The sequence below is a fragment of the Actinoplanes sp. NPDC049118 genome (genome assembly GCF_040648555.1).
Lineage (GTDB): Bacteria > Actinomycetota > Actinomycetes > Mycobacteriales > Micromonosporaceae > Actinoplanes.
Map to the genome: position 1 here is coordinate 1 of NZ_JBEZDY010000024.1, position 115343 is coordinate 115343.

General features: G+C 71.4%; 95 protein-coding genes and 3 pseudogenes (1 of these 98 running past the window's edge). 44 read left to right on the plus strand and 54 right to left on the minus strand.

What is annotated here, in order from left to right:
- Window positions 1–513: 513 nt before the first annotated feature.
- The gene (locus AB0B58_RS31375) at window positions 514–1641 is read left to right on the plus strand and encodes an ABC transporter ATP-binding protein (protein WP_360230875.1); all 1128 of its coding nucleotides are present in this window, start codon (window positions 514–516) and stop codon (window positions 1639–1641) included.
- On the opposite strand, the gene AB0B58_RS31380 is transcribed toward AB0B58_RS31375, so the two are convergent.
- Genes AB0B58_RS31380 through AB0B58_RS31390 form a run of 3 tightly spaced genes read right to left on the minus strand, consistent with a single transcriptional unit; the run spans window position 1632 to window position 5611 of the window.
- Window positions 1632–3494 carry a GMC family oxidoreductase gene (locus AB0B58_RS31380; RefSeq protein ID WP_360230877.1) on the minus strand — a complete coding sequence of 621 codons (1863 nt, stop codon included), beginning with the start codon at window positions 3492–3494 and terminating at the stop codon, window positions 1632–1634. The two genes, AB0B58_RS31375 and AB0B58_RS31380, sit on opposite strands and share 10 nt — an antisense overlap.
- A complete protein-coding gene (locus AB0B58_RS31385; RefSeq protein ID WP_360230879.1) occupies window positions 3487–4908 on the minus strand; it encodes a hypothetical protein in 1422 nt (473 codons plus the stop codon). Before AB0B58_RS31385 ends, AB0B58_RS31380 begins: the two co-directional genes overlap by 8 nt.
- The gene (locus AB0B58_RS31390; protein WP_360230881.1) at window positions 4847–5611 is read right to left on the minus strand and encodes a GntR family transcriptional regulator; all 765 of its coding nucleotides are present in this window, start codon (window positions 5609–5611) and stop codon (window positions 4847–4849) included. The genes AB0B58_RS31385 and AB0B58_RS31390 overlap by 62 nt, the downstream gene beginning before the upstream one ends.
- Window positions 5612–5696: 85 nt before the next feature.
- On the opposite strand from AB0B58_RS31390, the gene AB0B58_RS31395 reads away from it, so the two are divergent.
- The gene (locus AB0B58_RS31395) at window positions 5697–6611 is read left to right on the plus strand and encodes a cation transporter (RefSeq protein WP_360230883.1); all 915 of its coding nucleotides are present in this window, start codon (window positions 5697–5699) and stop codon (window positions 6609–6611) included.
- A 46-nt stretch (window positions 6612–6657) separates the two neighbouring features.
- Here the strand turns inward: AB0B58_RS31395 and AB0B58_RS31400 are convergent, their stop codons facing one another.
- From AB0B58_RS31400 to AB0B58_RS31410, 3 genes and pseudogenes are all read right to left on the minus strand, one after another.
- Window positions 6658–6819, minus strand: a complete 162-nt coding sequence (locus AB0B58_RS31400; RefSeq protein ID WP_360230885.1) for a hypothetical protein — start codon at window positions 6817–6819, stop codon at window positions 6658–6660.
- 95 nt (window positions 6820–6914) lie between these two features.
- Window positions 6915–7151 (minus strand): annotated as a pseudogene (locus tag AB0B58_RS31405) (winged helix-turn-helix domain-containing protein); the annotation flags it as partial.
- Between the two features lie 187 nt (window positions 7152–7338).
- Window positions 7339–7821 carry an NAD(P)H-dependent oxidoreductase gene (locus AB0B58_RS31410; protein ID WP_360230887.1) on the minus strand — a complete coding sequence of 161 codons (483 nt, stop codon included), beginning with the start codon at window positions 7819–7821 and terminating at the stop codon, window positions 7339–7341.
- Between the two features lie 216 nt (window positions 7822–8037).
- On the opposite strand from AB0B58_RS31410, the gene AB0B58_RS31415 reads away from it, so the two are divergent.
- Entirely contained in the window at window positions 8038–9240 is a 1203-nt protein-coding gene (locus tag AB0B58_RS31415; protein WP_360230889.1) for a S8 family peptidase, read from the plus strand.
- 51 nt (window positions 9241–9291) lie between these two features.
- On the opposite strand, the gene AB0B58_RS31420 is transcribed toward AB0B58_RS31415, so the two are convergent.
- The 3 genes from AB0B58_RS31420 to AB0B58_RS31430 all read right to left on the minus strand — a co-directional run bounded on the left by AB0B58_RS31420 (window position 9292) and on the right by AB0B58_RS31430 (window position 13978).
- Window positions 9292–11154, minus strand: a complete 1863-nt coding sequence (locus AB0B58_RS31420) for a hypothetical protein (RefSeq protein ID WP_360230891.1) — start codon at window positions 11152–11154, stop codon at window positions 9292–9294.
- Window positions 11155–11303: 149 nt separating this feature from the next.
- A complete protein-coding gene (locus AB0B58_RS31425) occupies window positions 11304–13277 on the minus strand; it encodes a hypothetical protein (RefSeq protein WP_360230893.1) in 1974 nt (657 codons plus the stop codon).
- Window positions 13274–13978: a hypothetical protein gene (locus AB0B58_RS31430; RefSeq protein ID WP_360230895.1), complete on the minus strand. Its 705-nt coding sequence runs from the start codon at window positions 13976–13978 to the stop codon at window positions 13274–13276. The genes AB0B58_RS31425 and AB0B58_RS31430 overlap by 4 nt, the downstream gene beginning before the upstream one ends.
- 218 nt (window positions 13979–14196) lie before the next feature.
- Here AB0B58_RS31430 and AB0B58_RS31435 point away from each other — a divergent pair, with 218 nt between their 5' ends.
- From AB0B58_RS31435 to AB0B58_RS31450, 4 genes are all read left to right on the plus strand, one after another.
- Window positions 14197–15279 carry a DUF559 domain-containing protein gene (locus AB0B58_RS31435; RefSeq protein ID WP_360230897.1) on the plus strand — a complete coding sequence of 361 codons (1083 nt, stop codon included), beginning with the start codon at window positions 14197–14199 and terminating at the stop codon, window positions 15277–15279.
- Window positions 15272–15970, plus strand: a complete 699-nt coding sequence (locus tag AB0B58_RS31440) for a hypothetical protein (protein ID WP_360230899.1) — start codon at window positions 15272–15274, stop codon at window positions 15968–15970. Before AB0B58_RS31435 ends, AB0B58_RS31440 begins: the two co-directional genes overlap by 8 nt.
- Window positions 15967–19107: an ATP-binding protein gene (locus AB0B58_RS31445; protein WP_360230901.1), complete on the plus strand. Its 3141-nt coding sequence runs from the start codon at window positions 15967–15969 to the stop codon at window positions 19105–19107. The genes AB0B58_RS31440 and AB0B58_RS31445 overlap by 4 nt, the downstream gene beginning before the upstream one ends.
- 282 nt (window positions 19108–19389) lie before the next feature.
- Complete coding sequence (locus AB0B58_RS31450; RefSeq protein ID WP_360230903.1) at window positions 19390–20724, plus strand: jacalin-like lectin; 1335 nt, start codon at window positions 19390–19392, stop codon at window positions 20722–20724.
- Here AB0B58_RS31450 and AB0B58_RS31455 read toward each other — a convergent pair.
- A complete protein-coding gene (locus AB0B58_RS31455) occupies window positions 20706–21434 on the minus strand; it encodes a hypothetical protein (RefSeq protein ID WP_360230905.1) in 729 nt (242 codons plus the stop codon). The genes AB0B58_RS31450 and AB0B58_RS31455 overlap by 19 nt on opposite strands.
- Before the next feature lie 116 nt (window positions 21435–21550).
- Here AB0B58_RS31455 and AB0B58_RS31460 point away from each other — a divergent pair, with 116 nt between their 5' ends.
- Window positions 21551–25042, plus strand: coding sequence for a glycosyltransferase (locus AB0B58_RS31460; protein ID WP_360230907.1), 3492 nt, complete (start codon window positions 21551–21553; stop codon window positions 25040–25042).
- Window positions 25043–25115: 73 nt separating this feature from the next.
- Here the strand turns inward: AB0B58_RS31460 and AB0B58_RS31465 are convergent, their stop codons facing one another.
- Window positions 25116–26078 carry a PaaX family transcriptional regulator C-terminal domain-containing protein gene (locus AB0B58_RS31465; protein WP_360230909.1) on the minus strand — a complete coding sequence of 321 codons (963 nt, stop codon included), beginning with the start codon at window positions 26076–26078 and terminating at the stop codon, window positions 25116–25118.
- A 252-nt stretch (window positions 26079–26330) separates the two neighbouring features.
- On the opposite strand from AB0B58_RS31465, the gene AB0B58_RS31470 reads away from it, so the two are divergent.
- The 5 genes and pseudogenes from AB0B58_RS31470 (at window position 26331) to AB0B58_RS31490 (ending at window position 32035) form a co-directional block, all read left to right on the plus strand.
- Complete coding sequence (locus tag AB0B58_RS31470) at window positions 26331–27629, plus strand: PHB depolymerase family esterase (protein ID WP_360230911.1); 1299 nt, start codon at window positions 26331–26333, stop codon at window positions 27627–27629.
- A 40-nt stretch (window positions 27630–27669) separates the two neighbouring features.
- A pseudogene (locus AB0B58_RS31475) lies at window positions 27670–28056 on the plus strand (non-reducing end alpha-L-arabinofuranosidase family hydrolase); the annotation flags it as partial.
- Window positions 28057–28304: 248 nt separating this feature from the next.
- Window positions 28305–30608, plus strand: a complete 2304-nt coding sequence (locus AB0B58_RS31480; RefSeq protein WP_360230913.1) for a PAS domain S-box protein — start codon at window positions 28305–28307, stop codon at window positions 30606–30608.
- Between the two features lie 925 nt (window positions 30609–31533).
- A complete protein-coding gene (locus tag AB0B58_RS31485; RefSeq protein WP_360230915.1) occupies window positions 31534–31854 on the plus strand; it encodes a helix-turn-helix domain-containing protein in 321 nt (106 codons plus the stop codon).
- On the plus strand, window positions 31844–32035 hold the full coding sequence (locus tag AB0B58_RS31490; RefSeq protein ID WP_360230917.1) for a hypothetical protein: 192 nt from the start codon (window positions 31844–31846) through the stop codon (window positions 32033–32035). Before AB0B58_RS31485 ends, AB0B58_RS31490 begins: the two co-directional genes overlap by 11 nt.
- 40 nt (window positions 32036–32075) lie before the next feature.
- Here the strand turns inward: AB0B58_RS31490 and AB0B58_RS31495 are convergent, their stop codons facing one another.
- The gene (locus AB0B58_RS31495) at window positions 32076–32774 is read right to left on the minus strand and encodes a TetR/AcrR family transcriptional regulator (RefSeq protein WP_360230919.1); all 699 of its coding nucleotides are present in this window, start codon (window positions 32772–32774) and stop codon (window positions 32076–32078) included.
- Window positions 32775–32982: 208 nt separating this feature from the next.
- Between AB0B58_RS31495 and AB0B58_RS31500 the strand changes: the two genes are divergently transcribed.
- From AB0B58_RS31500 to AB0B58_RS31520, 5 genes are all read left to right on the plus strand, one after another.
- A complete protein-coding gene (locus AB0B58_RS31500) occupies window positions 32983–33924 on the plus strand; it encodes a metal-dependent hydrolase (protein ID WP_360230921.1) in 942 nt (313 codons plus the stop codon).
- Window positions 33921–35030, plus strand: coding sequence for a hypothetical protein (locus tag AB0B58_RS31505; RefSeq protein ID WP_360230923.1), 1110 nt, complete (start codon window positions 33921–33923; stop codon window positions 35028–35030). The genes AB0B58_RS31500 and AB0B58_RS31505 overlap by 4 nt, the downstream gene beginning before the upstream one ends.
- 119 nt (window positions 35031–35149) lie before the next feature.
- A complete protein-coding gene (locus AB0B58_RS31510) occupies window positions 35150–35551 on the plus strand; it encodes a hypothetical protein (RefSeq protein ID WP_360230925.1) in 402 nt (133 codons plus the stop codon).
- Window positions 35552–35619: 68 nt separating this feature from the next.
- On the plus strand, window positions 35620–35991 hold the full coding sequence (locus tag AB0B58_RS31515; protein WP_360230927.1) for a hypothetical protein: 372 nt from the start codon (window positions 35620–35622) through the stop codon (window positions 35989–35991).
- Window positions 35984–40123: an AAA family ATPase gene (locus AB0B58_RS31520; protein WP_360230929.1), complete on the plus strand. Its 4140-nt coding sequence runs from the start codon at window positions 35984–35986 to the stop codon at window positions 40121–40123. Before AB0B58_RS31515 ends, AB0B58_RS31520 begins: the two co-directional genes overlap by 8 nt.
- Window positions 40124–40227: 104 nt before the next feature.
- Here AB0B58_RS31520 and AB0B58_RS31525 read toward each other — a convergent pair whose 3' ends face one another.
- From AB0B58_RS31525 to AB0B58_RS31550, 6 genes are read right to left on the minus strand one after another with little or no spacing between them, the layout of a single operon-like run.
- Entirely contained in the window at window positions 40228–40473 is a 246-nt protein-coding gene (locus tag AB0B58_RS31525; protein WP_360230931.1) for a GNAT family N-acetyltransferase, read from the minus strand.
- On the minus strand, window positions 40470–43319 hold the full coding sequence (locus AB0B58_RS31530; protein WP_360230933.1) for a non-ribosomal peptide synthetase: 2850 nt from the start codon (window positions 43317–43319) through the stop codon (window positions 40470–40472). Before AB0B58_RS31530 ends, AB0B58_RS31525 begins: the two co-directional genes overlap by 4 nt.
- Window positions 43316–44341, minus strand: a complete 1026-nt coding sequence (locus tag AB0B58_RS31535) for an NAD-dependent epimerase/dehydratase family protein (RefSeq protein ID WP_360230935.1) — start codon at window positions 44339–44341, stop codon at window positions 43316–43318. The genes AB0B58_RS31530 and AB0B58_RS31535 overlap by 4 nt, the downstream gene beginning before the upstream one ends.
- Window positions 44338–46173, minus strand: a complete 1836-nt coding sequence (locus AB0B58_RS31540) for a fatty acid CoA ligase family protein (RefSeq protein WP_360230937.1) — start codon at window positions 46171–46173, stop codon at window positions 44338–44340. Before AB0B58_RS31540 ends, AB0B58_RS31535 begins: the two co-directional genes overlap by 4 nt.
- The gene (locus tag AB0B58_RS31545; RefSeq protein WP_360230939.1) at window positions 46173–47063 is read right to left on the minus strand and encodes a hypothetical protein; all 891 of its coding nucleotides are present in this window, start codon (window positions 47061–47063) and stop codon (window positions 46173–46175) included. The genes AB0B58_RS31540 and AB0B58_RS31545 overlap by 1 nt, the downstream gene beginning before the upstream one ends.
- Window positions 47064–47065: 2 nt before the next feature.
- Entirely contained in the window at window positions 47066–48115 is a 1050-nt protein-coding gene (locus AB0B58_RS31550; protein WP_360230941.1) for a 3-oxoacyl-[acyl-carrier-protein] synthase III C-terminal domain-containing protein, read from the minus strand.
- A gap of 333 nt (window positions 48116–48448) precedes the next feature.
- Here AB0B58_RS31550 and AB0B58_RS31555 point away from each other — a divergent pair, with 333 nt between their 5' ends.
- Entirely contained in the window at window positions 48449–49111 is a 663-nt protein-coding gene (locus AB0B58_RS31555) for a DNA polymerase beta superfamily protein (protein ID WP_360230943.1), read from the plus strand.
- A 62-nt stretch (window positions 49112–49173) separates the two neighbouring features.
- On the opposite strand, the gene AB0B58_RS31560 is transcribed toward AB0B58_RS31555, so the two are convergent.
- Complete coding sequence (locus tag AB0B58_RS31560) at window positions 49174–49761, minus strand: hypothetical protein (protein WP_360230945.1); 588 nt, start codon at window positions 49759–49761, stop codon at window positions 49174–49176.
- A 245-nt stretch (window positions 49762–50006) separates the two neighbouring features.
- Here AB0B58_RS31560 and AB0B58_RS31565 point away from each other — a divergent pair, with 245 nt between their 5' ends.
- Window positions 50007–50453, plus strand: coding sequence for a hypothetical protein (locus AB0B58_RS31565; RefSeq protein ID WP_360230947.1), 447 nt, complete (start codon window positions 50007–50009; stop codon window positions 50451–50453).
- A gap of 20 nt (window positions 50454–50473) precedes the next feature.
- On the opposite strand, the gene AB0B58_RS31570 is transcribed toward AB0B58_RS31565, so the two are convergent.
- The 4 genes from AB0B58_RS31570 to AB0B58_RS31585 form a co-directional block, all read right to left on the minus strand.
- A complete protein-coding gene (locus AB0B58_RS31570) occupies window positions 50474–51418 on the minus strand; it encodes a sigma-70 family RNA polymerase sigma factor (RefSeq protein ID WP_360230949.1) in 945 nt (314 codons plus the stop codon).
- 25 nt (window positions 51419–51443) lie between these two features.
- On the minus strand, window positions 51444–52640 hold the full coding sequence (locus AB0B58_RS31575; protein WP_360230951.1) for an FAD-dependent oxidoreductase: 1197 nt from the start codon (window positions 52638–52640) through the stop codon (window positions 51444–51446).
- 120 nt (window positions 52641–52760) lie between these two features.
- The gene (locus AB0B58_RS31580; RefSeq protein ID WP_360230953.1) at window positions 52761–53474 is read right to left on the minus strand and encodes a flavodoxin family protein; all 714 of its coding nucleotides are present in this window, start codon (window positions 53472–53474) and stop codon (window positions 52761–52763) included.
- Between the two features lie 14 nt (window positions 53475–53488).
- Window positions 53489–54043 (minus strand): DM13 domain-containing protein, encoded by a 555-nt coding sequence (locus AB0B58_RS31585; RefSeq protein WP_360230955.1) that lies wholly within the window; start codon window positions 54041–54043, stop codon window positions 53489–53491.
- A 228-nt stretch (window positions 54044–54271) separates the two neighbouring features.
- On the opposite strand from AB0B58_RS31585, the gene AB0B58_RS31590 reads away from it, so the two are divergent.
- The 5 genes from AB0B58_RS31590 to AB0B58_RS31610 all read left to right on the plus strand — a co-directional run bounded on the left by AB0B58_RS31590 (window position 54272) and on the right by AB0B58_RS31610 (window position 59830).
- Entirely contained in the window at window positions 54272–54982 is a 711-nt protein-coding gene (locus tag AB0B58_RS31590; protein ID WP_360230957.1) for a response regulator transcription factor, read from the plus strand.
- A 54-nt stretch (window positions 54983–55036) separates the two neighbouring features.
- Complete coding sequence (locus AB0B58_RS31595; RefSeq protein ID WP_360231140.1) at window positions 55037–56059, plus strand: ATP-binding protein; 1023 nt, start codon at window positions 55037–55039, stop codon at window positions 56057–56059.
- Between the two features lie 304 nt (window positions 56060–56363).
- Window positions 56364–58040, plus strand: coding sequence for a DUF1996 domain-containing protein (locus AB0B58_RS31600; protein ID WP_360230959.1), 1677 nt, complete (start codon window positions 56364–56366; stop codon window positions 58038–58040).
- A gap of 192 nt (window positions 58041–58232) precedes the next feature.
- Window positions 58233–58694, plus strand: coding sequence for a cupin domain-containing protein (locus AB0B58_RS31605; protein ID WP_360230961.1), 462 nt, complete (start codon window positions 58233–58235; stop codon window positions 58692–58694).
- Between the two features lie 128 nt (window positions 58695–58822).
- Window positions 58823–59830, plus strand: a complete 1008-nt coding sequence (locus tag AB0B58_RS31610) for an AraC family transcriptional regulator (protein ID WP_360230963.1) — start codon at window positions 58823–58825, stop codon at window positions 59828–59830.
- A gap of 9 nt (window positions 59831–59839) precedes the next feature.
- Here the strand turns inward: AB0B58_RS31610 and AB0B58_RS31615 are convergent, their stop codons facing one another.
- From AB0B58_RS31615 to AB0B58_RS31640, 6 genes are read right to left on the minus strand one after another with little or no spacing between them, the layout of a single operon-like run.
- Complete coding sequence (locus tag AB0B58_RS31615) at window positions 59840–60844, minus strand: SMP-30/gluconolactonase/LRE family protein (RefSeq protein ID WP_360230965.1); 1005 nt, start codon at window positions 60842–60844, stop codon at window positions 59840–59842.
- Between the two features lie 15 nt (window positions 60845–60859).
- Window positions 60860–61573: a histidine phosphatase family protein gene (locus AB0B58_RS31620; protein WP_360230967.1), complete on the minus strand. Its 714-nt coding sequence runs from the start codon at window positions 61571–61573 to the stop codon at window positions 60860–60862.
- Between the two features lies 1 nt (window position 61574).
- Entirely contained in the window at window positions 61575–62609 is a 1035-nt protein-coding gene (locus AB0B58_RS31625; RefSeq protein WP_360230969.1) for a phosphotransferase family protein, read from the minus strand.
- Window positions 62606–63343 (minus strand): SDR family oxidoreductase, encoded by a 738-nt coding sequence (locus tag AB0B58_RS31630; RefSeq protein ID WP_360230971.1) that lies wholly within the window; start codon window positions 63341–63343, stop codon window positions 62606–62608. The genes AB0B58_RS31625 and AB0B58_RS31630 overlap by 4 nt, the downstream gene beginning before the upstream one ends.
- Before the next feature lie 55 nt (window positions 63344–63398).
- Entirely contained in the window at window positions 63399–64187 is a 789-nt protein-coding gene (locus AB0B58_RS31635; protein ID WP_360230973.1) for an SDR family NAD(P)-dependent oxidoreductase, read from the minus strand.
- A complete protein-coding gene (locus AB0B58_RS31640) occupies window positions 64184–65422 on the minus strand; it encodes an acyl-CoA dehydrogenase family protein (RefSeq protein ID WP_360230975.1) in 1239 nt (412 codons plus the stop codon). Before AB0B58_RS31640 ends, AB0B58_RS31635 begins: the two co-directional genes overlap by 4 nt.
- 54 nt (window positions 65423–65476) lie before the next feature.
- On the opposite strand from AB0B58_RS31640, the gene AB0B58_RS31645 reads away from it, so the two are divergent.
- Window positions 65477–65701: a hypothetical protein gene (locus AB0B58_RS31645; protein WP_360230977.1), complete on the plus strand. Its 225-nt coding sequence runs from the start codon at window positions 65477–65479 to the stop codon at window positions 65699–65701.
- Window positions 65702–65717: 16 nt separating this feature from the next.
- On the opposite strand, the gene AB0B58_RS31650 is transcribed toward AB0B58_RS31645, so the two are convergent.
- From AB0B58_RS31650 to AB0B58_RS31665, 4 genes are all read right to left on the minus strand, one after another.
- The gene (locus AB0B58_RS31650; protein WP_360230979.1) at window positions 65718–66323 is read right to left on the minus strand and encodes a hypothetical protein; all 606 of its coding nucleotides are present in this window, start codon (window positions 66321–66323) and stop codon (window positions 65718–65720) included.
- Window positions 66324–66531: 208 nt separating this feature from the next.
- The gene (locus tag AB0B58_RS31655; protein ID WP_360230981.1) at window positions 66532–67398 is read right to left on the minus strand and encodes a sugar ABC transporter permease; all 867 of its coding nucleotides are present in this window, start codon (window positions 67396–67398) and stop codon (window positions 66532–66534) included.
- Window position 67399: 1 nt separating this feature from the next.
- Window positions 67400–68308 (minus strand): sugar ABC transporter permease, encoded by a 909-nt coding sequence (locus AB0B58_RS31660; RefSeq protein WP_360231143.1) that lies wholly within the window; start codon window positions 68306–68308, stop codon window positions 67400–67402.
- A 187-nt stretch (window positions 68309–68495) separates the two neighbouring features.
- Complete coding sequence (locus AB0B58_RS31665; RefSeq protein ID WP_360230983.1) at window positions 68496–69800, minus strand: extracellular solute-binding protein; 1305 nt, start codon at window positions 69798–69800, stop codon at window positions 68496–68498.
- Window positions 69801–70148: 348 nt separating this feature from the next.
- Between AB0B58_RS31665 and AB0B58_RS31670 the strand changes: the two genes are divergently transcribed.
- The 3 genes from AB0B58_RS31670 (at window position 70149) to AB0B58_RS31680 (ending at window position 73027) form a co-directional block, all read left to right on the plus strand.
- A complete protein-coding gene (locus AB0B58_RS31670; RefSeq protein ID WP_360230985.1) occupies window positions 70149–71267 on the plus strand; it encodes a LacI family DNA-binding transcriptional regulator in 1119 nt (372 codons plus the stop codon).
- A 59-nt stretch (window positions 71268–71326) separates the two neighbouring features.
- Window positions 71327–71758 (plus strand): MarR family transcriptional regulator, encoded by a 432-nt coding sequence (locus AB0B58_RS31675; RefSeq protein WP_360230987.1) that lies wholly within the window; start codon window positions 71327–71329, stop codon window positions 71756–71758.
- 159 nt (window positions 71759–71917) lie between these two features.
- Complete coding sequence (locus tag AB0B58_RS31680) at window positions 71918–73027, plus strand: catalase family protein (protein WP_360230989.1); 1110 nt, start codon at window positions 71918–71920, stop codon at window positions 73025–73027.
- Between the two features lie 163 nt (window positions 73028–73190).
- Here AB0B58_RS31680 and AB0B58_RS31685 read toward each other — a convergent pair whose 3' ends face one another.
- Window positions 73191–73784: a TetR/AcrR family transcriptional regulator gene (locus AB0B58_RS31685; protein WP_360230991.1), complete on the minus strand. Its 594-nt coding sequence runs from the start codon at window positions 73782–73784 to the stop codon at window positions 73191–73193.
- Window positions 73785–73862: 78 nt separating this feature from the next.
- Here AB0B58_RS31685 and AB0B58_RS31690 point away from each other — a divergent pair, with 78 nt between their 5' ends.
- Window positions 73863–75089, plus strand: a complete 1227-nt coding sequence (locus AB0B58_RS31690) for a molybdopterin-dependent oxidoreductase (RefSeq protein ID WP_360230993.1) — start codon at window positions 73863–73865, stop codon at window positions 75087–75089.
- Between the two features lie 13 nt (window positions 75090–75102).
- Here AB0B58_RS31690 and AB0B58_RS31695 read toward each other — a convergent pair whose 3' ends face one another.
- Window positions 75103–75651, minus strand: a complete 549-nt coding sequence (locus AB0B58_RS31695) for an RNA polymerase sigma factor (protein ID WP_360230995.1) — start codon at window positions 75649–75651, stop codon at window positions 75103–75105.
- A gap of 54 nt (window positions 75652–75705) precedes the next feature.
- On the opposite strand from AB0B58_RS31695, the gene AB0B58_RS31700 reads away from it, so the two are divergent.
- The gene (locus tag AB0B58_RS31700; RefSeq protein WP_360230997.1) at window positions 75706–77028 is read left to right on the plus strand and encodes a serine/threonine-protein kinase; all 1323 of its coding nucleotides are present in this window, start codon (window positions 75706–75708) and stop codon (window positions 77026–77028) included.
- Here AB0B58_RS31700 and AB0B58_RS31705 read toward each other — a convergent pair.
- Entirely contained in the window at window positions 77019–77690 is a 672-nt protein-coding gene (locus AB0B58_RS31705; RefSeq protein ID WP_360230999.1) for a hypothetical protein, read from the minus strand. The genes AB0B58_RS31700 and AB0B58_RS31705 overlap by 10 nt on opposite strands.
- A 254-nt stretch (window positions 77691–77944) precedes the next feature.
- On the opposite strand from AB0B58_RS31705, the gene AB0B58_RS31710 reads away from it, so the two are divergent.
- The gene (locus AB0B58_RS31710) at window positions 77945–78421 is read left to right on the plus strand and encodes a hypothetical protein (protein WP_360231001.1); all 477 of its coding nucleotides are present in this window, start codon (window positions 77945–77947) and stop codon (window positions 78419–78421) included.
- 142 nt (window positions 78422–78563) lie between these two features.
- Here AB0B58_RS31710 and AB0B58_RS31715 read toward each other — a convergent pair whose 3' ends face one another.
- Window positions 78564–79016: a response regulator transcription factor gene (locus AB0B58_RS31715; RefSeq protein WP_360231003.1), complete on the minus strand. Its 453-nt coding sequence runs from the start codon at window positions 79014–79016 to the stop codon at window positions 78564–78566.
- A 215-nt stretch (window positions 79017–79231) separates the two neighbouring features.
- Here AB0B58_RS31715 and AB0B58_RS31720 point away from each other — a divergent pair, with 215 nt between their 5' ends.
- Entirely contained in the window at window positions 79232–79639 is a 408-nt protein-coding gene (locus tag AB0B58_RS31720; protein ID WP_360231005.1) for a hypothetical protein, read from the plus strand.
- Window positions 79640–79885: 246 nt separating this feature from the next.
- Window positions 79886–80449 carry a hypothetical protein gene (locus AB0B58_RS31725; RefSeq protein WP_360231007.1) on the plus strand — a complete coding sequence of 188 codons (564 nt, stop codon included), beginning with the start codon at window positions 79886–79888 and terminating at the stop codon, window positions 80447–80449.
- Between the two features lie 65 nt (window positions 80450–80514).
- On the opposite strand, the gene AB0B58_RS31730 is transcribed toward AB0B58_RS31725, so the two are convergent.
- Window positions 80515–81294: an enoyl-CoA hydratase/isomerase family protein gene (locus tag AB0B58_RS31730; RefSeq protein ID WP_360231009.1), complete on the minus strand. Its 780-nt coding sequence runs from the start codon at window positions 81292–81294 to the stop codon at window positions 80515–80517.
- 253 nt (window positions 81295–81547) lie between these two features.
- On the opposite strand from AB0B58_RS31730, the gene AB0B58_RS31735 reads away from it, so the two are divergent.
- Window positions 81548–82171 (plus strand): transglycosylase domain-containing protein, encoded by a 624-nt coding sequence (locus AB0B58_RS31735; protein ID WP_360231011.1) that lies wholly within the window; start codon window positions 81548–81550, stop codon window positions 82169–82171.
- Between the two features lie 92 nt (window positions 82172–82263).
- Here AB0B58_RS31735 and AB0B58_RS31740 read toward each other — a convergent pair.
- Window positions 82264–82959: pseudogene (locus tag AB0B58_RS31740) on the minus strand (endo-1,4-beta-xylanase); the annotation flags it as partial.
- 25 nt (window positions 82960–82984) lie between these two features.
- Here AB0B58_RS31740 and AB0B58_RS31745 point away from each other — a divergent pair.
- Window positions 82985–83167 (plus strand): ricin-type beta-trefoil lectin domain protein, encoded by a 183-nt coding sequence (locus tag AB0B58_RS31745; RefSeq protein ID WP_360231013.1) that lies wholly within the window; start codon window positions 82985–82987, stop codon window positions 83165–83167.
- Between the two features lie 103 nt (window positions 83168–83270).
- On the opposite strand, the gene AB0B58_RS31750 is transcribed toward AB0B58_RS31745, so the two are convergent.
- Complete coding sequence (locus AB0B58_RS31750) at window positions 83271–84428, minus strand: cellulose binding domain-containing protein (RefSeq protein WP_360231146.1); 1158 nt, start codon at window positions 84426–84428, stop codon at window positions 83271–83273.
- Between the two features lie 442 nt (window positions 84429–84870).
- Here AB0B58_RS31750 and AB0B58_RS31755 point away from each other — a divergent pair, with 442 nt between their 5' ends.
- On the plus strand, window positions 84871–86349 hold the full coding sequence (locus tag AB0B58_RS31755; protein WP_360231016.1) for a non-reducing end alpha-L-arabinofuranosidase family hydrolase: 1479 nt from the start codon (window positions 84871–84873) through the stop codon (window positions 86347–86349).
- Between the two features lie 214 nt (window positions 86350–86563).
- A complete protein-coding gene (locus AB0B58_RS31760; RefSeq protein WP_360231020.1) occupies window positions 86564–88009 on the plus strand; it encodes an AbfB domain-containing protein in 1446 nt (481 codons plus the stop codon).
- A gap of 43 nt (window positions 88010–88052) precedes the next feature.
- Here AB0B58_RS31760 and AB0B58_RS31765 read toward each other — a convergent pair whose 3' ends face one another.
- The 8 genes from AB0B58_RS31765 to AB0B58_RS31800 all read right to left on the minus strand — a co-directional run bounded on the left by AB0B58_RS31765 (window position 88053) and on the right by AB0B58_RS31800 (window position 103827).
- Window positions 88053–90458, minus strand: a complete 2406-nt coding sequence (locus AB0B58_RS31765) for a bifunctional diguanylate cyclase/phosphodiesterase (RefSeq protein ID WP_360231023.1) — start codon at window positions 90456–90458, stop codon at window positions 88053–88055.
- A 201-nt stretch (window positions 90459–90659) separates the two neighbouring features.
- A complete protein-coding gene (locus AB0B58_RS31770; protein WP_360231026.1) occupies window positions 90660–93638 on the minus strand; it encodes a S8 family serine peptidase in 2979 nt (992 codons plus the stop codon).
- Window positions 93639–94059: 421 nt separating this feature from the next.
- A complete protein-coding gene (locus AB0B58_RS31775) occupies window positions 94060–95628 on the minus strand; it encodes a calcium-binding protein (RefSeq protein WP_360231029.1) in 1569 nt (522 codons plus the stop codon).
- 148 nt (window positions 95629–95776) lie between these two features.
- The gene (locus AB0B58_RS31780; RefSeq protein WP_360231032.1) at window positions 95777–97369 is read right to left on the minus strand and encodes a GGDEF domain-containing protein; all 1593 of its coding nucleotides are present in this window, start codon (window positions 97367–97369) and stop codon (window positions 95777–95779) included.
- Window positions 97370–97511: 142 nt separating this feature from the next.
- Entirely contained in the window at window positions 97512–98615 is a 1104-nt protein-coding gene (locus AB0B58_RS31785; protein WP_360231035.1) for an EAL domain-containing protein, read from the minus strand.
- A 296-nt stretch (window positions 98616–98911) separates the two neighbouring features.
- Window positions 98912–102091 carry an NACHT domain-containing protein gene (locus AB0B58_RS31790; protein WP_360231038.1) on the minus strand — a complete coding sequence of 1060 codons (3180 nt, stop codon included), beginning with the start codon at window positions 102089–102091 and terminating at the stop codon, window positions 98912–98914.
- Between the two features lie 129 nt (window positions 102092–102220).
- The gene (locus AB0B58_RS31795) at window positions 102221–102880 is read right to left on the minus strand and encodes a response regulator transcription factor (protein WP_360231041.1); all 660 of its coding nucleotides are present in this window, start codon (window positions 102878–102880) and stop codon (window positions 102221–102223) included.
- A complete protein-coding gene (locus AB0B58_RS31800) occupies window positions 102877–103827 on the minus strand; it encodes a sensor histidine kinase (RefSeq protein WP_360231044.1) in 951 nt (316 codons plus the stop codon). The genes AB0B58_RS31795 and AB0B58_RS31800 overlap by 4 nt, the downstream gene beginning before the upstream one ends.
- A gap of 196 nt (window positions 103828–104023) precedes the next feature.
- Here AB0B58_RS31800 and AB0B58_RS31805 point away from each other — a divergent pair, with 196 nt between their 5' ends.
- The 3 genes from AB0B58_RS31805 to AB0B58_RS31815 are packed head-to-tail and all read left to right on the plus strand — an operon-like array spanning window position 104024 to window position 107594.
- Entirely contained in the window at window positions 104024–105784 is a 1761-nt protein-coding gene (locus AB0B58_RS31805; RefSeq protein ID WP_360231047.1) for a potassium/proton antiporter, read from the plus strand.
- Window positions 105781–106278, plus strand: a complete 498-nt coding sequence (locus AB0B58_RS31810) for a TrkA C-terminal domain-containing protein (protein ID WP_360231050.1) — start codon at window positions 105781–105783, stop codon at window positions 106276–106278. The genes AB0B58_RS31805 and AB0B58_RS31810 overlap by 4 nt, the downstream gene beginning before the upstream one ends.
- 29 nt (window positions 106279–106307) lie before the next feature.
- Complete coding sequence (locus tag AB0B58_RS31815) at window positions 106308–107594, plus strand: ArsB/NhaD family transporter (protein ID WP_360231053.1); 1287 nt, start codon at window positions 106308–106310, stop codon at window positions 107592–107594.
- A 29-nt stretch (window positions 107595–107623) separates the two neighbouring features.
- On the opposite strand, the gene AB0B58_RS31820 is transcribed toward AB0B58_RS31815, so the two are convergent.
- The 4 genes from AB0B58_RS31820 to AB0B58_RS31835 all read right to left on the minus strand — a co-directional run bounded on the left by AB0B58_RS31820 (window position 107624) and on the right by AB0B58_RS31835 (window position 110135).
- A complete protein-coding gene (locus tag AB0B58_RS31820; protein WP_360231056.1) occupies window positions 107624–107995 on the minus strand; it encodes a hypothetical protein in 372 nt (123 codons plus the stop codon).
- 249 nt (window positions 107996–108244) lie between these two features.
- Complete coding sequence (locus AB0B58_RS31825; protein ID WP_360231059.1) at window positions 108245–108931, minus strand: glycosyltransferase family 2 protein; 687 nt, start codon at window positions 108929–108931, stop codon at window positions 108245–108247.
- Between the two features lie 49 nt (window positions 108932–108980).
- Window positions 108981–109601: an ElyC/SanA/YdcF family protein gene (locus AB0B58_RS31830; RefSeq protein WP_360231062.1), complete on the minus strand. Its 621-nt coding sequence runs from the start codon at window positions 109599–109601 to the stop codon at window positions 108981–108983.
- 9 nt (window positions 109602–109610) lie between these two features.
- Window positions 109611–110135 (minus strand): hypothetical protein, encoded by a 525-nt coding sequence (locus tag AB0B58_RS31835; protein ID WP_360231065.1) that lies wholly within the window; start codon window positions 110133–110135, stop codon window positions 109611–109613.
- An 87-nt stretch (window positions 110136–110222) separates the two neighbouring features.
- On the opposite strand from AB0B58_RS31835, the gene AB0B58_RS31840 reads away from it, so the two are divergent.
- Entirely contained in the window at window positions 110223–111152 is a 930-nt protein-coding gene (locus tag AB0B58_RS31840; protein WP_360231068.1) for a hypothetical protein, read from the plus strand.
- Between the two features lie 56 nt (window positions 111153–111208).
- Here AB0B58_RS31840 and AB0B58_RS31845 read toward each other — a convergent pair whose 3' ends face one another.
- Window positions 111209–112507 carry an FAD-binding oxidoreductase gene (locus AB0B58_RS31845; protein ID WP_360231071.1) on the minus strand — a complete coding sequence of 433 codons (1299 nt, stop codon included), beginning with the start codon at window positions 112505–112507 and terminating at the stop codon, window positions 111209–111211.
- On the minus strand, window positions 112504–113040 hold the full coding sequence (locus tag AB0B58_RS31850; RefSeq protein WP_360231074.1) for a helix-turn-helix domain-containing protein: 537 nt from the start codon (window positions 113038–113040) through the stop codon (window positions 112504–112506). Before AB0B58_RS31850 ends, AB0B58_RS31845 begins: the two co-directional genes overlap by 4 nt.
- Before the next feature lie 187 nt (window positions 113041–113227).
- Between AB0B58_RS31850 and AB0B58_RS31855 the strand changes: the two genes are divergently transcribed.
- Together AB0B58_RS31855 and AB0B58_RS31860 are read left to right on the plus strand one after the other, a co-directional pair.
- Window positions 113228–115081, plus strand: a complete 1854-nt coding sequence (locus AB0B58_RS31855; protein ID WP_360231077.1) for a hypothetical protein — start codon at window positions 113228–113230, stop codon at window positions 115079–115081.
- 125 nt (window positions 115082–115206) lie between these two features.
- On the plus strand, window positions 115207–115343 hold the start of the coding sequence (locus AB0B58_RS31860) for a DUF4360 domain-containing protein (protein WP_360231080.1). Its footprint extends 499 nt past the window's final position; only the first 137 of its 636 coding nucleotides appear in the window; it begins with the start codon at window positions 115207–115209; the stop codon falls past the right edge of the window.

Sequence of the window (115343 nt, forward strand, 5' to 3'; positions counted from 1 at the left end):
GGATCAAGGCCATCGTCTACTTCGACACCAAGAAGGACGACCAGGGCGACCGCGACATCAGCATCAACAGCAAGGCCTCCAGCCTCGCCGCGTTCAAGAAACTCGCCGCCGACCCGATCTTCAACGTCACCATCAAGTAACCCACCACCCCGCACGACCCGCACGACCCCACGAGCCGCCCGGCACACCAGCCGGGCGGCTCGACCGCTTCCGGGCAGCGGGTCCGCGCCCGGAAATCGGGGCGACTTCTGTCGGAGGTCACCGGTAGGTTCGTGCTCTTGATCGATGCCTCGGGGGTGGTGATGGCCGACCGGAGTGAGGACGACTCGGTCACCAGGTCGGTGTGGGGCGAGTTCACCGGCGGGATGCGGGGCCGCTGGGACCAGCGCCGGGCCATGCTCCGGCTGTTGCCCGGCGGGGGGCCGGTGGTGGCCGGCGGCGTCGTTCTACTTCCGCGATCTGCTCTTCACCGCCGCCGCGGCCAAGGAGATCCGCCTCTTCGGGCTGCAGGGTGTGCTGCGGCGGCGCCAGGTCGCCGCCCGCCGGCAGGAGGAGGTTCCACTACGCCGGGCCGAGCTGGCCGGGCTGGGCCTGCGGCTGATCGGCCAGCTGATCTTCGCGATCGGGTACGTCGCCGCGGTGGTGGTCGTGGTCCGCTCGGCGATCGCAGGTGAGCGCTCGGTCGGCGACGTGGTCCTGGTGATCACCCTCGCCGTGCAGACCAACGCGCAGGCGGCCGGCGTCGTCGCGGTGGCGGGTGCCCTGCAGCGCAACGCCCGGGCACTGTCGCGGGTCCGCTGGCTGCGCAGGGAGACCGCGCTGGCCGCCGACCCCCTCGTGGCCGACCGGCCGGTGCCGTCGGCGCTCCGTGAAGGGATCCGTTTCGACGGCGTGGCCTTCCGCTACCCGGGCACCGAAACCGACGTGCTGCGCGACGTGACCGTGCACATTCCGGCCGGCGCCACGGTGGCGATCGTCGGCGACAACGGCGCGGGCAAGTCCACCCTGGTCAAGCTGCTGTCCCGGTTCTACCGGCCGACCTCGGGCGAGATCACCGTGGATGGCATCGACCTCCGCCGCATCGATGCGGACCGGTGGCGGGAGCGCATCGCGGCGGGCTTCCAGGACTTCGTCAGGCTCGAGGCGCCGGCCCGGGAGAGCATCGGCGTGGGCGACCTGCGCCTGGCCGGAAGCCACCGGGCGATCCTGAGGGCGGTGCACCGCGCGGACGCGGAGCAGGTGATCGACCGCCTGCCCGAGGGCCTGGAATCACATCTGGGCAAGGCCTACGACGACGGCGAGGAACTGTCCGGCGGCCAGTGGCAGCGGGTGGCGCTGAGCCGGGCGATGATGCGCGAGGAACCGCTGCTCCTGCTGCTCGACGAGCCGACGGCGGCGCTGGACCCGCTGACCGAACACGCCCTCTTCGAACGCTACGCACAATCGGCCCGCGAGGTCGGCCGGCGCACGGGCGGCATCACGGTGCTGGTGTCCCACCGCTTCTCCACCGTCCGCATGGCCGACCTGATCCTGGTGGTCGCGGACGGCACCATCGCCGAGGCCGGAACCCACCAGGACCTGATGGCGAGACCGGGCCTCTACGCCGAGCTGTTCACGCTGCAGGCGGCCGCCTATCGCTGACGACCGGTCCTCGTGGCCGGCGACGCCTTCGCGGCGGACACCTGACCGAACTCGGCCGCCGCGGTGCGGGCGACGGCCAGGGCGACGGCCATGATGCTCAGCTGCGGGTTGACCTCGGGGCAGCTGGGCAGCGCGGAGGCGTCGGCGACCCAGACGCCGTGCACACCGCGCAGGCGTCCGTCGGCGTCGACCGGTGCCCGCTGCGGGTCGGCGCCCATGGCGGCGCTGCCGGTCGGGTGGAACGCCGCCAGGTGCAGCAGCCGGGCGTCGGCTGTCGAGGCCGCGTCCCGCAGCTCGGCCACGCTGCGGGCGTACGGGCGGTGTGCGAGTCCGGTGAGCACCTCCCGCGCACCGGCCGCGAGCAGCAGCCGTCCGATGGCGACGATCGCGAGCCGCAGCCGGTCCGCGTCGGTACGGGCGAGCCGGTAGCGCACGAGGTGGGCACCGACCCGGCCGCCGGGCCGGTCGGCGATCATCGCGCCGACGGTGGCGAGCCGATCCGAGTCCGCGAGGTCCGCGTGCAGGGCCCGGCCGATGCCGGGCGGGACGAACGACGCCAGACCCGGCGGGCCCGCGGTGGCCTCGATGAGCACCCCGTCGTCGTGCAGTTCCTCGACGCCGACGCTCTGCAGGACACCCCGCCCGGCGACGACCGGTTCGGCGAACCGGCCGGCCACGCTTACCGCCGGGTGCACCGCCAGGCCCCGCCCGAGCCCCGGGTGCCGGCCCAGACCGGACCGGAACAGCAGCCGGGGCGTCTCGATCGCACCCGCCGCCAGCACGACGAGCGGCGCCGCGAGCAGCCGGCGGCCGAAGCGCACCCCGACGGCCCGGCCGCGGGCGGTGACGACGCGGTCGACCCGGGCGCCGGTGACCACGACCGCGCCCGCGGCGCACGCCTGCGGCAGCGCGTTGAGGTGTACCCCGTTCTTGGCGTTGCGCGGGCAGCCGATCGCGCACTGGCAGGAACCGGCGCAGCCGGGCGCGTTGCGGCGCAGCGGCGCCGCCCGCCAGCCGAGCGCCGCGGCGCCGGCCAGCGCCAGCTCGCCGTTGCGGCCCAGCACGTCCATCGGCTGCGGCGCCACCCGCAGGGTGCGCTCCACGTCGTCCAGCAGCGGCCCGAACCGGGCCGGGTCGGCGAGCGCGAGGCCGTGCACGTCCCGCCAGCGCCGCAACACCCGCTCCGGCGTGCGGTAACAGGTGCCGGAGTTGACAAGCGTGGTGCCGCCGACACCGCGGCCGAGCGGTAGCAGCACCGGCGGTACGCCGAGCGCAACGGTCGCGCCGCCGTCGCGGTAGAGGTCGACGAAGCGGTCGGCGGGACGCCGGCGGCGGAACTCCGCCGCGGTGAACCGGCGCCCCTCCTCCAGCACCGCCACGGACAGCCCGGCCCGGGCCAGTTCCCGGGCGGCCATCGCCCCGCCGGCGCCGGAGCCGATCACGATGGCGTCGACCCGGCTCCGGTGTGGCCAGTCGTCGGCCGGGACGCAGTTCAGTTCGGGCTCGGGCGCGCCGGGACCCGCGGACGACGGCGTCTCGCGCCCCGCCTCGCCGGCCGCGGCGGCGGCCAGCAACAGCGGAAGCTTCAGCGCCTCCACCAGTGCCCGGCCGGCCGGCCGGGCGGCGAGGGTGGTGCAGACCGCCTCCCGGGTCGGCTGGTCGAGCCGGCCGAGGGCCCCGCCGGCCAGCAACCTGGCGGCCACGTCGAACCCGCCGCCGGCCGCGCCGAGCCCGAGCCGTACGGGCCGGGGGAAGGCGGCGGCCAGCCGGGTCAGCTCCGCGGCGATCCGAGCGCCGTCGGCGAGGTCGACGCCGAGCAGGGTGGCGGCGACCGCCGCCAGGCGCTCAGTCACGCTCGCCCAGCTCGGCGTGCGCGGTGCCCCGCAGCTCCCAGCACCGCTCCTCCCGCCAGCCGTCGCGGCCGCGCCGCTCCAGCCGGACCACGGCGTCGGCCACCTCGCAGTTGTGGCACACGGCCGGGGCGCCGTCCGGGTCGGTGTACGGCACGGCGAGGGTGCGCTCCGGCGGCATCGTCACGGCGACGGTGATCCGCCGGTCGCCGTGCCGGCCGGTCACCGTCCACCGGGGGCGGTCCAGCCGTGCGCGGAAACGCAACGCGGCCAGCAGCGGATCACCGGCCGGATACTCCACGCCGTCGACGCGGAGCCGGACGAACGGCAGCGGCGCGAGCCGGTTCAGGCCGGGCCGCATGGAGACGGCGGCGACCACCTCGCACACGTCGTCGCCGCCGAGGTCGGCGTGCAGCCAGGCCCACCGGCGGGCGTTGCCGTGGCCGTAGATGCGGGCGGTGTTGCCGGGCGCTCCGGCGAGCTCGATCTCCCGGTCGCCGACGCGGACCTTGCCGGTGTATCGGCCGGCCGGGACCGCCACGACCTGCGCGGCCGGCAACCACTCGCGGTGCCAGGCCCAGCGGGGGAACGTGAACAGGGGCGCTCCGCCGCCGGTCACGCGCAGTCGCCAGCTCAGGTCGCCGGCCGCGCCGGTCAGCTCGTCCGCGGTGACGCGCACCCCGCCCGCGGCGTATCCGCCGGGCGTGGTCCCGGTCGGCCAGGGGTCGGGGCCGAAGCGTGCCCAGGTCGGCGCGGCGGCGGGCGGGAACACGGCGGCCCACCCGTGCGCCCGGGCGGGCGAGCCGTCGGCCGGGGCCACCAGCTCGTGGTGCAGCCAGACGCCGGTGCCGGTGGCCGGGTCGGTCAGGGTCGTGTACCAGACCTCCAGCCGTCCCGGCTGGCCCCGCCACCGCGACCGCATCAGGCCACCGGTGTCCGGGCGGGGCGGGTGGGTAGGCGCGGGTGGCCATGGCCGGCGGGCCCGGCGCATCCGCATGCTGAGCAGGAACGGCAGGAGCTCGGTGCGCAGGTCGAACACGAGCCGCGCCTCGCCGACCACGGCACCGGCGGCGTCGAGCAACACCGCGCTCAGCCGGGTCATGCTGTGCAGCGGCCGCCTGACGGTGACCGCCTTGGCGCCGTCCAGCCACAGCCGCCGTCCGTCGAGGGCGGTGAAGGCCAGCCGGTATCCGATCCGGCCGGCTCGCAGCGGGGCGATGTCCATGCTGCCCTTCGCCGCCGGGTCGTCCGCGAAGCCGGGGACCTGTACCCGGCCCGCGGCCTCGGCGCGCAGGTCGGCGAGGGGGTGCAGCGCACCCGGTACGGTGACCCGCAGCGCCAGCCGGATCGGCCGCTCACCGCCCTCCCCGGTCAGCCGAACCGTCCCGGCCATCGCCTCGCGCAGCGTCGTGATCACCGTCGCCTCCCAGCATGAGTCGTTCGGTACACAGGTAGTACGCATCGGCGGCCGCGTGCGCGGCCTCGGCGTCGCCGGCCCGGACGGTCTCGACCAGCGGCGTGATCCGGTGCGCGGCCGCCGCCGGATCGGCGAACGGGGCGGCGAACAGGTGCCGCACGTCGTCGTAGGCCCGCAGCAGCGAGTTGACGAGCAATTCGTAGACGCGGTTGCCGGACGCGACGGCGAGGGCGCGGTGCACCTCGGCCTCGGCGCGCTGCACGGGGTCGCCGCCGGGCGCCGCGGCGATCTCGTCACGCAGCCGGAGCAGCCGCACCCGGTCGGCGCCCGAGGCGTGCCCGGCCGCCCGGAACGCGATCAGCGAACCGATCTCGCGCCGGACCGCGAACGTCTCCGTCAGCCAGCCCGGCCCGTCCAGGTTGACCAGGTAGGGCAGCAGATCCGGGCCGGCGGTGCGGCGGTAGTCGCGCACCCGGGTGCCGACGCCGTGCCGGGTCTCCAGCAGCCCGGCACCGACCAGGCGGACCAGCGCGTGTTTGAGCGACGTTCGGGTGACTCCGTAGCCGGCGGCCAGTTCCCGTTCCGGCGGGAGCAGCGCGCCCGGGGCGTACCGCTCGGAGAGGACGTCGGCGCGGAGCCGGGCCACCAGCACGTCGACGACGGTGTCCCGGGCTATCGGGGAGTGGAACAGTGGATCAGCCACTCCGCCACTCTGCCAAACATATGCATGTCCGTCAATGAAGCGGATCCGCCCATGGGCGGTGCGTCACCTGTGACACTGGGACACGATGGGAAAGCCGCGACAAGCCGATGCGCATCCGTCCAGGGAACGATCCGCGCTCCGGACGTCCCTGTTCGCAACGGCCGTCCTGGCGGCGCTCGGCGTCGGCTGGGGCCTGGCCGCGGGTTCACAGGCCATTCTGCTCGACGGGGCGTACACCCTGATCGGCATGGCCCTGACCGGCCTGTCGCTGCACGCCGCACGGCTGATGGACGCCGGGCCGACGCCCCGCTATCCCTTCGGAAGGGAGTCGCTGGCACCGCTCGTCGTCGGCATGCAGGGGCTCGTCCTGCTGGGCACCTGCGGGTACGCCGCGCTCGACGCCACCCGCGTCATCATCGACGGCGGCAGCGAGGAGATCTCGCCCGGGTCCATGGCGGCCTACGGCCTGCTCACCGCCGTGGCCGCCCTGATCATCCACCGTTACCTGCGGCGCGCGGATCCGGCCTCCGACCTGCTCGACGCGGAGGCCCGGCAGTGGTGGGCCGGCGCCCTGCTCAGCATGGTCGTCCTGGTGGGATCGGCGCTCACGCTGCTGCTCGGCGACCGCATCGGTCCGGAACCGCGGCGCTACCTCGACCCGGTGCTGGTGCTCGTGGCCTGCCTGCTGCTGGTGCCGCAGCCGGTACGCATGATCAGGACCATGGCCGTCGAACTGCTCGAGGGCGCCGCCGATCAGCGGGTGCAGCAACCCGTCCGCGACGGGGTCGAGCGGGTCGGCGCGCAGTTCGGCCTCGACGCGCCGGTGCTGCGCGTCGGCAAGGTGGGCCGCAAGCTGTACGTCGAGGCCGACTTCGTCGTCGAGCCCGGGCGCTGGGACGTGGCCGACGAGGACCGGGTGCGCAGAGAGGTCGCGGCGCAGCTGGCGGACCTGCCCTACGACGTCTGGCTCAACGTCGGACTGACCACCGAGCGCGGATAGGGCCTGCGGGTGGCGGTCATTAACGCAGCTGCCCCGACGGCGAGGATCAGCCGGGCTGAAGGCGGCCGAACCGGCTGCGGTGACCGAGGTGCTGGATCTTCCACGCGGCGGTGTCGTGGAGGGTGTGCGTGCGGGCGTTGCGCCAGTGCCGGTCCGGGCCGAGCCCGGCGCCGGCGGACCGGGTACCGGCCAGCGCGGCGGTCCGCACGTCGTTGGTGACCTGCCCTGCGGGTGCATCGTCTCGCCGAGTCCCATGAGCCGGTACAGGCCGTGCGCGTACTTCTCGGTGAGCACCGTCGTGCCGACCCCGGGTGACCGCTCGACCAGGCCCTCGTCCGACAGCAGGGCCAGCGCCTCGCGGACCGTGTTGCGGGACACGTCGAAGTCGCGGCAGAGCAGGGGCTCCCGGGGCAGCTGACCCTGCGCGAAGGCGCCCGCGAGCACCTGGTGGCGCAGCACGTCGGCGACCTGGCGGGCCCGGTCGCCGCGCCTGCGCCGGGCCTGTTCCAGGTTGCCCGCGGTGTCGCGGTGCGGACCCATCGCGCCCCCTCCGTGCCGGCACCCGCGCACGGAACCATATAAACCTCATAGGAGAAGTGGAAGAGCCGCCGGCCTCCGCACCCGAACCGGCCGCGAGGGCGGCACTCACCTGGAGGAACACGGCGGATGCCGGCCGTTACGCCACCTCGGCCGTCCGCATCCTGGTACGCGGGCCGGGCGCGCCCGGTCAGGTACCGATCGCCGCGGCGTACTGCTCGGCGACGGCGACGGGATCGGTGAGCTCGGGCCCGATCGCGGTCAGCCCGAAGTCGATGACGTCCGCACCCAGCTCGCTCAGGAGCCGGGCGAGGAACGCCTCGGCGGCATCGGCCTGCGGCTGGATGTCGGCCGTGACGACCGGGACCGCCAGCACGCCGGCGAGCGCGTTGGCCGGAAGTTGATCGAGCAGCACCTTGAGCACACCGGAGTAGGTGCCCCGGCAGGTCGGGGTCGCGACGATCAGCAGCGTGGCGTCCTGAACCTCCAACAAGGCCTCGCCGGTGGCGGCGTCGGCCGGCGCGAGCAGGCCCTGCCCGAGCTCGGCGACGTCGACGGTGACGAACTCGGCGTGGCCGCGGTGCGCCGCCAGGCGCTCGCCCACCGCCCTGGCCAGTTGCAATGTCCTCGATCCAGGACACGGATGGCCGGAGATCACGACGACATCTGACACGCGACCCTCCCCAATGTCGTAACAATTCCCCGTCATCATCGGGCCCCGGCACGGGACAGCACCATCGGTCGAGTGTTCAGCCACGCGCCGTCGCCGTTCGCAGGTTCGTGTCAATGTGCTGGCAAGCCCCTAACGTATCGTTGATCATCAATCAATGGTTCCTGCCTAGCGTTCTCTCCAGGCGTCACCCCGGCGCCGGAAGGCCAGGAGGAACAGATGCGACCCGCCCGCCACCGCCACACCGCCACCCTCGCCGCCGCCGTCCTCACCGGCACCGCACTCGCCGTCGCCGGCGCGGCCCCCGCGATCGCCGCCGAGCCGACCGGAACGATTTTGCACGCCGACAGCCCGTCCGCGATCGCCGGCACCTACCTCGTCGTGCTCAAGGACGGCACGCAGATCGACAGGCCCCGCGCCGACCGCCTCGCCCGGCGCTACGGCGGCACCGTCGGCCGCGTCTTCGGCCACGCGGTGGAGGGCTACACCGCACACCTGACCCCCCGGCAGGCCGCACGGCTGGCCGCCGACCCGGCGGTGGCCTCCGTCGAGGCCGACCAGAGCGTGCGCATCACCGACACCCAGACCTCGGCACCCTGGGGCCTGGACCGCTCCGACCAGCGCAACCTGCCGCTGAGCCAGACCTACACCTACGGCCCGAGCAGCGGCGTCACCGTCTACGTCGTCGACACCGGGATCACCGTCACCCACCAGGACTTCGGCGGCCGGGCACGCTACGGCTACGACGCCGTGGACGGCGACAACGTGGCACAGGACGGCAACGGGCACGGCACGTTCGTCGCGGGGGTCGCCGCCGGCAGCACCTACGGCATCGCCAAGAGCGCCGGCGTCGTCGGCGTCCGCGTCCTCGACGACAGCGGATCGGGCACCACCGCCGGGGTCATCGCCGGCATCGACTGGGTCACCGCCAACGCGGTACCCGGCCGCTCGATCGCGAACCTCAGCCTCGGCGGCGGCGCCAGCACCACCCTGGACGCCGCGGTGCGGCGATCCATCAGCGCCGGCATCCCGTACGCCATCGCGGCCGGCAACTCCGGGGTCAACGCCGCCAACACGTCACCCGCCCGGGTGACCCAGGCCCTGACCGTCGGCGCCACCGGCCGCACCGACGCCCGCGCATCCTGGTCCAACTACGGCGCCGTCCTGGACGTGTTCGCCCCCGGCGTCGACATCACCTCCGCCTGGCGCACCGGCAACACCGCCACCTACACCGGCAGCGGCACCTCGTTCTCCTCGCCCCACGTGGCCGGCGCGGCCGCCCTCTACCTCGCCGCACACCCCGGCGCCTCGGTGACAACCGTCAACTCCGCGATCGTCGCCGCCGCGACCACCGGGGTCGTGACCGGCCCGGGCAGCGGCTCGCCGAACCGGCTGCTCTACACCGCGACCCTGGCCGGCTGACCCGAACCACCGAGACCACGGCCCGGCACCGGCGACCCCGGGCCGGGCCGTCTACCGCGCGTTTCGTGAGTACGCGCTCGGGGTGCTTCTGTTGCCGATCACCACGGCGACCACCAGGTAGCGGGCCACGGTGCTACCAGGAGGTGTCCACCGGGTCACCCACGCGCATTCGGCGAGGTGACGCACCCCGGCCGGGTGCGCCGTGAGATCCAGGACCAGGAGAACTCCGAGCGTGGCGCTGGTGCCGGAATAGTCGGCGGCCTGGATGAGGTAGGAGCGTTCCAGGGCCGCTGCGCCGGCGTCGCGCAGCTCCCGCTTCACCTCGACGAAGAATCTGGTCGCCCCGAATCCGACCTTGATGTCGGCGCGGCCGGTCGCCACGTTCGTCACCTCGACGTCCACATGGCCGGCGAGCGGTCCGCGGCGCAGCCAATCGGCGAAGTCATCCTGGAGGCGGGCCTCACGGGGCGGCGGCAGCATCGGCTGGAGATAGTCCACAGCTGCGGAACGTTGCAGGTCGTGGCGGGTCGCGAGGAACGTGACCATCTCGACGATCAAGGCGTCGAATGCCTGTCTGACCGGGCCGCGGTAGTCCGGGCACGGCTGCAGGCCGACCGCGAGCCGATGCAGCAGGGCCGCGATGACGGGGTCGCGGAGGCGGGCCCGGTGGATCGTCGCGTTGTAGGTGATTCCCTCCATCAGCGTCAGCGCATCGTCGTCGAGCTGACCGGCGATGGTGGTCGCGGCGCCGCCCAGCTCGGCCAGCAACGACGGCGCGAGCATCACGAGCCGCTCGTGCTCGCCGTTGTCGCCCGTGCCGTCGGCCCGGACGGGGTCCTCCCGGAGGATGTCCAGCCGATCCCGTAGTCCGCGGAGCTGGTCCCGGCGCACCGCCGACGCGCCGGCGTGCTGCCGCGGGTCGTCGACGGCCTTTCTCAACTGGGCCAGCAGCATCTGCCGACGGCTGAGCTCGGACTCGATCACCGGCTGAATCAGCTTCGCGAGTCCATGGGAGTCGACGTCGCCGATGACCGGGAGGACGGCGCGGTCGAGAACGTAGGCGTCGAGGACGGCGTCCAGCGCCTCCCAGGCGTCGAGCCACACCGTCTCGGCAACCGCTTGCCGGGCGTGGCCGAGGATGGCCACCAGGCGCGCCCACGCGTAGGCCGCCTCGATCCGCGGTCGGCGCCATTCGGGAACATGGCTGCGCCGGTAGTCCATGGTTCGCCGATCGAGCAGCTCGCACAGGGCGGCATGCCCGGCACGGATCCCGGCCCGGTCGCCGCGGAAGAACGCCATCACCGCATCGACGCCCGCGCCGTACAGCGCCGCGTCCGGGCGCGACTCCTCTGCCGCCTCGGCGCCGGCGAGGTGCCTGCGCGCTTCGAGCAACGCCTGCAAGGGATCGGCAGATCGGCCGGTGGCCGCATGCCGGAGCAGGTCGAGGCCGCGTTCGAAGGCGGCGTCGGCAGCTGCCGCCGGCAGCTCCACGAGCGACGCCAACGTGTCGCGAAGGGCCTCGCCGGCGGATCGGTCCGTGCCCCAGACGTCGAGTGCGATACCGATGAGGCGCGGCAACCGTTCGACGTAGTCCGCGTCGAGCGTGGCCACATCGTCCCTGGTAAGCAGCTCCAACGTGCGCAGCACATGCCCCCGGCCACCGGCGGCCAGGCGAAGGGCGCCCTCGGCGTACACCGACGCGATCATGGGCTGCCGGTCGAGCGCGGCCGCGTGGCCGGCCAGGTACGCGCGGTGAAGGCGCACACCGAAAAGGTCGGCGAACGCGACCGAGGCGAGCAACTCGTCGGTGGCGTCCAGAAGCGCGAGCACACTCGTCTGGCGGCTCAGTCCGGCCACAATCGCGGCGACGTTGTCATCGGGGACGGTTCCCTGCTGGGACAGCTCACGCGTCATGGAGCGACAGGCCAGCGGGGCGAGCGGCCCGGCAGCTGATTGTTCAAGCTCGTCGGCGCGTGAGCCGGTGAGGGCGGACAGCAGAACCGTCAGGGGTACGGCGTCGTGACCCTCCCCCGCCGCCAACAGGCGATCAAGCTCGCCCGGCATCACCACAGGGGTTGGCCGGGGCCCGGCGGCGTGATGATCGCCGCTCGTCGCAACGTCCGGCGGACCAGGTCTTCATCGGCTGTCGTCACCAGGATCTGCAGGCCAGGGGTCTCAGCGCAGAGCTCCTCCAGCGCGGCCAGCAGGGCCGCCGCGTCGTCGTCCTGCACCTCCTCGGAGCGCGGGCTGTCGATCAGCAGCAATCCCGGGTGGGTGGCCACGCCGTGCCGATGCCCCATCCGCAACAGGGCGACCACCACCGCGATCCGCAGGCGGAGCCGCTCACCTGGCGACTGGGTGCCGAACCACTCCCGCGGACCGCCGGTCTTGAACACCTGTAGCCGCGCGGCCCGGTCGATGACGACGCGGTCGAGATTGCGAAAGCCGAACCCACGGGCCAACGCGGCGATGTCGCTGTTGAGCTCGTCGAACAGGTCCTCGCTCGCGGCCGCCTGAACGCCGGCGAGGATCTCCACGGCGGTGTCCAGCACCGTGCGGATGTCGTCGCGACGGGACTCGCCCGGCATCGGCAGCGATTCCCAGGCGGCCACCGTCCCCTCGAGCCTGGCCAACTCGTTGCCGAGACGCCGCCGCCGGTCCTCGATCTCGTCGCCTCGCACGGCCGCGAGCAGGTGCTCGGCGTCGGCCAGTTCGCTTCGCCGCTGTGCCGCATAGTCGGCGACCCTGTCGCGGTGCTCGGCCGCCAACGCCTCCGCGTCACGGCTCGCCGTCAGCCGCCACCGAGCCTCCTGATCTGCGTCCTCCTCGCGCCGCCGGTCCGCCGCACCACTGTCGACCGGCTCGGTGCACACCGCGCAGACGCCGTCGGAGCGCTCGGCGGCACGGCGGGCCGGCCTGATCGGCCCCTCGCACCGGGGGCAGAACTGTGGATCGAGCGCGTGGAACAGGACCCGGGCGGCCTCGTGCTCGTTGACGTCATTGAGCCGCTTCTCGTCGACGCAGCGCTGCCAGCGCAGGGCTTCGTACGTCTCGCGGGCCTCCCGCAGACCGGTCTCGGCCGTGAGGGCGGCGGCGGTGAGGGTCGACACCCTGGCGATGAGGTCGGCCATGGTCGGTGGGTCCGCCAGCTCGGCCAGTTCGCTCCGTGTTTCGTCCAACCGCTGAAGCGCGGAACGCCGCTGGGACTCCAGCAGGCGTCGCATCCTGTTCGCATCGGCGGCGGCCGTGCGGTCCGCCTCGACGCGTTGGTCTCGCGCGGCCTTCAGCCGGGTGAGCAGGGCTGCGCCGGGCAGATCGAGAAACACCTGCAGGAGCCGGCCGGCCAGCCCTCCGACGACCGTGTCACCCAGCAGGGCGGCCTCACCGCCGGGAGGCAGGTAGATGGCACCGAAATACGCCGACCAGCCGAAGCTGACCTTGCCGGCCGTGGCACGGCTGGACGCGTACTCCAGCCGCTCCAGGTGCAGCAGTTCCATCATCAGCGCCTCCACCCGGGCGGCGAACACCTCCTGGTCCGATGCGTGGAGGAGCTCCACCACCCCGGACCCCGGCCGGGCGGTCCGCGCGCACCCAAGGTTCTCGGCCCTGGTCGCGGAGAGCACCCGGCCCTCGACCAGCTCCCCCGCGCTGAGGGCCAGCCGGAATCCGAGTGGCCGGCCGGCGACCACGGCGTCACACTCCAGACGGCTCAGCCAACCGCGGACCACGCCCTGCAGGTTGCTGCGGGGTGACCCGCGCAGGCACCAGGTGATCATCTCGAACACGCTGGTCTTGCCCCGGAGGTTGTCTGCCGCCAGCACCGTGAGACCGGCATCGAAGCGGAACTCGCGGTCGAAGGGTCCCAGCGGTTCGACCGACCGGTCGCCGACGATCCGCAGGCGAAGCAGTTGGACCGGCCGGGGCAGCGCGGTCGCGGCACCCGGGGAGAGGCCAAGGTCCTCGAAGACGCGCTCGACCTCGGCCAGTGACAGACCGACGCGGACGGCGATCCGGCTGGTCAGGTCGTCCGCGCTCATGCCACCGGCGCCGGTCGCTGAGCGTGCTCGCGCGCCGGGTCGGCGTATGCCCGCAGCCGCTCGCGCACTCGCGGCGCGATGCTGGCGATGCGATCCCCGATCGCGGTGTTTCGATACTCCTCCTGCTGGTACTGGCGGTCCTTGAGCTGCGTGCCGCGGTAGCCGTCGGCGAACCGGGCGACCAGCCTGGTGCGCTCGGCGAAGTACGCGAACACCGGGATGTCGCGCACGATCCGATCGGCGGTGTCCCGTCCGTATCGGGTGAGGTAGTAGTCGTGGCGCCGCACTCGGCCGGCTGTCCCCCGCTTCCGGCGCACGACCAGGTGCACGCTGCGCAGCACGGCGAGGGCGTCGTCCAGCGGTTCGTACGCGCCGAAGAGAAAGCGCATCATCGGGTAGCGGCGAACGTCGGGCTCCTCCGAGTCGAGGATGGCCCGGGCCTGCTCGAGGAGGTCGCGGTCGCCGCCCGACTCGTACTCGTTGACCAGTTCGTCGGCGAGGAAGTCCGGGTTGCGCACCCAGAAGTCCAGCTTCTGCAGCCTTACCTGGCTCTCCAGCACCGCGACGGCGTCGCTCAGGGCCGGATCGCCTTCCGGTGGCCGGGGCACCGGGACGGCGGCCGTGGAAATGATGAGCAGGAGGCGTACGGCATCCTGCCCGCGGCCGGTGACGTGATTTCCCGGGACCCAGGTCGTGGACACGGCCGCATTCTAGAAAGTATTTCGCTCTAACCGCCACACCTCAGCACATTGCCCCAATTGTTAGCTTTCGGAATGCCTTTATCAGAAGCCATTAATGATCAGTAGAGCGTCTGGATTGATTTTTTGACGACTATGGCTTCATCGGGCGGACCCGCTACCCTTCCTCTTTTCCAGGCGAACCAGCAGAATCAACAGACCCGTGATGTGAGGGACAGGGCGTGGCGCAAGCCTGGACAGATCTTCCTCTGGATAGACCCGTCATCATCGATGGAACGAGTGCCGATTCGCTGTGCCTTTCGATCGAGCCGATGCCGGCCGATGCGCCCGCGATCATCACGTACACCGCGGCCCCTCAGCCGCGACCCGCTCAGATCGTCGCCGCCCTCCTGGCCGAGCTCGACCAGATCGCCCGGGACTTGTTCCCGGCGTGGTTGCCGACCGCCGCACCCATCGACGGCCCGGCGGGAAGCGGCGCATTCGCCGTGCGCTCGATCGCGCTTCAGGCCGCGCGGATCGCCGGGCTCCCCGGAGCGTTCCTAGCCGACCTGGCCGAGCGCGCGCTCACCGACCGGGCCGGGCACGGCTCCGCCCAGAGCGGCCGGGCAGCCTCGGCCCAGCGATTCGATCCGGAGACGCGCGCCACCGGGCTCGCCCAGGCGATCGCCGCCAGCTTCGGCCGAGAGCGCACCGCGATCTTGATTCGGATCGCCGCTCCGATGCCCGTCGAACACGAGGAATCCCTGGTCGCCGCCGCTCGTTGGCTGACCGACAGCGCCGGCTTCGGGGTCTGGTTCACGGGTGGGGCGCTGCGCCGGGCGGACGATGTGGAAGCCGTCCGGTTCATCCCGCCGGCGCCCGGCGCGTTGCTGGCGGGGGATCCGCAGGACGCCGACGACCGGGCCCGGCCCGGCAGCGTGGGGTACCCGGCGGTCGCGGGGCGGCCGCACCCCGCCAGCCAGGCCGAGCAGATGCTGGAGGCGGCGCTCGACGAGGCGGACTGGGCCGTCGGACGCGAATGGAACCAGGTTCACCAGACCCACCCGCTGACCAATCCCGTCCGGCTCGACCTGCTCTGGCGAGCCGAGCGGTGCGTCGTCGAGATCGACGGCGCCGAACACCGCCAGCCGAACCGATTTGCCGCCGACAGGCAACGCGATGTGCTCCTGCAACTCGCCGGGTTCGCCGTCCTGCGCTTCACCAACAGCCAGGTGATCCAGCACCGCGATCTGGTGCTGACGCAAATCCGAGAATTCCTCACCGTTCGCCGCACCGAAAAACACGAGAGGTTCATTCATGTCTGAGCCGAGGTTGACCTTACCCGAACGGGCGTTTCTGCTCATCCTGCTGGCGGAAAACGAGGAGTTGTCCAACAAAGACATCCGCGAACGCTACGCGGACAGCGTGACGCTCACCGGCAAAGCGCGGGTCAAGCTCATCGAGGCGAAGTTCATCGAATGCCGAAAAGGTGAGCGGAATGCATTCTTCTTCACGCTCGCCGACGACGGCTGGCGCTGGTGCCGAGAGGAGCTGAGCCGCGCGGTGCCGCCGAAGGCCGGCTCGATCGGCCAGGCCCTCTACGCCGTGCTCGGTGGCCTCGGCCGTTATCTCGACCGCACCGACCGGAGTCTGGCCCAGGTCTTCGGCAATGAGCCGGAATTCATGCGGGGCACGGGAGCGGAGACTGCCGGGGATCCACCCGCGAGGGCCGTGACGGCCGACCAGACCGCCGACCAGATCGAGTTGGAGATCCGGCGCGCCTACCGCAGGCTGGCCGATCCCGTCGGCAGCTGGATCGGACTGGCCGACATCAGGGAGGAGCTGGGTGACATCCCCGGCCGCGAGGTGGACGGCGTACTGCGGTTGATGGTGCGGATTCCCGGCATCCGCATCGAGGAGGAGACCAACCAGAAGGCGCTGACCCAGCGCGACCGCGACGCCGCCGTCGTCATCGGGCAACGCGCCCAGCACGTGCTGGCGATCGAGGCGCCATGAGCGAAGCCGGCCTCAAAGCACTGTCCGGACTCCGGATCAGCGTCGCACCGACCCGCGACGACGTCTGGCGCCGATCGGATTTCCACGTCGACATGTTGCACCGTGAGGTGGCGAACGCCGTCGTCGAGGCGATCGGTGACGCCCGTGACAGCACTGCCGCCAGCCCGGTCGGAGTCGTCGTGCAGGGTCAGCGCGGCTCCGGTAAGACCCACCTCCTGGGCTGGGTCCGCGAGCAGGTGCAACGCCAGGACGGCTATTTCTTCCTGGTCAGCCTGCTGGACGGGACCCGCTTCTGGCACAGCGTCGCCAACGCGATGCTCAACGGGCTGACCCGGCGGGTGGAGGGCCACGAGACGCAGCTGCGGATGTTCATGCGGCGACTGACGCTCTTGACGGGCGTGCCGTACGACGCGCGGCAGGCCCTCATCGGCGACGGCCCACTCACCCGCGGCGCCGTCGACGCGCTGCTGTCCGCACTGCACGAGTACGACCCGGAGGTGGCGCTCGCGTGCCGCAACACCGTCCGCGCGCTGACGATGTTCAACGCCGGCGACTTCGCGGCCCGCGAGGTCGGTAACAACTTCCTGCTGTCGGGTGACGAATGCGAGCCGGGCGAGCGCGCGTCGTGGGGCCTGCCCCGGGGCGTGCAATCGCCCGAACAGGTGGTCAGCCAGATGTCCTGGCTGCTGGCGCTCACCGGACCGTCGGTCATCGCGGTCGACCAGATCGACGGCCTGCTGGCGCCGCTGGTGAAGGCCATGCACAGCGGGGAGGAAGCCGCCTGGCAGGATTCGGTCCTGCTCGACCAGATCGCCAACGGGCTCATGGACCTGCGGGAGAGCACGCACCGCACGCTCACGGTGATCGCCGCCCAACCGTCGACCTGGACGGTCATTCAGAGGTTCGCGATCGCGGCGGTCCAGGACCGGTTCGTCGCCACGCACAACCTCGGCGGAATCCCCACCGCGACCGTCGCCCGGACCCTGGTGGCCAAGCGCCTGGCGCCCCACTACCGCACCATGGCCTTCACCCCGGACTACCCCACGTGGCCCATTCACGAGGACGCCTTCGACGAAGCGGTGACCTTCATGCCGCGCCAACTCCTGCAGGCCGTCGCCCAGCACGTTCGCACCTGCGTCAACGAGGGCGCCGTACAGGAATTGACCGAGTTGCGGGCGCCGGCCGAGGGCGACGACGGCGCCCCCGCCCCGGTCCGGCCGCCGGACGGCGCACTCGCCGCCCTCGACCGGCGGTTCACCGAACTCAAGGCCGCCGCCGACGTCAGCCGGGCATTGGCCCGGGACACCGAGGACGGCGAACTGCCCGGCCTGCTGGCGGCGGCCCTGGAGGCCTGGATCATCGAGCGGGGCGAGGCCGGCAAGCACTTCGAGCAGGATCCGCCGCCCAGCACCAAGCCCGCGTTGCACGCCCGCCTCCGCCGCACCATCGATGAGTCGACCGAGGAGGAGGCGCACTGGGGCTTCCGGGGCGTCTCGTCGGAGTACCACCCCATCGCCGTGCTCAACCGCATCCGTAGCGCCTGCACCGAGGCCGGTCTGGTCGCCGGGGTGTCCCGCCGGCGGCTGTTCCTGCTCCGCAACGGCGAGTGGCCGCAGAGCCGGAAGAACCAGGAGGCGGTGACGGCGTTCGAGGCGGCCGGTGGCCGGCGCCTGACCGTCAGCGACGGCGATCTGCGCGCGCTCTGGGCGCTTCGCGACCTGCTCGCCAAGGACCCGGCTGATCTCAACGCCTGGCTGGTCGCCCGGCAGCCCACCCGTGACATCGTGTTCCTGCGCGAGGCGCTGGCCGACGCGGCGACCGACCTGCCGCCGCCGGCATTGTCGACGCCGAGCGGGACCACGCCGACGGCGAACGAGTCGTCACAGCCCAGCCACGCCTCCGGCCCGGCCTTCAGCATCGGCGTCACGATCGACACGGGCGAACCCGTACACGTCGGCCTCGAGGCCCTGCGGAAGCACACGGCCATCTTCGCCGGATCCGGGTCGGGCAAGACCGTCCTGATCCGGCGGATGATCGAGGAATGCGCCCTGCAGGGCGTGTCCACGATCGTGCTGGACCCCAACAACGACCTCGCCCGCCTCGGTGACGCGTGGCCGGAACAGCCGGCCGGCTGGCTGGACGGCGACGCGTCGCGGGCGGCGGACTACCTCGAGAACACCGACGTGGTGGTGTACACCCCGCGGAGATCGGCCGGGCGGCCGATCAGCTTCCAGCCGCTGCCGGACTTTCAGGATCTCGTCGACGACCCGGACGAGTTCGAGGCCGCGGTCGACGCGGCCCTCGCCGCCCTCGCCCCGCGCGCCAAGGTGGATGGACGAACGCTCAAGGCGCAGCGCGGTCAGGCCATCCTGAAGGAGGCGCTGATCTACTACGCCCGGCGGCATCGCGAGACCACGCTGCGGGGCTTCATCGGCATGCTCGACGATCTGCCGGCCGCCGCGAGCGGCTTCGGCGAAGCGGCGACGAAGATCGCCGCCGAACTGGGGCAGGCGCTGACCGCGGCCACGGTGATCGACCCGCTCTTCGGTGGTGTGGGCGAAACGGTCGACCCGGGCGAACTCCTGACACCGGCGAACGACAAGCGCGCCCGCGTATCGGTCATCAGCCTCATCGGCCTGACCTCGGACGAGCAACGCCAGAGCTTCGTCAACCAGCTGCAGATGGCGCTCTTCGCATGGGTGAAGAAACACCCGGCCGGTGATCGTCCCCTCGGCGGACTGTTCGTCATGGACGAGGCACAGACACTCGCCCCCTCGGGCGCCATGACCGCCTGCACCCGGAGCACCCTGTCTCTTGCATCGCAGGCCCGGAAGTACGGCCTGGGGCTGGTGTTCGCCACGCAGTCGCCGAAGGGCCTGCACAACCAGATCCCGGGCAACGCCGCAACTCAGTGCTACGGCCTGCTGAACGCTCCCGTGCAGATCGATTCTGCACGGGAAATGGCCCGTGCCAAGGGCGGCGACCTGCCCGGGATCTCGCAGTTGCGCAGTGGCGAGTTCTATGTCGCGCTGGAGGGACGGTCGTTCGCCAAGGTGCGTACGCCGCTCTGCCTCAGCCATCACCCGCGGAGCCCACTGACCACAGAGGAGGTCCTGAAGCGCGCCGGGCAGCGATGACGACGGGCCCGGCACATGGCCGGGCCCGCACTGTCCTGCTATGCCGCCGGGCGGTAGCGACGGTGCCCGGGGTGGCCGAGGGGCCGCTCGGGGCCCGGCTCATCGCCGGCCGGCCGGGTCGTGAACATGCCGCGGCCGTGCGTCCGGCTGCGCAGCCGTGTCGCATCCGCATCGACGGTGGTCAGGTGGCGCGACCGCATACAAACCATACAGATGCGAGTCTGTTTCACATCGATTAATGTCGACGCGTTCGGTGCCGCCCTCCCAGGCAGGAGCGACGTCATGACCGTGCTCAGGACCGCCCTCCGCAACCTCACCGCCGCCACACTGCTGATCGCGGGCGCCATCCTGGTGCCGGCGGTGCCGGCTGCCGCCGCGCCGCCGCCGAGCGGCTCCTTCTCGATCCTCAGCTACAACATCGCCGGGCTGCCCGAGCCGCTGTCCGGCAGCGAACCCGCCGTCAACACGCCGATCATCGGGCAGCGCATCCGGCCGTACGACATCGTCCACGTCCAGGAGGACTTCAACTACCACGCGGCCCTGTACGCCAACGACACCCATCCGCATCGCACCCCGACCAGCGGCCCGGCCGCGTTCGGCGACGGGCTCAACACGCTGTCCGGCCATCCGTACTCGGACCTGCTCCGCGACGACTGGGACGGGTGCAACGGCACCGACTGCCTGACCCCGAAGGGCTTCACCTGGTCACGGACGCGGCTCGCCGAGGGCGTCCTGATCGACTTCTACAACGTGCACGCCAACGCCGGCAGCACCAACGCCGACCTGTCGGCGCGCCGCGCCAACATCAGCGAACTGTCCGCGTTCATCGCCGCGAACTCGGCCGGCAACGCCGTCATCGTCGCCGGAGACACCAACACCCGCTACACCCGGGCCGGTGACAACATCCGGGACCTGCTCTCGGCCAACGGCCTCACCGACGCCTGGGTGCAGGAGGAGCGGGGCGGCGTACCCCCGGCCGTCGGCAGCCCGGCGCTCGGCTGCGACGACGCCACGGTGACCGACGCATGCGAGGTCGTCGACAAGATCCTCTACCGCGGCAACCGGTACATCACCCTCAACCTCGAGCGGTACGCCAACGAGAACGCCGTCTTCCGGCGCGCCGACGGGGCGATGCTCTCCGACCACTACCCGATCGTCGCCGAGTTCGGGTGGACGCTGAACCCGGACCTCTCCCTGAGCGACGCCACCGGCGGCCCGCACGGCACGCCGTTCACCGACGTGGCGGCCGTACCCGTCGGCCGGCAGGTCGCCCAGGTCGGCATCCGCACCGGCTCCCGGGTCGACCAGGTGTCACTTACCCCGACCGGCGCGGCGGCCTTCATCCACGGCGGCGGCGGTGGCACCGCGCAGAGCCTGACGTTGGCCGCGGGCGAGCACCTGACCTCGGCGACCGTGCACCCGGGCGTCCGCGGCGGCAACACCCGGGTCTTCGGCATCCGCTTCGGCACCAGCGCCGGGCGCGTCCTGTCGGGCGGGATGTTCACCTCCCCCGGCGTCACCTACCAGGCACCGGCGGGATGGCAGATCAGCGGCTTCCACGGCCGCTGCGGCGCCGAACTCGACAAGATCGGCTTCATCTACACCCCCGCACCCTGATCGGGGGCGGACTGCGTGAAGGCGTCCGCGGTCACGTCGGCGACCGGTTCGACGAAGCTGTTGCCGTAGGCGCCGCGGCCCACGATCCGGAGCACCAGGCAGAAGTTCGCCTGGCTGCCGTGCTGATCCAGCAGCGTTTCGCGCTTGCGTGCCAGGTAGCGGGCCGCCGCGTGGTTGGTCGCCGCCGTCTGTCCGCAGATGACGAACAGCGGGTGCCGCCCACCCGGTACGGCGACGCGGGCGACCAGCACGTACTCATAGGAGTCCCGTTCCCGGCGGTACGTCGCCGGGCCCACCCGCAGGGTCAGACCCTCCGGGTCCTCGTCGTACGGGGTGTGCGAAACCCCCGGCAGCAGCCACCGCAGGTGCGCGGCGGTGCGCGCGTTGGAGTCCGGGCCGCCGACGCAGAACTCGACCTGCTCGCCGACGCCGTCCAGGGTCTCGCCGTGCAGCACGACGGTCGGCTCCGTGCCGCCGCTCTTGGCGAGCACGGCGAGCTCGACGATCGCCGACATGTCCGCCTTGTTGACGCTCAGCGCCTGCGTCGACGACGCGTGCTTCCCGACCACGAGCAGCACGTTCGCGCCGGGGACGAAGCCGAAGAACGCCCGTAGCCGTGCCGCCCGCCGCAACCGGATCAACCGCTGGAACAGCCACACGGCGACGCCGGCGATGACGCTCGCCAGGAGGTTGATGGCAAGATCGGACATATCTCCCCTTACGGCTCTGCCCTACCCGGATCCTCAAGATACGGAGCTGGACGGTGCGCCGGAACCAGCCCGTAGATCGATGCAGCCGCCACCCGCCATCGGGTAGTAATGGGACTGTGACAGAAGGACCCGGCGAGACGTTCGCCTCGCGGCTCGACGGTGCCGAGCGCCGCGCGAAGACCGAGAGCCTCTGGCGCGCGTGGCGCCAGGAGGGCCGCGGCGCCGCGCTCCTCTTCGGATTCTCCGGCGTCGGGAAGTCGGACGGCGTGATCCGGCCCATCCAGGTGTGGGCGGCGCGGCAGGGTGTCCCGACCGTCCGCGTGGACGTCCCCGCGGACAGCGTGGACCTGCAGGCGCGGCTGCAGGCGGCCGTTCACGAGGAGCTGATCGCCGCCGGCCGGGTCGACCTGGCGGCGATCGTCGCCAACGACGGGAGCTTCGTCGGCGGCGTCCGCGCGCTGCTGCGGGCGGGCACGCTCGTGGTCATCGACGAGTTCCAGCGCGCCGTCGACCCCGACGGGCGGCCGTCGCCGGTGCTGGCCCAGGCGCTGGAGAAGCTGGCCGGGCGCCCGGCGGACCCGGGCTGCCTGCTGCTGGTCTCCAACCGGAGGGTCGACTGGGCCTGGACCGACCCCTTCTACGTCACGGAGTTGCTGCCTCCGGAGGAGGACGACGCGGCGCGGATCGTCCTGGAGCAGCTCGACCCTGCGCGGGCCGGTGCGCTGTTCCCGCCGGTACGCCGGGCCGAGGTGGTCCGCCGGCTGGGCCGGAACCCGCGCGTCCTGCGGCTGCTCGGGCTGCTGCTGGAGTACCACGTGCTGGACGACCTCCTGCCGCCCGAGGAGTCCACCCTGGAGGAGCCGAAGGATCCGATCCTGGTCGAGAACATCGAGCGCGCCCTGCTCGCCAAGGCGGCGGCCGACCTGCCACCGGCCACGCGCGCCTTCGTCCGCGACATCTCGATCATCCGGGACTGGGCCGACTGGGGCCTGATCGAGGCGATGGGCAGCGACCGGGGTGACGTCCGCGAGATGGTGCAGCAGGCCACCTCGCGTTACCTCCTGCAGACCGTGGGAGCCGGCGCACCGGGGGCGAGCGGCACCCGCTACCTGGCACACCCGCTCGGTCGGGAGGCCGACCGGGTCAACCTCCGCGGTGACCGGGCCGCGTGGGAAGCCGCCCACCGCCGTGCCGCGCGGTGGTACGCGCACAAGCTGCACGCCGCCGGACAGACCGACGTCCACGACCGGACCCTCCTCGCCCAGCTCGACGGCGTGGTCCACCACCTGACGGCGATCGACGGGCACGAGGATCTGCTCGACGACATCGCTCCGATGCGGCGCTACATCGGCCAGCGCTACGGCATGTCCGGCGGCCCGGCGGGCACGGCCGGCGAGCGGGACGCCCGGATCAGGCTGCTCGAGCTGTACAACAGCAGGTGGGGCACGCCCGGCACGCACTACTACCTCGCCCGCCTGCTCGATGAGCGGGGCGGCGAGCAGGACCTGCGGGAGGCCAGGCGGCATGTCGAGAAGGCCATCCAGGGCCAGGACGAGCACGCCGCCTGGGTCCTGTGGGTCCGCCTGGTCCACGCCGTCGACGGCCCGGAGGCCGGGATCGCGGCGGCGCGCAAGAGCGTCGAGCACGTACACCCGGCCAAGAGCCTCTTCGCCCTCTACCAGGTCCTGGGCAGCTACCTCAACCAGTCACACCGGACGGCGGAAGCCATCGCCGCCCTGCGCGAGGGCACCGAGCGGGTGATCGGCAATCAGGCGCACCTGGCCAAGCTGGCCGTGCAGTTCGCCGCCGGCGAGCCCACCGACGGCCCGCTGGAGGAGATCCGGGACTGGCTGCGCGGGTCGACATTCGAGCCGGTGTTCATCCTGGCCGAGGCCCTGCTGCTGGAGCGCCGCCAACAGTGGCGTGAGGCCATCGCCCGGATCGGCGAGGGGCGCACGGGCTTCCCCTCGTACGTGTCCTTCCAGCTGCACGAGAGCATCTGCCACCTCGCGCTGGGAGACGGCCGGGCGGCGGAGGACGCGCTCGCCGGGCTCGCGCACCATCACCGGCGGACCACCCGTACCGCCGTCGTCTGGTGTGCCGCCTTCGCGGCGCTGGGGCTGGGCGACGTCGCGGGCGCCGCGCGCCTGTGCGCCACCTTCCACGGCGGGGAGAGCGCCGCGTCGACGCCGGAGGAGGTCCGGGCCGCGCTGCTGACCGCATGGGACGAGAACGTGGCCGTCATGGGCACCCCGCTGCCGTCGCTGGAGTTCCCGGTGCTGCCACCGGCCCTCACCGGGCTGCCGACGGTGGCGATCCGACCCCAGTACGGCGGGAACGTCCTGCCCCGGCACACGGCGAGCGCCGGCGCCGAGGGCGCCGGCCCGGCCGGCGCGTCGCGGCTGCACGTCCTCGCCCTGGCCACGGCGTGGTCCTCCACCAGCGGTGGGGTGAACACCGTCAACCGGCAGCTGTGCATCTCCCTGGCTGCCACGGCGCGCGTGACGTGTGTGGTGCTCGACGCCGGCGACGAGGAGCGCCGGGAGGCCGGGGCCGCGGGTGTGACGCTGCTCGAGGCGCCCCGCCTACCGGGAGCCTCGGACAGCGAACGCCTGTCGTACCCACCGGCGAACCTGGCGGGGCCGCCACCGGACGCCGTCATCGGGCACGGGCGCTGGACCGGCCAGGCCGCGCGCCGCCTGGCACTGGAGTACCGCGACGCCAAGCGCCTGCACTTCCTGCACGTCATCCCGGAGGACATCGAACGGCACAAGGAGGGCAGCGACGCGGACGCGGCCGAGGTGGCCGAGGAGCGGCAGGAGATCGACCTGGCGTTGAGCACCGACGCCGGGCTGACCGTCGCGGTGGGACCGCGGATCTACTCCTACTTCCACTGGGATCTGGAGCGGCGCGGCGTCGCCGTCGACAAGCTGAGGCGCTTCGACCCCGGCTTCGACCTCGGCGCGGACCCGCAGAGGACGCCGTCCCAGCATCGCCTGATCGTCCTCGTCGTGGGCAGGATGGAGGACGCCCGGCTCAAGGGGCTGGACATCGCGGCGCGCGCCTTCAACGAGGCCCGCAAGCGGACCGGGGAGATCCGTAGCGAGCTGCTGATCCGCGGGGCACCGCCGGGGAAGTCCGTCGCGCTGGAGGCGCAGGCGCGGGAGTGGGCCGCCGACAAGTCCCTGCCGGTACGGGCCCATCCGTACTCGACAAGGGTCGATCGCCTCGAGGCTGACCTGCGCGGCGCCAGCCTCGTCCTCATGCCGTCCCGGGCCGAGGGCTTCGGCCTGGTCGCTGCCGAGGCGATCGTCGCCGGGACGCCGGTGCTGGTGAGCCGCGAGAGCGGCATCGGCGAACTCCTCGAGGTTCTGGAGCCGGAGGACGCGAAGCGGATCGTCGTGCCGGTCACCGGCGACGACGACCACGACGTGGCGGCGTGGGCGAACGCCATCGCGGGTGCGCTGCGGGACCGGAAGGCGGAGTTCGAGCGGACCGCCCAGCTGCGCGCCCGCCTGGCGGAGCAGCTCACCTGGTCGTCTGCGGCCGCCGACCTGCTGGCGCAGGTGCGAGGGCCGAGGACCGATGGAGGGCCCACGGCGGTCTGATCTTGCCGGCCGGGCGAGCCGTCGAGCGGCAACCGCCACCATCGCTCGAGCAGCCTAGGAACCTAGCTGAGTGCTACTGCACGTCGGGCAGACCGGCGGCCAGTTCGGCCACGGTGTGCGCGCGGATGCCCGGCGACGGCGCGCCGGCGAAGCGGGCGGCGACGGCGCGCACGTGGTTCTGAGCGGTTTCGGCGAGCCCGTCGTAGATGGCGACGAACAGGTTCCGGGCGGGTCCGCGTAGCCATCCCGGCGGGAGCAACCGGCCGGGCAGCTGCGGGTCGAGGATCGGCAGGCGCCGGTAGGTGTCCATGACCTCCGTGCGGACGCGCACCGCCTCGGCGCCGGCTATCTCCCCGGCGTCGATCCGGGGCGGCGTCGGGCTCCAGCACCGGATGAACGATTCGTACTGCTCGGCGATCGCCGCGGTGTCCCAGGCGTCGAGGGGTGCCCGCCGGTTCGCCGCGCCGAGGTCGACGTGCCGGGCGCGGAACACGGTCATGGCGCCGGGGGTGAGCCGCGTCAGCTGCGCCCGGGCCTTCGCGCTGAGCTCACGCGGCGAGATCCACAGGCCGTCGTACAGCGGCGCGTATCCCATCCACCGCAGCTGCGTGCGGAGCCCTCGCCGCTGAGCGCTCTCCTCCTGCGGCATCGAGAAGGCGATCAGGGTCCAGTGCTCGTCCCACGGCTCGATGCCGTCGGCGGGCGAGACGATCGAGCTGCCCCCGACGGTCAGGAACGCGGCGGCGGCCGGGGTGAGCCGGTAGGAGCTCTGTCGCCCCTGCCGGCGGCCCTCCAGCACCCCGCGGCGGGCGAGCCGGCTGATGGCGGTCCGGGCCCCGGCGCTGCTCACGCCGGCCTCTCCCAACAGTGCGACGACGGCGCCCGACGGCAGCCATTCACGGGTACGCAGGGCGTAGTCGGCCAGCAAGGTCACGGTCAGGTCCTGTGGTGAGTTCCCGGCTTGACGCCGTGGCAGCCGCACCGCGCCCGCGGCGTCATCCGGGAAGATCTCCTCGATGTCGTACGGGCTGGTCACGGCGGCGCTCCGGCGGGATCTTGGCGGCGATTGACCCCCGACTGTAGACCGTCGCGGATCACACATCGAAAACCCTCGATTGACAGTTTGGTGGCCATGGAGCAAGCTAAGTGCCACACATCGCTCGGCGCCGGCGGTTGCCCGGCCCCGATGCGTGACGGGAGGGCGCGTCACGCATCGCGTTCCCATCCTCAGCTGCCGCAACGCGCGCCGCGTGCGGCGGCATCCGCCTTCCCTTGAGGAGTCGTACCCATGAAGATCAGACGGAGACTGCTCGTGTTCGTGGCCGCCTCGCTGGCCCTGGCCGGTCTGGCCGTACCGGCGGGCCGGCCCGCGTTCGCGGCATCGTTGACCGAGGTGACCGGCTTCGGCAACAACCCGGGCGGGATGCGCATGCACGTCTACGTGCCGGACTCCCGCCCGGCCAACCCGCCGATCGTGGTGGCCATGCACGGCTGCGGCGGCTCCGGCCCCGGCTTCTACTCCGGCAGCGAGTTCGCCTCGCTGGCCGACCGGTACGGGTTCATCGTGATCTACCCGTCCGCGATGCAGGAGGCCGGCTTCGGCAGGTGCTTCGACACCTGGTCCACGGCGTCCAAGCGACGCGACGGCGGCAGCGACCCGGTGTCCATCGCGTCCATGGTCGCCTACGCCGGGCGGCAGTACGCCGGCGACCTGAGCAGGGTGTACGCCACCGGCAGCTCGTCCGGCGGCATGATGACCCAGCACATGCTCGCCGTCTACCCCGACCTGTTCAAGGCCGGCGTGTCCTTCATGGGCGTGCCGTTCAACTGCTTCGCCGGCGCGGCCGACTACCCGCCCGGCAGCAGCCAGTGCACCGGCGGCAACATGAACCGGACCCCGCAGCAGTGGGGCGACGCGGTCCGCCAGGCCTATCCCGGCTACGCCGGCCCGCGTCCCCGGGTGCAGCTGTGGCACGGCACGAACGACACCCTCGTGCCGTACCAGCTGCTTCAGGAGTCGATCGAGCAGTGGACCGACGTCTTCGGGCTCAGCCAGACACCCACCTCGAGCGACACTGCGCAGGCCGGCTGGAACCGCCGCCGCTACGCCGACACCGGCGGGGGCGTCCGGGTGGAGGCCTACAGCGTCCAAGGCGCCGGGCACAGCCTGCCCAGCGGCGGAATGGCCGCCGCCGCGATCGCCTTCTTCGGCCTCGACACCCCGCCCTCCACGCCGCCCTCCACCCCGCCGTCCACGCCGCCGGCGTCAGGCGCGTGCCGGGTCACCGACACGGTCAATGCCTGGAACACCGGCCTGACCTCGAACATCACCATCACCAACACCGGTTCCGGCGGCATAAACGGCTGGTCCCTCGTCTTCGCGCTGCCCGGCGGGCAGACCATCACGTCCGGATGGAATGCCACCTACTCGCCGTCCTCCGGGCAGGTGACAGCCCGCAACGTCGGGCACAACGCCGCCATCGCCGCCAACGGCTCGGTCACCGTCGGCTTCCAGGCCACGCACACCGGCAACACGGCCGAGCCGACATCGTTCACCCTCAACGGCATGGCCTGCACCGTCGCTTAGCACCGACGAAACTGCAGAAAGGCCTTTGGTCGGTCGAAGGTTCCCCGGCAACTTCGGCTCGTCGTACACCACGATCATGAGCGACTCGACGAACAACCTGTTCGAGGCACCCCAGGTCTACAAGATCCAACCCCACAACCAGTACCTCATGATCGTCGAGGCGATCGGATCGAACGGACGCCACTTCCGCTCCTTCACCGCCACCAGCCTGAACGGAACATGGGCTCACGGGCCACACCGAGAACAACCCCGCGCCACCTGGACCAACGACATCAGCCACGGCGAACTGATCCGCACCAGCGCCGACCAGACCATGACCATCGACCCCTGCAACCTGAAACTGCTCTACCAAGGACGCTCCCCCAACTCCAGCGGCGACTACGGCCTCCTGCCCTACCGACCGGGCGTCCTGACCCTGCAGCGCTGACGGCGTGACGCTGGCCCGGCTCGAATGTTCCTGACGCTCGCGGGCAACGCGGCATACCGAAGCGGGTGAGTCGGCGTCACGGCTTGCGATCGGGATCGGGTGGAGCCGGACCGGCGGGCTCGGATCGCCGTCTACTGGGCGGCGAGCCCGGCCTGACATCACACCTAGGTCGGTTACGTCCCGGGTTGGTCTTCTAGCGCGTATTGTCGGCAGGCGGGTAGTGCAGATGTTTCGGTAGAGGGGCGTTCATGCAGCCCAAGGCCACAGCGGTAGCGACGGCATTTCCGGACGGGGCCGTCCGGGTAGACCTGGACGGGCACATCGCCGCGGTCAGCGTCGAAGCCGAACGCCTGTTGGGCTACCGGTCGGGCGAACTGGTCGGTCAACCGGTCGGCGTGCTGGTCGCGGACGATGCCGGGTTGTCCCGAACGGTAAGCGTCGAGGCCATCTGCGCCGCATTTCGCGCCGAGGCCGGCGTGCGCTGCCGCCGCAAGGACGGCGCCCGGTTCATGGCCACCGCCACCATCGCGACGCTCGACGCCGCGGACGGCGGCGGGATCCGCATGATGATCCACCCGTCGGCCGCGCATTTCGACCTGGACTGGGTCCACGACCTGCTCGACGCACTGGTCGACTCCGCGGACGAGGCGATCGCCGTGGCCGATCGCGGCGGCACGATCCTGCTGTGGAACCCGGCGACCGAACGCATGCTCGGCCACCTCGCCTCCCAGGTGGTGGGATTCGACCGGTCGCTGGTCGCCACGGATCTGGATCCCAGACTGGCCGACGACGTGTTCGAACGGACCCTGCGCGGCGAACATCTGACCCTGGACGCCCACCGTTGGCTCGCCAAGGACGGCCACGTCGTGATCAGCGACACCCGCGTCTGGCCGCTGCGCGACAGCACCGGCGAGGTGATCGGCGTGGTCTGGTTCCGGCGCGACGTCAGCGAGGGTCACCGCGCGGCGGCGGTCCTCCGGGCGATGGTGCAGGGACTGAGCATCCCGATGGTCGCCGTCGACGAAACCGGCACCATTCAGCTGCTCAACCCGGCTCTGGAGCACCTGTTCGGCTACCCCGCCGCCGAACTCCTCGGCCAACCCGTCGAGGTCCTGGTCCCGATGGCGCTGCGGGCCACACACGGTAGCCACGTGCGCGGCTTCATGCAGGAGCCGCACGCCCGGGAAATGGGCGAAGGCATGTCGCTTCGCGGACGCCGCAAGGACGGCACCTCGTTTCCGGTGGAGATCTCGCTGTCACCCTTCAACACCGATGACGGGCTGCTGGTCACCGCCGCCGTAGCCGACATCACCGAACGGCAGCGCTTGGAGGAACACAAGACCCGGTGGGCGCACGAGGTGCAGGTCGCCCGCCGGATGGAAAGCCTGGGTCAGCTCGCCGGCAGTGTCGCGCACAACTTCAACAACCTGCTCGGCGTCATCCTGGGCAACGCCACCTTCCTGGAGGACGAACTCACCGCCCTCAACGAGCAGGACACCAGCCGGCCGCTGGCCGGCCCGCTGCGCGACGTCCAGCAGATCAGGAACGCCGCCGAACGGGCCGCCCGCCAGACCCAGCAACTGCTCGCCTTCGGCCGCCGGGACACCATCCAGCCACGCCCGGTGGATCTCAACGACGTCATCACCTCCATACACGGGCTGCTGGGCACCACCCTCGGCCCGAAGATCCACCTGGTCGCCGTGCGGGGCCACGGCCTGCATCCGGTCCTGGCCGACCCCGGCGAGCTCGAACAGGTCCTGATGAACCTGGCCATCAACGCCCGCGACGCCATGCCCGGCGACGGCACCCTGCGGCTGGAGACCGACAACCTCGCCGTCGACGAGCTGTACGCCGCCGGCCGCGGCATCCCTGCCGGGCCGTACGTACGGCTGCGGGTCAGCGACACCGGCGTAGGCATGGCGCCAGACATCGCCGAACGGGCCTTCGAGCCGTTCTACACCACCAGGAACCTCAGCGAGGCCCAAGGCCTGGGTCTGACCACCGTCTACGCCATCGTCACCAGCGCCGGCGGCCACGTCGCCATCTACAGCGAACCCGGCAACGGAACCACCGTCACCGCCCTGCTCCCCGCCATCCACAAACCCGACGAACCCGCCACCTCCACCGAATCGGCACCGCCCGACCCGACGCCGCCCGGCGACCCGGCCGGCTACACCCTCCTGGTCGTCGACGACGAGGTCGTCATCCGCGACATCGCCGCCCGCATCTTGACCCGGGCCGGCTACACCGTCCTGCTCGCCGAAGGCGGACCCGCGGCCCTCACCCTCGTGGCCGGGCACCCCACCCCCATCGACCTGCTCCTGACCGACGTCGTCATGCCCGCCATGAACGGCAGAGAACTCGCTCAACAACTCCGACAGCTCCAACAACCGGAACTGGCCGTCGTCTACATGTCCGGCTACCCCAAACCCATCCTCACCGCGGCGGGCGACCTCGACACCGACGCCGTCGTTCTCCAGAAACCGTTCACCAAGACCGACGTCCTCACCGCTGTCGCCGACACCCTCAGCCGAACCCCCGGGTCCCGGTAGGTACGGACAGAGACGAGGGCCGTCGGGCCGCCTACTCGTCGCCGGCGTCCGAGTCACAGCGGCCGATGCGACGCCGCCCAGGCCGGGCAAGGTGAACGTGAAACCGCGGCTCTCTCAGCCAGGGTCGGCCAAGGCCGCCGAGCACTCACCCTGATCGCGTCGCTTCCTATGGAGCGACCGGTCGAAGGCCCCTGCCGCCGTGGTCAGCCGCCGCATCCCGGGCCGGCCGGCATGCGCCCAGGCGTATCCGCGGGACGGCGGCCCACGAGCCTTCGGGCAGTAGTCGATGCGATACAGAAAGTGCGGGCAGTCGCCTAGAAAATCTAGGTCCGACCCGCTAGACATTCCCGCGAGGCTTGGCTAATGTTTCTGACGTTGACAGCAGAGATCGTCGAAGACGCTGACGAAGCAGACCGAGCGTTACGCAGGGCCCGGACCCATTTCGTGGCTCGCTCGGCGCGGTGATGGGATGTTGATCACCGAACGCGACACGGCAAGCAAGACCTTGACGTAATTCCAGGTCAGGGCAAGTAGGCAGGCGGGCCGAGGTTGGTTCAGGGCTCGCCTGGCAGGGAGAGTCCGCCGCACGTGGGCGGGGCCATGAAGTCGCGTGGGGCTCCGGCACCGGTGGGCAGCACGACAGGCACCACAGAAATTTGGAAGCAGAGGAAAGGGAGGGCGCGAACACCGTTGGATCGCCCGCCTCCAGGATGCAGTTCGACTCTGGAGCGGACACCGCAGTTTCCATCGAACGAGAGGTGGTCTCCGGTCACGCTTATGCGGTCCTCGCACCCCAAACCGCCGACGGCGGCAGGTGCGGATACGACAACCCGACGAACCTGTCGGTAGATGGTGTTTCTTGACCCGTAAACCCCGGGCCCCGGTGCTTTCCGCACCGGGGCCCTCGTCATGGAGAGGTACCTGTATGGCTCAACCCGACGACATGTTCGGTGACGACGACTACCCCGCCTACACGATGGGCCGCGCCGCGGAGATCACCGGCGCCTCGCAGGACTTCCTGCGTCGCCTCGACGAGGAAAAGCTGATCACCCCGTTCCGTTCGGCCGGCGGCCACCGGCGCTACTCCCGCTACCAGTTGCGCCTCGCCGCGCGGGCCCGGGAGATGGTCGACCAGGGCACCGCCCTGGAGGCCGCCTGCCGGATCATCATCCTCGAAGACCAACTCGAAGAAGCCCTGCAGCAGAACCTGAACCACGAGCGCCAACGGAAGACGGATGCTGCCTGATCTCATCGCCCGCACGGCCAGATTTCGGCATGCCGAATCCGGCATCGGGCAGCTTCGACACGATCCGGTGCCGGATCCGGTGGGGTCCGAGCGGCGGCGACAGGCCGCGGCCCCGCTCGTCGTAGGTGATGTGCCGCCAGCCCGGCCCCAGCTCGGCGACCTGGTCGAAACCGGTCGGTGAGGTCCGGCGGGCACGCCGCGAATGAGGGGCGCAGTGCCCGTCAGGCGTCTCCCGTCGGCGACGAGCCGCGGGGATGCGCGTTCTCGGGCGTGCCGTAGATGCTCCGTAGCCAGATCGTCGCCAGGGCGTCCACCCGGCGCCGGACGTCGGGCGTCTCCGCCGGGCCGAGGCCCTCGAGCACCCGGTCGCTGAGCCCGAGCAGCAACACGGCGAGGGTACGGCTGTGCGGCCCGGCGGGAGCGTGCCCGGCCGCCCGCTCGCCGTCGATGTACCGCGCCACGGGCGCCACGAAGGAGTCCAGGTAGCCGTCCCACATCTCGCGGATGGCGCCGCTGTGCCGCCGGGCGTCGAGCATCGCCCGGTAGATGTAGTGGTGCCGGCGCACCGACGCGGTGAGGTCGTAGACCATCCGCTCGATCCGTCGCGCCGCCGGCAACGAGCCGTCCGCGAGGTGTGCGGCCGCGGCGATGCTGGCCACGTAGACGTCGGCGCCGAGCGCCGCCATGCAGGACGCCTTGTTGGCGAAGTAGAAGTAGAACCCCGACCGGGTGACCCCGGCCCGGGCGGTGATGTCGGCGATCGTGATGGACTCCAGATCGGACTCGTGCAGCAGCTCGTCCAGGGCGCGCAGCAGGGCGTCCCGCCGCTGGTCGCCCCGGCTCACCGGCCGGCGGTCCCACGTGCGGGCGGCCGCGCCGGTGACGTCGCCGGCGCGGCGGGGCCGCGACTCAGGCCGCACGGCGCCGTCCGCCGGTGGTGGTGCGCGATGCGCCCATGAGTCCCCCGAACGCTGGACAACCCGACGGCACAGACTCTATAACGGATTTGACACGCGTCAATAAATGTCGCCGCGTGTCAAGGCATCGGGCCGGACGCGCCCGATGCGCCGCCCGCGCGGCACCCTGTGCGCTCCCCGCTCCCCCGCTCCCGGGCACAACGGAGTCACCATGACCGACCTGCAGATCCGGAAGATCGATTTTCGCTTCGACGAGACCACCCCGTTCCAGTGGCTGCCGAGCCACCCGAAGTTCGGGCTGATGGCCAACGCGATCAGCATCATGGCGATCGCGTTCGAGAAGTTCATCGTCACCAACACGCGGGCCGCGATCCCGCTGATCGAAGATCCCGCCGCGGCCGAGGAGGCGGAGGCGTTCCTCCGCCAGGAGGCACAGCACGCGAAGAACCACCGCAAACACGTGACGGCCCTGGTCCGGCAGTACCCCGAGCTGCAGAAGACCGTGGACGCGGCGGTCGGCTCATTCGACCGGCTGGTGGAGACCAAGACACTGGAGTACCGGCTGGCGTACACCGCGGACCTCGAGTCGACCTTCACCCCGATCTTCAAGGTGATGCTCGACCACGAGGACGTCCTGTTCCGGCCCGGGGACGAACGCGTCGCCTCGCTCTTCCTCTGGCACTTCGTCGAGGAGGTCGAGCACCGCAGCTCGGCACTGGTCGTGTGCGATGCCGTCGTGCGCAACCGCTACTACCGCACCCGCGTCGCCCGCTCCGTGTTCCGGCACATCATGCAGCTCTACCGCGACATCCTCGCCGGCTTCGAGGAGCACGTACCGGAGGCGGACCGGCGGGCGGAGTACCGCAACGTCTCCCCGGCCGGCATGCGCCGGGAGGAGCTGCTCGCCCGGCTGCCGCTGCCGACGTCGTGGCGGACCCGCCTCGGGATGTTCCCGCCCGCCACGTTCGCGCCGGCCTCGAACACCGAGATGCTCGTCCTGGTCTACCGGCTGCTGTTGTCGCAGGTTCCGCACCACAGTCCGGCCCGCGAGCCGTTGCCCCGCTTCGCGGACACCTGGTTCGAGCGGTACGCGGCCGGACAGGACATGACCCGGTACTACTCCGCGGCCCGGCCGGCCGGTGGGGCGCCATGAGCCGGTGCCCGCCCGGATTCGCCGAGACCGCCCGCGACCTCGGCGGGATCGACTGCACGAACGCATCACCGGTCGTCTCGGTACGCCCGCCCACCTCGCTGGCGGACGGCACGATGCCGGTCGTCGAGGCGTTCATGGTGGTCGCCGCGGTCGTCGCGCTGGTGCACGCGGTGCTGTGGTGGCGTCGCCGCGGCGACCCGACGAACCTCGGGCTCTGGTGCGCCACCATCGTGTACCTGGTGTTGCTCGAACCGCCGCTCTACTTTCCCCAGCGGTTCGGCCTGCAGGACCAGCTCGGCCTGATCTTCGTACACAACGTGTTCTCGGTGCAGTTCCTGCACGACCGGTTGCCGCTGTACATCGTCGCCGTCTATCCGGCGCTGACCTACGCGGCGTACGTGCTCGTCCAGCGGACCGGCCTGCTCGACCGGCACGCACCGGCCGCCGGCGCCGCCTGCGTGGCCGTGGTCTTCCACTGCTTCTACGAGATCTTCGACCAGCTGGGTCCCCAGCTGCGCTGGTGGGCGTGGAACCCCGCGGCGCCGTCGAACTCGCCCTGGCTGGCGGCCGTCCCGGTCAGCAGCGTGGTCGTCTTCGCGGCCGCCTCCCCGTTCGGGATGGTGCTGCTGACCCGGCTGCTGCTGGCCCGGCGCGCCGGGCGCGGACCCCTTTCCCCGCTCTCGGCGGCGCTGCGGGTGGTCGGCATCGGCGTGCTCACCCCGTTCGCCATGATGCTCTGCTCGGTGCCGTACGGCGTGCTGTCCCGGTCTCCCGACCGGTTCGCGACCGGCCGGGCGGTGGCGCTCTGGGCGGTCCTCGCGGTGTTCGTCCTGGTGGCCGCGCTGACGGTGCGGCGCGACCTGCGGGACAGGCCGCCCGTCCGGCCGGCCGACGGGTTCCTCGACCACTATCCCGTGGTGGCCGGGGCGGCCTTCCTCCTGGTGTTCGCCGGCCTCTGGGCGGTCGCGTTGCCGGACTACCTGGCCGCCACCGCGGGGCGCACCCCGTCCGGTACGCCGGTCGGCAGCCTCGGGTACGCGGCAGCCTGCGCCCTCCTCGCCACGGGCATCCTCGTCGCGGTCCGGCGCGGGAGGACGGCGCGGTAGTCCAGACGTTTACCCCCTTGTCGTATTTCTGCCATATCGACCGAATAAGTTGTGAGCGCCTCTCGTTTGTGGACGGTGACACTCGGCGCGCCCGCCGACAGCTCCTTCGAAGGGAACACATGAAATACCGCATCATGGCCGCTGCCGCTCTCGGCGTAGTGACGGCCCTGCCCGCCACGCCTGCCCTTGCCGCGGCGCCCAGGACGTTCGCCACGTCCGTCACCGGCGCCTGCGACACCACCGCCGGGGAGTGGGTCGTCGACTGGGCGATCACCAACCAGTCCGACACCCCCGCGTTGCTCATCGTGGTGGAGTCGACCCCACCGGCTTCCCGCCTCAGCTCCCTCCCCGCGCCGCAGGGCGGCGCCACCACGCACGCCATCCAGCGGATCGCCGGCGACAGCCCGGGCGCCCGCCTCACCTACATCGCCGTGTGGACCGACTACCCGGGCGGCAGCTACCAGAGCATCACGGACTTCACGGCACCCGCCCCGTGTGAACGGGCACAGCCCTCCGCGTAGTCCGGCACGGCCGGCAAGCCACACAGTCCGGGCGACGCCCTCCATCCCGGCGGTGGTTCCGTGTCCGGGTGACTCAATCGCGATGGGAACTGCGGGTCGACGGCGGCCAGGCACGACGGCTGGCCGCCCGGCTCAGCGCCGACGACGGGCTCCGGGGCGCGGTGCGCCTGGTCAACCGGCCACCGGCGGCGGGGCAGATGGGTGGGATCGTCGAACTCATCGCCGTGACGCTCGGGCCGGGCGCCGCCGCGGCGGTGCTGGTCGAGGGCGTCTTCGCCTGGATGCGGTCGGCCACCTCGGAGGTGACCGTGCGGATCACCCGGCCGGACGGCAGCGAGCTCGAGGTGCAGGCCGCCCGGGTGCGGCGGCTGTCCGCCGCGGAGCTGCCGGAACTGGCCGAGAAGATCACGCGGGCGACCGAAGCCCGGCTCGATGGGTGAGGCCGCCCGGCGGGCCGTCCTGATCGGAACCGGGCGGCACCGCTCCGGCAGCGACCTGCCCGACCTGCCCTCGGTCTCCACCACGCTCGACGACCTCGCGCGGGCGTTGCACGACCACTGCGGGTTCCACCCGGACGCGGTCACGGTGCTCCACGATCCGGGGTCGCCGGCCGACATCGGGGACGCGATCGCGGCGGCGGCGAGCGAGGCGAGCGAGGTGCTGCTGGTCTACTACGTCGGGCACGGCATCCTCTGCGCCGACGAACTGCTGCACCTCGCCGCCGAACGGACCACCAACGATCCGTACGCGGTGCAGTACAACGGCCTCCCCTACCGCGTGCTGGCCGGGCAGATCCGGTGCAGCCCGGCCCGGCATCGGGTCGTCGTGCTGGACTGCTGCTTCTCCGGACAGGCCCTGGACGCCGGTGCGGGGCTCAGCGAGGGCGTCGCCGACCAGTCGGCCGTCACCGGCGGGTTCGTGCTCACGTCGACCAGCCGGTTCCTCCCCGCCATCGCACCGGAGGGCGCGCGGCACACGGCGTTCACCGGGGCGCTGTTGCGGCTGCTCGACGACGGCGACCGGGAAGGGCCGGCGGAGATCACGCTGCGGCACGCCCACCACTACCTCAGCGCCGAGCTGCCCCGGATGGGGCTGCCGCAGCCACGCTGTCGTGCCGACAACGCCAGCGATGATCTGGTCCTCGCCGAGAACCCGGCATTCCGCCCCTTCTTCCGTACGGGTGAGCGTGGCCCCGCCGCCGCGGCCACCTCGCTGAGCTGCCCCTACAAGGGGCTGGACGCGTTCGACGTCGGCGACGAACAGTGGTTTCACGGTCGGAGCGAGCTGACCGCGCTGCTCATGCGGCGGCTGGCTGAGCGGCACCACGGTACCGCCGGGCCCCTCACGGTGGTCGGCGCCTCCGGCGCCGGGAAGTCGTCGATCCTGCGAGCCGGCCTGCTGCCGGCGCTGGGCCGCGGTGCACTCGCGGTCACCGGTCCGCGCCGTGTCTTCACCCCCGGACGTACGCCGGTGAGCACGCTCGCCTCGCAGCTCTCCTCCTGTCTGGACGGTTGCCCGCGGGAGGTCGCCGAGATGATCCGGGAGCGGCCGGCCGACCTGCTCCCGGCGCTGCGCACCGCGCTGGAGGCGAAGAAGCTGGTGCTCGTCGTCGACCAGTTCGAGGAGGTGTTCGGCGCCGACGACGTCGAGCGGGACGCCTTCGTCCGGGCGCTGCTCGCGCTGGCGAGCGCGGACCTCGGCGGGCCGGCATGCGCGCTGGTGGTGGTCAGCGTCCGGGAGGACTTCTACGGGCGGCTGACCGTCGACCCGGTCCTGTCCGGGCTGGTGGTGGACACCCCGGTCGTGATCGCCGCGATGTCGGCGCGGGAGATCCGGGAGGCGATCACGGCACCGGCGCGGCGGGCCGGGCTGGAGGTCGCGCCGGAACTGGTCGACCTGCTGCTGGAGGACCTTGGCGTCACCGAGGGCCGGGCCGCGTACGAGCCGGGGAGGTTGCCGCTGCTGTCGCACGCGATGCGGGTCACCTGGCAGCGGCACGACGGCGCGATGACCGTCGAGGCGTACCGGGCGACGGGTGGCCTGCGGGAGGCGCTGACCCGGACGGCGGAGGCGGTCCTCGCACAGGTGCCGCGGGACGTCGCCCGGCAACTGCTGCTGCGGCTGATCCGGGTGGGCGACCGGGCCGATCACGTACGGCAGATGCTGCCCTGGGACGAGCTCGTGGACGGGCTCCCGGTCGAGGACTGCCGGAGGATCGTCGATCTCTTCACCGGGGAGAGGGCCCGGCTGCTCAGCGCGGACGCGGACGGGGTGCGGATCACCCACGAGGCACTGATCGGGACCTGGCCCCGGCTACGCGGCTGGGTGGAGTCGGACCGGGCGGGTCTGCGCGCCCGGCAGAGGCTGATCGCGGCGGCGAACGAGTGGCGCAGGCACGACGAGAGCTCGGACGATCTCTATCGAGGTCACCGGCTCGCCGCCGCGCGCGAGGCGGCCTACCTGCCCGGGCGGGATCCGTTGCCGCCGGTCGCGCTCGCGTTCCTGGAGGCCGCCGAGGCCGCGTCGCGCCGGCGTGCCCGTCGGCGGGCCGGTGCGATGGCCGCGCTGGCGGTGGTCGCGGTCGTCGCGGTTGCCGCGGCGGTCACGATGTCCCGGCTGCGCGCGGACGCGTCGGCCAGCGCCCTGAACGCCCGGGAGCAGGCGACGCTCTTGCAGGCCGAACTGCTCCGGGCCGGTGATTCCAAGGCCGCGATCGTCCGCGCCACCTCGGTCGGCCCCGGCCCGAAGGCCCGGTCCTCACTGGTCACCACCCTGCTGGGGTCACGGCTACGGGGCATCCTGCGGCCACCCGGCGGCGCGGCCATCACGTCGATGGACACCAGCGCCGACGGAACGCTCCTGGCCGCCGCCGACGGGACGAACCTTCTGGTGTACGACGGGTCGCGTCCTGTCGCATCGATCCCGCTGAGCCACGGAGCGCAACGGGTGGTGTTCGCACCGCGCGGCCGGATCCTGGCCGTGGCCGGGAGCGAGGTCGACGGGCAGGGCAACCCCGGAGCGTTGTGGGACCTCGCGGATCCCGCGCGTCCGGAGCGGCTCGGGGCGATCGGGCCGCTGGTGTGGCACCGGCACGCGAACACGATCACGGACTTCGCGTTCAACCGGGACGCGACGATGCTGGCGACGGCGCGGAACGGGTTCGGGCCGGCGGCGACGCTCTGGGACGTACGAGATCCGGGAAGACCGAATCGCGTCGCGGAGACACCGCGTGGGTTTCAGGGCGGAACGCTGTGGGCCGTGGACTTCAGCCCCGACGGGAAGTTGCTGGCCACCGGCAGCAAGGACAATTCCGTCGCCCTCTGGCGGATCGATCGGGGCAAGCCCGCCTATCAGAGCGCCTGGGCCGGGTCGCCGTCCGATCCGATGGCCATCCGGTTCCATCCCGGCGGCAAGATGCTGATGTCGGGGACGCTTACCTCGTCGGTCGCCTACGACGTCGCCGTTCCGGGGCGGATCCGGCCGCTGCCGCCGCTGGCCGGGACCAACACCAGCGGCGTCGACGAGCTGGCGATCAGCCCGGACGGCCGGACGATGGTGATGGCCGGAAGCAGCCACACCATCACGGTCTGGGACGTGAGCAGGCCGGACGCGCCGGTCAAGCTCGCCGATCTGGCCGATCAGCACACTCCGGTCACGGCACTGGCCTTCACCGCCGATGGGCGGCACTTTCTCAGCGCCGGTGACGACGGCTCGGTGCTGCGATGGGCGACGGCCGATGCCGCCCATCCGCCCGAGCAGGTGTGGTCCGACGCCCGGCTGAAGGACGTCTCCACGATCTGTTTCGAAGCGGGGATGATGCTCACCGAGGCGAACGACGTCGTCTCACTCTGGCGGACCACCGGCGCCGGCCCGCCGGTGTTCCACAGCAGCCTGCCCGTCGAGGGGCTGTTCCAGGCTCGCCTGATCCCCGCACGGTCCGCGCTCGTCACGACCACGCTGAAGACGCTGTCGTTCTGGGACGTGACCCGGCCCGGGAAGCCGGTGCCGGCGTCCGCGATCGCGGGCGCCCCGTCCGGCCGGCTCGAGGTATCCGGCGACGGCACCCGGGTCAGCGTGACCTCGACCGATTACGCCCGGCACGCCTGGAACATCGCCGACCTCCACCATCCGGTCGGGCTACCGGCCGCACCCGTGCCGCGCGAGGGCAGCCCGATCGCCCGCAGCTCGGACGGGCGGCTCGCGCTGAGCACCGAGTACCGCACCGGAACAATGCGCCTGTCGTCGCCGGACCATGCGGCTGTCGCCCTGCCGTTGCACAGCAACGGGCAACTGGGCATCGTGCACGCCGCCTTCAGCCCGGACGGCAGCATGCTGGCCGTCAACGACTACGGAACGATCCGCGTCTTCGACCTGAGCGATCCGGCCGTGCCCGTCGAGCGGGCCGCGCTGACCCGGCCCGCGGTGCCGATCGCGAAGACCGTGGCCTTCAGCGCCGACGGCAACACCCTCGCGGCGGCCGGCGAGGACGCGAGCATCTCCCGCTGGGACCTGACCGACCTGCGCGACGCGATCCTGCACCCCGAGGAACGGGCGTCCCGGGTCACCCGCTGATGGATCCTGAAGCGCACGCCACTCCGGATCGAACTTGACCTGGTCGGCGGGGAGCGGCCGTCGCTTGCGGGGCACGCCGGCCCGCGATTCGTTGCGGTGACGGCTCACCCGGCGCGGCGGCGCATCCTCCGGAAGCCGCCGTGGGCGCAGCCGGCGGGCGCGGGCCGTTCGCCCGTCGCCACCCAGCCGAGCCGCTCGTAGAGCCGCTGGGCGCGGGGGTTGGAGAACGACACGTCGAGCTCGACCGCGGTCAGCCCCGACGTGAGCGCCATCGAGCGCGCGTGCTCCACCATGGCCGACCCGTAGTCGGCGTCCGCCACCGTGGCCGGGCGGATGCGCGGGGCCGTCACGCCGCGCCGCCGCGGATCGCCGCGGTGACCGCGGCGAGCGTCGGGTCATGGATCACCGGCATGGCCAGCGCGTCCTTGGACGCGCCGGGCAGCTCCGCCGCGACCGCCGCGAGCATCTCCAGCATCGACAGCGAGTCGCCCCCGAGGGCGTGGAAGTCGCTGTCCGGCCCGACCAGGGCAGGATCGATCCGGAGAATCCTGGCCCAGATCCGCGACACGCGCTCCTCGATCTCGTCCCGGGCGCCGGGCTGCCCGGCCGGCGCTTCGCGGTGGGCGAACGGGTCCGGCAGGGATCCGACGTCGATCTTCCCGTTCGCCGTCCGCGGCAACTCGTCGACCAGGACGACGGCGGACGGGACCAGGTAGTGCGGCAGGCGCTCCGAAAGGTGGCGGCGGATGTCCTGACCGGACGTCCCCGCACCGATCACGTACGCGCAGAGCAGCTTGTCCCGCGCGACCACCACGGCCCGTACGGCGCCGGGACACGCCTCGATCGCCGCCTCGATCTCGGCGGGTTCGATCCGATACCCACGGATCTTGATTTGCCCGTCGGTGCGGCCGAGGAACTCGAGTGCCCCGTCGGACACCCGGGCCAGGTCACCTGTCCGGTACACCCGGGTTCCGTCGGCCAGCCGGAGGAACAGCTCACGGTCGAGGTCGGGCCGACCCCGGTAGCCGCGCGCCAGTTGGGCGCCCGCGAGGTAGATCTCGCCGGTCTCGCCCGGCGCGACGAAACGCCCGTCGGCGCCCCGCAGGAACACCGACGTGTTGGCAACGGGCCGCCCGATCGGCACCGCCGCGCCGGTGTCGCGGCCGGCGTCGAAGACGTGCACGACGCAGCCGATCGTCGCCTCGGTAGGCCCGTATTCGTTGACGATCCGGCACCCGGACCCGAACGCGCGCTGTGCCGCCGCCGCGACCGCCGGGCGCAGCTGCTCGCCGCCGACGACGAGCACCGTGAAGCCGGCCGGGGACAGGCCCAGCCGCCCGATCAGGTCCAGATGCGCCGGGGTGAGCTTGAGGGCGTTGGCGCCGGAGCGTTCCAGCATCTCGCCCAGGCCCTGTGTCAGCTCGCCGGGCACCAGCGCCACGCTGCCGCCGGCGAGCAGCGGCAGCAGGATCGCCGTGCCGGTCAGGTCGAACGCCAGCGAGGTGAACAGCGCGAACCGGGTTCGCGCGTCGACCCGGTACAGCTCGGTGGCCCAGGTGACGTAGTTGACGAGGCTCGCGTGCTCGACCTCCACCCCCTTGGGTCGCCCGGTCGAGCCGGAGGTGTAGATGACGTACGCCAGGTCGCCGGGGGTGGTGGTGTCCGCCGCCGGCGGCGCACCGGCCGTTGGAAGATCCTCGAGGATCAGGTGGTCGATGCCGACCCGCCCGGCCTGGCGACGCCCGACCAGGCAGAGCGGGGCGCCCGCGTCGCGCAGCACCTGGTCGATCCGGCCGTCCGGATGCCACGGGTCCAGCGGCAGATAGGCCGCGCCCGCCCTGAGGACGCCGAACAGCCCCGCGACGGCCTCCACCGTCCGGTCGGCGAGCAGCCCGACGACCGCGCCGCGACCCACGCCCCGCTCGCGCAGCGCGTGCGCCACCGCGTCGGCCCGCCGGTCCAGCTCGGCGTAGCTCACCTCGCCCGCGGGCCCGGTCAGCGCCACGGCGTGCGGCGCCGCCGCCACCCGCCGGGCGAACAGGCCGGTCAGGGTGGCTCCGGGCACGTCGCGCCGGGTGTCGTTGCCCGCCCAGTGCCGGTGCGGCGACAGCGCCGCCTCGGCCGCGTCCAGCAGGGCCTCGGCGCGCTCGGCCGCACCGTGGTGTGCCACGGTCAGCTCGGTACGCCCGGGCGGCGCCGTCGCCACGATCGTCAGCGGGGCCAGCGGCGCGTGGGTCGGCAGGGAGTAGACGGTCGACGCCCGGAATCCGTCGGTGCTGAACTCGGCCGGATCGACGCGGCCGAGGTGAGACAGGATCGCCGTGCACAGGTACCGGTCGCCGGCCACTCTCAGGAACTCCGAGAGCAGGCCCAGCGGGAGCCGGTACGCGGCCCGCTCCGCCGCACCGACGGTGACCTCGCGCCGCTCGACCAGGGCGCGCAGGATCTGCTTGTGCAGGTTCTGCCACGTCTCGTCCGGTCCCGCGGTGAGGAACACCGGCAGGCTCAGGTTGGCGGTGCTGCGCAGCGCCGGGTCGTGCCGGCGCAGGTCGACCGGCACCATGAGGCGGGAGCGGTCGGTGCCGGTGAATCCGGCCACCGCCGCGGCGAGCTTCGCGACGAGCCCGGGATGGTTGCCGTCGACGGTCCGGCGGGCCCAGCCCTGCGCCGTCGCCCGGTGCGCGGCCGGTCCGGCCACCGGAGAGCGCCAGCCGACGCTCGTCCGGGGTCGCCGGCCCGGCGTGCCCAGCCGCTCGGCCAGGCCGTGGTCGGTGAGCACCGCGTGGGCACCCAGCGGCGGCTCGCCGCGCAGCGCCCGGAACACGTCCGCCGCCCAGGTCAGCACGCCCCGGCCGTCCATCACCGCGTGGGAGGCCCGGAACAGCACCGCACCCTCGGCGGCCACGACCTCGCAGGTGCGCTCCAGCGGAGCGGACGCGGGCCCGGCACACAGGGAGGCGGGCCCGGCGACGGTCACCGGCGGGGCCGCGCCGGTGTCGATCCAGGTGCGGCCCCGCCGGGCCAGGCGGGCGCCGGGGCACGCGGCCGAACCCACCCGCACCGCCTCGGTCAGCGCCGCGGGGTCGAGGCTCCCCTCGCCCTCCACGACGAGCTGGACCGCGAAGGGCGGCATGGTGCGCTGGCCGGCCAGGTAAAGCCACTCGGTCGGCGACACCGGCCGCTGGTAGCGGCTCACCGGGCGTACCTGGTGAACTCGTCGACGCCGCCGATGCCGTCGGCCCACGCGCGCAGCTGCCGGAGCCCGGTCTGCTGGTCGATCACGGGGACGTACCCGAAGTCGCGGGTCGCGGCGCTCGTGTCGTACGTGCTCGACCTGGTCAGCAGCGCGACGGAGTACCGCGACAGCGGCGGCGAGTGGCGGTTGCGCAGGTACGGGATGCGCCACACCGCCTCGACGGCGCCGACCAGCGCGTCGCGCAGGGCCGGCGGCACCCGGCGCGTCGGCGGCGTCGCGTCGAACAGCCGGGCCACCTGCGCGATCAGCGCCCACACGTCGCTGATCTCGGAGTCGGCAACGAAGTAGGCCCGGCCGCCGACCCGCTCCGATGCCGCGGCGAGCAGGCAGGCCCGGGCGGCGTTGGTGGCGTGGCACAGCGAGGCGTGCACGGTACGCCCGCCGGAGAGGTCGGGCAGGCGTCCCGCGCGTAGCTTCGCGACCAGCCGGGGCAGGAAGCCGTGCCGGTCACGCGGCCCCCAGATGCCACGCGGGCGCAGCGCGCAGGTGGTGAAGCCGGGCGCGTTCGCGGCCAGCACGAGGCGTTCCGCGGCCGCCTTGGTCTCCGAGTACAGGTTCAGGTACCGGTCCGGGTACGGCGTGCTCTCGTCGACGGCGAGCTGGTCGCCGCCGTCCATCACCGCGCTCGGGCTGCTGACGAACACGAACCGGCGTGCGCCGCCCGCGCGGGCCGCCGCCAGCAGCCGTTCGGTGCCGGCGACGTTGGTGTCGTGGAACTGCGCCCGGCTGCCGTGGTCGGTCACCCGCGCGGCCGAGTGGTAGACGACCTCCACCCCGCGGGTCGCCGCGGCGAGCGACGCCGGGTCGGACAGGTCGCCGCGGGCAAGCTCGACGCGATCGGCGCCGGCGCTGATCGTGGCCCCCGGGCGAAGCAGGGCGCGTACCTGGTCACCGGCCGCGGCGGCCGCCTCCACGAGGTGGCCGCCGAGGAAGCCGGACGCGCCGGTCACCAGGACCCTCACGGCAGCCCCCGCCACCAGGTCGCGCCGAAGGCGAGGGTCAGCACCGCGGCTCGCAACGGTGCGACGCCGGCCGGGCGGGCCCGGCGCAGCGCGACCGGGAGCTGCAGGGCGTGCACCACGATGCTGAGGAACGCATCGATCCACCACAGTGCCCAAAGGGCCGGGTGCGGCATCGGAGCGACCAGGCCGTAGCCGAGGAAGGCCCAGCCGGCGAGCGGGACGACGCGCGGTGCGAGGTCGCGCAGGCGGCCCGGCCGCAGCCGGTGCGCCGCCCAGACCGACAGGTACTCCCGGTTGATCTTCGCGTTGTGCCGGATGTCGACCGGGAACGAGGGATGGAACAGGAACGTGTCCAGCGGCTTGGTCACCGGCCGGCTCTCGGCCAGCTCGCGCAGCTCGCGTCGCAGCCGGTCGTCGTCGCGGACGCCACGGCGCGCCTCGACGCACACCACCGGGCGGCCGTCGACGCCGACCAGCGCCGTGCGGTGCACGTCCGGGTGGGCGTCGAGGACGCCCTCGCACTGCACGGTGTGCAGGTCGCCGACCCGCTGGCTCTTGCGTCCGCAGAACCAGATCCGGCCGTCGTCGTCGATCCAGCCGAGGTCGCCGGTGCGGTGCCAGCGCCGGTCACCGTCGGCGATCTTGGCGGCCGCGTCGGCGTCGGGCAGCCGGTGGTACCGGGGGCTGACGGTGGGACCGGCGACGGTGATCTCGCCGATCTCGCCGGGCGCCGCGCGCAGGTCCTCGCGCCACACCGGCATCGGCTCGTCGGTGGTGCGCACGATGCGCACCTCGATCCCGGTCACCGGGCGGCCGACGCAGGTGCCCGCCCCGGCGGCGGCGCCGGTGTCCGGCGTGAGCTCGGCGGCGGAGATCGAGGCGATGGGCAGCGCCTCGGTGGCGCCGTAGGTGGTGTGCAGCCGCAGCCGCGCACCGTGCAGCGTCCGCACCACCTCGTCGGGGACCGGGGCGCCGCCGGAGACCAGGCAGCGCAGCGTCGGCAGCCGCCGGCCGGTGTCACGCAGATGTTCCCCGAACCTGGCGAGCAGCGCCGGGGAGGCGAACATCGAGGTGACGCCGAATCGGTCGACGACGTCGGCGATCGCCGCCGGGTCGGCATCGCCCACCCGGGTCGGGTCGACCGGTGCGAGCACGCAGGACGAGCCGATCAGCAGGTGCAGGAGGCCGAACATCGGCGAGGTGACCAGCGCGACGTCGTCCGGCGACTGGCCGTGCACGGCGATCACCTGCTCGACCATCGCCTCCAGCGCGCGGTGTGTCGACTCGACGCCCTTGGCCGGCCCGGTGCTGCCCGTGGTGAAGGCGATCATCAACAGGTCGTCGGGGTCCGGCCCGGCGATCGGCGCCGCGGGCGGACGGCCGGCGAGCGTACGCAGCGTCACCCCGCCCCAGCCCCAGCGCCGCCCGGCGGTGACCAGCGTGCGCACCCCGGCGAACGCGCGCCGGTTGAGCAGGCGCACCAGGTGTGCCACCCCGATGCCGATGAACGCATCGGCACCGGCGCTGCGGTAGCAGTGCAGCATCCGGCGTACGCCCATGCCGGGGTCGACGACGACCGGCACCGCGCCGAGCTTGAGCAGCCCGAACAGCACCGGGAACAGCTCAAGACCCGGGCGCAGCATCAGCACCGTCTTGGTGCCCTTGCCGACACCCTGCGCGCGCAGGCCGGCGGCGTAGGCGTCGGAGCGCTCGTCCAGCTCGCGGAAGGTCAGCCGGCCGTGGCCGGGCCGGATCACGGCGTCGCGCGCGCCGAACGCGGCCGCGTGGGCGGCGAGCCGGGCCGCGACGCCGGTCGTCGTCGAGACGGCCATCACGGGGCGCCGTGGTAGGCCGAGCACGCCACCGACAGGCCGGCGCCGGCCGCCACGAACAGCGCCCGCGGGTACTCGGCCGCCTGGCCGGTGCCGACCGCCTGGTGGTAGGCGAGGGTCAGCGCGGAGGAGTGCGGATCACCGTCGACGCCGCGCACGGTGACCACGGCCGGTGCCGCGATCCCCAGGCGCCGGGCCAGCTCGGCCGCGAACGCCGGCGTCGGCTGCGAGGCCACCAGCAGCGTGTCCGACAGGTCGAGGCCCTCCGCGGCGGCGTACCGGGCCGCCTCGGCGGCCGCGAACTCGACCAGCCGGTCGGTGTAGTCGCCGTCCCGGTCCACGCTGATCCGCTCGCGGCCGTGCGTGCCGGCCGCGCCGAGGTCGAGGTAGCCGACCACACCCGGCGCGTCGCCGTCGTCGGCCGCGGTGCCGACCCGGCCGAACCCGGCGCCGGCGTCGGCCGTGCGCGACAGCAGCATCGCCGCGCCGACGGAGGCGTAACCGAAGTTCGGGTCCGGCCGCCCGGACGGGTGCGCGTCGCCGGAGACGACCAGGACGAACTCGGCGTCGCCGGTGTCCAGGAACGCACCGGCCACCTGCACCGCGTTGAGCACCCCGCAGGCGCCGTTCATCAGGTCGAAGGACAGGGCCGCGCGGCCCGAGCGCAGGTAGTCCAGGTTGGTGCCGACGTTCTTCTGGATCAGCGCCGACATCGCCGGCTCGGCCATGTTCTCGTCGCGGTAGACGCCGACGTTGATCAGGAGGTCCACCTGGTCGGGGTGGATGCCGGCCCGCTCGAGGCAGGCGGTGGCGGCGGCCGACGAGTGCGCGATGGATCCGCCCAGGTGCGGGTCCGTGCTCACTGCCGTCGACGTGATGGCGGTGGGCATGCTCAGACCTCCAGCGAGCTGATGGTGGCGGACACGCAGCCGCTGACCACACCCGAGGCGGCCGGCACGAACAGGTACTTCGCTCCGGCGCGGGCACCGGGGCTGCGCAGGTGGTCGTGCAGGACCAGGAAGTGCGAGGTGGTGGACGTGTTGCCGTACTTCTCGACCACGGACAGCGACTCGGGCATCGGCGTACCGAAATCGGCCTCGCCGTGGCCGTTGAAGTTGCGGATGAACCTGCTGCCGACCTGGTGGTGGACGATGTAGTCGTAGCCCTCGGCGGCGAAGTTCGACCCGCGCTTGGCCAGGAAGTCGCTCTGGAACCGGGTCCACAGCCCGGAGCGCTCCCCCTTGTGCATCTGTTGGTTGTCGGTGTAAAGGGCGATGCCCTGATTGCGGTCGCTCGGTTTGCCGATGCACAGGTGTGCATATTCCGAGCAGGTCATCAGCTCGACATAGTGGATCCGGTCGGCCTCCGACGTGGATTCGTCGATGATGACCGCCGCACCGGAATCGCCGACGGTCAGCGAGCCGAATTGCGGGTCGTACGGCTCGCTGATCTCCTTGACCCCGGTCTCCGCGATCGCGGTGATCCGCTCACCGCTGACCACGATTCCGTTGCGTACGCTGCCGGCCCTGATCATCCGGTCCAGGATCGCGACGCCGGTCATCATTCCGGCACACGCGTTGGAGACGTCGAAGTGAATCGCCCGCCGGGCGCCCAGGGCCCGCGCGAGCTGGTGCGCGAAGGACGGCTCGAAATGAAAGTCGTCGCCGTCCTTGAACCGGGTGATCGAGGCCGAGATGATCACGTCGAGGTCGGCGGCGGCGTACCGCGAACGGGACAGGCAGTCCTCGGCCGCGCGCCGGGCCAACACGAAGGAGTCCTCGAAGGAATCCGGCCGCTTGTCGTGGACCCGTCGCTCCGCGATGCCCGTGATGGCCTGCAGGTCGAACGGTGGTCGATAGCTCATCTGCGCGACGAGGTCGCGGGTGGAGACAACGGCCGCCGGAAGGTAGACGCCGATCGATTCGAAACGGGTGTGGGTCACCAGCACGCCTTCGGATGGGCAGCCACGTGGTGGCCACGCTGAGTTCTCCTCAATGGACAGAGCGCAATATTTTCGTTTGGCATCTCCCCGATCAAGTCAATGAGAGGTGCATCATGCCGAAAATTCACGCCGGAAACCCGTACGCCGCCACATCGACACGGGTACGTAACCGGATCGGCACATTGGCGCCGACCGATCAGATAACCGTCACCCAACGGCTCCCGGGAATCCCGGCTCACCGGCTGCCGCGCGGACAACGCTGAAATCAGGTGGTCAAGACGGGGTGCGACGGGCTTGGATGGACGACGTTCGGCGCACTGGGAGGTACTCGCGATGGATGTTCGGAACGTGCTGCTCGACGGCGTCGTCGGCTCGACCGCGTACGGGCTGGCCGGGCCGGACTCCGACCTCGACCGGCTGGGGCTGTTCGCGGCGCCGGCCACGGCATTTCACGGCCTGTCGTCTCCGCAGGAGTCGGTCGTCTCGTCGAAGCCGGACGCGACCTACCACGAGGCACGGAGGTACTGCTCGCTGGCACTGGGCGGCAACCCGACCGTCAGCGAGCTGATGTGGCTGGACTCGCACGAGGTGACCACGCCGCTGGGCGAGGAACTGATCGGCATCAGATCCGCGTTCCTGTCCGCCAAGCGAACCCGTGACGCCTACCTCGGCTACGCCACCCAGCAGTTCCGGAAGCTGAAGGCCCACGGCGACGCCCACAGGCGCACCGCGAAGCACGCCCGTCATCTGCTCAGGCTGTGCACGCAGGGCTACGAGCTGTACGCCACCGGCAGCCTGCGGATCCGGCTCGACGACCCGCAGCGGTTCCTCGACTTCGGCGAGCGGGTCGCCGCCGGCGACATCGAGCATGCGCGCGAGGTGATGGCCGGCTACGAGGAGGCGTTCGATGGGTGCGCGAGCGCCCTGCCGGACGAGCCGGACCGCCGCACGGTGGAGGACTGGTTGTTGCGCGTCAGAGCCGCGTTCCCCGCCTGAGCTCGGCCGGCCGCGCCGGCGTCTCGGCGTCGCCGCGGTCGCGGACCGACGCCGGCGGGGCGTCAGAGCCGGTCGGCCACCTTCTTGGCGAGCTCGACGACGATGGCGACGTCGGCGGCCGGGTCGCCCGGAGCCCGATCACCTTCGTAGACCTTCGACACGTTGACCAGCTTGTTGTCGACGACGAACCGCACCTGGGTCGTGGGAGGCAGGCGGTCCGGGCCGCGTTCTTTGGCCTCTACGGAGACCGCGGCTTCACCGATCCCGCTCACCGGCTTGGTGCCATCACTTCCGAGATCGTCGGCGCTCTTCTCGGTGTCGTACTGCTGCACGATCACGTACACGTCGAACGGCACGTCGTCCTTGGCCGCGAATATGCAATTCGAATTCGTCAGATGGACCGGCTCATCAATCGTGGTCGACCCCCCTTGCGGCTTGCCGGCTGCCTTGCCGAAGGTCTCCTCCAGTTCGGCGGCCGTCAGGAGCTTGCAGGCGTCGATGTCCTCCGCCTTCACGGCGGGAGCGCCTTTCGCGGCGCCGGCGCCGGTGGCACCGGTCTCTTTCGTCGGCTCAGCCGTCAGGCCGCATCCCGACAGCGCCAGAGTCGCCGTCAGTAGGGCGCCGACAGCGCTGAGCTTGTGGTATTTCACAGTTCATCTCCGTTCGGTACATGGCCGACCTCGCGGAATGATCCGTCCGCGCGCACGCCGGTGGACCAGCGCCGACAGGCAAGCTAGCAACCGGCGCTCCACGGCCGGGATATGGCGAACGACCTATTCACCTGCCGTTACCCGGCGATCGCCGGCCGTCGCCACCGCGTCAGCCCAACGAAGAGGGCGGCGTAATATACTCGCCGACCGAATCGCACAGCTACCACCCCCGACGGGTGCCCAGGATGACCGTTCAGTTCGAGATCGAAGGCTTCCTGATCCCAGGAGATCGGGTCACCTATCGCGCCATGAACTTCGGTCAACCGGTTCACGACAGGACACCTTTCCGGTACGTGTTGCGGCGCCCGATCGATGAGTTCACCGAGCGGCTGGCACAGAATCTCGAGCAGTGCCTCATCGAACTGCGCGAGGACTACGAGAGGTTCGGCGATGACGACGACGCGACCACCATCGCGCTCGCGGCTGCCGGGTGGCCGTCGGCCGCTGCTCTCCGTCGGGACCACGCCGAGGTGATGTCGCTGGTCATGCGCCGATATCTGTACTTCGACATCCTCGACGCCTACGCGCCGGCACGGGACTACGACTTCGTCATCAACACCGTGGAGAACGTGGTCCGCGACGGCGACGACATCGTGGTGACCGGCACGGGCTACGGGCCTGAAAGGCAATAGGACGTGGCGGCGCTGACGCCTTAAGGCGGCGTGCCCGGCCCGTGCTGACGCCAGGCCTCGGTGAGGCGGGCGAGGCGGTCGGGGGCGGCGATGCCGCACATGGCTGCGATCTTGCCGTCGGTGATGTCGAACGCCACGGTGCCGACGACCTGTTCGCCCAGCACGAAGAGGATGGCGGGGGCGCCGTTGACGAGCGAGTGATGGATGACGGGCGTGCCGCCGGCAAGGCGCCGTTTCGCGGGTGTGGGTCTGAGGCCGGCTCGTGCCGCGGCGGCGACGCGCCGCGGAGTGTCGTACCGCAGCAGCTTCCCGATCAGGCCGCCGCCGTCGGAGATCGCGGTCGCGTCGTCGGTGAGCAGCGCCACCAGCCGTTCGGTGCGGCCCGAGGAGGCAGCGGCGAGGAATTCCTCGACGATCCTGCGGGCGGACGCCGGGTCGACTTCGCCATCGCGGCCGCGGCGCGCGGCGGCGAAGCGGCGCCGGGCCCGGTGGAGGTGCTGCTGGCTCGCGGACTCGGTGATGTCGAGGATCTCGGCGATCTCGGCGTGGCTGTAGGTGAACGCCTCGCGCAGGAGGTAGACGGCCCGCTCGAGGGGTGACAGGCGCTCCATGAGAGTCAGCACGGCCAGAGAGACCGATTCGCGCTGCTCGAATGTGTCGGCCGGGCCGAGCATCGGGTCGCCTTCGAGGAGCGGTTCGGGCAGCCAGGCGCCGACGGAGCGTTCGCGGCGGGCCTGTGCCGAGCGGAGCCGGTCGAGGCACAGGTTGGTGACGACCTTGGTCAGCCATGCCTCCGGCACCCTGATCCGCTGCCGGTCGGCGGCCTGCCAGTGCAGGAACGCGTCCTGCACGGCGTCTTCGGCGTCGGTGGCGGAGCCCAGCAGCCGGTAGGCCAGGGAGCCCAGCCGGCTTCGACTGGCCTCGAATCGACCGGCGTCGAAGCGATCGGTGGCGGTGCTGTCCACGCGGACCACCCTAGTCATCCGGCGGCTACGCGACCGGCATCTCGGCGGACGCATCCGGCACGGCGACCAGGTGGCGCCTGCGCCTGGGCAGGCCGAAGGTCGGGTGCGAGGTGGTCCACAGCGACATCGCGAGGATGCCCGCCTTGATCCGCGCAGCCTTCCAGCCGCCCACATACCTCGGCTTCGCCAGCGCTTCGCCGTCGACCATCTGCAGGATCCCGTCCCGCCGTCCGAGGCTGATGTGGTTGCCCAGATACTCCAGCCTGGTGTTCGGGATCTTGCGGCCGGTCAGGCGTCCGACGATGGCGGCCATGGCCTGCATCCCGGTGTAGCCCGCCGAAGCGCAGGACATCGGCAGCGGACGGCCGTTGTCGCCGACGGCGTAGACGCTGTCGCCGACGGCGTAGACGCTCGGGTGCGAGACCGACCGCATGACGCGATCGACGACGATCCGACCGTCCTCGGTGACCTCCAGCCCGCCGGCGGCGGCGATCGGGCTGACGGCGAACCCGGCCGTCCACACGGTCGCGTCGGATGCCAGGGCGGTGCCGTCGGCGCACAGCACCCGCGTCGCCTCGACGGCTTCGACGCTCGTGTGCTCCAGAACGGTGACGCCCAGCCGGTCGCAGGCCTGGCGCAGGTGGCAGCGGGCCCCGGCGGAGAGCGGTGCGCCCAGTTCGCCGCGGGCGACGAGCGTCACCGACAGGTCCGGCCGGGATTCGGCGATCTCGGTGGCGGTCTCGATGCCGGTCAACCCGTCGCCGACGACCAGCACGTTCCCGCCGTCGTCCCGCGCGCTCAGGCTGTTCAGGCGTTCGCGCAGGCGCAGCGCCGAGGGGCGTCCGGCGACGTCGAAGGCGTGCTCGGCCGCGCCGGGGACGCCGTGGTCGGCGGCGTGGCTGCCGAGCGCGTAGAGAAGCGTGTCGTAGCCGAGCTCGCCGCCGTCGGCGTCGGCCACGGCGACGACCCGGCGCTGGGGATCGACGGCGGTGACGCGGGCCAGGCGCAGCCGTATCCCCGTGCCCGCGAAGACGTCGGCGAGCCTCCGGGCCTCGATCTCCTGGCCGGCCGCGAGCCGGTGCAGTTGCAGGCGCTGGACGAAGTCCGGCTCGGCGTTGACCACGGTGATCTCGGTGTCCGTCTGGGACAGCCGGCGGGCCAGGTTCCCGGCCACGTAGGCCCCGGCGTAGCCGGCGCCGAGAACGACGATGCGTTGCTTCATGTGCTGCTCCTGTCGGTTCCCCTGCTCTCGAGGACTTGAGCGAAACGGGGCCTCGATAGCTGACAGGAACCGCATATGGCGTGGGTCACAGGATGGCAAGGGCGCCGCGCGACGGCGGGGTCATCGGTATTCGGGGTTGGCGAAGTCGAAGCGGCAGCCGGCGTCCCACCCGCTGCGCTGGTTGCCGTGTGCGGGGATGCCGCCGGCGTCCTTCAACATTCGCGCGAGGTGCAGCAGGTTCCAGGTCATAAAGGTGGTGTTGCGGTTCGTGAAGTCGTTGTCCGGGCCACCCGAGCCGGGGTCGAGGTAGGACGGGCCTGGGCCGGCCTCGCCGATCCAACCGGCGTCGGCCTGCGGCGGGATCGTGTACCCGATGTGCTGCAGGCTGTAGAGCACGTTCTGGGCGCAGTGCTTGACGCCGTCCTCGTTGCCGGTGATGAGGCAACCGCCGACCCGGCCGTAGTACGCGTACTGCCCGGCGTCGTTCAGCTCGCTCGAACACCCGTAGAGCCGTTCGATGATCTGCTTGGTGACCGAGGAGTTGTCGCCGAGCCAGATCGGTCCCGCGATGACCAGGATGTCGGCGGGCCGCACCAGGTCCCGGTAGATCGCCGGCCACTCGTCGGTGGCCCAGCCGTGTTCGGTCATGTCCGGCCAGACCCCGGTGGCGATGTCGTGGTCGACCGCGCGGATGACGTCGACGGCGACGCCCTGTTTGCGCATGATGCCGGCGCTGACCTCGATCAGCCCGCCGGTGTGGGTCAGCTCGGGAGAACGCTTGAGGGTGCAGTTGACGAACAGGGCGCGAAGGTCGTCGTAGCGGGTCTCGGGCATGGGTGGCGGTCTCCTCAGTTGGTGAGCGGGGCGGCGCCGAAGGACACGCGGAACCGCGCGCACCAGATCGAGACGCTGCGGTACGCGGCGAGGTCCACGCCGGCCGGTATCGGGTAGTTCTGGCTGCCCTTGTTGCCCTTGAGCGCGCCCAGGTCGACATGCCGGCCGTCGTCGAAGACGTGCCAGCCGTCCCTGCCGGCCAGCACCGGCGCGTCGGTCAGCCAGACCTTCAGCGCCGGGCCGTTGCTGGTGTCGAGGTCCTCGACGCGCAGGTACCGCGAGCCGTCGGAGTCCCGCACGACGCGCACGGTGCCGGTGGTGTCGTGCTCGTGGCTCACGAAAGTGCCCCGCGCGATCGTCGCCGGCCCGGCCGCGGCCCGCGGACCGGCGCTCGCCGTACCGGAGGCGGCCGCCGCGGCGGCGGGTGGCGGCTCGTCGACGGTCTCGTCGACCCAGAGCTTCCACGGCTGGAACAGCGGCAGGGCCACCGCGACGGCGACCACACCGGCGGCGAGCACCAGCCAGGCGGCCCGGCGCCGGGCCCGCGTGGCTACCAGGTACTTGAACATGTCGCGAAGTCTCCGCTCGATTCGCCGGCGTCACACGGAATCGCGCGGCACCCACACGGCCGCCCGTGGTCCTTACCAAAGGGGTAGCCCATCAGGGCCCGCGGCCGCTACGCATACACCCCATCGTGTGCCACGAGGTCCGCGCAGCCGCCCGGATCGCGGCAGCCGTAAGTAATTCGAAAGATCTAGGTCCGCGGCGCGGCCGGCTCGGATGGGTAGCGTCAGCACGTGCCCTACCGCGTACTCGTCGTCGACGACGACCCTACCGTCAGCGATGTCGTTCGCCGCTACCTGGAACAGGACGGTCACCTGGTCCGGCTCGCCGCCGACGGCGCGGAGGCGCTCGCGGCCGTGGCGGAGTTCCCGCCCGACCTGGCCGTCCTCGACCTGATGTTGCCGGGCATCGACGGGATCGAGGTGTGCCGGCGGCTGCGCCGGCAGTGGCCGGAGTTGCCCGTCGTCATGCTCACCGCGCTCGGTGAGGAGGCCGACCGGGTGCTGGGCCTCGAGGTCGGCGCGGACGACTACGTCACGAAGCCGTTCTCACCGCGGGAACTGGTGTTGCGGATCCGCTCGGTGCTCCGGCGCGCCGCTCCCGCCGCGGAGCAGGCGGGGCCGGCGGTGCTGAACGACGGCGGCCTCAGCGCCGATGTCCGGCGCCGGGTCGTGCACCTGGACGGGGAATCCCTCGCGCTGACCGGGCGGGAGTTCGATCTGCTCGTCTTCCTCCTGCGGCACCCCGCCCGGGCGTGGTCCCGGGCGGAGCTGCTCGAGAAGGTCTGGGGCTGGCAGTTCGGTGATCAGTCGACGGTGACCGTGCACGTCCGCCGGCTCCGGGAGAAGATCGAGGAGGATCCCGCGACACCGCGGCGCATCCTCACCGTCTGGGGCGTCGGCTACAGCTACGAACCCGCCGGCGTCGCCCGGGCCCATGGCTGAGCGCCCCGGCGTCGGCTCACCTCTGCTGACGTTCGGGGAGGCGACGTGAGCGACATGCTGCTGATCGGCCTCTACGCGCTGGTGTCCGGGGCGGTCATCGCCACCGGCGGCGCCGTCGCGCTGCGGTTGCTGCGGGGGCGTTCGATCCTCGTGCACATCGGGGTGCTGCTCGCCGCCACCGTGATCGCGGTGGTGTCCGGAGTGGTCACCGTGGCACAGGCCATGTTCCTCTCGGCTCACGACCTGCAGGTCGTCCTGATCACGGTCGCCGCGTCGGCGCTGGTGAGCCTCGCCGTCGGTCTCGGATTCGGGCGGCGCCTGGCGGCCTCCGCGGTGTGGGCGGCGCAGGCCGAGGCGCAGGAGCGCAAGGCGGAGGCCGGGCGTCGTGAGCTCGTCGCCTGGGTGTCGCACGACCTGCGGACCCCGCTCGCGGGGCTGCGCGCCATGGCCGAGGCGCTGGAGGACGGCGTGGTCCGCGACCGCGACACCGTGACCGAATACCACCGGCGGATCCGCGTCGAGACCGACCGGATGGCCCGGCTGGTCGATGACCTGTTCGAGCTGTCGCGAATCAACGCCGGCGCGCTGCGGCTGGTGCCCACCACAGTCCCGCTCGCCGATCTCGTGTCCGACGCCCTCACCACCATCGCGCCGCTGGCCGCAAGCCGGCGTATCAGGCTGATCGCCGCCGATTCCGGGTGGCCGACCGTCAGCGCGAGCGAACCCGAGCTGAGCCGGGCCGTGACCAACCTTCTGGTCAACGCGATCCGGTACACACCGCCGGACGGCACCGTGCACATCTCCGCCGGCCAGGACCGCGCCGAGGTATGGCTGTCGGTCTCCGACACCTGTGGCGGCATACCCGAGGACGATCTGCCGCGGCTGTTCGACGTCGCCTTTCGCGGCGAACGCGCCAGAACCCCGGCGCACGGCGTCGAGGTGCCACAGGCGGCGGGTGGCGGCCTCGGCCTGGCCATCGTCCGGGGCCTGGTCGAGGCGCACGGCGGGCGGGTGGAGGCGCACAACATCGACCGCGGCTGCCGCTTCGTCATGCGCCTGCCCGCGGGTATCGCCTGAACGACGGTGACGGCGCGGGACGGCCATGTGCCGCGGCGGCACCGCTCGTAGCGTCGTGCTGCTTCCTGTTGCGGGCCTCGTCGCGATGCCGGTGGCAGACCTGAATCGACGGTCCGAAGACCGTTCTCAGCGATTTCATCGCTACCGGCAGTGGCCAGATCTTACCGACCCATGACGTGCCGATCCGAGGCTGATCGGGCCCGGCCGCACGCGCGTACTCCGGCACACAGGCGCAGGTCCGCGCTCCACCCCCCACAGAAGGAGAGCATCGATGAAGGCCGGAAGAAGAGCCCGGACAGGACGCATGATCGCGGTAGCGGTGACGCTGGCCGCCACCGGTGCGGCAACCGTCTACTTCGTGTCCAGCGGCGGAAAAGGCGAAGCCTCCGCCGCGACGAGCCTCGCCGACTACGTACCCATCGCGAACGTCGCCCCGAACGTGGTGACGCCGAAACCACGACGCGGCGCCTCCACCGGAACGTTCACCGTGGACTGCGGCACCAACGGCAACGGCAAGTTCAGCCCCGACAACCCCGTCGCGCAGCCGGGCATCAAGAACGGCGCCGAGCACGTGCACGACTTCATCGGCAACCAAGCGATCACCGCCGACACCTCGGACGAGGCCCTCGCCGCGTCGGGCACGACCTGCCGCAACGGCGACAGGTCCTCGTACTTCTGGCCGGTCGTCCGGATCGACAAGGCGGTCCGGGCCGACGCCGCGGCACGGGCGAAGGCGACCCTCGCCACCACCACACCGACCGTCTCCTGCCCACAGGTAGGCAGCCGGCTCCCCGCGGTGCCCGCCCGCTACCGCGCCGCGGTCGACCGCCAACTCGCCCGCCTCGACCGGGCCACAGCCGCCGCGAACGACCGCATCGCCGCGAGCCGAGGGCAGATCGACGCGGACTTCAACGACTCGGTGATCGCCCCGCTGCGGGCCGAGCGCGCCACCGCCCTCAAGAAGATCAGCCACATGCTGAACACCCGATCGGCCGGGCTGGTGTCGCTGGTCGAATGCGAGGTCAGCTACGACGGCATGCACACCGGTCACCTCACGGCGGGCGCCCGCAGCGTGGCCAACCCGTCCGTGCGCTGTCCCTCGCTGCGCGACAAGCTGCCCGGCGTACCGGATAAGGCCCTCGCCGAGGTGGACCGCAACCTGGCCGAGCTGGACAGGCAGATCGCCGACGCCGACGAGCGCCTGGTGCAGGCGCCGGGCGACGGCGGCGTGCTCGGCGCACTGCGGGCGAAGCGGACCGCGACGATCGAGCGGATCGTGATCTCCATCGGCCGCGACGCGCCGCGGCCGCAAGGCCTGGACAAGCTCGCCACCTGCACCCTGGGCAAGGGCCAGGACGCCGACAACCAGAACGGCCAAGGACAGAACGGCGGAGGCGAAGCGGCGGCACTCCCCGATCCCAGCGGACCCGACCTGGAGCTGCCCGGCAACACCGGCGGCATCGTGCGCCCCACCGAAGTACTGATCGAGTACCGCGGAAACCCCACCGGCAAGGTCACCGCGATGCCACGCTTCCTACGGGCACTGACCGGTGACGCCAAGCCCACCAGCCGCGGCCCGGCGAACGCCCGCGCCACCTGGACCTGTTCCGGCTTCGCCGACCGGCTGTCGGACAAGTACCCGATCTGCCCGGCCGGCAGCCGGGTCCAACGGGTGCAGGACTTCCCCGGCTGCTGGAACGGCAGAGACATCGACAGCGACAACCACCGCGCCCACCTCGCCTTCGCCGACAGGTCGTCGGGCGCCTGCCCACGCGGCTTCAAGGCCATCCCCCAGCTGCGGATCACCATCTCGTACGACATTCCGCAGGACGTGCAGGCGAAAGGCCAGTACGCGCTCGACTCGTTCCCCGAGGAGAACCACAACCCGTTCTCCGACCACAACGACTTCATCAACATCAACTCCGGCCGTCAGATGAAGAAGATCACGGCCTGCCTCAACAACGGCAGGCGCTGCGCCTGACCATCCGGCCGGGGCGGCCGCCCGCCCCGGCCCCGTCAGGTGGGTCGTTTGCCGACCTCGTCCGCGACAATCGCAATGACCGTGGTCGAACCGTCGAGTAGCGTGGACCGGCAGGACGCATCTCGGAGGTGTTGTCACGTGGACTCATCCCCCACGAACGGTGCGGCAGCAGGCCGCGGCCGGCGCCCTCAGATGGCCGAGCTTCTCGACCTGGCCCCGCATCCCGAGGGTGGCTGGTACCGACAGAGCTGGGCGTCCGACATCACCTTCGATCCACCTGGCTATCCGGGCGAGCGTTCGAGCGCCACAGCCATCTACTTCCTGCTTGCCGCCGGCGAGACCTCTCGTTGGCATCGCGTTCGGTCCGCGGAGCTGTGGCTGTGGCACGCGGGGGCTCCGCTGACCCTCAGCCTGGCGGGTGGCGACGATTCCCCCGCAGCAGATGCCGAGACAATTGTCCTCGGGCCCGATGTTGCCGCAGGGCAGAGGCCTCAGGCTCTGGTTCCACCGAACATGTGGCAGTCGGCCGTGCCCACGTCCGACGACGATGTCCTGGTTTCGTGCATCGTCTCTCCGGGATTCGATTTCGCCGACTTCACGATGGCTTCGTCACCAGAGACCAGCACGGCGAACCACACTCCTTGCAATTCGTAGCCGCGAAGGGTTTCTGGAGGTTGCGCCGCTGGGTCTGCGGCTCCTCCGACGGTCGAGACAGCTGGGCAGGCGGCGCAAACGCCATCAAGACGCGGAGCTACCGGTGGCGGTGGCGATAATCTTGGGCCGTGTCACTCGTCCGCTCGGCTGGTCTGCAGAAGTTCCGCGAGACCGTGACACAGCTGGGCGGCGACCCGGTGCGCTACGCCCGGCAGGCGCGCCTGCCCGTCGAGGCGCTCGACACCGGCGACCTGCTCATCGAGGACACCGCGCTCGCGGCCGTGCTGGAGATCGCCGCGGTGGCTCTGCGGTGTCCGGACCTCGGCCTGCGGGTTGCCGCCGCGCAGGACCTGAGCCTGCTGGGGCCGCTGGCGGTCGCGATCCAGAATTCGCCGTCGGTCGGCGACGCGCTGGAGTGCACCTCTCGGTACATGTTCGTGCACGCCCGCGACCTGCACATCGAGCTGATCGACGACCCGGAGGGGGTACCGGGGGTCACCGCGTTGCGGTATACGTTCGGCGCCGGGGTCCGGCCGCTGCCGCAGGCGACCGACATGACCCTGCTTTTCCTGCACCGGACGGTGACCTTCCTGGCCGGCGGCGGGTACGGGCTGCGCTCGGTGGACCTGCCGCAGCAGCCGGCCGCGCCGCGGGAGCGGTACACCGAGGCGTTCGGGGCGGCGGTTCGTTTCGGCCGGCCGGAGGCGCTGCTGCGGCTGCCCACCAGCCTGCTCGGTCGTCCGCTCGAGGGCGTCGACGCGACCCTGCGCAGCCTGGCTCTGGCGTTCCTGTCGCAGCAGGCGCCCGGACCGGGCACGGCCGTGGCGTCCCGGGTGCGCACGGTCCTCGCGCAGGCCCTGGGTACGGGCTCCACCAGCCTGGCCGACGTCGCCCAGGTCCTCGCGACGCATCCGCGCACCCTGCAACGCGAACTCGCCGACGAGGGCCAGTCGTACGCGGCGATCCTCGACAGCCTGCGCCGTTCCCGCGCCCGCAGCTATCTGACGACCACGAACATGCCCCTCGCCCAGGTCAGTCGGTTGCTCGGGTTCGCCGAGCAGGCGGTGCTGAGCCGCTGCGCCCGGCGCTGGTGGGGAATGAGCCCGTCCACGCTGCGACGCGCGGCCGGCCGGTAGGCGGCTCGGTCAGCCGCGGGGCGGCGCCTGCGGGGTGGGCAGCAGCGCCACGTCGTCCTCGATCAGGCTCCCGAGCACGATTGTGCCGTCGTGCTCGGCCACCGAGGTGACGAAGCCGTAGGAACCGTCGTCGGCGCGCAGGTCGTGCACCGGCCTGCCGTCCAGGTCGAATGCCATGATCCAGGCGACCACGACGGGCTTGGGGCGCACCGCGTCGGGCAGGTTCCACACCAGCAGCCGCAGGAGGCCCGGCAGCGGCAGGAGCCGGTCCAGCAGCGGGTTGCGCGGCGCGACGATGCCGATCCAGAGCAGGCCGTCGCTGCCCAGGTACATGTTGTCGGGGAAACCGGGCAGGTTGTCGACGAACGCCTCGGTGCGCCCGGCGTCGGGGCCGGTCAGCCAGTGCCGCCGCACCCGGTACCCGGCCGTCTCGGCGAACAGCAGATGTGACTCGTCGGGGGCCAGGACCAGACCGTTGCCGAACTTCAGCCCCGTCACCAGGGTGGTGACCGTACCGTCGGGGTCGCGGCGCAGCAGCCGGCCGGTGCCGGAGTGCTCGAAGAAGTCGCCGACGTGGTCCTCGAGGTTCCAGCGGCTGGTCGCGGTGGTGAACCAGATGGTGCCGTCGCCGCCCTGAACCACGTTGCTGGCGAACGTGATCGGCTCGCCGTCGACCGAGTCGGCCAGCACCTCGACGGTGCCGTCCGGGCGTACCTCCAGAAGGCCCTTGTCGTGGTCGCAGACCAGGACGCCGCCGTCGGGGCGCGGGTGCAGTCCCAGCGGGCGCCCGCCGGTCTCGGCGAGCACCGTGCGGTCGCCGGTGACCGGGTCGAGGCGCACGATGCGTCCGTCCGCGGTGCCGGTGATGATCCGTCCGGCGGCGTCGAAGACGACGTCCTCGGGGCCGTGCCCGCCGGTCGGCAGGCGGCGCTGGACCCGCAGTGGTGCGGTCTGCCCGCGGTCGGCGAAGGCGGGCGGTGTCCAGCGGCGCGGGCTGATGTGACGGCGGGGCATGCGGTGCTCCAGGATTCAGCGGTAGGTCAGCAGCCGCGGATCGGCTTCCAGGTGGGTGTGCTCGTTGTAGGTGGACATCCACAGCCCCTGCCGTCCGGCGACCAGTTTCGTGACGCCGGTGTTGACCGCGACCCGGTTGAGCGCGGTCCAGGTCGTGGCGAGGGTGGCCGGGTCCGCCTGCGGGCCGGCGGTCAGCAGGGCGACGGCCATCGCGATCGGCCCGCCGGAGCTGACCGCGATGATGTCACGGTGCTGCCGCAGCAGTTCGCGGGCGCGGTCCAGTACCGCGACGATCCGCGCGCGGAAGGCGGGGAACGACTCGATGTACTCGGCGTCGTCGCCGCTCGAGCACCAGCGGGCGGTGGCCGCCTCGAAGATCTCCTGGAAGGCCCGGCCGGGGTGATCGGTGCGGGCCAGTTCGGCCATCAGGTACGCGCGGTCGCGGTACGCCGGCCGGTGGATCTCGACGACGTGTTGGAAGTCGAACTCGTCCCAGCCCGGGTCGGCCAGTACGGGGATGGGTGCGCCGCCGAGCCCGTCGCGCAGGCCGGCGACGGTCTCCCGGTGGCGGCGCAGCGACCCGCACAGCAGCACGTCGGGCCGGATGCCCCGCTGGGCGAACGAGCCGCCGAGCACCCGCGCCTGCTCGGCACCGCGTTCGGACAGGGCGTCGTAGTCGTCGGCGCCGAACGACGCCTGACCGTGCCGGACGAGCAGTAGCCGTGCCATGTCACCTCCCCGCCCGGCGGATGATGCGCCGGCACCGCGCCTCGAGCAGAAGACAGGCTACCCACAGGTGGCGGAAGGCGGGGTTCGTGGTCTGCCGGTGGTGGTAGCGGTAGTAGATCTGCTGCCCGATCGCGGCCAGCCGGAACAGCCCGAACACCTCGTAGAACGCCCACTGCCGATCGGTGAGTTCGATGCCGCGGCGGGTCCGGTAGTAGTCGACGACCTCCCGGCGGGTCAGCATGCCCGGGGTGTGGGTGGGCTGCCGGCGGAAGGCGCGGAACAGCGGGCCGTCGTCGGCCTGCACCCAGTAGGCGAGGGCTCCGCCGAGATCCATCAGCGGGTCGCCGAGGGTGGCCATCTCCCAGTCCAGCAGCGCGACCGGCCGGGTCGGGTCGTCCGGATCGAAGACCACGTTGTCGAAGCGGAAGTCGTTGTGGATCAGGCAGGTGCCCCGGTCGGCGGGCTGGTTGTCGCGCAGCCACGCCATCACCTTCTCGAACGAGCCGACGTTGCGGGTGCGGGCCGCCCGGTACCGCCTGGTCCAGCCCTCGACCTGGCGGGCGACGTATCCGGCGCCCTTGCCCAGGTCGGCGAGCCCGGCCGCGGCCGGGTCGACCGAGTGCAGGTCGACGAGCAGGTCCAGGACCCGGGTGCACAGCTGTCGTACCTGCTCGGGCGGCAGGTCGACGCCGAATTCCCGGCGGGGGATGCGGCCGTCGACGCGCCGCATCACGTAGAACGGTGAGCCGATCACCGACTCGTCGGCGCAGTGCGCCACCATCTCCGGCACGTACGGGAAGACCGGCGCGAGGGCGGACTGGATGCGGTACTCGCGGCCCATGTCGTGCGCGCTCGCCGCCTTCTTCCCGGCCGGCGGGCGGCGCAGGATGAGTTCGCGGTCCGGGTACCGCAGCAGGTAGGTCAGGTTGGAGGCGCCGCCGGTGAACTGCTGGACCTGCGGCGGTTCGGCCAGGCCGAGCCACGCCGTGACCGCCGCGACGTCGAAGGCGTCCTCGGTGCGTACCGGCCGGGTCAAATCATCCTCCGGACCACCGACAGCGGCAGGACGCGCATCGCGGCGCCGATCGGCACCCACGGCCAGGCCGGCACGTACGCCTTGATCCGGCGCTTCTCGATCGCGGCGACCATCGCCCGCACGCCGGTAGCGGTGTCCACCATGAACCGGGTCCGCTGCTGTACGTGCTCGTTCATCTCCGAGCGGATGTAGCCGGGGAAGATCACCGAGACGTCGACGCCGGGGATCCGTTCGCTGCGCACGCCCTCGGCGATCGCGGCGACCCCGGCCTTGGTGGCCGCGTACGTGCTCATCGACCTGCGCATGCCGCGCAGCGCGGACATGGAGGAGATCAGGACGAGGTGGCCGCGCCGCTGGGCGCGGAAGATCTCGAGGGCGGCCTCGGTCTGCGCGAGCGCGCCCACGAAGTTGACCATCGCGGTGGCCCGGTTGGCGTCCCACCGGCCGGTGCCCAGCGGCGCGCCCTTGCCGAGCCCGGCGTTCACGACCACCCGGTCGATGTGGCCGAACTCGGCGGCGAACTCCTGGAACACGGTGAAGACCGCGCTGTCGTCGGTGACGTCGAGCGTGCGGACGCTGACCCGGCGCCCGGGGAGCTCGTCGCGCAGGCGTTCCAGCCGGTCGGTGCGCCGCGCGCACAGCGCCAGGTCGTAGCCGAGCGCGGCGAACTGCCGCGCCATCTCCTCGCCGAGCCCGGCACTGGCCCCGGTGATGAGGACGACGCCCTTGCTCATCCGTTGCCTGCCTTTCGCATGCGCTCCTGGCCCTCGCTGCGCTCAATGCGGTCGCTCATGCGGAGCCTCCGTCGAGTTCGGTGCGGCGCAGTTTGGCGCCGGTGGCCAGCATCCGGCGGTCGTACACGGCCCGGGCGAGCCGCTTCATCCAGAAGGCGGCCCGGGCATTGCGGTCCGGCATGATCAGGAACTTACCGGCGTCGAGGCCGTTCAGCACCCGCCCGGCGATCTCGTCGGCGCCCAGCGGCGCGGTGTCGATCAGCTTCGTCGCGGTCTGCCTCATCACCGGGTCGTCGCCGGACAGCGAGGCCGCGAGATTGGTACGGAAGAACGTGGGGCACACGACCGAGACGGCGACGCCCCACGGCCCCAGTTCGTGGCGCAGCGTCTCGGACAGCGCGACCACCGCGGCCTTGCTGGCGTTGTACGAGCTCATCGCGGGCGGATGCACCAGCCCGGCAGCTGAGGCCACGTTGACCAGGTGGCCGCTGCCCTGCTCCTTGAACAGGGGCGTGAACGTGCGGCAGCCGTGCACCGCGCCGAGCACGTTGACGTTCATGACCCGCTGCCAGTGGTCGGCGCCGAGCCGGTCGATCCGCCCGCCGGCGGCGATGCCCGCGTTGTTGACCAGCACGTCGAGGCCGCCGAGGTCGTCGCGGACCCGGTCCCGCGCCACGGCCCAGTCGGCCTCGGAGGTGATGTCGAGCCGCTGAAACTCGGCTCCGTCCGGCAGGGCGGCCGGCTCGACGAGGTCGGTGACCAGCACGCGGTCGCCGCGGGCCGCGAAGCGGGTGGCCAGCGCGGCGCCGAGCCCGGAGGCGCCGCCGGTGATCAGTACTCTCATCGGGATGCTCCATGCTGTGCGAGTTCGATGCGGGCGATGACGCCCCGGTGCACCTCGTCCGGTCCGTCGGCGAGGCGGATCGCCCGGGCCGCGGTCCACGCGGCGGCGAGCGGGAAGTCGCTGGAGAGGCCGGCACCGCCGTGCAGTTGCATGGCGAAGTCGATGACCTGCTGGGCGACGGCCGGCGCGGCCACCTTGATCTGGCTCACCTCAGACAGCGAGGCCGACGGGCCTTCGGTGTCGAGTTTCCACGCGGCGTGCATGATGAGCAGCCGCAGCGAGTTGATGGCGATCCGGGCCTCGGCGATCCGTTCCCGGTTCCCGCCCAGGTTCACCAGGTGCTTGCCGAACGCGACCCGCGACAGGCCACGCTCGCACGCCAGGTGCAGCGCTTGTTCGGCGAGGCCGACCAGGCGCATGGCGTGGTGGACACGGCCCGGGCCGAGGCGGCCCTGCGCGATTTCGGAGGCCCGCCCGGGGCCGGCGATGACGTGCGACAGCGGCACCCGTACGCCGGTGAAGGACACCTCGCCGTGGCCGAACGGCTCGTCGAAGAGGCCCATCGTGTCGAGCATCCGCTCGACCCGGACGCCGGGGGCGTCGCGGGGCACCAGCACCATCGAGTGCCGGGCGTACCGCTGGGCGAGCGGGTCGGTCAGGCCCATCACGATCAGCACCGCGCAGTCGGGGTGGCCGATGCCGGTGGTCCACCATTTGCGCCCGTTCAGCACCACCTCGTCGCCTTCGACGACCGCGGTGAGCTGCATGTTTGTGGCGTCGGACGAGGCAACACCGGGTTCGGTCATGGCGAAGGCGCTGCGGATCCGCCCGTCCAGCAGCGGGTCCAGCCAGCGTTCGCGCTGCTCCGCCGAGCCGTACCGCAGCAGCACCTCGGCGTTGCCGGTGTCCGGGGCGTTGCAGTTGAACACGTACGGCGCCAGGGGTGACCAGCCGGTCGCCTCGGCCACCGGCGCGTAGTCGACGTTCGACAGTCCGGTGCCGCCGCGGGTGCCGTAGCGGCGCGCGTAGTCGCCTTCGTGCCCGGCGGGCAGGAACAGGTTCCACAGCCCTTGTGCGCGCGCCTTGCGTTGCAACTCGCGGACCTCGTCGGGCACGAGCCACCGGTCGTCGTTGGTCCGGCGCAGCGATCGCTCGACCGGATCGATCTCGTCGCGCACGAAGGCCCGGACCGCCTCGGTCAGTTCCATCGCACGCGCGGACGGGGTGAAATCCATGCGACCAAGCTATGAGCCGCCGACCCGTCGCACTTGATCTGACACGACAAGCATTTGATCGTACGCGACAAGCCCGGTCACGTCGTCACGCGGGATCTCCCGGCTCGCCGGGCCGCGAGTCGTAGCGGCGCGGGCGGTGAGCACCTCGGCGAGGTTGTCCTCGGCCCAGTCTCGGCCGCGTCGCGAGATCCCGCGTACGGAGAGCAGGTGTTCGCCATGACCGTCCAGCTGCTCGAACGGGCGGGCCTCGGCACCGACCGGTTCCGCCGGCCGGCCTGATCGGCACCGCCGGCGGTCACATCCGCCCGAGCACCTGCTTGGCGAGCGTGACCACGCGGGCGACGTCGGCCTCGGGCGTGAGGGTCCGCTTGCCGAGGACGTACATCACCGCGACCGTGACGAACTTGTCCCCGACGAGCACCTTCACGTGGGTCTCCCCCCTGTGGTGATAGGAGTACGCCTTGTCCCCGAGCCCGGCGACCTCCTCGGCCGGGTCGCTGCCCGCGGGATGGCTCACGCCGTAGAGCTGCCACAACCCGTCGTACTCTCGACTCGCCCCTCCGGACGGCTTGTCGATGCTCAGGTCAAGCAGGGAATTGTTGTTGGCCTCCGCCCACGCGCAGGTCCGGAGTACGCCGACGTCCTTCGGCCCGGGTTCGTCCGCGACCGGACCCTTGAAGAGCGCCTCCAGGTCGGCGCGGGTGAGCAGGCTGCAGGCGTATCCGTCGTCCTCGAAGTTGAGCGGCCCCGCGGCGGCGTCTCCCTCGGCGCCCGACGCGGCGGCGGGGGCCGCACCGGCGGCCGCGGGCGGCTCCACGTCCTGGTCCGGCGTGCCGCATCCGGTCAGCGCAAGTGTCGCGGCGGCAACCGCCCCCACGATGCGTACCTTGGTGCTGTTCATGAGGCTCCCCTTCGCCTTTCGTCAACCGGCGGGTGGTCGTGCCGGCCCACGCACGACGGGCAAGCTAGCAACCGGCGTTCCGCGACCGGGATATGGCGAATGACCTATTCACCTGCCGTCACCCGGCGATCGCCGGCCGTCGCCACGAAAAAGCCGCGTGTGCCGTCATCGACGGCACACGCGGCTCGAGCCGAACCCGCGTCGGCGGTCAGCCCTTGACCGCTCCGGCGGTCAAGCCGGAGACGAGGTGGCGCTGGGCGAAGAAGAACACCACTGCCGCCGGCAGCGTGATGAGCACCGCCGAGGCCGTCAGGTACTCCCACTGCGGGTTGAAGGCCGGCACGAACTGCTGCAGGCCGTAGCCGAGGGTGAACCTGCTCTCCTGCTGAATGAACGCCGTGGCGTACGCCACCTCGCCCCACGCGGTGAGGAAGGTGAAGAACGCGGTGACCGCGATGCCGGGTCGTGCCAGCGGCAGGATGATCCGCCAGAAGGTGGAGAACGGCCCGCACCCGTCGATGCGCGCCGCCTCGTCGAGCTCGGTGGAGATCGAGTCGAAGTACCCCTTGAGCATCCACGAGCAGAACGGCACGGCGATCGTGAGGTACGCGATCACCAGGGAACCGTGGGTGTTGATAAGCCCGAGGTTCGCCATGATCACGTAGATCGGCACGATGAGGATGGAGACCGGGAACATCTGGGTCACCAGGAAGACCAGCAGCAGCTGGCGGCGGCCCGGGAAGTTGAACCGGGACAGCGCGTACCCGCTGGTGGCCGACATCAGCACGCCGATCGCGGTGGTGGCGACCGCGACGATCAGCGAGTTGAGCGCCCACCGGGGGAACATCGTCTCGGTGAGCACGTACTTGTAGTTGTCGAGGGTGGGTTCCTTGATGAGGCTGAGCTCGCTGGTCTGGATCCACACCCCGGGCTTCAACGACGACAGCACCACCCACGCGATCGGGAAGATCGCGATCAGCGCGGCGATGATCAGGGTTGCGTGGATCGCGATGGACGCCGCCGGCGAGCGGCGGCTCATGGACCGGCGCTTGGCCGTGTCTACCTGCGCGGACATGTCACCACACCTCGCCTTGCTTGCGCAGCGCCCGCCGGTAGAACACCGAGAACACGAGCAGGATGGACAGGATCAGTACGCCGTAGGTCGAGGCGAGTGAGTAGTTGCGGATGCCCTCGAACGCGGCCCGGTAGGCGCCGGTCACCAGGATCTCCGTCTGACCCGCCGGCTGGCCGCGGGTGACCAGGAAGATCACCGGGAACATGTTGAACGTCCAGATCGTGCTGAGCAGCAGCACGGTCATGCTGACCGGGCGCAGCCCGGGCAGGGTGACGTTCTTGAAGCGCTGCCACGGTGTGGCGCCGTCGATGGTGGCCGCCTCGTACAGCTCGGCGGGGATGGCCGTCAGGCCGCCGAGCAGCGTCACGATCATGAACGGCACGCCGAGCCAGACGTTGGTGATGATCGCGGTGGTCAGCGCGGTCCACTGGTTGTCGAACCAGGCCACCGGCTGCATCCCGATCGCCTTGAGCAGCCCGTTGACCACCCCGAACTCCTGGTTGAACATGAAGCGCCAGGAGAACGCGCTGACGAAGCCGGGCACCGCCCAGGGCAGAATCAGCAGCACCCGGTAGATGCCGCGCCCGCGAATCGGGCGGTTGAGCAGCACCGCCAGCCCCATACCGATGCTGTACGTGACGACCACGCAGGCGACCGTCCAGATGAGGGTCGTCCAGAACTGTGGCCAGAACTGGCCGATCTGGCCGCTGAGCACCTGGATGTAGTTGTCGAGGCCGACGAACTTCCAGCCGTTCGGGTTGGCCTGGCAGGTCAGCTCCCCGGTGATCGACGGGGTGCAGACCTCACGCTGCTGGTTGGCCTCGGTGAGGTCGGTGAAGGAGAGGTAGATCCCCCGGGCGAGGGGGTAGAAGACCAGGACGCCGAGCACGATCACCACGGGCGTGACCATCGCCCACGCGTACCAGTACTTGTCCCAGCTGCGTCGCAGCCGGCCCGGCGGGGCCTGCTCACGGCCCGGCGCGGTGTCCGGGGTGCGGCGTTCGACCGTTGCGGTGCTCATCGCTGCTCCAGTTCCGGGGGAGGCTCCAACGCGGCTGGCCGCCGACCCGAGGGCCGGCGGCCAGACGATCCATCGATCAGTTGCTGTAATCCTTGACGACCTCGGACTTGTAGGTCTTGGCGACCGTGTCCAGCGAGGCCTTCGCGTCCTTGTTCTGCACGAGCACCTCGACGGCCATCTTGTCCATCGGGCCGAAGAACTGGCCGCCCTCGGGGATCCACGGACGGGCGACCGCGGCCTCGAGCACCGGCTTGAACGAGGCGACGGTGGCGTTGCTCTTCACACCCGGCAGGTCGTAGGCGGACGTGCGGGTGGGGAGCAGGCCGACCTTCTCGGCGAGGAACGCCTGCGACTCCGCCGAGGCCATGAACTTGACGAAGGCGACCGCGGCCTGGACCTTCTCCTGCGGCATGCCGGACCAGATCGTGTAGTTGTGGCCACCGACCGGGCCGCCGGCCTTGACGCTGCCGCCGGGCACCGGCGCGACGCCGAGGTTCTCGAGGCCACCGAAGGTCGGGGCCGACTTGATGTTGTTGACCTCCCACGGGCCATTGATGATCATGGCGACCTTCTGCTCCTTGAACAGGGTCATCATGTTGCCGTAGGCGTCGTTGGCCGGGGGCTTGACGGCGGTGCCGTCCTTGACCAGGTCCTGGGCGATCTTGATGCCGGCGACAGCCTGCGGGCCGTTGACGGTGATCTTCTTGGCGGCCGCGTCGACGACGTCGCCACCCTCGCCGTAGATGAACGGCAGCAGGAAGTAGCCACCGGAGTTGACGAACAGCGCCTGCTTGCCGGTCTTCGACTTGATCGCGGCGGCAGCGGTCTTGACCTCGGCCCAGGTCTTCGGGGCGGCGGTGATGCCCGCGGCCTCGAACATCTTCTTGTTGTAGAGCAGCGCGAGGGAGTCGGTGACCTGCGGGACGCCGTAGGTCTTGCCCGCGTACTTGTTGGACGACATCGGGGTCGCCAGGAAGTCGCTCTCGTCCTTGAGCAGCTCAGAGCCGTCGAGGTTGTAGAGGTAGCCCAGGGAGGCGAGCTCCGGCACCCAGGCGACCTCGGCGCGCAGGATGTCCGGGGCGCCCGACTTGGCGGCCGCGGCGGTCTTGAACTTGTTCTGCGCGTCCGCGAACGGCACCGACTGGTAGTCGACCTTGACGTTCGGGTAGCTCGCGTTGAACTTCTTAATCAGCTCCTGGAACGCGGGGCCCTCGTTCTTCGGGTCCGAGGTGTCCCACCAGGTCAGCTGCGCGCTGAGCGACTTGGGGTCGGTCGCGGGCTTGGTGTCGCCGCTTCCGCTGTTGTCGTTGCCGCCGCATGCCGCGGCAGTGAGCACCACAGCCAGAGCGGTGGCGATCATACCGACGCTACGAGTGCGCATCGGATCTCCTGTCAGTTCTCAGGTCATGGGCCGTTGCACGGCTCCATGGCCTAGGGGTGGGATCGCCGCCGTGCTGCCGGGATGGAGTGGACTCCGTTCCCGGCGAGGGGCGAGCGGCTGTGGCCGGCGCCACGCTAACACGACAGTAAAACGTGTTAGGTAACTGTTTAGAAACAAGATCTTCTCACTGCCGTTTCAGTTCCGTAGTCGACTCTTCGGTGAGTTACACCTGAGCCCTTCGGTCGTACAAATGAGGGACCAAACCGGACAAAGCTAAGGTAACCATTTACTAAACGTCCACATCACGTGAGCTGCTAGCATGGCCCCAATCCCCGCCAAGAGGACTCGATGACAGCGAAAGACACACACGCCGGACGGCACCGCCCCACGTCGAGGGACGTCGCAGCGGCCGCCGGCGTTTCCCGCTCGGCCGTGTCCTTCGCGTTCAACGACCCGACCCGGGTGTCCACGGCGACCCGCGAGCGGATCCTCGCCGCCGCCCGGGAACTGGCCTACACCCCGCCGCCGTCCGGCCGGACGCTGCGCAACGGCCGCACCCAGAGCCTCGGCGTCCTGCTCCCGCACGACATCCCCAAGGTGATGGAGAACCCGTACTACGCCCGGTTCCTCATGGGCCTGGGGCAGGTGTGCACCCGCGAGGGGATGTCGTTGCAGCTCACACCCCCCGTCGGTGATTCGCTGGTCAAGGCCGTCCGGCACGCCGCGGTCGACGGTTTCGTCGTGTGCGGCCTCGACACCGACCGCGGAGAGATCGCCGAGCTGACCCGCCGGGCGATCCCCTACGTGCTGGTCGACAGCGACGCCCCCGAGGGCGCACCCAGCGTCGACATCGACGACCGTGACGGCGCCCGCCACGTGGCGCAGCACCTGCTGGAGTTGGGTCACCGCCGGATCGCGGTCCTGAGCGTCGAGCCCCGCTCCGACCGGCCGGCCCCGACCTACCGCGACCCGCTGGTGCGCCGGATGGCCGGCATCGAGGACGCCCTGGCCACCGTCGGCCTGAGCCGGCGCGACATCACGGTCGCCGAGGTGCCCTGCACCCGGATGGACGGCTACCGCGCGACCCAGGCCATCATGGCCGCCCAGCCGCGGCCGACCGCACTCGTCGTGATGGCCGACCTGATGGCCTTCGGCGCGATCGACGCCCTGCACGATCTCGGCCTGGACGTGCCTGGCGACGTCTCCGTCACCGGGTTCGACGACCTACCGGAGGCACAGTGGACGCGACCCCGGCTGACCACCGTGCGCCAACCCATCGTCGCCAAGGGACGCATCGCCGGAGACTTCCTCATCTCCGCGATCCGGGGTGAGGACCAGCACCCGCACCAGGTGCTGCAGACCGCCCTGATCACGCGCGAGTCGAGCAAGCCGCCGGCGGAGCCGACCACACCGGATGTCCCGTATCGGCCGCTGGCCCCGCAGTCGCCCGTACCCATCCGTACGTGATCGGCGCCCGGCGCTCGGAATCGGGGGCCGGTCGAGTGGGCTCGGTGGACAATGGGCCGGTGAGCGATCCGATCTCCCTGCGCCTGGACGACCAACTGTGCTTCGCGCTGTACAGCGCGTCGCGCGCGGTGACCGCGGCGTACCGTCCGCTCCTGGAGGAGCTCGGGCTCACCTACCCGCAGTATCTGGCGATGCTGGTGCTGTGGGAGCGGGGCAGCCTGCCGGTCAAGGAGTTGGGTGCCGCGCTCCACCTGGACTACGGCACGCTCTCGCCGTTGCTCAAGCGGCTGGAGGCGTCCGGGCTGGTGCGCCGCGAGCGGAGCCCGGAGGACGAGCGCTCGGTGCTGGTGAGCGTGACCTCCCGGGGACGCGACCTCGAGGGCAGGGCGGCGCGCGTGCCGGGGTCGATCGGGCACACGCTGGGGTTGACCGTGCAGGAGGCCGACCGCCTGCGCCGTCAGCTGCGCGAGCTGGCAGAGCGGATCGTCTGAGGCTCGGCGGGGAGTGGCGTTGGACTCATCGCGCACAAAAGGATCGTGCACGATTTAATTTCACACTACCTTTCTGGTCGGGCGGGTGATCCGCCTCGTCCGAGGGGTCGGGTGGCTCTCCCATCCGCACGTCTCCGGCGTCAGGACAGGAGAGACATCATGAGGTTCGTCAGGTACGACGAGTACCCACAGCACGTGCCGGCCGACTTCGCCGAGGAGCTTGCCGCGCTGGTCGGCATGGTGGCGCAACGCACGCGGGACTCCGTCGAGCGGCAGCAGGTCGGGCGGGCGGTGCGCACCGCACACGGAAAGACGTACGGCCTGGCCCAGGCGGTCGTGACCATCCCCGAGGTGGCGCCCGAGTACGCGCAGGGCATCTACGCCACGCCGGGCGTCTTCGAGGCCGTCGTGCGCTACTCCAACGGACTGGGCCACCTGCGCGCGGACCCGTTCCTCGGCCCCGCGTGCGGCATGGGAATCAAGATGTTCGGCGTGCCCGGCCGGTCGCTGCTGGCCGACGAGGCGGAGGACACCACATTCGACTTCAACCTGATCAACAACACCACGTTCTTCTGCAACACGGTGAAGGACTACCTGGTCATCGAGCCACTGTTCGCGCGGCTCCCCGACGCGCTGGTGTCACCGCAGACCCGCCGGCAGTGGCTGCACGACTTCGTGACCCGCGCCGGGGCGCTGTCACCGGACGCCTGGCTCTGGGACGAGCTGCTGTCGATGCTGTCGTTCACCTCGATCCCCCGCAAGAACCTCATGCTGTACACGTACTGGAGCATGGGTGCGTTCCGGCACGGGGACTACATCGCCAAGATCCGGGCGACACCCACCCCGGCGTCCGCGGCCGCCGTGACCCGGTCGACGGTGGACGTGGCCGCCGACCCCGAGGCCTACCGCAACACGCTCGTCGCGGAACTGGGCGAGCGCGACCACAGCTTCGAGCTGCAGGCCCAGCTCTGCACCGATCTCGACCTCATGCCGGTGGAGAACACCTCGCGCGAGTGGCCCGAACGGCTCTCGCCGTTCGTGACCGTGGCGCGCATCGACATTCCGCGCCAGGACATCTCCTCCGACGTCAACCTCGCCATCGCGGACACCACCTCCATCACCCCCTGGCGGGTGCGCGAGGAGCACCGCCCCCTCGGCGAGATCAACCGGGTGCGCGAGGAGGTCTACCGGCAGTCGTCAATCATCCGGCACGAGCTCAACAACCAGCGGCGCCGCGAGCCGACCAGCGGCCACCAGTTGCTGCGCTGAGCGGCCGGCCATCTCCCGCGCCGTACCCCTCGATGCACAGATCGCAGCTGCGGGGCCGGGTCCGACCGGCAGTGACGACCTCCAGTCACTGCCGGTCGGCATGGCAGCCGCGGCGGCGATTGTGGAACGACTGCTCGCCTGCCGAGATCCAACAGCACATGCCTCAGCCCCAGGCCGTTGCCCCGCCCTTCGCGGAGCCGGGGCCGGCGGGTAGGAGATCGAGGCCCCGGTGGATGGTGCGGCGCAGGTCGGTGGTTCCGGGTGCGTCGGCCCACAGGATGATCGCCATATTGATCATTCCCATGATGGCGGCCCCCATCAGCAACGCGTCCGGCTCGTCGGCCGCGTCGCCGGCGAGCAGCTCCGCCATCACCTGGATCCAGCCGCGGTCGCGGGCCGCGGCCGCGGCGGTCAGTGACGGCTGCTCGGCCGACAGCCGGTACGCAGCCAGCACCCGGTCCGCGTCCCGTTCGATCTGCTCTGCCACGGCGTCGCAGCAGCGTCGCACCAGCGTCCAACCGGTGCCCGGCCGCTCCGCGGCGACATCGCGCACGGTCTGCTGCCACTCGTCCTGGACGGAGAAGACGAGGTCCGCCTTGGTGCGGAAGTACCGGAACGCGGTCGGCCGCGAGACGCCGGCCGCTTCGGCGATGTCGGCCATGGTCGTCGCGGAGTAGCCCTTGGTGCGAAACGACCGTTCAGCCGCGGCCAGCAGGGCGGCGCGGGTGTCGGCGCGGCGTTTCGCGGTGACGGGCATCGCACCTTCCCCCTCTTACTGAGACTGAGTCTCAGTGTATCGTGCCATGTGATACCGAGTATCACTTAGGGGGTTACGATGTTCGCGGCGCTGATCAGTCGTCCGACCGTTGGACGTAGTGCGGCGTCCCTGGCGGCACTGCTCTTCCTGGCCACCTCGGCCGTGCACCTCTACTGGGCCGGAGGCGGCCGCTGGCCGGGAACCGACGAGGCCTCACTGGCCCAGCGGGTGATCGGAGACAGCACCCGCTTTCCGTCACCGGCCGCCACCACCGTGGTGGCGTGCACCCTTGCCGCGGCCGCACTCCTGCTCCTGACGCGAAGCGGCGTCCTGCGACTGCCGCTGCCGCGACGTGTCGTGGCGATCGGAGTCGGGGCCATCGTCGTCGCGGTCGCCGCGCGTGGCCTGCTCGGTGGGGTGACCTCCGGCGTCGCCGTGGCCAACGGCACCCGGGTGCCGTACTTCCGCCTCGACCTGATCGCGTACTCCCCGCTGTGTCTGCTCCTCGCCACCCTGAGCGCAGCGGCGCTGGCCGTCCCGCCGACATCGACGGCCGATGCGCGCCGCTCCACCCGCCGGCCGCGGGCAGCCGATCCGATTCCGTGGACGAGCCTGTGGCCACGCCGCTCATCCAGCGCGGCCCTGCCGCCCGGTCAACGCGAGCTACGGGTGTTCCCCCGCTTCTCCGACAACCCGCTGCGGCGACCGCCGGCCGCGCCCGCGCAGGCCACCTTGACCGTCACCGGAGCAGTGCGGCACCGGTTGACCATCGATCTCGACGAGTTGCACGAACTCGTCCCGCAGACGGCTCTGACCGCCGACTTCCATTGCGTCACCACCTGGACGGTCCGGAACCTCACCTGGCGTGGCGCACTATTCGCCGACTTCTGGCAACAGGTCGTCGTCCCCCGTTGCCAACCAGACCCGGGAGCCCGCCACCTCATCGTGCGTGGCCTCGACGGTGTGCAGGCCATCATCGACCTTCGAGACGCCCTCGAACCCGACGTTCTGCTCGCCGATCAGCTCGACGGCGCACCGCTCGGCGAGGTGCACGGCGCTCCCCTGCGCTTCGTCACGCCCCGGCAGTACGGGTACAAGAACATCAAGCACCTCCACAGCATCGAGGTGTGCCGCACCGCGCCACCGAGCACCTTCGGCGCCAAGGAGCATCCCCGAGCCCGGGTGGCGTTCGAAGAGCGCCATGCCACCCGCCCCGCCTGGACCCTGCGCTGGGCCTACCGTTCGCTCGTGCCGCTGACCGCACGTCTGGCCGAGCGATCCGCCTCCCGAGACCCGCAACGGTGAGGTCCTTCGACGACTAGGTGCCCTGCATAAGGTACTCGCGGACCTGGCCACGGGCCTGGTGGATGCGGGACTTCACGGTGCCCTCCGGGATGTTCAGCTGCACGGCGATCTCGCGGTACTCGAGCTGGCAGATGTCGCGCAGCACCATCGGCGCGACCAGTTCCGGCTTTCGGGCCTCGATCCGCTCCAGCGCGTCCAGCAGGTCGAGCCGCGACCCGGCGATGACGCTCGTGGTGCGCGGGTCCGGGACCTCCACCGGCGGATGCTCGTGCGCCTCCTCGGCGGCGCGCCGCTTGAGCGACCGGTACGTCTGCCGGGAGCTGTTGGCGATGATCACGTGCAGCCAGGTGCCGAACGCCGACCGGCCCTCGAACCGGCCGATGTTGCGCGCCACCTGTAGCAGCACGTCCTGGCATGCCTCCTCCGCGTCCTGCCAGCAGGGCAGGAAGCGCGCGCACCGGCGCAACACGCTCGGCCGGACCATTCCGAGCAGGTCGTTCAGGGCCGCCGCGTCTCCCGCTGCCGCCCTGCGCGCAAGCTCCTCCTGGTCGTCGATCTTCATCCCTGGGCCCCCGGTCGGATGTGTCCGTGAACGGCTCATACTACGTTCGTGTCCATGCCCGCCAAGATCGGCCGTTATCGCATCGTCCGGCGGTTGGGCTCCGGCGCCTTCGCCACGGTGTGGCTCGCCGAGGACGACTCCCTGGACTCCTCGGTGGCGATCAAGGTGCTGGCCGACAACTGGGCACACCACCCGGATGTCCGCGCCCGTTTCGAGCAGGAGGCGCAGGTCCTGCGTCGTGCCGACTCCGAGCGGCTGGTGCGGATCCACGACGTCGACGAGCTGCCCGACGGGCGGCCGTACCAGATCATGACCTACGCCGCCGGCGGCACGCTCGCCGAGCGTCTCGAGGCCGGGCCGATGCCGGTCCGGGTGGCGCTGCGGACGGCCGCGGACATCGCCCGGGCGGTCACCGACCTGCACGACGCCGGCGTGCTGCACCGCGACCTCAAGCCGTCGAACGTCCTGTTCGCGACGGTACGGGGCAGCGAGCGCCTGCTGGTGGCCGATCTCGGTCTCGCCAAGTCCATCGCGCACGCGTCCGGCTTCACCGTGGTGGCCGGCACGCCGGGCTACATGGCGCCGGAGCAGTCCCGTCCCGGCGGCGGCCTCGACGTGCGCGCCGACGTGCACGCGATCGGCGCGATGGCGTACCAGATGCTGACCGGCCGCCCGCCGGGCGCCGGTGCCTGCGCGCCGTCGAAGCTGCGCCCGGGTGTCTCCCGGCAGGTCGACCAGATCGTGCTGCGGGCGCTGGACGCCGACCGGACCCGGCGCTGGCCGTCGGCCGCGGCCTTCGCCGCCGCGCTGGACGAGGCGCACGACGCCAGCCCGTTCCGGCGCCGGTCCCTCCTCCTGGTGGGCGCCGGGCTCCTCATCGCGGTGGGTGCGTCCGTCGCGCTGGGCGGTTCGTCCTCCGTGATCGAGGAGGGCTGGTCACGGGTCGCGGACGCCTCCGGGACGCTCTCCGTCTCGGTGCCCGACGACTGGGCCGGGCAGGTGCGGCCCAGGGGCTGGAATCCGGCGACGGTCGGCCTGCCGACGGGCCGTGAGCCGGGCCTGCTCGTCGGGACCGACCTCCCCCGATGGTCGGACCCGGCGAGCAGCACCCCCGGCGTCTTCGTCGGCGCCGGCCCCGCCATCGGCGGTGCCACGCTGCCGGCGCACCCCGGCTGCACCCGGCAGCCCGACCGCCGGGTCGTCGCCGCCGGGCTCGGCGGGACGGTACGGCGCTGGACGAACTGCGCGGGCACCCCGGTCACCTACAGCGACGTGGTGCTCTCGTCGGCGCGCGGCGACGGCGTCTACCTCCAGATCCGGCAGGCGGACGCGATCGACCGCACCGACGAGATCCTCGCCGGGCTGCGCTACTCGTAGCAGCCCTGGTCGTTGTACTGCAGGGTCAGCTCGACCACCATCGAGTTGCTGGCCACGATCCGGTAGACCGCCTTGGGGTTGCCGGGCACCGGCACCGCACCGCGCCCGGTACCCTCCAGGCCGTCCTCGTCGGCGCCGGTGAAGTCCTCCCATGACGGATATGCCTTGCGCATCGCCTTGAAGGTGCTGCCGATCCTGATGCCCTCGGGGGTGCTCAGACCGGGGTGCGCGTCGATGATCTCGACCCCCCGGTTCTTGCTGTAATAGACCATGCCGTCGTTGCCGGCGTTCTCACCCGTGGAGCCGCGCAGGTGGGTCGGCTGCGAGCAGTCGGCGTTCGTTGCCGTCCACCTGGTGGTCAGGCCGGTCGCCTCCGCCTGCTTGCGCGTCATGCCGAGCTTGAGCGCGCCGACGCCGAACGGCCCGATCACCGACGGCGCGGCGGGCGCCTTCGCCTTCGTGGTGGCGGGCGCGGACGAGGCCGGCCTCGACGTGGCGGACGCGGGCGCCGACGGGATCGACGAGGGCGCCGCGGAGGCGGCGGCGCTGGGGCTCACGGCGCCGATCGGTGCCGCCTCACCGTCGACGTGCGGCACGGAGTCGGTGCATCCGGTCGCCAGCGCCACGCAGAGGATCGCTCCGGCGAGGGGAATGGTGCGCATGTGTGGTGCCTTTCCGATCGCATGTTTCTCTGGTCTGTCATCGAGTTCGATGCGACCCCCGGCGCCTTTGTTCGGGATTTCAGGTCACGAAGAGGTAACAAGCCCCTCGCCTCCGGCGCTGATCATTTCGATGGTGACACGACCTCCCGCGCACACCTGGTACTTCCGTCTCCGGGTCGGCTGCGCGTGCGTGTGACCTCGGACAGCGGTCGCCGCCGGCGCGTGGCGTCTGAGCTTCGTTACGGAATGCAGGCGTGATCGTGATGTTGCCGGCCGAGAATCGCTGGATGCTCTCGCCCGTCGCCTACGCTCGGGCCTTCCTTGCGGGCCAGGCTGCCCTGCCGGCGTTAATGATCCTGACGATCCTGCAGGGGATGTTCGACGGTCAGGAAATCCGCACACCGCTCGGGCCGCAGCTGCAGTTCATCGGCGGCATGGTCATGATCTCCACGATTGTCGTCGCCGTCGCGATCCGTTTGGGTGCGGCCCGTCCGTGGAGTTGGGCAGCCGCGCTGGCGATACAGCTGTCGGCGCTGGTCGCCTGCGTCTGGTACAACGTTGCGATTGCCAACGCCGATTCGCCGGAAGGGCTGGCCTCGTTTGTAGCCCTGGTCCTTGGGGCGCCGGTGGCCTTTCTTTCGGTCACGGGCTCGATCCTGCTGCTGAGGCCCAGATCGGTGCGGTACGTGTTCACCCGAATGCCCGGCACGGAGGCGAGCGCGGCACAGTGAGTGCCCGGGCGCGTCCTGACGCTGGTCGGCACGGCCGACTTCCTCGCGTCGAGGAACGACCACCGCGGTTCGAGCCTTGCCCGAGTCGACCAGACGGGCAGCGTTTGCGTAGGACGCGGAGTCACGTCCGTCCATCCGCGCTTCACAGCAGGCCCCGGTCCCGGGCGTAGATCGCCGCCTGGGTCCGGTCCCGCAACCCGAGCCGCTCCAGGATCCGGGAGACGTGGTTCTTCACCGTCCCCTCGCTGACGTGCAACCGGGCGGCGATCTCCCGGTTGGTGGCGCCCACCGCGATAAGCCGCAGCACCGCCTGCTCTCGCCCGGTCAGGTCGATCCGCGGCGTCGGCGCCGGGAAGGACCGGTCCAGGGCCGTGACGAGCCGGCGCAATGCCGCGCTGTCGTGCTGGTCGACCCCGGCCCGGGCCAGCCGCACAGCCTGGGCCAACTCGCGCGGCGGCAGATCCTTCAGCAGATAACCACCGGTACCGGCACGCAGCGCCCGGACCACGTGCACCGGGTCTGGCCCGGCGGCACTGTCGCCGGCCGGTCGGTGCCCGGCACGGTGGCGGCATCCGCTACCGAAGGAGTCCAACATGTCCGATCGCCTGCTGTACCGTCTCGCCGGCCTGGCCGGTGTTCTCGGCGGTGCGCTCATCCTGGTGGCAGTCGCCCGCCGGGCCGGCGTGATCCCGGAGAACGGCCTCACCCACGCCCTGGCGCCGCCGGCGAGCGCGCTGCTGCTGCTCATCCTGGCCGCGCTCTACCTGCGCCAGCGGCAGAGCGCGGGCCGGCTCGGACTGGCCGGCTTTCGTGGTGCACCACCTCGGGCTGAGCGGCCTTTTCGCGATCGAGTTCCTCACACACGCCGTGTTGCAGTACCAGGACGCCGCGACCCGGGAGCAGGTGCTGACCGGCCCGGGACGCCCGTACTTCCTGGTGGTTGCCATGACCTTCCTGGCCGGGGTGGTGCTCTTCGGCGTCGCCTCGTGGCGGGCCGGGGTGCTGCCCCGGATGGCGCTCGCCCTGTACGTGCCGGGTCTGTGCCTCGCTGCCCTGCGCACGTCGGTGCCCGAGGCGGCCTATCTGGGCGGGCTGGCCGTCGGGGCGATCGGGGTCATGTGGCTCTCCACCACGCTGATCCGGGGCCCGGAGGACACCGGGAACGACGCCGCGACCGGCCCGTCGCCGCGCCGTTCGGGCGTACCCATCAAATCTTGATCCTTATCCACCGCGCGTAGCGCGGCATCGGGCGCCGAGGCGCCGTCCGCGTTGCGGGCGGTGCCCGCTGGATGCCGCCATCGCCTGCGTGGTCGGACGTCGCTTCCGCCCGCGGTCAGGGTGCGAGGGTCCGCACGCCGGCAGACGACCGCAATCGGACGTGGTGACGTTCCTCGCGTTTGCGGTCGGGCTCTATGGTCGACCGCAGATCAGTTCAAGATTGGGGAGACCGCGGTGCTTCGGCGCATGACACTCGCCTCGTTCCTGCTGCTGTCCCTCGCGGCGTGCGGGCATTCCACCGACGGCGGCAAGCCCGCCGACGCCGCGCCGGGCAGCACCCAGGCAGTAGGCGCCGCACCGGCAGGCACCAGCACGCCGGGCGCCACGCCGACCGGGCGGTCGTCCGTGTCGACGCCCGGGCCGGGCACACCGACCGCCGCCGCCGATCAGCTCACCGGCACGCAGCGCGCGTACCTCAAGGCGGCCGACACGGCGAAGGGCACGATCACCTTCGACCTGGTCGAATGGTTCGAGGGCAAGGCCGCGGTGAACGCCTGCAAGGCGGACGGCGTCGAGCCGGCCGAGAACGACTGGTGCACCGGCTGGTACATCCGCAACAACAACAAGAAGGTGCGCACCTACCCGGTCGCCCCGGACGCGAGCCTGCGCATCGTCGGGACCACCGGAACGGACCTCGTGGACGCCGATCTGAAGAAGTTCCGGGCGACGCTGCTGACGACCGGCCGGATCTTCGTCTTCACCGTGAAGGCGGGCCAGATCACCAAGGCGGACGAGGTCTACTCGCCCTGACGCACCGCAGACCGGGCCCGCATCACCCGCCTGCCCTGTCGTCGGCGGCTTCGCCGCTCGGCCGGTTACTCGCCCCGGAACACCGGGGAACGTCGCTGGAGGCTCGCCTCGATGCCCTCGGCGCTGTCGCGAGTCGCCCACAACTCCCTCTGTTCGGCCAATTCATGGTCGAGGGCCCGCCGGACCCTGGCCGCCAGGTCGCCCCGCAGCGTGTCCCGGATGGACCGCACCGCCAACGGTGCGGATGCGGCGATCCGGAGCGCCAGCTCCCGGGCGGTTTCCAGGAGCAGGCCCGGCTGTGCGAGCCGGTCGGCAAGACCGATGCGTACGGCCTCCTCGCCGCCGACCCGCCGCGCGGTCAACAGCATGTCGGCCGCGACCTGCCGACCCACCAGCTCCGGCAGGGTGACGCTCAGGCCGAAACCCTGATGGAAGCCCAACCGCGCGAAGTTCGCCACAAACCGGGTCGATGCCTCCGCGACCCGGAAATCGGCAGCGCACGCCAGCCCCAACCCGCCACCCACGGCGCTGCCCTGCACCGCGGCGATCACCGGAGTCCGCACCTCGAACAGCCGCGCCGCGTACCGGTACAAGCCCTGCGCCGCGGCCGCCCGGTCAAGGACGAACTCGCCCTCGCCCAGATCCGCACCGGCGCAGAAGTGCTTGCCCTGCGACGCCAGGATGATCACCCGGCAGGCGGAGTCGTCATCCAGAGCCAACGCGGCATCGACGATCCGAGCCAGCAGCGACTCGTCGACGTGGTTCGCCGGCGGCCGACGCATCTCCAGAAGAGCCACACCATCGGCAACGGTGACCGACAGATCCGTACTGATTTCCGAACCCACTGCATGCCTCCGCGAGCAACGACGAACTGTCACGACACCCTGCCACACGCGGCAGACGACGCCGCCGAAACCGACCAACCTGGTAGGTAGCGGGTTTCGGGTCCTGTCCCCCAACCCTCGAGGTTACGGACGAGGCCGTCGGACTTGTCCGAAATCGGGCCGGCAGTGGCATTGATGGTCTTCGGGTGGAAACTCGCGGCGCCCCCTGAGACCGGCGTTTTATCGGACGCCGCCATGCACCTACTGTGTGGCGATGACTCTCGCCGACATGGCACGGCCTGCCAACGACCCAGTCCCCGCCTCGCCGCCACGGCGTCGCGGCCAACGGCTGGCCGTCGGCGTCTCGATCGTCCTGCTGCTCATGGCCGGTGGCACCACCGCGGCCACCTACTACTACGACAGCGTGCCCCTGGTCGAGAACAACGTCTCGTACCCGGTCGTGCCGGTGGCGGAGCTACCGGCTCCGGTGGCCAGCGCCTTCATCGCCGCCGTCGACCCGGACTTCTACACTTCCAACAACTCGCTGATCACCCGGCGGTACACGGTGATCGCGGCCGGCGCCGGTGAGGAATCCGACTGGCGAACTCGGATCATGGCGAACAAGGCCGAGGCCGGCTACACCAAGACGGAGATCCTGGACCGCTACCTCAACAGAGCCGACTACGGCCGCGGCGCGGTGGGTTTGGTAGCCGCCGCACGAACGTACTTCCACAAGCCGGCCGCCCAACTGACCGTTGCCGAGGCGGCGCTGCTCGCGGTGCGGCTACACCCCGACCGGCCCGAGCCGAAGGCTGGTTGGGAGCAGGTGCTGGACACCATGGTGGAGCGCGACTGGTTGAGCCAGGCCGAACGGAACAGCCTCGCCTTCCCCGGCTGAGGAGGGTCCGAAGGTCCGCGGCGGTCGGGCGGGGCGGTCGGGCGGTGTGGCGGCACTTGTCGCCGCCACACCGTGATCAACCGTCGAGGTCAGTTCAGGGCGAATCGCCGGTTGGTCTGGCCGTTGCAGTCGTAGAGCTGTACCCGCGTGCCGTTGTTCTGTGACGCGTTCGGCACGTCGACGCACCTGCCGGACTGGGCGCCGACGATCCGGTTCGCTCCGCTCGGCGGGTCCGAGGGTGACGGGGAGCCGGTGCCATCGCTCGGGGGCGGCGAGGTCGGGCCGGCGGCGTTGAGGGCGTTGAGTACGGAGTTGTAGGCCGCCTTCTTGTTGCCGCCGCCGTCGAACAGCAGCGGGCTCTCACTGGAACGCCATGAGTCGCTGTCCCGTACTCCCCACACGGTGATGCCGATGCAGCGGGGCACGTTGATGCAGGCCTGGGTCAGCCCGGCGTACTGGGAGGTCGAGGCGTTGGTGACGTCGACCTCGGTCAGGGCCACGTCAACGCCCAGAGCGGCGAAGCTCGAGAGGGTGGTCTGGAAGTTGCCCGGCAGCGAGCTGCCGCCGGTGAAGTGGGTCTGCAGGCCCACGCAGTCGATCGGCACGCCACGGGACTTGAAGTCTCGGATCATGTTGTACACGCCCTGCGTCTTGCCGTAGGACCAGTTCTCGATGTTGTAGTCGTTGTAGCAGAGCTTGACCGACGGGTCGGCGTTGCGCGCGGTACGGAAGGCCACCTCGATCCAGTCGTTGCCGGTGGACTGCAGGTTGGACTGCCTCGACGCACCGCTCAACGCGGCCGCCGGAGCCGCGGTGCAGCTCTGGGACTGCAACGGCGGAGCGAATCAGCAATGGACGCTGCGGTCCGACGGGACCGTCCGCGGCACGCAATCCGGCCTCTGCCTGGACGTCGACCACAATCTGACCGTCAACGGCACCGCCGTGCTGCTGTGGACCTGCACGAGCGCCGCCAACCAGATCTGGAGCCGCCAGTAGACCAGGGACGCGTTCATCGACGGAGGCGGAGCGCTCACCTCGACGGCGGGCAAGGGTGCCGCCGGTGGATCCGGCGGCACCCTTGCTTCCCGCGTGTACCACCTCACGCAGACACGGCGCAGGTCATCGCCGGGGCGGACGGCGTGCCCGAGGCGAGGAATCCGAACGTGGTGGACGCCCCCGCGGCGAGACTGCCGTTCCACGTCTCGTTGACGACCTGCTGCGTATTGCCACCGGAGGTGTGGCGGCCGCCCCACAACTGGGTGATCGACTGGCCGCCGGCGAACGTCCAGCCGACCCGCCAGCCGGTCACCGCCGCGGCGCCGGCCGTCACCGTGACCTCGGCCTGGAATCCGCCCTGCCACTGACCGACGATCCGGTACCCGGCGGTGCAGGCACCCGGCTGGGTGGTGGGCGACGAGCTGGGCGTGCCCGGCGTCGACGGCGAGGAAGGTGTGGCGCCGGGCAGCTGCGTGAAGAACCTCCAGATCTCCCCGCCGGTCCAGGTCCGGGCGGCGCTGGTCGAGGTGGAGCCGTCCACCGGCTCCGGCGTGTGGTCGCCGTCGAACGCCGCCCACACCACCGGGTATCCGGCACGGCAGCCCGCGTACGCGGTCACGATGTGGGTGAGGCTGCCCGGAGCCGGCTCGGTTGGACTCTGCGATGTGCATCCGTTGTTGCGGACGAACGTGTCCCGGATCGAGCGGCCCATCGAGATGTTCAGCACGCTGTCGTGGGTTCCGTGGATCCCGAGATAGGCGACCGGCTGCGTGCCGGGGCCGCAGCCGCTGAGGTTGGCGCCGGAGAGCACCGCGACCGCGCGGAAGACCGCCGGCCGGGCACAGGCGACGGCGTAGCTCATCGAGCCGCCGTAGCTCCAGCCGAGGGCGAACAGCTGCGTGGTGTCGACGCACAGATCGCCCTCGATCAGCGAGGTGAGGTTGTCCACCAGGGTCAGGTCCCGGCCGCCGGTGTTCGCCCAGCCGTTGTCGATGCCCTGCGGTGCGACGATGATCGCCGAGTTGTCCGACAGCTGCTGGAGTCCGTAGTAGCCGCCGCCAGCCACGGTTGCGGCGCTTCCGTTCAGCCAGTGGAAGGCGAAGATCAGCTTGTACGGCCTGTTGCGGTCGTAGGCGTCCGGGACCCGGAGGATGTACGTACGGTTCTGGCCCCCGCTTGCGATGGTGCGGGTACCGCTGGTCAGCGTCGGCACCCTGCCGCACCCGGCGGTCGGTGCGGCCGCGGCGGGGATCACGGCCATCGTGGCCAAGGCGACACCGGCCGCTACCGCCGAGCCGGCGAGTTTTCGGATGGAGATCACGGTTCCTCGATTCAGGCGACGGTGAACTGGTTGACGGTCACGGAGCGTTGTACATGACGAAACCTTTCGGACGGAGAATTGCGGCAGGAATGAGCTCTGTCCGGCAAGAGTGAACGTTAACAGGCGGATTGTTCGGGATATTACGGGAGCGCTCCCACAAATTCAAGCAGTCGTCTCGACTCGGCCATAGAGGCGCCCTGACCAGCGGTTTCTAAGTTCGGTCCAGACGTAACGCTTTTCCGTCAGGATCTTTTGTCGCATCCTGAAATACGGGGGATCAATAGATACAGTTGAATTACTTCGGCGTCCCCCATAACATCCGGAAATACTTTGCCCCGGCAATCCCGGAACGCCAGCTCCCCGAATCCCCCAGGAGTAACCGATGACCACGAAACCGACCCTGCGCCGCTGGTGGCGTGCCGCCGCGGCGGTGACGCTGGTGGCCAGCGGGGGCATCGTCGCGCTCACCGCCTCCGCGGCGTCCGCCGCGACCATCGACACCAGCGCCTCGTACGTGCTGGTCAACCGCAACAGCGGCAAAGCCCTCGACGTCTACAACCTCGCCACCAACGACGGCGCACGCATCACCCAGTGGACCCGCAACGACCAGGCTCAGCAGCAGTGGCAGTTCGTCGACTCCGGCGGCGGCTACTACCGGCTCAAATCGAAGCACTCGGGCAAGGTGCTCGATGTCTACAACTGGTCCACCGCCGACGGCGGATCGATCGTGCAGTGGACCGACAACAACGCCGCCAACCAACAGTTCAGCACCCAGGACATCGACGGCTACGTCCAGCTGATCAACCGCAACAGCGGCAAGGCCCTCGAGGTGCAGGGTGCCTCCACCGCCGACGGCGGCAACATCGTCCAGTACGCCGACTGGAACGGCACCAACCAGCAATGGCAGCTCGTCCGGGTCGGCACCTCCACGCCCACGACGCCACCGACCGGCTCCTGCGACCTCCCGTCGACCTACCGCTGGACATCGACGGGCTCGCTGGCCAACCCGAGGTCGGGCTGGGTGTCGCTCAAGGACTTCACCACCGCCCCCTACAACGGCCGGCACCTGGTCTACGCGACGACCCACGACACGGGATCCACCTGGGGCTCGATGAACTTCGGCCTCATCACGAACTGGTCCGACCTCGCCTCGGCCAGTCAGAACGGGATGTCCTCGGCCACCGTCGCGCCATCGCTGTTCTACTTCGCCCCGAGGAACATCTGGGTGCTCACCTACCAGTGGGGCGCGACCGCCTTCTCCTACCGGACCTCGAGCGACCCCACCAACGCCAATGGATGGTCGGCCGCGCAGCCGCTGTTCACCGGAAGCATCACCGGCTCCGGCACCGGACCCATCGACCAGACGGTCATCGGCGACGGCACCAACATGTACCTCTTCTTCGCCGGGGACAACGGCAAGATCTACCGGGCCAGCATGCCTATCGGGAACTTCCCCGGCAACTTCGGCTCGTCGTACACCACGATCATGAGCGACTCGACGAACAACCTGTTCGAAGCACCCCAGGTCTACAAGATCCAAGGCCAGAACCGATACCTCATGATCGTCGAGGCGATCGGATCGAACGGACGTTACTTCCGCTCCTTCACCGCCACCAGCCTCAACGGCTCATGGACCCCGCAGGCCGCAACCGAGAGCAATCCCTTCGCCGGCAAGGCCAACAGCGGCGCCACCTGGACCAACGACATCAGCCACGGCGAACTGATCCGCACCAGCGCCGACCAGACGATGACCATCGACCCCTGCAACCTGAAACTGCTCTACCAAGGACGCTCCCCCAACTCCGGCGGCGACTACGGCCTCCTGCCCTACCGCCCGGGAGTCCTGACCCTGCAGCGCTGAAGGTCATGGTGATCCCGGACTGCGGGTAGCCGGCGCGGAAGCCGCTCGGGAAAAATCCTTCCGGGCGGCTTCCGCGCCGATTGGCCGAATTCGCCATAACGGTTTTTCAGTAAGGACTTCTGATTGCGACGTGCGGGATTTGCTCCTTGAACGCCGGGGACGCCCGCTCGTAACATGCGGATCCTGAAGGTGAGCGCTCGAGGCAGGACGTTTCGTGACCCAGCTATCCCGCACCGAGGAAGTGGCTGTCGTCACCGCGGCGCGCGCCGGAGACAGCGGCGCGATGAGCGAGCTGGCCCGGCGCCAACTGCCGTTCGTCTACCGCCTCGTGTGGCAGGCCATGCCCGCCGATCCGGACATCGACGACGTCGTGCAGGACATCATGCTGCGCGCCTTCCAGCAGCTGCCCCGCCTGCGCGACCCGGAGAGCTTCCGGCCCTGGCTCGCCGCAACGGCCTTCCGGCAGATCGCCGCCCACCGGGCCCGGGCCAACCGGTCCGAGGGACAGGCGGCGCCACTCGACGAGGCCGTCGGCCTGCCCGACGCGGCCGCCGAGGTGGAAGGGCCGGCACTGCTGCGGGCGGATCTGGCCACCCAGCGCCGGCAGATCGGCCACGCGACCCGGTGGATGGGCGCGCGCGAGCGGGCCGTCTACTCACTGTGGACGCTGGAATCGGTCGGCGACCTTGCCCGTGCCGACACGGCCAAGGCGCTGGGCGAGAACGTGGCCAGCGCCGGCGTCCGGGTGCAACGCATGCGCGAACAGCTGGACCTGAGCCGCAGGATCGTCGCCGCGCTGGAGGCATCGCCCGGCTGCGCCGAACTGGAGGGCGTCATCGCCGGCTGGGACAGCGTCCCGAGCGCGTTCTGGCGCAAACGGATCGGCAGGCACGTTCGCTCGTGCCCCGTCTGCGCGCGGGCAACCGACGACCTGGTGCCCGTCGAGCGGTTGCTCGCCGGGCTGGCCCTCGTCACCGCCCCGACGGCGCTGACCGGCGCCGTACTCGCCAAGGCTCTCGCCGCCGGCAGCGCCGGTCACGGCGCGACGGCGAGCGCGGCGACCTGGCTCGGCGGTGCCGCGCACGCGATCGGGGCACACCCGGTGATGGCCACGGTCAGCGCGGTCGTCCTCGCCGCCGGTGTGGTCGTGCCGACGACCGGGTGGACCACGTCCGGGCAGCACCGGCTGACCGTCCCGCCCGCGCCGAGCCGATCGGCCGGGCTGCTTGCGACCGGCAGGGTGTCCCTCGAATCGTCCGATGCCGGGGGGAGATATGTCGCGACCTCCGGCGACCGCGGGCTACTCGCCCAGGTCAGCCCGTCGAGCAGCGCCACCGCCCGGCAGCGCGCCACCCTGCTCGCGGTCGCCGGGATCGCCGACCCGGCCTGCTTCTCGTTCCGCGGGCAGGACGGCCGCTACCTGCGTCATTCGTCGTTCCGGCTACGGATGAACCCGGACGAGGGCACCGTGCTGTTCCACCGGGACGCGACCTTCTGCCCCCGCGCCGGGTTCACCGTCGGGTCGATCGCCCTGGAGTCGAAGAACTATCCGGGCTTCTTCGTGCGTCACGTCGGCGACGAGTTGTGGATCGACCAGTACGACGGGAGCGCCGGTTTCCGCGCCCAGAGTTCGTTCTTCCTCCGCGGCCCGCTGGCCTGACCCGTCCCGGAAGAGCATCCCTGGCCGAGTCCCCGCGCGCCGCTCAGGCGGCCACCGCGACCGGTCCGGCGAGCACCGCCGCCAGGTCCGGGGCGGGCATCGGCCGGTAGAAGTGGTATCCCTGCACGAGCGGGCAGTTCAGCCGGCGCAGCATGTCGGCCTGGCCGGCGGTCTCCACGCCCTCGGCCACGGTGGTCAGCCGCAGGCTGGCACCGAGGTCCACGATTGCCCGGGTGAGGGTCAGGTCGTCGCTCTGGAAGCCCGCGTCGCCGCGGTCCGGCGGGATGAACGCACGGTCGATCTTGAGAATGTCGACCGGTAGCTGGCGAAGGTACGACAGGGACGAGTACCCGGTGCCGAAGTCGTCGATGGCGACCCGGACCCCCCACGCACGGATCTCGACCAGCCGGGCGACGACCTCGTCCGCCTCGGCCATCGTGGTGGCGACCAGGTCGGTCTCGGTGATCTCCAGGGTCAGCGCCTGCGGTGGCAGGCCGGTGTCGTGCAGCACCTGCAGCACGGTGTCCGGGAATCCGGGGTCGCGCAGCTGCGGGCCGGCCACGTTGACCGAGACCGTGGTGCCGTAACGCTCGTACCACGGCCGCGCCTCGGTGCAGGCCCGGCGCAGCACCCAGTCCCCGATGGCGCCGATCAGGCCACTCTGTTCGGCGATCGGGATGAACGCGTCCGGCGGCACCGGCCGCTGGCCGGGCGGGGTCCAGCGCAGCAGCGCCTCCACCCCGCGCACGGCCCCGGTCGCCAGCTCCACCAGCGGCTGGTAGTGCAGCACGAACTCGTCGTTCTTGAGGGCGCGGCGCAGCCCCGCCACGGTCTGCGCGTAGTCCTGCCGTTCACTGCGCAGCCGGTCGGTGTAGACCACGACCTGGTTCTTGCCGGCGCCCTTCGCGGCGTACAGCGCCAGCTCGGCGCCGCGGAGCGCGTCCGCGGCGGTGGCCGGCGCCCGCACCGTGTGCAGGCCGACGCTGGTGGTCAGCGACAGCTCCACCCCGTCGAGCAGGAACGGCTGGCGGACCGCCTCCAGCACCGCGGTGGCCACCCCGACCGTGTGCTCCGGGCTGGCCTCCTCCAGCATGACGACGAACTCGTCGCCGCCGAGCCGGGCCAGCGTGTCGCCGTTGCCCAGCAGGGTGCCCAACCGCGCCGCGACCGCGATCAGCAGCTCGTCGCCGACCGGGTGGCCGAGCGTCTCGTTGACGTCCTTGAAGCCGTCCAGGTCGAGCAGCAGCAGACCGTGTGCCCCGCCGGCCCGGCGCGCCAAGGCGTGACCCAGCCGCTCCTGCAGCAGCAGCCGGTTGGCCAAGCCGGTAAGCGGGTCGTGCAGGGTCTGGTGGCTCAGCCGGTCCTGCAGCGCGCGCTGCTCCTCCAGAGCCTCGGTGAGGGCCCGAGCCTGGGCCGCCAGGTCCACGGCGCGGGCCGTGGCAGTCCGGGCGAGCTGCTGCTGCTTGATGACCAACAGCGTCGACATGGCGGCGGTGGCGGCCAGCGGGACCAGAACGTCGGGCAGCTCCGCGTGGCTGGTGATGAGCTCGTCGAGCAGGGAGACCGCCGTGACGGCCGGGCCCAGCAGTGCGAGCACGATCTGCACCATGGGCCGCACCTCGACGCCGAACCGCAGCCGCAGCGGGCCGGCCTCGGTGGGGCGCCCGATCGACGGGTGCATGGCCGCGGTGGCGGCGACGACCAGCCCGAGCAGCCAGCAGGCGGTGGAGACCGGGTTGTGCACGACCTGCCCGGTGACGCTGCCGACCGTGTGGGCGAAGTGCACCATGTCGGCCACGGTCAGCAGCGCGACCAGCGCGGCGGCCAGCAGGTGCGCCGTCGGGGGCGTGGCACCGGTGAACAGCAGCCGGCAGGCGACCGCCACCACCGCGAGGTCGAAGACGGGGAACGCCAGCGCCACGGCCAGCCGGGCGCCGGTCACCGGGCCGCCGTCCAGGAAGCCGTCGATGACCAGGGTCCACATCAGCACCGCCAGCCCGCTGGTGACGATGGCGGCGTCGACCATGCCGGTCCGGTGGGCGCGGCGCCCGGCCATCGTCCAGAGCGCGGCGATCAGCAGCGGGTAGGCGCTGAGATAGATCAGGTCTCCCACCGACCCGAACGGGATCCGCTGCCCGGTGAGCGCGAACTCCACCGACCAGTACACGTTGCCGGCGGTGGCCAAGCAGACCGCGGCGACCAGCAGCCACCACGGCCGGGCCAGCGCCGGCCGGTGCAGCCGGATGCCGAAGACCGCGGCGGCGACCGAGGCCAGCCCGGCGGCGCCGTACAGGGCCTGCGTGGCGCCCCACGGCAGGAACGGACCGACCAGCACGGCGGCGACTCCGACGCCGCTGACGTACCGCCATGCGTACCGGCGGAGCCGGCGCAGCCATGACGGCACGGCCTTGGCCGCCCGCGCAGGCCCGGCCGCAGTGGTCGACACCATGTCGTCCGCCCTTCCTCCGGTGAACCCATGGATACGCGGCGACGGTTACCGACCGGGTGCGAGTTGGGCACCGGCAGGTAGCGGGCGCCGGCGATCCTCGACATCCAGGCGGAATCTCTGGCATCAACACGAAGAAGGCTGGCCCAAGAATCGGACCAGCCTCCTGAACTCCGGATGATCAGCCGGATTCGCTTCCGATCGTCAGGTGTTCACCCACACCAGCGTGGCTCCCAGTTCGGTCTTCACGTCGCCGAAGGTCAGCGAACCCAGGTAGTGCCGCCCCGGGACCAGTCCCTTCCACAACACCGTCACCGGTGCGGCCGCGCCCATCGCGACCGGCCGGCTGGCTGGGTCGGCCACGAGGCCGCCGCCGTCGGACACCTCGAAGGTGTTCAACGGGACGTCGGTCTGCTGGCTGCCGGGAGCGGCATACTGCACCAGGTAGGCGGTGTAGGCGCCGGGCTGCAGCATCAGCGACTCGCTCGCCGTGCCGCCGTCGCTCTGTCCGATCAGCTTGCCGCCGGAGTAGACGAACAGGTCGATGTCCGTACCGGCGCTCATGTCCGCACCGTACGTGGCGACCGCCCCGAAGCTGCCCTCGCCGATCGCGAAATCGACCTTCTTCACCGCGTCCGACTCGGCCGGACTGGCCGTGTCGAACCTGCCGGTACCGGTCAGCCGAAGCGGGTGCACGGTGCCCTCGGCCAGGCCCCTCGGGGTCGTGGTCAGCACACCGGTGAAGCCGCTGCGCAGCGGCACCGTGGCCGAGCCGCTGACGCCGTTCCAGGTCACCGCGTCGGGGGCGCCGGCCAGCACCTCCGGCCGGACCGCGATCGCGCTGCGGACGTTGTGCCCACGCAGGTCCGTCAGGACCAGCGCACCGAACGCGGTCTTGCCGTACTCGGCCGTGGTCCGGGTGAAGGTCACCTTGAACGTGGCGGACTTGCCCGGCTTGATGGTGAAGGTCTGCGGAGCGACGGAGACCGCGATGCCGGGCGGCGCCTCGACCCGCGCGAGGTACGTGCTCGACTTGCCGGTGACGTTGGTGACCGTCCGGGTGACCGTCTGCGTGCCGGCGAGGTCGCCGATCGCGATCGACGCCATGTTGAGATCGCTCGGGTCGATCGCCTTGACCGTGTCGCAGAAGTTGACCTGCTGCCCGTTCTCCCCCTCGGTGACGAAGGGGTACCCGACCGCGCAGGTGTAGCCGAGCCAGTCCTGCGGGCTGGAGTCGTAGACCAGCCCCGGGTCGAACGCGTTGCGGGGCCGGACGTGGCCGTTGCCGAAGTCGTGCGGGTCCGCGTCGGCGCCGAAGCGCTGGATCGGCTTGCCCTCGTTGTCCAGCGTGGTGGCGCTCGTCATGATGGCCGACTTGATCGCCAGCGGCGACCAGGACGGGTGCTTGCCGCGCAGCAGTGCCGCGATGCCCGCCACGTGCGGGGCCGCCATCGACGAGCCGGCGTACATGTCGAAGTCCTGCCGGGCGGGGTGGCCCGCCGGGGAGACCGCCGCCACGATGTTTCCGCCGGGTGCCGCGACATCGGGCTTGAGCAGGTCGCCGCCCCCGATCCGGGCCGGGCCTTCGCCGGAGGTCGCGATGATCTCTGGTGCGCGGCCGGCGTCCACCCGGCTCTGGCCGAAGGCGGCGGTGGCCGCCGCGCCCGCCTCCGCGAGGTACGCCTTGATCTCCGGGGCCTCCGTGGTTCCGATGTGCACAGTCGGCACCGCATAGCCGTCCAGGGAGACCAGGTTGTTCTTCTTGTCGAAGAGAATCATGCCGACGCCGCCGGCGCTCTTGACCGCCTCGCTCTTGCTGATCGCGTCGGACTTCCCGGTGGCGCAGAACACGATCCTGCCGGCAGCCTTCTCCGGGTCCAGCGACCCGGCGAGGCACAGTTCCGCCTCGGCGGCCGTCTTGCCGGAAGCCGCCGCGGTGGCGGCGTCCACCAGCCCGGCGGACGGCAGGGCCGGGCCGAAGCCGTCGCCGTCGTAGGACTTCCCGTTGCCCAGGGTGACCGCGCGGGACGCCAGGCCGTAGGAGGCCGCCGCCGTGCTGGTGGTCCAGGGCGCGGCGTGCATGACGGAGCTGAGACCGTTGCCGTTGCCCGCCACGGCGGCGACGTAGACGCCGGCGGCGGCCGCCTCGAAGAAGGCGCGCTGGATCGGCAGGTTGAGGCCTGGCGCCGCGGTCATCGAATAGTTGATCACATCCACGCCGTCGGCGACCGCGTCGTCGATCGCCGCGATCAGGTCGACGGTCCCGGCGCCCATGTCGCCCGCCGCGTTCATCCGCCACATCGTCTTGTAGACGGCGATCCGGGCCGCCGGGGCGACGCCGGACACCTTGCCCAGCTCCACCCCGCCGACGGTGACGGGTACGTCCGCATTGCCCGCGGCGGTGCCGGCGACGTGCGTGCCGTGGCCGTACAGGTCGCGCGGGGAGGTGAACTCACCCTCGTAGTCGGGGACCTCCGGGTCGTTGCGGTAGTAGCGCGCACCGATGATCTTGTTCGAGCAGACGACGGGCGCCTCGGTGCCCACGTCGCACCGGCCGGACCACTTGGCGTCGATGAGGGCCTGGTCCGGCCGGGGCTCGGGCAGCGGCGCGAAACTGGGGTTCTCGGGCCAGATTCCGCTGTCGATGACGCCGACGATGACGCCCTCGCCCGCATGCGCGCGGCCCCCGAACTCCTTGGCCCACACGCCGTCGGTGCCGTCCAGTCCCAGCGCCGCCGGCGCGGAGGCGGGCTGGGCTGCGGCGGGCTGCGGCGCCGACTGCGCCCGTACGATCTCGTTCCGCCACACCTGCACGACGCCCGGCGTGTCGTCGAGCTTGGCGGCCTGCTGGGCGGTCAGCGTCGCGGCGAAGCCGTTGAAGACGGTGTCGTAGTCGGCGACGACCTTCTTCCCCAGCCCGGCCTTGTCGGTCACCGCGTCACGCCGGGCCCGCAGGTGCTCCCGGTACGCGCGGTAGTTCCAGGTGTCCGAGTCGAGCCGCTCGCCCTCGTCGGGCTTGGTGGCCGGGATTCCGCTGACGCCACCCTCGTACGAGGCCAGCGGCACCCCGGCGAGCTCCACCAGGTACGTCTGAGATTGCGTACCGCCGTCCCGCGCGGCCTGCACGCCGGCGGGAACCGCCAGCGTGACCACGAGCAATGCCGCCGCGGACATGGCGATCATGGATGGGCGTCGGTGCCCCACCCGTCGCGAGAACAACAAGAGCCTCGTACCTCCGTGACTTCACAGCACAGGCCGGGCGGTCGGGTCGACCGCCGACAAACCTGTGGATCTTTCCAAGAATGATCAACCAGATCGAGAGTGACGCCCCGGCTCGGGGCCCCGGCGCCGGGCCACGGTCCGGGCCGTGTGCAGGTCCGCGCAGACCCTGAGGTGCGGCCCGGACAACCGGCGCAGAGCAGCCGACCGGACACCCGATGCGATGCGGCTACGCCGGCAGCGGATCGCCGACCAGGTGCTCCACATGCCGTACGCGTGGTTCGCCTGCACCCACGCGAGGACGGCGCACAGCTGCGCGCCGTCTGCGCTTCCTGGCTGACCGCACCGACGTGGACCCCTACGCGGGGTCCACGTCACGGTCGGCCTACGGGTGTTTGATGCTCTGCTGAGCGCAGTTGGAGACGACGTCGTCAGGGTCGACTTCGCAGCCGTCGTTGTCTTTCTCGGTGTTCTCGCGGGATCCGCCGTCGACGCGGTCCTGGTTGCCCACGCCGTCGACGGCGCGCAGCTGGTCACGACCATCGCCGCCGTTGAGGACGTCGCTTCCCGATCCGCCGTCGATGACGTCGTCACCGCCGGCGCCCTTGATCCGGTTGGCGCCGCCGTCACCGATCAGGGTGTCGCCCGCCCGGCTCCCCTCGAGGTTCTCGAGTTCGAGGGCGTTGTCCGTCTCGCCCGACGTGCCATCGTTGGCAACGCCGTCCAGACGCACCGTCACCCCGCGGGGAGACGAGGCGTAGTCGAGGACATCGGTGCCCGGACCGCCGTTGTAGACGTCGACGGAGGTGTCCGGCGATCCGGTCTCGTAGTCACCGGGAGTGAGCCGGTCGTTTCCGGCGCCGCCCAGCACGACATCCTTGCCGTAGCCGCCATGCACACCGTCGTCGCCGTCGCCACCGTCGACGTGGTCGTCGCCGTTGCCACCCCACACGATGTCATCGCCGCCGAGGCCTTCGACGTGATCGTTGCCGAATCTCCCGCTGATCCAGTTGGTACGGTCGTTACCGATCAGTCGATCGTCGCCCTGGCCGCCCCAGATGTAGTCGACGTCGGCGCCGACCAGATCGTTCTCCCCCGCGGCTCCGTCGTTGGCGACGCCGTCCAGGGTGACCGTGACCGACGCGGAACGGCGGGAGTAGTCGACGAGATCGTCGGCGTCCGCTCCGCCCCGCATCACGTCGGCACCGTCCTGACCGGCATCGGCGTAGAAGAAGTCCCCGCCCCGGCCGCCGTCCATCACGTCATCGCCGGCATTTCCGTAGAGCGCGTCGTAGTCGTCGCCGCCGTAGAGGCTGTCGTTGCCCGCACCGCCATAGAGTGTGTCCGGGCCGCCATCGCCCCACAGCTCGTTGTTGCCGGCCCGGTCGAACAGGCCGTCCGAGCCGTCACCGCCATGCACGACGGTGGGCATGTTCGTCTCCACGGTCACCCTGTCGGCGCCGTCCCCGGACGAGACGACGATCCGCGTGAACGCATCCGTGCCGCACCTGACATGTCGCGGGTCCGTCACCTGGCACCCGGCCTGCGGCAAGATCCCGTGGCGCGACTCGACGGTCACCCACGAGCCGGCAGCGTCCGTCACCGGCCCCGAGACAGTGATGTCGTCACTGTTCGCGCCGTCGGAGCTGACATCGAGCGTCCCGTCGGCCACGGTCGCCGTGACGCCCACCGTGGCGGCGGCCACCGGGCCCGCGGGCCACACCGCAGTGAAGGGCACGAGCCCCAGCAGCCCCGCGACGGCGTACCCCCGCATCGTCGTGCGCCTCATATCTCTCCCCATCTTCGATCGAGCGCAGTGACTATAGGGCAGCGGCCGACTACCTGCACAGACGGCAAGACTGTGGTCTTGACAACCTGACGCATGCCGCGGTAAGCGAGCCGAAGGAGCATGCGAACTAGTTGCAGATGGTCGGCCGCCCGCCGGTCTTCGCACGGGTGTATTCGGTGGCGAAACCTGGTCTGTCTATCGCCTGTCGGATCAGGACGGCGGCGGAGCCGACCATCCTTGGACCTACCGGTTCGCGGATAGCGAGGATCGAGCAGACACATAGGACGGGCACCGCCGGCGAAAAGCCTCGACGCTACGCGGCGAGGCGGTCTCGGCCGGCGCGCTTTGCCAGGTAGAGGTGTTTGTCGGCGGCGTCGAACCAGTCCTCGCTCGTCATCGCGGGCTGCAGCTGCGCGAGGCCCATGCTGACCGTGACACGCAGCCCCAGGGCGATCCTGTGCCAGTCGTGACCGCGGATGACGGTACGCATCCGCGCCGCGATCCGCGCGGCCGTGGCCGGGTCGGCGGCGAGGAAGACCCCGAACTCGTCCCCGCCGAAGCGGGCGGGCAGGTCCGAGGCCCGGCATTCCGTACGCAGGATGTGGCCGATCTCTCGCAGCACGGCGTCGCCGACGCCGTGCGAGAAACCGTCGTTGATCTGTTTGAAGTTGTCCAGGTCGACCAGCAGCAGGCACACCTGCTCATTGACCGTCCGTGCGTCGCCGGTCAGGTTCGCCATCCTCCGGTCGAACCCGCGCCGGTTCGCCAGCCTGGTCAGCGGGTCTGTCTGGGCCGCCGTGTCGGCGGACGCGTGGTCGGCCTCGAGCTGGACCCGGCGGCTGGCCTGCCGCAGCATGGCCACCCGGTCCAGCCGCAGCTGCCACAGCTGCTCCGCGTGCGCCCGCAACCCCGCCATCAGGTGCCGGGTGGCCTGACTGGGCTCGGACTGCGCGGCGACCAGGGCCAGCTCGAACTGGAAGATCAGGCGGTGCCGCACCGCACCGGCCAGCGCGCACAGCTGCTCGGCCGCGATCAGCTCCCGCGCGGCCGCGTCGTACTCGCCGATGCTGCGCAACGCCACCCCGTAGGCGAGGTGGGCGAGCCTGGCGTCGAAGAGCCGCCCGTCGGCGTGCAGGTCCGGGATCACCGCGACCGCCAGGGCGCGAGCCTCCTCGGCGGCTCCCGTCTTGGCCAGCCCACACGCCAGCAGCGCCCCCAGCATCGCCTGGTCCGAGCCGAGCAGGGAGTCCGGATCCGCGTCGGCGTCCAGCCACGGCCGGGTCAGCGCGATCACGTCCCGGAACCGGACGCCGGCCTCCTCCAGCCGGCCCACGTGGTCCAGGCGCAGACCCCACTCCAGCAGCGCCTCGGCGCGCTGCAGGTCGCGGATGACCCGCCGGCTGTGCTCGATGGTGTCCGGCCGCGGCTCGGCGGTGGTGGCGTGGTCGGCCAGCTCATACAGCTCGGCCCAGCGGGCGGCCTCGGCGACGGACGACATGGCGGCGTAGTACCAGCTGTCGCGCGGGCAGCTCTCCAGGACGGTCATGGCCGCCGCCAGCTTGTGCAGCCCTTCCTCCAGGCGCCCCATGCGCGACATCACGTCGGCCATGTCGGCGTTGGCCTTCGCCTGCCCGACCCGGGAGACGGCCCGGCGAAGCAGGTCCCACGACATGGCTTCCGCCTCGGCGTAGCGGCCCAGCTCGGTCAGCGCGTACGAGTAGGACTGCACCACGGAACGGGCCGACTCCCGGTCGCCGAACGCCTCCGCGATCCACAGGTACTCGTCGGCGAGCTCGAGGACCTCCTCGTACCGGCCCTCGCCGTATAGCCGGCGCAGGCGCAGGCCCAGGTGCTTCAGAGTGCCGAACTGATCGATGGGTACGGGGAGCCCAGAGCTCGAACCCATGGCAACTCCTTCAGCCCGGTGCCGCAACGCCGCACCACCGTCCAGACAATCGGCCGCGCCCGGTAGCGCCTTAGACCGCGTGTCGTGTGCCGTATGTGACAGCGAGGATCCCGGTCGGGCACCCTGGTCGGCCCGCGACGGACTATCCCTGACGGTTCAGGAGTACCCGGGTGACGGCCGCGACCGCGGGAAGGTCGTCGAGGGTCACCAGCTCGACGGCGTCCGCCGCGCGGACGCACATCGCGTACCCGTAGCCGGGCCCGATCACCGCCGCCGCGAACTCGTCCGGGATCGGGTTGTCGAGCAGGATGACCGATCGGGCCCGGCCGGCCAGTTCCTGCGGCGTGACGGTGATCCCGGCCAGGCCGGCGTCGGGGCTGGACGCCACGACGATCGACACATCGTCGTCGGCGATGAGGTCACGCAGCCGGGCCGACGCCGCCGCGAGGGCGTCGGCAGTGCCGGGCGACGCCGGCCGGTGCCGCGCGGCGACCTCGAACGGGGTGCCGGCCGGCTGGTGGAAGCCGGGCCGCGGCGGCCGCAGGGCGCGCGCCGCCTCCGGGTCGTACTGGTGGTCGACGTGGTCGATCCTCGCCGGGCGGCCGAACAGCCACCCCTGCCCCCAGCGCGCACCGAGGCGACGGGCGGTGTGCAGATCCTCCTCGGTCTCGATGCCCTCGGCGATCACCACCGCGTTGGTGCGTTTCGCCTCCGCGCGTACCAGGGCGCAGACCGCCCCGGCGTGGGCGGTGTGCGGATCGCGGATCAGGCTCATGTCGAGCTTGATCACCTCGGGTTCGAGGATCGGGAGGAAGGCCAGGGACATCGGATCCACGCCGACATCGTCGAGCGCGAGCCCGTTGCCCCACTCCTGGGCCAGTCCGGCGATGCGCATCGCGCTGCCGGGCAGCGCCGGCAGCGCGCGTTCGGTGTATTCGACGATCTCCCGGAACGGCAGCCCGCGGTCGATCAGTTCGATGAGCCGGGGCGACAGCGGCTGGTTCATGACCGCGGGCTCGGCGTTGACGAACAACAGCGGGGGCGGGACCGCCGCGGCCACGGCGCACTCGAGAGCCCGTTCGGAGCAGAGCATGTCGAGCTCGCCGAGCCGGCCCGCGGCGTGGGCCGCGGCGAACAACCGGTCCGGGAACTCCAGAGCGGTGCCGGCCGGCCCGCGCGCGAGCGCCTCCAGCCCCATGACCGCGCGGGTCGACAGGTCGACGATCGGCTGGAACAGCGGTTGCACGAGTCGCCCAGCCAGTATCGCGCCGATCGCGGGGCCGGCAACCGGTGGTGCAGACGTCGATCCGTGGACGGTGCGCATCAGCCGACCTCTCTAGCCTGGCGGTCTCCACCTGCACTATCGACGGCTTACGCCGCCGACTTAACGCATACGCGCGGCCCGAACGAGGGGCGGCATCGCGCGGCAGCACCACGGCGTCACTGAAGTGGCCGGTGTCATCGCGGCGGTCAGATGGGGTTCGGTGTGCAGGCGGCGGCTCGCGCAGCAGCGTGCCGTTGAGGTTCTTCGCGCGGGTGCGATCACACGGCGGTGAGCATGAGGACGTCGGTGGCCGCCGCTCCGGTGGCCCGCATCCGCAACACGGTGACCCCCGCGGCGATCGTTGTGCAGGCCTCGGCGACCTGGGGCAGCTGCCGGCTCCCGGCCTCGGCGGCGATGGCCAGGGCACACAGCCGGGCCATCGCGGTCCCGGTCCGGGTGGGCCGCTCCCCGCGGGCGACGATCGGTTCCGCCGCCCGGGCCATCTGCCGGCCCAGCGGTCGCAACACCGGTACATCGCAGCGTTCCAGCTGGTCCTCGACGGTTTGCAGGGTGCCGGCCAACGACAGCAGGTCGAGCGCCGCGGGTTCGCCCGACAGCGGCAGCGTGGCCATCGCGAACGCCTCCCGCGGCGGGCTGGGCCTGATGGGCAGGCTCATGGTGACCGTCAGGTCGAAGGTGAGCACGGCCGCCATCGCGTCGCCGAGCACCGAGCTGACCGATCCGTGGCAGTCACGCTCGATGCCCCAACCGCCGATCCGCCAGTCCGGGCCCGACAGGCCGGCGAGCACTCCGCTGTCGATGAAGCGATCCAGGATCTCCTCGTCGGTGCCGAGCCGCGGGCCCGGGCTGCGGCCGCGCGCGTGCGCCCGCCGGACCGCCGCACCCTGTTCGCGGCGCATCCTGCGGAACGCGTCGTGCGCCTGCTTGACGACCGGGGCGGTGTCGAATTCGAGCCGGTCGTCGAAGCAGTCACGCAGCCCGGCGAACGGGGTGTCGGCGGCTGCCGGCGAGGTCAGCGTGGCCGTCAGCGAGGCCAGGTCGGCGGGCGTGAGGCTGCGCTGAAACCGGCGCAGCGCCTCCTGGGTCTGCTCGGCGCCGGCGTGACCGTTCAGGGTCCGGACGAGACAGCGGGTGTACGCCCGGGCGGCGCCGCGCGGAACCAGGTACTCCTCGCTGTAGTCCGCGCGGTCGTCGTCCTCCCCCGGCAGGTCAAGGCCGGCGATCGCGCGGCACAGCCCGCGTGCGTGCAGCCGGGTCAGCTCGCTCAGCAGGTGGTCCAGCAGCTCTCCGTCGTCCTCGAGCCGGGCACGCATCTCCTCGGTCGAGACGCGCAGCGCCTCCGGCTCCCCGTCGGCGGTCCAGCGCCTGAGCTCGGTGTCGCCGGCCGTCGCCGTTCCCCAGAAGCGGTGCTCGCCGCTGTGATGGGCGAACGCCGCACCGCCGGGCCCGTCGCGCAGGGCCCGCACGTCCGCCGCGGTGCTCAGCTCGTACCGGGTGCCGGACGGGCCTTCGAGGGCGTTGAGCCAGGTCACGAACGCGGCGGCGTCGTCCGGCCAGACACCGGTAGCCGGCCGCGCGGAGTCGGCTGCGTCCCACCCGCCGTCCGGCGGCGGCCGGCCGGTGTCATCGACGAACAACCGGTAGACCCGTTGCGGTACCGGACGCGCGCCGACCCGGTGGCCGTCGGCCGCCGGCAGCAGCGGCCCGACGCCCTGATCGAGCAGCATCCTGATGATCGCGCCGCGGTGGTGCGGGTCGGCATCGCGCCGCAGCGCGTCCGCCACCGCGTCGGCCAGCCGCCGGCGCAGCCCGGGGTCCAGGACGGTGCTGCCGGACGCGCATTCCATGGCCAGGCTCAGCGCCCCCGGGCCGCCGCCGTCGAGGCAGGTACGCACCACGGTGTCCGGCTCGGCGCTCGCCGCGTACAGCAATTGGGTCTCGCGCCACCAACTGTCGCCGACCGTGCCGGCAAGGGCCGGCCGCAGATCGTGGTCGGCGATGTGGCGGGCCGCCAGATATTCCTGGAAGCTGCGGTGCGCGAACGCGTAGCGGCCGCGACGGATCTCCACGAGCAGCCCGTTGGCGCTGACGTCCGCGACGAACCGCTCCGCGGTGGCGTGGTCGGCGCCGTGCAGCGCCGACCGGATCACCGGGATGACCTCGGCGGCCGGCTGCTCGTTGGCGTAGGCCCGCATCATGGCGTATGCCAGCGTCCCCAGCACCCGCTGCTTCGTCTCCGCGGGCAGGTCGGTGCCCCAGCGGTGCGAGTTCGACCGCCGGGCGAGCACGCCGGAGCACACGTCGGCGTACAGCATCGCCCGGCTGTCCGGCAGCGATCCGCCGCCGCGATGGGCCAGCACCATCATCGTCAGCAGCAGCGGATTGGCGGTGAACCCGGCCAGTTCCGGCCGGGTGCGCAGGCGGGCGAGCAGATCACCGGCCGCGGCCTGCGGCGTGCCCGCGCGTGGCGGCAGCGCCCGGTACATGGCCGACACGAAGTCCCCGACCTGGCCGTCGGTGAGATTGCGGGGCTCCAGCGTGGTCGCCGACCGGATCGGCGCCGCCGTGTAGTCATGCGGCCGGGACGTGATGAGGTAGTCGTTGTCCGGGTACCGGGTGATCTGATCGACGATCCAGTCCCGGATCAGCTCGTCGTCTTCCGGGGACGGCACCTCGTCCAGACCGTCGAGCAGGACGACGCAGTCGCCGCGCTCCAGGCGGCGGCGCAGCCAGCTCTGCGGCTCCTGCCCGGCCAGGTCCTCACCCAGGCTCAACCGCCAGATCCGCCACAGCGGCGCCCGGCGATCGGCCACGATGTCCGGTGCGTGGCGGCGCAGCTCCAGCAGCACGGGCGTCCGGCGCCGATGCCGGCGGCGCCGCGAGCCGGCCAGCGCGCGGGCGATGTGCCGCAGCAGGGTGCTCTTGCCCGTGCCCGGCCCGCCGACCAACGCGAGCACCGCGGGCCTCGGCTGCCCGATGAACTCCCATATGGAGTGACGGTTCGGATCTTGCCCGGCGCCATTGCTCAGCACCCCGGGCGACACGTCTCGGGCCGCCCGGGCCGCCACCGCGACGTCGATGAACACCGCGTCCATCTCGACCGGGACCTCCGGCGGGCTCACCAGCCCGCGCAGGTCGATGTCGCGGGTCGCAGCCCTGACGGACGCGCGATAGCGGGCGGCGAACCGCAGCGAGCGGCGGCGGGCCGGAGCGTCGCCGTCCGGGGACGCGCGTCCCCGGAGCCACCAGGTCGCCAGCAGCGGCAACAGCACCAGGGCGACGCCGACCGGCGCAAGCTCGCCCTGGACGATCCCGGCGATCAGCGCCCGGTCCTGCTTGTCCGGTGCCGCATGAATGCGGCTGATGAACCAGACCGCGGCGGCGACGACGCCGGCGGCCGCGACCAGCGCCGTGACATCCCGGCGGCTGGGTCTCATGGCTCAAGTCTGCCGAAGCGCCCGGCCGCCTGCCACACTGACACAGCCCGCGCCGGCCATGGGCGGGGATCGGGCCGGTCATCCGACCGAAAGTAGATCACCGCCGGACCCCGCGCCCGTACGGCGGCGTCAGGGTTCGATGAGGCCGACCCGGATGGCGTAGCGGGTGAGTTCCAGGCGGTCGCGGAGGCCGAGCTTCTGCAGGATGTTCGAGCGGTGTCGCTCCACGGTCTTGACGCTGATGAACAGCAGTTCCGCGATCTGTTTGGTGGAGTGGCCCTCGGCCACCAGTTTCAGCACCTCTTCCTCGCGGTCGGTGATGGTCCGGGCGGGCGGTGTTTCACCGTCGCGGGCCCGTTCGAGGTAGGTGCGGATCAGGGCCGTCACGGCCCCGGGGTAGAGGAACGGTTCGTCGCGCATCGCTGCCCGGCAGGCCTCGACCAGGTCGCGGTCGGCGACGGACTTGAGGACGTAGCCCGCGGCTCCGACCCGTAGTGCTTCGAAGAAGTACTGCTCGTTGTCGTACATGGTGAGGAACAGCACTCGCAGGCCCGGCAGCGTGCGGGTGAGTTCCCGGGCGGCTTGCAGGCCGGTGAGCCGTGGCATCGCGATGTCCAGGATCGCCAGGTCGGGTTCTTCCGCGCGGGCAAACTCGATCGCCTCGGCGCCGTCGGTGGCCTCGGCGATGACGGCCAGGTCCGGTTCGTTGTCGAGGATCAGGCGTATGCCGCGGCGCACGAGGGCGTGGTCGTCCGCCAGCAGGATGCGGGTCGGCTGTGGCATGGTCATCCGCTCTGGTCTCGGACGGGAACGCGCAGGCGTATCTCGGTGCCGCCGTCGCCGCCGGGAGCCGGCGTCAGGTCGGCGCCGATCAGCACGGCCCGTTCGCGCATGCCTCGGATTCCGGCTCCTTCGGCGGCCCCGCCCAGCCCGGTGCCGTCGTCGCGGATCCGCAGTTCGACGGCGCCGGCGGTACGGCTCAGCGTCAGGTCGACGCGGTGGGCGTGGGAGTGCCGGGCGACGTTGGTGAGGCTCTCCTGCGCGACGCGGTACAGCACGAGTTCGACCTCCTTGCCGAGGTTCGGGAGGTCCGTGGCGAGCGAGTGGTGCACGGTGATCCCGGCGGTGGAGAACTCCGTTGCCAGCGCCTTCAGGGCGCTGTTCAGGCCGAGTTCCTCCAGGACTCCGGGGCGGAGCCGGCGGGCGATGCGGCGGATCTCGTCGAGGCTGTTGCGGGTCGTCTCCTGCACCTGGTGCAGTTCGTCGCGTACCGGTTGGGGTGCGTGGCCGGCCACCCGCTTGAGTTCCAGCAGTACCGCGGTGAGGGTCTGCCCGATCTCGTCGTGCAGTTCCTGGGCGATGCGGGCGCGTTCGGCCTCCTGCGCGGACAGTGCCCGGGCGGTGCTGGTGGCGCGTTCGTTCTCCAGCCGGTCCAGCATGGCGTTGAAGGTGCGGATGAGGTCGGCGATGCCGGCCCGGCCGGTGACCGTGAGCCGGTGCCCGGGGCGCAGCAGGTCGATGGTGGTCATGGTGCGGGTGAGCCGGGCGAGTGGGCTGAGGCCGATGCGCAGCAGGACCGCGTTGGCGGCCAGCATGGCGCCCAGCCCGGCGCTGAGCACCGCCGCTTCGGTGAGCAGCACCGGCGTGGAGACGGTGACGGGCCCGAGTAACAGCAGCACCGTGGCGGCGATGAGGACCGCGGCGTTCAGCGTGAAGATGCGCCAGAACAGCGACACGGGTGGTGACCTCCAGGCGTCGGCCGGACTGCCGTGACGGCGTCGGTTACTCATCGTGCGCGCGATCCTGCGGTCCTGTCCATCCGGGCTGACCCCCACCGCAGGTGGTGGCAGTGATCGGCCCGGGACGACCCACCCGGCGAAATGGGTGTCAGCACGGATGGTGAGCACGCGTGGTGTCGGCGAGCCTGGAGGCTTGATCTCACCCGGACGGACCCTCGGGGAGGCGTTCGATGATCTCGCGTTCCCGGAGCACCACCGGTTCCCACCGGCAGACGTCCGGGTGCGCCCCGCCGGCGCCGCCGGGTCCGGCCGGTACCGCGAGGACGATGCGATGACCTTGTCGCAGCTGTACGTGGTGTTGCTGGTCAGCGGTATAGCGCTGCTGGCCAGCATCGCCGGCGCCCGGACCGCGAACCGGCTCGGGCTGCCCAGCCTGCTGCTGTTCCTCGCCGTCGGTGTGATCCTCGGCGAGGACGTTCTCGGTCTGCGTTTCGACGACGCGCAGCTCGCGCAGACCGTCGGCACGGCGGCGCTGGGCGTCATCCTCGTCGACGGCGGTCTGAGCACCCGGTGGGCGGACGTCAAGCGCCTTCTGCTGCCGGCCGGTGCGCTGGCCACGGCGGGGGTGGCGATCTCGGTGGTGGTCACGGCGGCCGGCGCGCATCTGCTGCTCGGCATGGACTGGCACCTCGCGCTGCTGCTCGCCGCGATCGTGTCGTCGACCGACGCCGCGGCGGTGTTCGCGGTGCTGCGGGCCCTGCCGTTGCCACGCAGGGTGACCGGGCTGGTGGAGGCCGAGTCGGGTTTCAACGACGCCCCGACGATCATCCTGGTCCTGGTCTTCAGCACCGCGGTCGCGGACCTGCCCGGCCCGGCCGCCATCCTGGGCAACGTCGGCTACCAACTGGCGGTCGGTGCCGGCGCCGGTCTGCTGGCCGGCTGGCTGGGCGCCCTGGCACTGCGGCATGTCGCGCTTCCGGCCACCGGCCTGTATCCGCTGGCCACCGTCGGACTGGGCATCCTCGCGTTCGCCGCGGCCGGCGCGATCAACGCCAGCGGGATCATCGCCGCGTACCTGGCCGGGCTGGTACTCGGCAACGCCGAACTGCCGCACCGTGGCGCCACCCGGTCGTTCGCCGAGGGTGCCGGGTGGCTGGCCCAGATCGGCCTGTTCGTCATGCTCGGCCTGCTCGTCGACCCCGGTGATCTGCCCGCCGCGGTGCTGCCCGCGGTCGCGGTCGGGCTGGTCCTGCTGCTGCTGGCCCGGCCGGCCTCGGTAGTGGCATGCCTGCTGCCGCTGCGCATGCCGTGGCGCGAACAGGCGTTCATCTCCTGGGCCGGGCTGCGCGGCGCGGTCCCGATCGTGCTGGCCACCTTCCCCGTCGTCGCGGGTGTGCCCGGCAGCCAGGAACTGCTCGACATCGTCTTCGTGATGGTGGTCATCTTCACCCTCGTACAGGGTCCTACCCTGCCGTTCCTGGCGCGCCGGTTGCGGCTCACCCGGCCCGAACCGTTACGCGAGATCCAGGTGGAGACCGCACCGCTCGACATCCTCGACGCCGAACTACTCACCATCTCCATCCCGCCGGGGTCGAGGCTGCACCGGGTCGCGGTCTTCGAGCTGCGGCTGCCCGCACCCGCCGCGATCATGCTCATCGTCCGCGACGGGATCTCGCTCGTACCGGACCGCGACACCTACCTGCGTGCCGGCGACGAGCTGCTGCTGATCGCCACCCAGCACACCCGGGAAGCCGCGGAACGGCGGCTGCGCGCCGTCGGCCGTGCCGGACGCCTCGCCGGCTGGCACGGCGAGACCGGCAATCCCGATCCACCGCACCACCCCGCCACCGGCGGCGGCGCCGTGCCGGCCGTCCGGGAACACCGCCGTCGGGCGTCCGTCCGCCGTCACCGCTCGCCCACCGCGAGCCCCGACCCGATCGGAACACCATCATGACCATCGAACGAACCCCACTGCCGGGCATCGGCGTCAGCCACACCCTCGCCACCACGGCCGGGCAACGCCTCGGCGTCATCGCTCACCTCACCGGCCGGCGCGACATCGTCGTCTACGACCTCGCCGACCCGGAACAGGCCGCGTGCACCGTGCCCCTGCGCCGTGACGAGGCGCACCAGATCTCCGACCTGCTCGACGCCACGGTCACGATCGACCACGTCAGCGCGCTCGAGCGGCGGATCAACGGCATCACCGCGGCCCGGATCAGGCTGCCGGCCGGATCGCCGTACGACGGCAGGCCGCTGCCGGACACCCGGGCCGACGCCCTCACGGGCACGTCGATCGTGGCCGTCATCCACGACCGGGACGTCGTCGCCGCCCCGGATCCCGGCTACGTGCTGTGCCACGACGACATCGTCGTCGCCGTCGGCGACCCCGACGGCATCGCCGCACTGAGCGACCTGCTCACCGGCGCGCACGCCGACAGCGCCTGAACCCGGACCAGGAACCAGGGGGAGCTGTCATGGCGGCGGTAGTGGCATGTGCCGTCTTCGCCGTGGCCTTCTTACTCATCGCCACCGAACGGTTCGACCGGGTCGCCGTCGTGCTGGTCGCCGCGGGACTCATCGCGGCACTGCGGATCGTGCCGGGCGAGCACATCTTCTACTCCGCGCACGCCGGGATCGACTGGAACGTCATCTTCCTGCTCCTCGGCATGATGATCATCGTGGGCGTAGTCCGGCAGACCGGCGTCTTCGAGTACCTGTCGATCTGGGTGGTCAAGAGATCGGGCGGGCGCCCGTACCGGATGCTGGTGCTGTTGATCGTCATCACCGCCGTGATCTCGGCCTTCCTGGACAACGTCACGACGGTCATGCTCGTGGCACCCGTGACCATCCTGATGTGCCGACGACTGGGGTACTCGCCGGTGCCGTACCTCATCGCCGAGGTCCTGGCCTCGAACATCGGCGGCGCGGCCACCCTCATCGGTGACCCGCCCAACATCATCATCGCGAGCCGCGCCGGGCTGACGTTCAACGAGTTCCTCGTCCACATGGCACCGGCGGCCACCATCGCGCTTGTCGTGTTCGCGCTGGCGGCCCGGGTGATGTTCCGGCGTTCCTTCACCTACCACCCGGACCGGGTCGACGAGATCCTGGCGCTGGACGAACGCTCCTTCATCACCAGCCCGAAGCTGCTCGCCCGCTGCCTGGTCGTGCTCGGCGTGGTCATCCTCGCGTTCGCGCTGCACGCGACGCTGCACATCGAACCCGCCGTCGTGGCGCTACTCGGCGCCGGCGTCATGGTGCTCGTGTCGGGCACCACCGCGGCGCAGTACCTGGGCGACGTGGAATGGCCGACGCTTGTGTTCTTCATGGGCCTGTTCGTCATGGTCGGCGGCCTGGTGGAGACCGGCGTGATCAGCACACTGGGCACCTGGGCGGTGGACACCACGGGCGACAACTACCTCGGCGCGGCCACCGCGCTGCTGTTCGGCTCGGCCGTGCTGGGCGCATTCTTCGACAACATCCCCTACACGGCGACCATGGCTCCGATCGTGGAGGACATCGTCGCGAAGGCACCCGACCCGGCCACCGGCGACGCGCTCTGGTGGTCCTTCGCACTCGGCGCCGACTTCGGCGGCAACGGCACCGCCGTGGCGGCGAGCGCGAACATCGTCGTGCTCGGCATCGCCGCTCGCCAGGGCCAGCCGATCAGCTTCTGGGAGTTCACCAAGTTCGGCATCGTCACCACGATCCTGACCACGGTCGTCGCGTGGCTCTACGTGTGGCTACGCTACTTCGCCTGAGGTCATCGACAGCCCTGCGTGGCGCGTGCTCAAACGTCGAGCAGGCGTTCGATCGCGCGCAGTTGATGGCGGGCCATGGCCAGATTCGCCCGGTCCTTGTTCAGGACCAGATAGAGGAACAGACCCTTGCCGGATCGGTTGTTCAAGGGCCGGATCAGATGATATTGGCTGTCCAGGGTGATCAGAATGTCCTCGACCTTCTCGGTGAGGCTGAGCATCTCCATAGCGCGTAGCTTCGCGCGCATCACGTCCGTGTTGCCCGCCGCGGCAACCGTCAGGTCAAGGTCCTTGCCGCCGCCGACGGTACCCAGCGCCATGCCGCTGGTGTGATCGACGAGCGCCGCTCCCATGGCACCGTCGATCTGCATCGCGTCCTTGAGTGCCACATCCATTTCCGCCATGTCCGACTCCTCGGGGCTCGTGTGTCGTGATGCCTCGAGGATGGTTGCGGTGGGCGAAAACGGAACGCACATGCTGTCCGGCACGGTTAGGTGGTGGCTTGCCAAAGTAGAGATGTAAGCGGTTCGACTTGAAGACTTTCGCAACTGCACAAGTAGGCAGAACGTTGCGGGTGACAACCCCGACCGGCCACTCGATGAACGGCGCGGACGGCTTCGCCAGACCGCCGGCCGTCGTGACGCCTGACGACGTCACAGTTGCGGTGTGGCGTGCCGGACCAGGCTGCGCAGGACGCGCGCCGAGTCGGCGAGGCTGCCGAAGTTCGACGCCGCGTTGCCGTCCAGATAGGTGGCCGGGATCGGCACCTCCTCGATGCACACGTCGCGGCTGGCGACCGCGAGCAACACGTTCATCTCGTACTCGAACCGCTCGCCGGGAAGCGTGCACAGCCAGGTGAGCAGGTCTGCGGGGTACGCACGCAGCCCGGTCTGGGTATCGGCGACCGCACGTCCGGTGACCCGCCGGAACAGCAGGTCGATGACGACGTTGCCGACGCGGCTGCGCAGCGGCATCCGGTCGAGGCGCCGCACGCCGAGCACGACCCGGCCGCGGCCGGAGCGCTCGAACACGGCGCGGACGTCGGCGGCGCGGTGCTGTCCGTCGCCGTCGGCGGTCACCACGTCGGCACCGGGGTGGGCGGCGGTCGCGTGGCGAAGGCCGCACTTGAGGGCAACGCCTTTGCCCTGGTTGCGGGGGCGGCGCAGCACGGTGCAACCGAGACCGCGCACGGCCGCCAGCACGGCGTCGGCGGACGGCCCGCTGCCGTCGTCGACGACCACCACACCGATCGGGTCCCGGCCGTCCTCCAGCAAGTCGGTGATCAGGGACAGCAACCGCTGCCCCGGGCGGTAGACCGGCAAAAGGACGATCGTGCTCACGTTGCCTCCAGCTGTCGTCGGTGGACAGCCTCTTACCCGGTCGGGGGCGTCAACGCACCTGCCGAGTGAGGCGGGCCACGGCGACCATCCGGCGCTCTCGGCGCAGCAGTGCGTCGCCGCGCGTGGCGCCCAGGAAACCGAGACGGGCCGCCAGCAGCAGGCCCCGGTCGCCGTAGTCCTCGCCGCCGGTCGCCGGCACGTCGACCAGCGCCGCGCCGCGCAGGCGGAGCACCTTGCCGGCGAGGAAGCGGACCCGCGGCAGGTGCCAGGCGTGCGACACCAGGCCGAGGGGGTACGCGGGGCCGAACGCGCGTCCGGCCAGCAGCTCGTCCTCGACGGTGTGCAGCAGGTTCTCCAGAGTGCTACGCGAGCGGGTCTCGGCGTACAGATCGGCATGCTCGTGAAGGCCGGCGGCCCGGGCGGCACGCAGCATCAGGTCGCCCTCGCGTTCCCCGGCCGGCGGCGGCGCGGCGCCGGTGCTCGCCTCCGGCCAGCCGCCGCTGAATATGACGCGAGGCCGGGATAGGTCCGGCAAGACCGGCGAGGCATGGGAGGCGATGTATCGCACGACCGCGTCCACCCGGGCGGCGCTGCTCGGGGTGAGCTCCCAGGCATCCGCCGTGCGGACGACGCCGCGTCCGAAGACCAGCAGGACCCGCGCCGCTGACATGCCGCCACCTTACTGTCCGCGGCGCGTACGCAGGATGGCGATTCCATGCCGGGCGCGGGTTTCAGCTGTCGCCTCGGGCGCCGACTCCGCTGCCGACGGCGTCCCGTCCGGGCTTAGCGGGTCACAGGACGCGGGTGATCCCCTCGGCGGCGATCGGTCGTCGAGTGCGTCGCGATCCAGGTTGGCGCAGAGCACGATCGACGCGCCCGCCGACAGCGGCGCCAGCAGCCAGCCCACGGGCTCCTCCCCCTGGGACGCGTCGATCAGCAGGCGGTCACCCGCCCGCAGGTTCAGCGAGGCCGCAACGCCCAGCGCGATCTCCCCCCACTGCGCGTAGCTCGTACCGTCGGTGTCGGCCGGGTCGTGCTCACGGACCGGCGCGTAGGCCGGGGCGTCCTCCGGGTGGCGCAGCGCCTCGGTGACGAAGTCCAGGTAGCCGGCCGGCACATCGTCGGGCCGTTCGCCGTCCGGTGCCAGGCTCAGGACGTAGCGGTGCCGGGCCGGCGGCACCTCCTCCAGCGGCGCCAACTCCACGAAGTGGTTCTTCTTCGCCTACATCAACGGATAGTCCAGCGCCGTCCCGCTGCACGTTTACTTGCCCTGACCTGCTCAGATAAGGGCATGATCGAGAACATCGAATCGCGTCTCGCCGAGCTTGCCGGGCTGCTCCGGGAGGCCGAGTCGCTCAGGGGCCGGCGCGCCGAGCTGAACCGGCGTCACGCCGAGCTCGCGGCCGCCGTGGCCGAGCTGCGACAGAGCTGGGCCGGCGAGCTCCGCGACGTGGAGCGGCTGGAGAGCGTTTCGCTGTCCCGGGTCCTGGCCGCATTGCGCGGCGCGCACGCCGAGGAGGTGTCCCGTGAGCGGGCGGAGGCGGACGCGGCCGGCTACCGGGTCGCCGACGGGGAGAGCCGACTGGCCGCGATCCAGGCGGAACGCGAGGCGGTCGAGGCTCGGCTGACTGCCCTGGCCGATGTGCCGGCCCGGTTCGCCGCGGCGGTCAACGACAAGGAGCGCCACCTGCTCAGCAGCGGCGGTCCCCAGGTCGCCCGCCTGCTGGCGCTGGCCGAGGAGCGCGGCCGGGTCGAGGCGGAGCTGCGCGAACTCCACGAGGCGGGTATGGCGGCCGAGGCCGCGCTCGGCGCCCTGGGCGAGCTGCGACGTCAGCTCGGTCTGGCGTCCAGCCGCCAGACGACCGACAACCTGCTCGGCGGGGCACTGACCGTGGGCAGGCCGAACTGGCTCGACGGTGTGGGCTGGGCGGCGTCGAGCGCCGACCGCTGCCTGGCCGTGCTGCACATCGAGCTGACCGACGTGGGTCTGGCCCAGCCGCTGGGCAACGTCCCGCGCGGGATCGCGCGGCCGGACGGCATGCAGGCGGTGTTCTTCTCGAACATGCTCATTCGGGAGCAGCTCAACCGGGCGAGCCGCGACGCGGACGCGTCGCTCCAGCTCGTCACCGGGGTACGCCGGGATGTCGCCCTGCGCGCCGAGGCGGCCCGCACCCGCTGGGGCGCGCTGCAGAGCGAACGGCAACACCTCATGACGACCTGACCCGGTGGGCTGCGGGCCAGCTGCCCAGCGGGCGGCCAATGGTGTGGCGTCCGCGGTCAGCGCCAGGGCTGTAGGCCGCGCAGCAGGTGCGCGACGACCGGGGGCACCGTGGTGAGCAGACCGCGCCACGGCAGTCTGGTGGCCTGCATCGCACGGCGCAGCGTGACGGCCTCCGGGTCGGCGGCGGCCGGGCCGAGGACGAGATCCCGTACGAGGGGGCCGGCCGACAGGGCGAGCGCCACTCCGCTGCCGGAGAATCCCACCGCGTACACGACGCGGTCGCTTACGGCAGACCGGGCCAGGTGGGGCACTTCGGTGCGGGTTACGTGGATCGGGCCGCCCCAACGGTGGGTGGGTGTGTGTCCGGCTGCGGCCGGCAGCCGTCGGCGCAGCAGCCGATCGACCGCACGGTGGCCATCGGGCAGTGCGTCGGCGTCCTCTCCGGGCGACACACCTCTGACGTCGGCGGCGCCGAAGAGCAGCCGGCGGTCGTGGGTGCGCCAGTACGGCATGCCGGGGCCGGGTGCGGCCAGGAACAGGCGCTCGCCGCCGAGGGCCTGCGCGTCCGGTTCGGGCAGCGGCTGCCCGGCTCGCATGTACGTATGCAGCGTACGGGCGGATAGCCGGTCGGGCAGGGCCACCGCCGGCGTGTATCCGCCGGTGCAGACCACGACCCGGTCGGCCCGCATCCGGGCGTCGCCGCCGAGGTGCAGCCAGGTCCCGGTGGCGTCCGGCACGACCGCGGCCACGGGGGTGTGCCGGCACAACACGCCCCCGGCCGTGACGAACTCCGCGGCGAGCGAGGCCGCCAGCCGGGCCGGGTGGATGGTCCAGGCGGCCAGCGCCACTCCGGCCCGCGCGGGCGCGGCGCACTGCGCCTCGACGTCGTCGCCCGACCAGTGCTGTGCCTCGATGCCGGCCGCGGCGGTGGCTCGGCCGAGCCAGTCCAGGCCGGCGGCGACGAGGCGGTTGGTGGCGATCAGCAGCATCCGCACCTGGCGGATCTCGCCCGTCGGGTGGTCTGCGGCCAGTTGACGGACCCGCGCCCCGATCCGCGCGTGCAGCAGGCGCTGCATCCGGCGCGGGTCGTGCCCGCCGGCACTGCCGGGCAGCAGCCATGGCAGCACGGCCAGGGGCAGTACCGCGCCGGCGTTGCGGCCGCTCGCGCCGTACCCGGGGTGGCGGGCGTCGAGGACCGCGACCCGGAGGCCGGGCGCGGCGCGTAGCAGGTCGCGGGCGATCGACAGCCCGGCGAAGCCGGCTCCGACCACGGCGACGTCGACCCGGTCGGGCGGCGGTCCGGGCGAGGCCGATCCGCCGTCGGAGGGGGTGTTGCGCCAGTACGCCCCGGTCATGTCCGTGCCTCGATGCCGGCCAGCAACGCTAGGGCGGCCGCCTCCGGCGCTTCCTTCGCGCCCAGTTCCCCGGCCTGTACCGCCTCCCACGCGGTGTAGACGGCGGCGAGGACGAGCCGGGTCTGGAACGATGCGGGCAGGTCCAGCCTGAACTGCCCGGCGTGGCGGCCGCGCCGGATGACCGCGGCGGTGGCTTCCGCCAGCGTCTCGATGCGGGCGGCGACGCCCGGCAGGTCGTCCAGCCATGCACCCTCCCGGAGCAGGAAGGCGAACCGGCCGCCGAGCGGGACGAGTGCGGCGACCAGCCGTACGCACGCCTCGGGCGCGGGCCCCTCCTGCGGACGGGCTTGCGCGACGGCGTGCTCGGCCGCGGCCGCCGCATCCTCGGCGATGCGGGCCAGCAGGCTCTCCCGCGATGGGAACCTGCGGTGCAGGGTCGCGCGGCTGACCCCGGCGGCGTCGGCGAGCTCGGCCATGGTGGCGGTCGGGCGTTGTCCGAGAAGAGCGACCACTGCGTCAGGAACGTCTCGCATGAGACAATGATGTCTCATGCCAGGTGGCGCTGTCCACCCCATCCGCAGCACGTCCTGCCGATCCGCATCCGTAGTGGAGTCTTTACGGAACGCGAACGAAATCCACGTAGGATCTTCATCCGGATCGGGTCTCCCACCCTTGAGCGGGCACCCGTCTGTCCACTATCACCTCGCACAGGAGTCTTGTATGCGAAGTAGGACCGAGCGCCGGCGCGCGCTCGCCGTACCCGTGGTGGCTATGGCACTGGCCGGATCGATGGTGGCGCCCTCCGCGCCGGCCGGGGCCGCACCCGCACCCGAGAACGCCCTCGAGAGCGACTGGCTCGGCCTCGGGTACAACCAGGATCCGCAGTACAGCGGCGGAGGCGCCTGGGCCGCGGACCCGTGGAACCAGATGACCGAGCGCGCGAGCTTCATCAACCCCGGGCTGGTGCGGATCATGGTCAACCGTCCGTGGTTCAACGACCCCGCGAATCCCGGCACCTACACCTGGGACAGCGTGGAGATGAGGAATCTCTACAAGGTCCTGAACTTCTACCGGCAGCGCGGCACCGGCGTGGTGACCGGGATGTGGGGCCTGAACGACCGCGACTACTACGTTTCGACCCCAGCCGCCGAACTCCAGGCCGACCTGGTGAAGCACCTCGTGAAGACCAAGGGCTTCACCAACGTCGTGCGATACAACGGCATCAACGAGCCGAACGTCGGCGATGACGACGACAGCACCGCGCCCATCAGGTACGCGGACTGGGTCACCGCCACCGACAACCTCCGCGTGGAGTTCGACGAGCGGCACCTGGACGCCGGCCTGATCGGTGGGCCGGACACCGCCGAGGCGGGTATCTCCGCCCTCGACGGCGACCTGGGTCTCGAGTCGGTGCAGGGCAGGGCCGCCGAGAAGGAACAGAGCCTCGTCTGGCACCTGGACAAGCTGGCCGGCTTCTCGGTGCGCTTCTACGTGCAGCCACTGCCGCCCAGCGACGCCGTCAAGTGGACGTTCCAGACCTCGAGCGACGGCCAGACCGGGTGGACCGACGTCAAGGTACGCGCGACCGATCCAGCCGAGACCATCGGCGACAAGCCGTGGTACCGGATCGACGTATCACCGGAACAGGCGCTCACCAACGCCAACTACCTCCGGCTGACGATGCCCGCGCTCGCCGGCACCGAGCGGGCGGTCTCCTCGGTCACCCTGCGGCCCCGGTCGGGTGACCCGTTCACCGACGAGATGAACGACACCGGCAAGACCGTGGCGAGCACCCGCGGCTGGACGCACCCGAAGGGCAACGAGGCCAACGACTGGTGGCTGCAGTCCGCGCTGGACGGGCCGCTGGTCGCTCAGCACGAGGTCCACTTCTACGACCACGAGGTCGACCTCGAGTCGCCGTACGACTACCCGGAGAGGGCGCTGTCCGAGGCGGTTCGGCAGGTCAGGGCCGCCAACAACAACGCCTCGGTGATCCTCGGCGAGACCGGCATGAAGGCGCCCGGAAACGACGACGATAAGGACTACTCCTTCAACCTCACGTACGACCACGGCGTCCGGATGGCCGACCTCGCCGTGCAGGAGGCCCGGTCCGGTCTGGACGGCGCCATGGCATGGTGCCTGGACGGGTACGCCCGTAAGAACCCGTGCGGCATGTGGGACCGCTGGCAGAACCCCAAGGACGCGACGCTGCGGCCCTGGTTCTACACCTGGAGCCTGCTGTGCCGGTCGCTGCCGGCCGGATCGAAGATGTACGCACCCGAGCAGCCGGACGACGTGCGGGTCCTGAAGGCCAAGCTGCCCGCGGCGGCCGGCGGCGGCTGGACCTTCGTCCTGGTCAACCGCGGCTCCTCCGCAGCGACGGTACCGATCACCGCGCAGACCGGGACGATCACCCTGGCGAAGTACGTCTACAGCGAGAACAACGCGCCGGTCGACCCGAGGACGCAGTTCCCGGTGCCCGCCGGCAGCCTCACGACAAGTTTCGACAGCGGTCACAACCTGACGGTCGGCCCGAACTCGGTCGTCGTCTTCACCAACGTCGTCGTCCGCTAGAACGCGTCTGACCAATCATGGTCGGCTCCGGTGGACGGCGAGTCGGCTAGTATCGATGTATTTCGATAGTAGGCGCGTCGTAGGCGATCGCGTGCGGCGCGCCCCCTAGCCGGAGGGATCCCGACATGGTCAGCGCAGTAGCCCTTGCCGGCCTGATCACATCGCTGTTGGCACCGACGTCGCCGCTCGCGCCGGCGCAGGCGCAGGCGCAGGCGCAGGCCGAGGTGACGCTGCCCGACGGTGTCGCTGTCGAGGTGGTCGC

Coding starts and splice junctions, on each gene's coding strand:
- AB0B58_RS31695 (WP_360230995.1), bottom strand. CDS start 75,651: ATGAAGATCGACGACCAGGAGGAGCTTGCGCGCAGGGCGGCAGCGGGA.
- AB0B58_RS31480 (WP_360230913.1), top strand. CDS start 28,305: ATGCAGCCCAAGGCCACAGCGGTAGCGACGGCATTTCCGGACGGGGCC.
- AB0B58_RS31620 (WP_360230967.1), bottom strand. CDS start 61,573: ATGGCACGGCTACTGCTCGTCCGGCACGGTCAGGCGTCGTTCGGCGCC.
- AB0B58_RS31490 (WP_360230917.1), top strand. CDS start 31,844: ATGCTGCCTGATCTCATCGCCCGCACGGCCAGATTTCGGCATGCCGAA.
- AB0B58_RS31655 (WP_360230981.1), bottom strand. CDS start 67,398: ATGTCCGCGCAGGTAGACACGGCCAAGCGCCGGTCCATGAGCCGCCGC.
- AB0B58_RS31640 (WP_360230975.1), bottom strand. CDS start 65,422: ATGGATTTCACCCCGTCCGCGCGTGCGATGGAACTGACCGAGGCGGTC.
- AB0B58_RS31845 (WP_360231071.1), bottom strand. CDS start 112,507: ATGACCGGGGCGTACTGGCGCAACACCCCCTCCGACGGCGGATCGGCC.
- AB0B58_RS31425 (WP_360230893.1), bottom strand. CDS start 13,277: ATGAGCGCGGACGACCTGACCAGCCGGATCGCCGTCCGCGTCGGTCTG.
- AB0B58_RS31725 (WP_360231007.1), top strand. CDS start 79,886: ATGACACTCGCCTCGTTCCTGCTGCTGTCCCTCGCGGCGTGCGGGCAT.
- AB0B58_RS31440 (WP_360230899.1), top strand. CDS start 15,272: ATGTCTGAGCCGAGGTTGACCTTACCCGAACGGGCGTTTCTGCTCATC.
- AB0B58_RS31790 (WP_360231038.1), bottom strand. CDS start 102,091: ATGAGACCCAGCCGCCGGGATGTCACGGCGCTGGTCGCGGCCGCCGGC.
- AB0B58_RS31840 (WP_360231068.1), top strand. CDS start 110,223: ATGATCGAGAACATCGAATCGCGTCTCGCCGAGCTTGCCGGGCTGCTC.
- AB0B58_RS31545 (WP_360230939.1), bottom strand. CDS start 47,063: ATGCCCACCGCCATCACGTCGACGGCAGTGAGCACGGACCCGCACCTG.
- AB0B58_RS31850 (WP_360231074.1), bottom strand. CDS start 113,040: ATGCGAGACGTTCCTGACGCAGTGGTCGCTCTTCTCGGACAACGCCCG.
- AB0B58_RS31500 (WP_360230921.1), top strand. CDS start 32,983: ATGACCGACCTGCAGATCCGGAAGATCGATTTTCGCTTCGACGAGACC.
- AB0B58_RS31830 (WP_360231062.1), bottom strand. CDS start 109,601: ATGTCAGCGGCGCGGGTCCTGCTGGTCTTCGGACGCGGCGTCGTCCGC.
- AB0B58_RS31565 (WP_360230947.1), top strand. CDS start 50,007: ATGACCGTTCAGTTCGAGATCGAAGGCTTCCTGATCCCAGGAGATCGG.
- AB0B58_RS31770 (WP_360231026.1), bottom strand. CDS start 93,638: ATGATCGCCATGTCCGCGGCGGCATTGCTCGTGGTCACGCTGGCGGTT.
- AB0B58_RS31555 (WP_360230943.1), top strand. CDS start 48,449: ATGGATGTTCGGAACGTGCTGCTCGACGGCGTCGTCGGCTCGACCGCG.
- AB0B58_RS31680 (WP_360230989.1), top strand. CDS start 71,918: ATGAGGTTCGTCAGGTACGACGAGTACCCACAGCACGTGCCGGCCGAC.
- AB0B58_RS31470 (WP_360230911.1), top strand. CDS start 26,331: ATGAAGATCAGACGGAGACTGCTCGTGTTCGTGGCCGCCTCGCTGGCC.
- AB0B58_RS31815 (WP_360231053.1), top strand. CDS start 106,308: ATGGCGGCGGTAGTGGCATGTGCCGTCTTCGCCGTGGCCTTCTTACTC.
- AB0B58_RS31670 (WP_360230985.1), top strand. CDS start 70,149: ATGACAGCGAAAGACACACACGCCGGACGGCACCGCCCCACGTCGAGG.
- AB0B58_RS31780 (WP_360231032.1), bottom strand. CDS start 97,369: ATGGGTTCGAGCTCTGGGCTCCCCGTACCCATCGATCAGTTCGGCACT.
- AB0B58_RS31660 (WP_360231143.1), bottom strand. CDS start 68,308: ATGGTCACGCCCGTGGTGATCGTGCTCGGCGTCCTGGTCTTCTACCCC.
- AB0B58_RS31585 (WP_360230955.1), bottom strand. CDS start 54,043: ATGTTCAAGTACCTGGTAGCCACGCGGGCCCGGCGCCGGGCCGCCTGG.
- AB0B58_RS31700 (WP_360230997.1), top strand. CDS start 75,706: ATGCCCGCCAAGATCGGCCGTTATCGCATCGTCCGGCGGTTGGGCTCC.
- AB0B58_RS31600 (WP_360230959.1), top strand. CDS start 56,364: ATGATCGCGGTAGCGGTGACGCTGGCCGCCACCGGTGCGGCAACCGTC.
- AB0B58_RS31795 (WP_360231041.1), bottom strand. CDS start 102,880: ATGACCATGCCACAGCCGACCCGCATCCTGCTGGCGGACGACCACGCC.
- AB0B58_RS31735 (WP_360231011.1), top strand. CDS start 81,548: ATGACTCTCGCCGACATGGCACGGCCTGCCAACGACCCAGTCCCCGCC.
- AB0B58_RS31755 (WP_360231016.1), top strand. CDS start 84,871: ATGACCACGAAACCGACCCTGCGCCGCTGGTGGCGTGCCGCCGCGGCG.
- AB0B58_RS31615 (WP_360230965.1), bottom strand. CDS start 60,844: ATGCCCCGCCGTCACATCAGCCCGCGCCGCTGGACACCGCCCGCCTTC.
- AB0B58_RS31605 (WP_360230961.1), top strand. CDS start 58,233: ATGGCCGAGCTTCTCGACCTGGCCCCGCATCCCGAGGGTGGCTGGTAC.
- AB0B58_RS31715 (WP_360231003.1), bottom strand. CDS start 79,016: ATGTTGGACTCCTTCGGTAGCGGATGCCGCCACCGTGCCGGGCACCGA.
- AB0B58_RS31395 (WP_360230883.1), top strand. CDS start 5,697: ATGGGAAAGCCGCGACAAGCCGATGCGCATCCGTCCAGGGAACGATCC.
- AB0B58_RS31520 (WP_360230929.1), top strand. CDS start 35,984: ATGGGTGAGGCCGCCCGGCGGGCCGTCCTGATCGGAACCGGGCGGCAC.
- AB0B58_RS31450 (WP_360230903.1), top strand. CDS start 19,390: ATGACCGTGCTCAGGACCGCCCTCCGCAACCTCACCGCCGCCACACTG.
- AB0B58_RS31855 (WP_360231077.1), top strand. CDS start 113,228: ATGCGAAGTAGGACCGAGCGCCGGCGCGCGCTCGCCGTACCCGTGGTG.
- AB0B58_RS31705 (WP_360230999.1), bottom strand. CDS start 77,690: ATGCGCACCATTCCCCTCGCCGGAGCGATCCTCTGCGTGGCGCTGGCG.
- AB0B58_RS31595 (WP_360231140.1), top strand. CDS start 55,037: ATGCTGCTGATCGGCCTCTACGCGCTGGTGTCCGGGGCGGTCATCGCC.
- AB0B58_RS31635 (WP_360230973.1), bottom strand. CDS start 64,187: ATGAGAGTACTGATCACCGGCGGCGCCTCCGGGCTCGGCGCCGCGCTG.
- AB0B58_RS31505 (WP_360230923.1), top strand. CDS start 33,921: ATGAGCCGGTGCCCGCCCGGATTCGCCGAGACCGCCCGCGACCTCGGC.
- AB0B58_RS31630 (WP_360230971.1), bottom strand. CDS start 63,343: ATGAGCAAGGGCGTCGTCCTCATCACCGGGGCCAGTGCCGGGCTCGGC.
- AB0B58_RS31690 (WP_360230993.1), top strand. CDS start 73,863: ATGTTCGCGGCGCTGATCAGTCGTCCGACCGTTGGACGTAGTGCGGCG.
- AB0B58_RS31455 (WP_360230905.1), bottom strand. CDS start 21,434: ATGTCCGATCTTGCCATCAACCTCCTGGCGAGCGTCATCGCCGGCGTC.
- AB0B58_RS31650 (WP_360230979.1), bottom strand. CDS start 66,323: ATGAACAGCACCAAGGTACGCATCGTGGGGGCGGTTGCCGCCGCGACA.
- AB0B58_RS31580 (WP_360230953.1), bottom strand. CDS start 53,474: ATGCCCGAGACCCGCTACGACGACCTTCGCGCCCTGTTCGTCAACTGC.
- AB0B58_RS31445 (WP_360230901.1), top strand. CDS start 15,967: ATGAGCGAAGCCGGCCTCAAAGCACTGTCCGGACTCCGGATCAGCGTC.
- AB0B58_RS31575 (WP_360230951.1), bottom strand. CDS start 52,640: ATGAAGCAACGCATCGTCGTTCTCGGCGCCGGCTACGCCGGGGCCTAC.
- AB0B58_RS31665 (WP_360230983.1), bottom strand. CDS start 69,800: ATGCGCACTCGTAGCGTCGGTATGATCGCCACCGCTCTGGCTGTGGTG.
- AB0B58_RS31750 (WP_360231146.1), bottom strand. CDS start 84,428: ATGGCCGTGATCCCCGCCGCGGCCGCACCGACCGCCGGGTGCGGCAGG.
- AB0B58_RS31685 (WP_360230991.1), bottom strand. CDS start 73,784: ATGCCCGTCACCGCGAAACGCCGCGCCGACACCCGCGCCGCCCTGCTG.
- AB0B58_RS31540 (WP_360230937.1), bottom strand. CDS start 46,173: ATGGCCGTCTCGACGACGACCGGCGTCGCGGCCCGGCTCGCCGCCCAC.
- AB0B58_RS31510 (WP_360230925.1), top strand. CDS start 35,150: ATGAAATACCGCATCATGGCCGCTGCCGCTCTCGGCGTAGTGACGGCC.
- AB0B58_RS31485 (WP_360230915.1), top strand. CDS start 31,534: ATGGCTCAACCCGACGACATGTTCGGTGACGACGACTACCCCGCCTAC.
- AB0B58_RS31420 (WP_360230891.1), bottom strand. CDS start 11,154: ATGACGCGTGAGCTGTCCCAGCAGGGAACCGTCCCCGATGACAACGTC.
- AB0B58_RS31765 (WP_360231023.1), bottom strand. CDS start 90,458: ATGGTGTCGACCACTGCGGCCGGGCCTGCGCGGGCGGCCAAGGCCGTG.
- AB0B58_RS31415 (WP_360230889.1), top strand. CDS start 8,038: ATGCGACCCGCCCGCCACCGCCACACCGCCACCCTCGCCGCCGCCGTC.
- AB0B58_RS31810 (WP_360231050.1), top strand. CDS start 105,781: ATGACCATCGAACGAACCCCACTGCCGGGCATCGGCGTCAGCCACACC.
- AB0B58_RS31820 (WP_360231056.1), bottom strand. CDS start 107,995: ATGGCGGAAATGGATGTGGCACTCAAGGACGCGATGCAGATCGACGGT.